At 67.1% G+C, this 109,488-nt stretch carries 124 protein-coding genes and 1 tRNA gene (2 of these 125 cut by a window edge); 104 read left to right on the top strand and 21 right to left on the bottom strand.

Annotation, left to right across the window (positions count from 1 at the left end):
• Nucleotides 1–59 carry the 5' end (the start) of an NsdA family TPR-like regulatory protein gene (locus ABD231_RS01975; RefSeq protein ID WP_344144502.1) on the bottom strand. Its footprint begins 1,285 nt before the window's first position, so the window shows 59 of its 1,344 coding nt (coding positions 1–59); its start codon is at nucleotides 57–59; the stop codon falls past the left edge of the window.
• A gap of 253 nt (nucleotides 60–312) precedes the next feature.
• Between ABD231_RS01975 and ABD231_RS01980 the strand changes: the two genes are divergently transcribed.
• On the top strand, nucleotides 313–819 hold the full coding sequence (locus ABD231_RS01980; RefSeq protein ID WP_344144504.1) for a hypothetical protein: 507 nt from the start codon (nucleotides 313–315) through the stop codon (nucleotides 817–819).
• Here ABD231_RS01980 and ABD231_RS01985 read toward each other — a convergent pair.
• The 4 genes from ABD231_RS01985 to ABD231_RS02000 all read right to left on the bottom strand — a co-directional run bounded on the left by ABD231_RS01985 (nucleotide 816) and on the right by ABD231_RS02000 (nucleotide 5,115).
• Nucleotides 816–2,186, bottom strand: a complete 1,371-nt coding sequence (locus tag ABD231_RS01985) for a TrpB-like pyridoxal phosphate-dependent enzyme (protein ID WP_344144506.1) — start codon at nucleotides 2,184–2,186, stop codon at nucleotides 816–818. The two genes, ABD231_RS01980 and ABD231_RS01985, sit on opposite strands and share 4 nt — an antisense overlap.
• A 62-nt stretch (nucleotides 2,187–2,248) precedes the next feature.
• Nucleotides 2,249–2,821, bottom strand: a complete 573-nt coding sequence (locus ABD231_RS01990; RefSeq protein ID WP_344144508.1) for a histidine phosphatase family protein — start codon at nucleotides 2,819–2,821, stop codon at nucleotides 2,249–2,251.
• Entirely contained in the window at nucleotides 2,821–3,858 is a 1,038-nt protein-coding gene (locus ABD231_RS01995; protein WP_344144510.1) for an adenosine deaminase, read from the bottom strand. The genes ABD231_RS01990 and ABD231_RS01995 overlap by 1 nt, the downstream gene beginning before the upstream one ends.
• Nucleotides 3,859–3,921: 63 nt before the next feature.
• On the bottom strand, nucleotides 3,922–5,115 hold the full coding sequence (locus tag ABD231_RS02000) for a pyridoxal phosphate-dependent aminotransferase (protein WP_344144512.1): 1,194 nt from the start codon (nucleotides 5,113–5,115) through the stop codon (nucleotides 3,922–3,924).
• A gap of 300 nt (nucleotides 5,116–5,415) precedes the next feature.
• Here ABD231_RS02000 and ABD231_RS02005 point away from each other — a divergent pair.
• The 5 genes from ABD231_RS02005 (at nucleotide 5,416) to rplA (ending at nucleotide 8,267) form a co-directional block, all read left to right on the top strand.
• Nucleotides 5,416–5,488 (top strand) — tRNA-Trp (locus ABD231_RS02005).
• Between the two features lie 55 nt (nucleotides 5,489–5,543).
• Nucleotides 5,544–5,786, top strand: a complete 243-nt coding sequence (gene secE / locus ABD231_RS02010; RefSeq protein WP_132175403.1) for a preprotein translocase subunit SecE — start codon at nucleotides 5,544–5,546, stop codon at nucleotides 5,784–5,786.
• A gap of 73 nt (nucleotides 5,787–5,859) precedes the next feature.
• Nucleotides 5,860–7,017 carry a transcription termination/antitermination protein NusG gene (gene nusG, locus ABD231_RS02015; protein ID WP_344144516.1) on the top strand — a complete coding sequence of 386 codons (1,158 nt, stop codon included), beginning with the start codon at nucleotides 5,860–5,862 and terminating at the stop codon, nucleotides 7,015–7,017.
• Between the two features lie 12 nt (nucleotides 7,018–7,029).
• Nucleotides 7,030–7,461: a 50S ribosomal protein L11 gene (gene rplK, locus ABD231_RS02020; RefSeq protein WP_344144518.1), complete on the top strand. Its 432-nt coding sequence runs from the start codon at nucleotides 7,030–7,032 to the stop codon at nucleotides 7,459–7,461.
• Between the two features lie 83 nt (nucleotides 7,462–7,544).
• Nucleotides 7,545–8,267: a 50S ribosomal protein L1 gene (gene rplA / locus ABD231_RS02025; protein WP_344144520.1), complete on the top strand. Its 723-nt coding sequence runs from the start codon at nucleotides 7,545–7,547 to the stop codon at nucleotides 8,265–8,267.
• Between the two features lie 66 nt (nucleotides 8,268–8,333).
• Here the strand turns inward: rplA and ABD231_RS02030 are convergent, their stop codons facing one another.
• Complete coding sequence (locus tag ABD231_RS02030) at nucleotides 8,334–9,371, bottom strand: alpha-hydroxy acid oxidase (RefSeq protein ID WP_344144522.1); 1,038 nt, start codon at nucleotides 9,369–9,371, stop codon at nucleotides 8,334–8,336.
• 52 nt (nucleotides 9,372–9,423) lie between these two features.
• On the opposite strand from ABD231_RS02030, the gene ABD231_RS02035 reads away from it, so the two are divergent.
• Nucleotides 9,424–10,101: a VOC family protein gene (locus tag ABD231_RS02035; protein ID WP_344144524.1), complete on the top strand. Its 678-nt coding sequence runs from the start codon at nucleotides 9,424–9,426 to the stop codon at nucleotides 10,099–10,101.
• A 17-nt stretch (nucleotides 10,102–10,118) separates the two neighbouring features.
• On the opposite strand, the gene ABD231_RS02040 is transcribed toward ABD231_RS02035, so the two are convergent.
• The 3 genes from ABD231_RS02040 to ABD231_RS02050 are packed head-to-tail and all read right to left on the bottom strand — an operon-like array spanning nucleotide 10,119 to nucleotide 11,661.
• The gene (locus ABD231_RS02040; RefSeq protein ID WP_344144526.1) at nucleotides 10,119–10,427 is read right to left on the bottom strand and encodes an AzlD domain-containing protein; all 309 of its coding nucleotides are present in this window, start codon (nucleotides 10,425–10,427) and stop codon (nucleotides 10,119–10,121) included.
• Nucleotides 10,424–11,131 (bottom strand): AzlC family ABC transporter permease, encoded by a 708-nt coding sequence (locus tag ABD231_RS02045; protein ID WP_344144528.1) that lies wholly within the window; start codon nucleotides 11,129–11,131, stop codon nucleotides 10,424–10,426. The genes ABD231_RS02040 and ABD231_RS02045 overlap by 4 nt, the downstream gene beginning before the upstream one ends.
• The gene (locus ABD231_RS02050) at nucleotides 11,128–11,661 is read right to left on the bottom strand and encodes a CGNR zinc finger domain-containing protein (RefSeq protein WP_344144530.1); all 534 of its coding nucleotides are present in this window, start codon (nucleotides 11,659–11,661) and stop codon (nucleotides 11,128–11,130) included. The genes ABD231_RS02045 and ABD231_RS02050 overlap by 4 nt, the downstream gene beginning before the upstream one ends.
• Nucleotides 11,662–11,884: 223 nt before the next feature.
• Here ABD231_RS02050 and srmL point away from each other — a divergent pair, with 223 nt between their 5' ends.
• Nucleotides 11,885–13,003 (top strand): PheS-related mystery ligase SrmL, encoded by a 1,119-nt coding sequence (gene srmL, locus ABD231_RS02055; protein WP_344144532.1) that lies wholly within the window; start codon nucleotides 11,885–11,887, stop codon nucleotides 13,001–13,003.
• Here the strand turns inward: srmL and ABD231_RS02060 are convergent.
• A complete protein-coding gene (locus tag ABD231_RS02060; RefSeq protein ID WP_344144533.1) occupies nucleotides 13,000–13,521 on the bottom strand; it encodes a hypothetical protein in 522 nt (173 codons plus the stop codon). The two genes, srmL and ABD231_RS02060, sit on opposite strands and share 4 nt — an antisense overlap.
• Nucleotides 13,522–13,700: 179 nt before the next feature.
• Here ABD231_RS02060 and ABD231_RS02065 point away from each other — a divergent pair, with 179 nt between their 5' ends.
• The 3 genes from ABD231_RS02065 to ABD231_RS02075 are packed head-to-tail and all read left to right on the top strand — an operon-like array spanning nucleotide 13,701 to nucleotide 16,326.
• Entirely contained in the window at nucleotides 13,701–14,978 is a 1,278-nt protein-coding gene (locus ABD231_RS02065) for a sensor histidine kinase (RefSeq protein WP_344144535.1), read from the top strand.
• Nucleotides 14,979–14,983: 5 nt separating this feature from the next.
• Nucleotides 14,984–15,628 carry a response regulator transcription factor gene (locus ABD231_RS02070; protein WP_344145577.1) on the top strand — a complete coding sequence of 215 codons (645 nt, stop codon included), beginning with the start codon at nucleotides 14,984–14,986 and terminating at the stop codon, nucleotides 15,626–15,628.
• Nucleotides 15,628–16,326 carry a DUF4097 family beta strand repeat-containing protein gene (locus tag ABD231_RS02075; RefSeq protein WP_344144537.1) on the top strand — a complete coding sequence of 233 codons (699 nt, stop codon included), beginning with the start codon at nucleotides 15,628–15,630 and terminating at the stop codon, nucleotides 16,324–16,326. Before ABD231_RS02070 ends, ABD231_RS02075 begins: the two co-directional genes overlap by 1 nt.
• On the opposite strand, the gene ABD231_RS02080 is transcribed toward ABD231_RS02075, so the two are convergent.
• From ABD231_RS02080 to ABD231_RS02090, 3 genes are read right to left on the bottom strand one after another with little or no spacing between them, the layout of a single operon-like run.
• On the bottom strand, nucleotides 16,319–16,957 hold the full coding sequence (locus ABD231_RS02080) for a bifunctional 4-hydroxy-2-oxoglutarate aldolase/2-dehydro-3-deoxy-phosphogluconate aldolase (protein WP_344144539.1): 639 nt from the start codon (nucleotides 16,955–16,957) through the stop codon (nucleotides 16,319–16,321). The two genes, ABD231_RS02075 and ABD231_RS02080, sit on opposite strands and share 8 nt — an antisense overlap.
• 12 nt (nucleotides 16,958–16,969) lie before the next feature.
• A complete protein-coding gene (locus ABD231_RS02085) occupies nucleotides 16,970–18,712 on the bottom strand; it encodes an N-acyl-D-amino-acid deacylase family protein (protein ID WP_344144541.1) in 1,743 nt (580 codons plus the stop codon).
• Nucleotide 18,713: 1 nt separating this feature from the next.
• Nucleotides 18,714–20,009 (bottom strand): type III PLP-dependent enzyme domain-containing protein, encoded by a 1,296-nt coding sequence (locus ABD231_RS02090; RefSeq protein ID WP_344144543.1) that lies wholly within the window; start codon nucleotides 20,007–20,009, stop codon nucleotides 18,714–18,716.
• 137 nt (nucleotides 20,010–20,146) lie between these two features.
• Here ABD231_RS02090 and ABD231_RS02095 point away from each other — a divergent pair, with 137 nt between their 5' ends.
• From ABD231_RS02095 to ABD231_RS02105, 3 genes are read left to right on the top strand one after another with little or no spacing between them, the layout of a single operon-like run.
• Nucleotides 20,147–21,142 (top strand): sugar kinase, encoded by a 996-nt coding sequence (locus ABD231_RS02095; RefSeq protein WP_344144545.1) that lies wholly within the window; start codon nucleotides 20,147–20,149, stop codon nucleotides 21,140–21,142.
• A complete protein-coding gene (locus ABD231_RS02100; RefSeq protein WP_344144547.1) occupies nucleotides 21,139–21,873 on the top strand; it encodes an IclR family transcriptional regulator in 735 nt (244 codons plus the stop codon). Before ABD231_RS02095 ends, ABD231_RS02100 begins: the two co-directional genes overlap by 4 nt.
• A 33-nt stretch (nucleotides 21,874–21,906) precedes the next feature.
• Nucleotides 21,907–22,311 (top strand): RidA family protein, encoded by a 405-nt coding sequence (locus tag ABD231_RS02105; protein ID WP_344144549.1) that lies wholly within the window; start codon nucleotides 21,907–21,909, stop codon nucleotides 22,309–22,311.
• Here the strand turns inward: ABD231_RS02105 and ABD231_RS02110 are convergent.
• Complete coding sequence (locus ABD231_RS02110) at nucleotides 22,304–22,897, bottom strand: SMI1/KNR4 family protein (protein WP_344144550.1); 594 nt, start codon at nucleotides 22,895–22,897, stop codon at nucleotides 22,304–22,306. The two genes, ABD231_RS02105 and ABD231_RS02110, sit on opposite strands and share 8 nt — an antisense overlap.
• Before the next feature lie 53 nt (nucleotides 22,898–22,950).
• Between ABD231_RS02110 and ABD231_RS02115 the strand changes: the two genes are divergently transcribed.
• The 48 genes from ABD231_RS02115 to ABD231_RS02350 all read left to right on the top strand — a co-directional run bounded on the left by ABD231_RS02115 (nucleotide 22,951) and on the right by ABD231_RS02350 (nucleotide 65,661).
• Nucleotides 22,951–23,763: an IclR family transcriptional regulator gene (locus ABD231_RS02115; protein ID WP_344144552.1), complete on the top strand. Its 813-nt coding sequence runs from the start codon at nucleotides 22,951–22,953 to the stop codon at nucleotides 23,761–23,763.
• Nucleotides 23,763–24,944, top strand: a complete 1,182-nt coding sequence (locus ABD231_RS02120) for an MFS transporter (protein ID WP_344144554.1) — start codon at nucleotides 23,763–23,765, stop codon at nucleotides 24,942–24,944. The genes ABD231_RS02115 and ABD231_RS02120 overlap by 1 nt, the downstream gene beginning before the upstream one ends.
• 218 nt (nucleotides 24,945–25,162) lie before the next feature.
• Nucleotides 25,163–25,780: a 50S ribosomal protein L10 gene (gene rplJ, locus ABD231_RS02125; protein WP_344144556.1), complete on the top strand. Its 618-nt coding sequence runs from the start codon at nucleotides 25,163–25,165 to the stop codon at nucleotides 25,778–25,780.
• A gap of 59 nt (nucleotides 25,781–25,839) precedes the next feature.
• A complete protein-coding gene (rplL, locus tag ABD231_RS02130; RefSeq protein WP_344144558.1) occupies nucleotides 25,840–26,226 on the top strand; it encodes a 50S ribosomal protein L7/L12 in 387 nt (128 codons plus the stop codon).
• 223 nt (nucleotides 26,227–26,449) lie between these two features.
• Entirely contained in the window at nucleotides 26,450–27,397 is a 948-nt protein-coding gene (locus ABD231_RS02135) for an ABC transporter ATP-binding protein (RefSeq protein WP_344144560.1), read from the top strand.
• Nucleotides 27,394–28,167, top strand: a complete 774-nt coding sequence (locus ABD231_RS02140; protein WP_425554138.1) for an MlaE family ABC transporter permease — start codon at nucleotides 27,394–27,396, stop codon at nucleotides 28,165–28,167. Before ABD231_RS02135 ends, ABD231_RS02140 begins: the two co-directional genes overlap by 4 nt.
• A 13-nt stretch (nucleotides 28,168–28,180) precedes the next feature.
• Nucleotides 28,181–28,999: an MlaE family ABC transporter permease gene (locus ABD231_RS02145; RefSeq protein WP_344145581.1), complete on the top strand. Its 819-nt coding sequence runs from the start codon at nucleotides 28,181–28,183 to the stop codon at nucleotides 28,997–28,999.
• Nucleotides 28,996–30,324: an MCE family protein gene (locus ABD231_RS02150; protein WP_344144562.1), complete on the top strand. Its 1,329-nt coding sequence runs from the start codon at nucleotides 28,996–28,998 to the stop codon at nucleotides 30,322–30,324. The genes ABD231_RS02145 and ABD231_RS02150 overlap by 4 nt, the downstream gene beginning before the upstream one ends.
• Nucleotides 30,321–31,358 carry an MCE family protein gene (locus ABD231_RS02155; RefSeq protein ID WP_344144563.1) on the top strand — a complete coding sequence of 346 codons (1,038 nt, stop codon included), beginning with the start codon at nucleotides 30,321–30,323 and terminating at the stop codon, nucleotides 31,356–31,358. The genes ABD231_RS02150 and ABD231_RS02155 overlap by 4 nt, the downstream gene beginning before the upstream one ends.
• Nucleotides 31,355–32,368, top strand: coding sequence for an MCE family protein (locus ABD231_RS02160; RefSeq protein WP_344144565.1), 1,014 nt, complete (start codon nucleotides 31,355–31,357; stop codon nucleotides 32,366–32,368). The genes ABD231_RS02155 and ABD231_RS02160 overlap by 4 nt, the downstream gene beginning before the upstream one ends.
• Nucleotides 32,365–33,564 carry an MCE family protein gene (locus tag ABD231_RS02165; protein WP_344144567.1) on the top strand — a complete coding sequence of 400 codons (1,200 nt, stop codon included), beginning with the start codon at nucleotides 32,365–32,367 and terminating at the stop codon, nucleotides 33,562–33,564. Before ABD231_RS02160 ends, ABD231_RS02165 begins: the two co-directional genes overlap by 4 nt.
• Nucleotides 33,565–33,656: 92 nt before the next feature.
• Nucleotides 33,657–34,943, top strand: a complete 1,287-nt coding sequence (locus ABD231_RS02170; protein ID WP_344144569.1) for an MCE family protein — start codon at nucleotides 33,657–33,659, stop codon at nucleotides 34,941–34,943.
• Nucleotides 34,940–36,232 carry an MCE family protein gene (locus ABD231_RS02175; protein ID WP_344144571.1) on the top strand — a complete coding sequence of 431 codons (1,293 nt, stop codon included), beginning with the start codon at nucleotides 34,940–34,942 and terminating at the stop codon, nucleotides 36,230–36,232. The genes ABD231_RS02170 and ABD231_RS02175 overlap by 4 nt, the downstream gene beginning before the upstream one ends.
• Nucleotides 36,233–36,264: 32 nt before the next feature.
• Nucleotides 36,265–36,729: a hypothetical protein gene (locus ABD231_RS02180; RefSeq protein WP_344144573.1), complete on the top strand. Its 465-nt coding sequence runs from the start codon at nucleotides 36,265–36,267 to the stop codon at nucleotides 36,727–36,729.
• Nucleotides 36,730–36,827: 98 nt separating this feature from the next.
• Nucleotides 36,828–37,394 (top strand): hypothetical protein, encoded by a 567-nt coding sequence (locus tag ABD231_RS02185; RefSeq protein ID WP_344144575.1) that lies wholly within the window; start codon nucleotides 36,828–36,830, stop codon nucleotides 37,392–37,394.
• A 264-nt stretch (nucleotides 37,395–37,658) separates the two neighbouring features.
• Entirely contained in the window at nucleotides 37,659–41,144 is a 3,486-nt protein-coding gene (gene rpoB / locus ABD231_RS02190) for a DNA-directed RNA polymerase subunit beta (RefSeq protein ID WP_344144577.1), read from the top strand.
• Nucleotides 41,145–41,206: 62 nt separating this feature from the next.
• On the top strand, nucleotides 41,207–45,067 hold the full coding sequence (locus ABD231_RS02195; protein ID WP_344144579.1) for a DNA-directed RNA polymerase subunit beta': 3,861 nt from the start codon (nucleotides 41,207–41,209) through the stop codon (nucleotides 45,065–45,067).
• A 169-nt stretch (nucleotides 45,068–45,236) separates the two neighbouring features.
• The gene (locus ABD231_RS02200; protein ID WP_344144581.1) at nucleotides 45,237–46,547 is read left to right on the top strand and encodes a nuclear transport factor 2 family protein; all 1,311 of its coding nucleotides are present in this window, start codon (nucleotides 45,237–45,239) and stop codon (nucleotides 46,545–46,547) included.
• 397 nt (nucleotides 46,548–46,944) lie between these two features.
• A complete protein-coding gene (gene rpsL / locus ABD231_RS02205) occupies nucleotides 46,945–47,319 on the top strand; it encodes a 30S ribosomal protein S12 (RefSeq protein WP_012923692.1) in 375 nt (124 codons plus the stop codon).
• Nucleotides 47,319–47,789 carry a 30S ribosomal protein S7 gene (rpsG, locus tag ABD231_RS02210; RefSeq protein WP_344144583.1) on the top strand — a complete coding sequence of 157 codons (471 nt, stop codon included), beginning with the start codon at nucleotides 47,319–47,321 and terminating at the stop codon, nucleotides 47,787–47,789. The genes rpsL and rpsG overlap by 1 nt, the downstream gene beginning before the upstream one ends.
• Nucleotides 47,790–47,911: 122 nt before the next feature.
• Nucleotides 47,912–49,972 carry an elongation factor G gene (gene fusA / locus ABD231_RS02215; RefSeq protein WP_380154823.1) on the top strand — a complete coding sequence of 687 codons (2,061 nt, stop codon included), beginning with the start codon at nucleotides 47,912–47,914 and terminating at the stop codon, nucleotides 49,970–49,972.
• Between the two features lie 72 nt (nucleotides 49,973–50,044).
• Complete coding sequence (tuf, locus tag ABD231_RS02220; protein ID WP_344144587.1) at nucleotides 50,045–51,238, top strand: elongation factor Tu; 1,194 nt, start codon at nucleotides 50,045–50,047, stop codon at nucleotides 51,236–51,238.
• Between the two features lie 358 nt (nucleotides 51,239–51,596).
• Nucleotides 51,597–51,905 (top strand): 30S ribosomal protein S10, encoded by a 309-nt coding sequence (gene rpsJ / locus ABD231_RS02225; RefSeq protein WP_012923688.1) that lies wholly within the window; start codon nucleotides 51,597–51,599, stop codon nucleotides 51,903–51,905.
• Between the two features lie 16 nt (nucleotides 51,906–51,921).
• Nucleotides 51,922–52,578 carry a 50S ribosomal protein L3 gene (rplC, locus tag ABD231_RS02230; protein WP_344144589.1) on the top strand — a complete coding sequence of 219 codons (657 nt, stop codon included), beginning with the start codon at nucleotides 51,922–51,924 and terminating at the stop codon, nucleotides 52,576–52,578.
• Nucleotides 52,575–53,270, top strand: a complete 696-nt coding sequence (gene rplD / locus ABD231_RS02235) for a 50S ribosomal protein L4 (RefSeq protein WP_344144591.1) — start codon at nucleotides 52,575–52,577, stop codon at nucleotides 53,268–53,270. The genes rplC and rplD overlap by 4 nt, the downstream gene beginning before the upstream one ends.
• Nucleotides 53,267–53,572 (top strand): 50S ribosomal protein L23, encoded by a 306-nt coding sequence (gene rplW / locus ABD231_RS02240; protein WP_329003464.1) that lies wholly within the window; start codon nucleotides 53,267–53,269, stop codon nucleotides 53,570–53,572. The genes rplD and rplW overlap by 4 nt, the downstream gene beginning before the upstream one ends.
• Nucleotides 53,572–54,405, top strand: coding sequence for a 50S ribosomal protein L2 (gene rplB, locus ABD231_RS02245; RefSeq protein WP_344144594.1), 834 nt, complete (start codon nucleotides 53,572–53,574; stop codon nucleotides 54,403–54,405). The genes rplW and rplB overlap by 1 nt, the downstream gene beginning before the upstream one ends.
• A 15-nt stretch (nucleotides 54,406–54,420) precedes the next feature.
• A complete protein-coding gene (gene rpsS, locus ABD231_RS02250) occupies nucleotides 54,421–54,702 on the top strand; it encodes a 30S ribosomal protein S19 (RefSeq protein WP_130441496.1) in 282 nt (93 codons plus the stop codon).
• Between the two features lie 51 nt (nucleotides 54,703–54,753).
• Complete coding sequence (gene rplV, locus ABD231_RS02255) at nucleotides 54,754–55,356, top strand: 50S ribosomal protein L22 (protein ID WP_425554139.1); 603 nt, start codon at nucleotides 54,754–54,756, stop codon at nucleotides 55,354–55,356.
• Nucleotide 55,357: 1 nt separating this feature from the next.
• A complete protein-coding gene (gene rpsC / locus ABD231_RS02260; RefSeq protein ID WP_344144599.1) occupies nucleotides 55,358–56,209 on the top strand; it encodes a 30S ribosomal protein S3 in 852 nt (283 codons plus the stop codon).
• A 3-nt stretch (nucleotides 56,210–56,212) separates the two neighbouring features.
• Nucleotides 56,213–56,632: a 50S ribosomal protein L16 gene (gene rplP, locus ABD231_RS02265; RefSeq protein ID WP_344144601.1), complete on the top strand. Its 420-nt coding sequence runs from the start codon at nucleotides 56,213–56,215 to the stop codon at nucleotides 56,630–56,632.
• Nucleotides 56,632–56,922, top strand: coding sequence for a 50S ribosomal protein L29 (rpmC, locus tag ABD231_RS02270; protein WP_344144603.1), 291 nt, complete (start codon nucleotides 56,632–56,634; stop codon nucleotides 56,920–56,922). The genes rplP and rpmC overlap by 1 nt, the downstream gene beginning before the upstream one ends.
• The gene (rpsQ, locus tag ABD231_RS02275) at nucleotides 56,919–57,215 is read left to right on the top strand and encodes a 30S ribosomal protein S17 (protein ID WP_344144605.1); all 297 of its coding nucleotides are present in this window, start codon (nucleotides 56,919–56,921) and stop codon (nucleotides 57,213–57,215) included. The genes rpmC and rpsQ overlap by 4 nt, the downstream gene beginning before the upstream one ends.
• An 88-nt stretch (nucleotides 57,216–57,303) precedes the next feature.
• Nucleotides 57,304–57,672 carry a 50S ribosomal protein L14 gene (gene rplN / locus ABD231_RS02280; protein ID WP_077019238.1) on the top strand — a complete coding sequence of 123 codons (369 nt, stop codon included), beginning with the start codon at nucleotides 57,304–57,306 and terminating at the stop codon, nucleotides 57,670–57,672.
• Between the two features lies 1 nt (nucleotide 57,673).
• Complete coding sequence (rplX, locus tag ABD231_RS02285) at nucleotides 57,674–58,063, top strand: 50S ribosomal protein L24 (protein WP_132402636.1); 390 nt, start codon at nucleotides 57,674–57,676, stop codon at nucleotides 58,061–58,063.
• Nucleotides 58,063–58,632 (top strand): 50S ribosomal protein L5, encoded by a 570-nt coding sequence (gene rplE / locus ABD231_RS02290; RefSeq protein ID WP_344144609.1) that lies wholly within the window; start codon nucleotides 58,063–58,065, stop codon nucleotides 58,630–58,632. The genes rplX and rplE overlap by 1 nt, the downstream gene beginning before the upstream one ends.
• Nucleotide 58,633: 1 nt before the next feature.
• On the top strand, nucleotides 58,634–58,819 hold the full coding sequence (locus ABD231_RS02295) for a type Z 30S ribosomal protein S14 (protein ID WP_132167346.1): 186 nt from the start codon (nucleotides 58,634–58,636) through the stop codon (nucleotides 58,817–58,819).
• Between the two features lie 91 nt (nucleotides 58,820–58,910).
• Entirely contained in the window at nucleotides 58,911–59,318 is a 408-nt protein-coding gene (rpsH, locus tag ABD231_RS02300; protein ID WP_133800688.1) for a 30S ribosomal protein S8, read from the top strand.
• A gap of 27 nt (nucleotides 59,319–59,345) precedes the next feature.
• The gene (rplF, locus tag ABD231_RS02305; protein WP_344144613.1) at nucleotides 59,346–59,888 is read left to right on the top strand and encodes a 50S ribosomal protein L6; all 543 of its coding nucleotides are present in this window, start codon (nucleotides 59,346–59,348) and stop codon (nucleotides 59,886–59,888) included.
• A 2-nt stretch (nucleotides 59,889–59,890) separates the two neighbouring features.
• Nucleotides 59,891–60,274 (top strand): 50S ribosomal protein L18, encoded by a 384-nt coding sequence (rplR, locus tag ABD231_RS02310; RefSeq protein ID WP_344144615.1) that lies wholly within the window; start codon nucleotides 59,891–59,893, stop codon nucleotides 60,272–60,274.
• 31 nt (nucleotides 60,275–60,305) lie between these two features.
• Nucleotides 60,306–60,905: a 30S ribosomal protein S5 gene (rpsE, locus tag ABD231_RS02315; RefSeq protein WP_344144617.1), complete on the top strand. Its 600-nt coding sequence runs from the start codon at nucleotides 60,306–60,308 to the stop codon at nucleotides 60,903–60,905.
• Complete coding sequence (rpmD, locus tag ABD231_RS02320) at nucleotides 60,905–61,087, top strand: 50S ribosomal protein L30 (protein ID WP_344144619.1); 183 nt, start codon at nucleotides 60,905–60,907, stop codon at nucleotides 61,085–61,087. The genes rpsE and rpmD overlap by 1 nt, the downstream gene beginning before the upstream one ends.
• Before the next feature lies 1 nt (nucleotide 61,088).
• Nucleotides 61,089–61,529, top strand: coding sequence for a 50S ribosomal protein L15 (gene rplO / locus ABD231_RS02325; protein ID WP_344144621.1), 441 nt, complete (start codon nucleotides 61,089–61,091; stop codon nucleotides 61,527–61,529).
• A 135-nt stretch (nucleotides 61,530–61,664) separates the two neighbouring features.
• Nucleotides 61,665–62,966, top strand: coding sequence for a preprotein translocase subunit SecY (secY, locus tag ABD231_RS02330; RefSeq protein ID WP_344144623.1), 1,302 nt, complete (start codon nucleotides 61,665–61,667; stop codon nucleotides 62,964–62,966).
• Nucleotides 62,966–63,538 carry an adenylate kinase gene (locus ABD231_RS02335; protein ID WP_344144625.1) on the top strand — a complete coding sequence of 191 codons (573 nt, stop codon included), beginning with the start codon at nucleotides 62,966–62,968 and terminating at the stop codon, nucleotides 63,536–63,538. Before secY ends, ABD231_RS02335 begins: the two co-directional genes overlap by 1 nt.
• Before the next feature lie 9 nt (nucleotides 63,539–63,547).
• Nucleotides 63,548–64,372 (top strand): type I methionyl aminopeptidase, encoded by an 825-nt coding sequence (map, locus tag ABD231_RS02340; protein ID WP_344144627.1) that lies wholly within the window; start codon nucleotides 63,548–63,550, stop codon nucleotides 64,370–64,372.
• A 60-nt stretch (nucleotides 64,373–64,432) separates the two neighbouring features.
• On the top strand, nucleotides 64,433–64,882 hold the full coding sequence (locus ABD231_RS02345) for a DUF1707 SHOCT-like domain-containing protein (protein ID WP_344144629.1): 450 nt from the start codon (nucleotides 64,433–64,435) through the stop codon (nucleotides 64,880–64,882).
• On the top strand, nucleotides 64,879–65,661 hold the full coding sequence (locus ABD231_RS02350) for a hypothetical protein (RefSeq protein ID WP_344144631.1): 783 nt from the start codon (nucleotides 64,879–64,881) through the stop codon (nucleotides 65,659–65,661). The genes ABD231_RS02345 and ABD231_RS02350 overlap by 4 nt, the downstream gene beginning before the upstream one ends.
• On the opposite strand, the gene ABD231_RS02355 is transcribed toward ABD231_RS02350, so the two are convergent.
• Nucleotides 65,645–66,511 (bottom strand): NAD(P)-dependent oxidoreductase, encoded by an 867-nt coding sequence (locus ABD231_RS02355; RefSeq protein WP_344144633.1) that lies wholly within the window; start codon nucleotides 66,509–66,511, stop codon nucleotides 65,645–65,647. The two genes, ABD231_RS02350 and ABD231_RS02355, sit on opposite strands and share 17 nt — an antisense overlap.
• 192 nt (nucleotides 66,512–66,703) lie before the next feature.
• On the opposite strand from ABD231_RS02355, the gene infA reads away from it, so the two are divergent.
• The 12 genes from infA to ABD231_RS02415 all read left to right on the top strand — a co-directional run bounded on the left by infA (nucleotide 66,704) and on the right by ABD231_RS02415 (nucleotide 74,943).
• Nucleotides 66,704–66,925, top strand: a complete 222-nt coding sequence (gene infA, locus ABD231_RS02360) for a translation initiation factor IF-1 (RefSeq protein ID WP_012923661.1) — start codon at nucleotides 66,704–66,706, stop codon at nucleotides 66,923–66,925.
• 35 nt (nucleotides 66,926–66,960) lie between these two features.
• Nucleotides 66,961–67,074: a 50S ribosomal protein L36 gene (gene rpmJ / locus ABD231_RS02365; protein ID WP_008361054.1), complete on the top strand. Its 114-nt coding sequence runs from the start codon at nucleotides 66,961–66,963 to the stop codon at nucleotides 67,072–67,074.
• A gap of 185 nt (nucleotides 67,075–67,259) precedes the next feature.
• Nucleotides 67,260–67,631 carry a 30S ribosomal protein S13 gene (rpsM, locus tag ABD231_RS02370; protein WP_132402604.1) on the top strand — a complete coding sequence of 124 codons (372 nt, stop codon included), beginning with the start codon at nucleotides 67,260–67,262 and terminating at the stop codon, nucleotides 67,629–67,631.
• 44 nt (nucleotides 67,632–67,675) lie between these two features.
• A complete protein-coding gene (gene rpsK / locus ABD231_RS02375) occupies nucleotides 67,676–68,083 on the top strand; it encodes a 30S ribosomal protein S11 (protein WP_012923659.1) in 408 nt (135 codons plus the stop codon).
• A gap of 24 nt (nucleotides 68,084–68,107) precedes the next feature.
• The gene (rpsD, locus tag ABD231_RS02380) at nucleotides 68,108–68,716 is read left to right on the top strand and encodes a 30S ribosomal protein S4 (RefSeq protein ID WP_344144636.1); all 609 of its coding nucleotides are present in this window, start codon (nucleotides 68,108–68,110) and stop codon (nucleotides 68,714–68,716) included.
• Nucleotides 68,717–68,817: 101 nt separating this feature from the next.
• A complete protein-coding gene (locus ABD231_RS02385) occupies nucleotides 68,818–69,843 on the top strand; it encodes a DNA-directed RNA polymerase subunit alpha (protein WP_132402598.1) in 1,026 nt (341 codons plus the stop codon).
• A 49-nt stretch (nucleotides 69,844–69,892) separates the two neighbouring features.
• On the top strand, nucleotides 69,893–70,408 hold the full coding sequence (gene rplQ / locus ABD231_RS02390) for a 50S ribosomal protein L17 (protein WP_344144639.1): 516 nt from the start codon (nucleotides 69,893–69,895) through the stop codon (nucleotides 70,406–70,408).
• A 64-nt stretch (nucleotides 70,409–70,472) separates the two neighbouring features.
• Nucleotides 70,473–71,300, top strand: coding sequence for a tRNA pseudouridine(38-40) synthase TruA (truA, locus tag ABD231_RS02395; RefSeq protein WP_344144641.1), 828 nt, complete (start codon nucleotides 70,473–70,475; stop codon nucleotides 71,298–71,300).
• Nucleotides 71,293–71,904: a class I SAM-dependent methyltransferase gene (locus ABD231_RS02400; RefSeq protein ID WP_425554140.1), complete on the top strand. Its 612-nt coding sequence runs from the start codon at nucleotides 71,293–71,295 to the stop codon at nucleotides 71,902–71,904. Before truA ends, ABD231_RS02400 begins: the two co-directional genes overlap by 8 nt.
• A gap of 17 nt (nucleotides 71,905–71,921) precedes the next feature.
• Entirely contained in the window at nucleotides 71,922–72,443 is a 522-nt protein-coding gene (locus ABD231_RS02405) for an RNA polymerase sigma factor (RefSeq protein ID WP_344144643.1), read from the top strand.
• Entirely contained in the window at nucleotides 72,436–73,212 is a 777-nt protein-coding gene (locus tag ABD231_RS02410) for a hypothetical protein (protein WP_344144645.1), read from the top strand. Before ABD231_RS02405 ends, ABD231_RS02410 begins: the two co-directional genes overlap by 8 nt.
• A 48-nt stretch (nucleotides 73,213–73,260) precedes the next feature.
• Nucleotides 73,261–74,943, top strand: coding sequence for an ABC-F family ATP-binding cassette domain-containing protein (locus ABD231_RS02415; RefSeq protein ID WP_344144647.1), 1,683 nt, complete (start codon nucleotides 73,261–73,263; stop codon nucleotides 74,941–74,943).
• Here ABD231_RS02415 and ABD231_RS02420 read toward each other — a convergent pair.
• Complete coding sequence (locus ABD231_RS02420; RefSeq protein WP_344144649.1) at nucleotides 74,940–75,911, bottom strand: glycoside hydrolase family 18 protein; 972 nt, start codon at nucleotides 75,909–75,911, stop codon at nucleotides 74,940–74,942. The genes ABD231_RS02415 and ABD231_RS02420 overlap by 4 nt on opposite strands.
• The gene (locus ABD231_RS02425) at nucleotides 75,908–76,456 is read right to left on the bottom strand and encodes a TetR/AcrR family transcriptional regulator (protein WP_344144650.1); all 549 of its coding nucleotides are present in this window, start codon (nucleotides 76,454–76,456) and stop codon (nucleotides 75,908–75,910) included. The genes ABD231_RS02420 and ABD231_RS02425 overlap by 4 nt, the downstream gene beginning before the upstream one ends.
• Nucleotides 76,457–76,564: 108 nt before the next feature.
• On the opposite strand from ABD231_RS02425, the gene ABD231_RS02430 reads away from it, so the two are divergent.
• On the top strand, nucleotides 76,565–77,014 hold the full coding sequence (locus ABD231_RS02430; RefSeq protein WP_344144651.1) for a nuclear transport factor 2 family protein: 450 nt from the start codon (nucleotides 76,565–76,567) through the stop codon (nucleotides 77,012–77,014).
• A gap of 68 nt (nucleotides 77,015–77,082) precedes the next feature.
• Here ABD231_RS02430 and ABD231_RS02435 read toward each other — a convergent pair whose 3' ends face one another.
• Complete coding sequence (locus ABD231_RS02435) at nucleotides 77,083–78,369, bottom strand: citrate synthase (protein ID WP_344144653.1); 1,287 nt, start codon at nucleotides 78,367–78,369, stop codon at nucleotides 77,083–77,085.
• Between the two features lie 287 nt (nucleotides 78,370–78,656).
• Between ABD231_RS02435 and rplM the strand changes: the two genes are divergently transcribed.
• Genes rplM through glmM form a run of 3 tightly spaced genes read left to right on the top strand, consistent with a single transcriptional unit; the run spans nucleotide 78,657 to nucleotide 81,011 of the window.
• A complete protein-coding gene (rplM, locus tag ABD231_RS02440) occupies nucleotides 78,657–79,100 on the top strand; it encodes a 50S ribosomal protein L13 (RefSeq protein ID WP_131360941.1) in 444 nt (147 codons plus the stop codon).
• A 35-nt stretch (nucleotides 79,101–79,135) separates the two neighbouring features.
• Nucleotides 79,136–79,657, top strand: coding sequence for a 30S ribosomal protein S9 (gene rpsI / locus ABD231_RS02445; protein ID WP_380154179.1), 522 nt, complete (start codon nucleotides 79,136–79,138; stop codon nucleotides 79,655–79,657).
• Nucleotides 79,658–79,664: 7 nt separating this feature from the next.
• Entirely contained in the window at nucleotides 79,665–81,011 is a 1,347-nt protein-coding gene (gene glmM, locus ABD231_RS02450; RefSeq protein WP_344144656.1) for a phosphoglucosamine mutase, read from the top strand.
• Nucleotides 81,012–81,060: 49 nt separating this feature from the next.
• On the opposite strand, the gene ABD231_RS02455 is transcribed toward glmM, so the two are convergent.
• Entirely contained in the window at nucleotides 81,061–82,521 is a 1,461-nt protein-coding gene (locus ABD231_RS02455; RefSeq protein WP_344144658.1) for a ketol-acid reductoisomerase, read from the bottom strand.
• A gap of 74 nt (nucleotides 82,522–82,595) precedes the next feature.
• Between ABD231_RS02455 and ABD231_RS02460 the strand changes: the two genes are divergently transcribed.
• Nucleotides 82,596–83,432: a LysR substrate-binding domain-containing protein gene (locus tag ABD231_RS02460; RefSeq protein WP_344144659.1), complete on the top strand. Its 837-nt coding sequence runs from the start codon at nucleotides 82,596–82,598 to the stop codon at nucleotides 83,430–83,432.
• Between the two features lies 1 nt (nucleotide 83,433).
• Here the strand turns inward: ABD231_RS02460 and ABD231_RS02465 are convergent, their stop codons facing one another.
• Nucleotides 83,434–84,438, bottom strand: coding sequence for a LacI family DNA-binding transcriptional regulator (locus ABD231_RS02465; RefSeq protein WP_344144661.1), 1,005 nt, complete (start codon nucleotides 84,436–84,438; stop codon nucleotides 83,434–83,436).
• 115 nt (nucleotides 84,439–84,553) lie between these two features.
• On the opposite strand from ABD231_RS02465, the gene ABD231_RS02470 reads away from it, so the two are divergent.
• The 15 genes from ABD231_RS02470 to ABD231_RS02540 all read left to right on the top strand — a co-directional run bounded on the left by ABD231_RS02470 (nucleotide 84,554) and on the right by ABD231_RS02540 (nucleotide 100,737).
• Entirely contained in the window at nucleotides 84,554–85,795 is a 1,242-nt protein-coding gene (locus tag ABD231_RS02470) for a sugar ABC transporter substrate-binding protein (protein ID WP_344144663.1), read from the top strand.
• A gap of 1 nt (nucleotide 85,796) precedes the next feature.
• Complete coding sequence (locus ABD231_RS02475) at nucleotides 85,797–86,729, top strand: carbohydrate ABC transporter permease (protein WP_344144665.1); 933 nt, start codon at nucleotides 85,797–85,799, stop codon at nucleotides 86,727–86,729.
• Between the two features lie 13 nt (nucleotides 86,730–86,742).
• Complete coding sequence (locus ABD231_RS02480) at nucleotides 86,743–87,558, top strand: carbohydrate ABC transporter permease (RefSeq protein WP_344144667.1); 816 nt, start codon at nucleotides 86,743–86,745, stop codon at nucleotides 87,556–87,558.
• Between the two features lie 22 nt (nucleotides 87,559–87,580).
• Entirely contained in the window at nucleotides 87,581–88,339 is a 759-nt protein-coding gene (locus tag ABD231_RS02485; protein WP_344144669.1) for a ThuA domain-containing protein, read from the top strand.
• Nucleotides 88,332–89,417, top strand: coding sequence for a Gfo/Idh/MocA family protein (locus ABD231_RS02490; RefSeq protein WP_344144671.1), 1,086 nt, complete (start codon nucleotides 88,332–88,334; stop codon nucleotides 89,415–89,417). Before ABD231_RS02485 ends, ABD231_RS02490 begins: the two co-directional genes overlap by 8 nt.
• Nucleotides 89,414–90,592, top strand: a complete 1,179-nt coding sequence (locus ABD231_RS02495; protein ID WP_344144673.1) for a low temperature requirement protein A — start codon at nucleotides 89,414–89,416, stop codon at nucleotides 90,590–90,592. The genes ABD231_RS02490 and ABD231_RS02495 overlap by 4 nt, the downstream gene beginning before the upstream one ends.
• 88 nt (nucleotides 90,593–90,680) lie before the next feature.
• Nucleotides 90,681–92,483, top strand: coding sequence for a glycoside hydrolase family 3 protein (locus ABD231_RS02500; RefSeq protein ID WP_344144675.1), 1,803 nt, complete (start codon nucleotides 90,681–90,683; stop codon nucleotides 92,481–92,483).
• 2 nt (nucleotides 92,484–92,485) lie between these two features.
• Nucleotides 92,486–93,769 carry an exo-beta-N-acetylmuramidase NamZ family protein gene (locus ABD231_RS02505; protein ID WP_344144677.1) on the top strand — a complete coding sequence of 428 codons (1,284 nt, stop codon included), beginning with the start codon at nucleotides 92,486–92,488 and terminating at the stop codon, nucleotides 93,767–93,769.
• 35 nt (nucleotides 93,770–93,804) lie between these two features.
• The gene (locus ABD231_RS02510; RefSeq protein ID WP_344144679.1) at nucleotides 93,805–95,490 is read left to right on the top strand and encodes a serine hydrolase domain-containing protein; all 1,686 of its coding nucleotides are present in this window, start codon (nucleotides 93,805–93,807) and stop codon (nucleotides 95,488–95,490) included.
• 36 nt (nucleotides 95,491–95,526) lie between these two features.
• The gene (locus tag ABD231_RS02515; protein ID WP_344144681.1) at nucleotides 95,527–96,414 is read left to right on the top strand and encodes a MurR/RpiR family transcriptional regulator; all 888 of its coding nucleotides are present in this window, start codon (nucleotides 95,527–95,529) and stop codon (nucleotides 96,412–96,414) included.
• Nucleotides 96,415–96,504: 90 nt separating this feature from the next.
• Nucleotides 96,505–97,398 (top strand): N-acetylmuramic acid 6-phosphate etherase, encoded by an 894-nt coding sequence (gene murQ, locus ABD231_RS02520; RefSeq protein ID WP_344144683.1) that lies wholly within the window; start codon nucleotides 96,505–96,507, stop codon nucleotides 97,396–97,398.
• Nucleotides 97,399–97,725: 327 nt separating this feature from the next.
• Entirely contained in the window at nucleotides 97,726–97,908 is a 183-nt protein-coding gene (locus ABD231_RS02525) for a hypothetical protein (RefSeq protein ID WP_344144685.1), read from the top strand.
• Entirely contained in the window at nucleotides 97,905–98,609 is a 705-nt protein-coding gene (locus ABD231_RS02530; protein ID WP_344144687.1) for a class I SAM-dependent methyltransferase, read from the top strand. The genes ABD231_RS02525 and ABD231_RS02530 overlap by 4 nt, the downstream gene beginning before the upstream one ends.
• Nucleotides 98,610–98,674: 65 nt before the next feature.
• Nucleotides 98,675–98,968, top strand: a complete 294-nt coding sequence (locus ABD231_RS02535; protein WP_344144689.1) for a hypothetical protein — start codon at nucleotides 98,675–98,677, stop codon at nucleotides 98,966–98,968.
• A gap of 374 nt (nucleotides 98,969–99,342) precedes the next feature.
• Nucleotides 99,343–100,737 (top strand): class I adenylate-forming enzyme family protein, encoded by a 1,395-nt coding sequence (locus ABD231_RS02540; RefSeq protein ID WP_344144691.1) that lies wholly within the window; start codon nucleotides 99,343–99,345, stop codon nucleotides 100,735–100,737.
• Here ABD231_RS02540 and ABD231_RS02545 read toward each other — a convergent pair.
• Nucleotides 100,668–101,252 carry a 4'-phosphopantetheinyl transferase family protein gene (locus ABD231_RS02545; RefSeq protein WP_344144693.1) on the bottom strand — a complete coding sequence of 195 codons (585 nt, stop codon included), beginning with the start codon at nucleotides 101,250–101,252 and terminating at the stop codon, nucleotides 100,668–100,670. The genes ABD231_RS02540 and ABD231_RS02545 overlap by 70 nt on opposite strands.
• A gap of 17 nt (nucleotides 101,253–101,269) precedes the next feature.
• On the opposite strand from ABD231_RS02545, the gene ABD231_RS02550 reads away from it, so the two are divergent.
• The 10 genes in view from ABD231_RS02550 to ABD231_RS02595 are tightly spaced (at most 12 nt apart) and all read left to right on the top strand, a layout consistent with a single transcriptional unit that may run on beyond the window.
• On the top strand, nucleotides 101,270–101,524 hold the full coding sequence (locus ABD231_RS02550) for an acyl carrier protein (protein WP_344144695.1): 255 nt from the start codon (nucleotides 101,270–101,272) through the stop codon (nucleotides 101,522–101,524).
• The gene (locus ABD231_RS02555) at nucleotides 101,524–101,751 is read left to right on the top strand and encodes an acyl carrier protein (protein WP_344144697.1); all 228 of its coding nucleotides are present in this window, start codon (nucleotides 101,524–101,526) and stop codon (nucleotides 101,749–101,751) included. The genes ABD231_RS02550 and ABD231_RS02555 overlap by 1 nt, the downstream gene beginning before the upstream one ends.
• Nucleotides 101,744–102,745, top strand: a complete 1,002-nt coding sequence (locus ABD231_RS02560; RefSeq protein ID WP_344144699.1) for a beta-ketoacyl-[acyl-carrier-protein] synthase family protein — start codon at nucleotides 101,744–101,746, stop codon at nucleotides 102,743–102,745. The genes ABD231_RS02555 and ABD231_RS02560 overlap by 8 nt, the downstream gene beginning before the upstream one ends.
• Complete coding sequence (locus ABD231_RS02565) at nucleotides 102,742–103,203, top strand: beta-ketoacyl synthase N-terminal-like domain-containing protein (protein WP_344144701.1); 462 nt, start codon at nucleotides 102,742–102,744, stop codon at nucleotides 103,201–103,203. The genes ABD231_RS02560 and ABD231_RS02565 overlap by 4 nt, the downstream gene beginning before the upstream one ends.
• Nucleotides 103,200–104,786 carry a class I adenylate-forming enzyme family protein gene (locus tag ABD231_RS02570; protein WP_344144703.1) on the top strand — a complete coding sequence of 529 codons (1,587 nt, stop codon included), beginning with the start codon at nucleotides 103,200–103,202 and terminating at the stop codon, nucleotides 104,784–104,786. The genes ABD231_RS02565 and ABD231_RS02570 overlap by 4 nt, the downstream gene beginning before the upstream one ends.
• Nucleotides 104,783–106,117, top strand: a complete 1,335-nt coding sequence (locus ABD231_RS02575) for a beta-ketoacyl-[acyl-carrier-protein] synthase family protein (RefSeq protein WP_344144705.1) — start codon at nucleotides 104,783–104,785, stop codon at nucleotides 106,115–106,117. The genes ABD231_RS02570 and ABD231_RS02575 overlap by 4 nt, the downstream gene beginning before the upstream one ends.
• Nucleotides 106,118–107,185, top strand: a complete 1,068-nt coding sequence (gene hppD / locus ABD231_RS02580) for a 4-hydroxyphenylpyruvate dioxygenase (protein WP_344144707.1) — start codon at nucleotides 106,118–106,120, stop codon at nucleotides 107,183–107,185.
• Nucleotides 107,175–108,080, top strand: coding sequence for a phytanoyl-CoA dioxygenase family protein (locus ABD231_RS02585; protein WP_344144709.1), 906 nt, complete (start codon nucleotides 107,175–107,177; stop codon nucleotides 108,078–108,080). The genes hppD and ABD231_RS02585 overlap by 11 nt, the downstream gene beginning before the upstream one ends.
• Nucleotides 108,081–108,092: 12 nt before the next feature.
• Complete coding sequence (locus ABD231_RS02590) at nucleotides 108,093–108,905, top strand: DUF3050 domain-containing protein (RefSeq protein WP_344144711.1); 813 nt, start codon at nucleotides 108,093–108,095, stop codon at nucleotides 108,903–108,905.
• 3 nt (nucleotides 108,906–108,908) lie between these two features.
• Nucleotides 108,909–109,488, top strand: partial view of a thiamine pyrophosphate-dependent dehydrogenase E1 component subunit alpha gene (locus ABD231_RS02595; protein ID WP_344144713.1) — the 5' portion only. Its footprint extends 362 nt past the window's final position; 580 of the gene's 942 nt are visible here — the first part of the coding sequence; its start codon is at nucleotides 108,909–108,911; the stop codon falls past the right edge of the window.

The following is a 109,488-nucleotide window of genomic DNA, read 5'->3' on the forward strand; positions in this document are numbered from 1 at the left end:
GCGCGCCGAGAAGGGGTGCGCTCTCGTGCGCTGCGCAACAGGTCATTGGCGGCTGGCATGGCGGTAACTGTAGGTGTGCGAACACCCTCCGCAACGACGGAAAGTGCGACTGCGGACCATCTGCCCCTGGATGCCCCGGAATGCCCCGAGATGCCCCGTTCTGCAACGATATAAATACGGTCGTGACCGAAAAAAGTGACGTTCTGTGGAGGTTTCGGTGTAGTTCGGGGCAGCCGGGGTGGTCGCTGAGCGTGAACTCGCGGGGCATCCCGGGGCAGATAGGGGATTCCCTCAGTGAATTAGGGTCGTCACGTGGCTGAGGAAGCTGTGACGACGTTGCGTGCTGAGTTGGGACGGTTCGGTCGGGGCGAGGAGGGGTTCGCCTTGCTGGAGGTCTTCTTGGAGGTGGCGGGGCCGTGGATGGGGCCGGTGGTGCTCGATCCGGTGGGGCTGCGGTTGCCGGACGAGATGACGGACGACCGGGTGCTGGTCCAGGGGCTGATCGAGATCATCGAGGCGGAGCCGCCGGTGACGGGGATCTTCCGGTCGACGGAGCGCGAGTACGACATGGCGGATCCACAGGCGCGATGGGACTTCGTCCGGCTGGCCCACTGCTCGAAGCTGGCGACGGTGTGGAGCGAGGGACGCCGTACGACGTACTTCGAGGCGGCGGACGCGGTCACCGCGACGTACTGGTTGCCGGAGAGTCTGAAGGTGGTGTTCTTCGACGCGATCCAGGCCAAGGGATGGGCTGTGCCTGCTGACTGGCTGGCGGCGGTAGGCAAGCAGCCCAAGCCCTGGTGGAAACGTGGCAGCTAGCTGATCGCCGGTAGTCGGGTGAGTGCTTGGGCGACTGCTGACTGGAGGTCGGCGTCGTCCCAGTTGCGGTCCGTCATGGTGCCGCTGAGGTAGGCGTCGTACGCCGCGAGGTCGAGGTGGCCGTGGCCGCAGAGGGCGGTGAGGATGACCTTCTCCTCGCCGGACTCCTTGCAGAGCATGGCCTCCTCGATGGCGGCCGCGAGCGCGTGCGTGGGCTCGGGTGCCGGGACGATGCCCTCGGTGCGGGCGAACTGGAGACCGGCCGCGAAGCACTCCGACTGCGGTTTGGCGACGGCTTCGATCTCGCCGGTCTCGTAGAGGTGGCTGATGATCGGGCTCATCCCGTGGTACCGCAGGCCGCCGGCATGGATCGGGTCCGGAACGAAGTCGTGGCCGAGGGTGTGCATCTTCATCAGCGGGGTCAAGCCGATGGTGTCGCCGAAGTCGTAGGCGTAGGTGCCCTGGGTGAGCGATGGGCACGCGGCCGGCTCGACCGCGCGGACCGTTGGTGCCATCCGGCCGGCCCACTTCTCCCGGAGGAACGGGAAGGCGAGACCGCCGAAGTTCGACCCGCCGCCGGTGCAGCCGACCAGCAGGTCCGGCGTCTCGCCAACCATCGCGAGCTGGATCAGTGCTTCCTCACCGATGATCGTCTGGTGCAGCAGCACGTGGTTGAGCACCGAGCCGAGCGCGTAGTGGATCTCCGGCGACTGCACCGCGGCCTCGACCGCCTCGCTGATCGCGATCCCGAGTGATCCGGTGGAGGCCGGGTCGCCGGCCAGGATCTTCCGCCCGGCCTCGGTCAGCTCGGACGGGCTCGGGTGCACGGTCGCACCGAAGACCTCCATCATCGTCCGCCGGTACGGCTTCTGGTCGTACGACGCACGCACCTGCCAGACCTCGCACTCGAGCCCGAACTGCGCACAGGCAAACGCCAACGCCGTCCCCCACTGACCGGCCCCGGTCTCGGTGGTGAGCTTCCGGACCCCGGACTTGGCGTTGTAGTACGCCTGCGGAACGGCCGTATTCGGCTTGTGCGACCCGGCCGGCGACACGCCTTCGTACTTGTAGTAGATCCGCGCCGGCGTATCGAGCGCCTTCTCCAACCGATGCGCCCGGTACAGCGGACTCGGCCGCCACAACCGGTACACGTCAAGCACTTCACCAGGGATGTCGACGTACTGCTCCTGGGAGACCTCTTGCATGATCAGGTCCATCGGGAACAACGGCGCCAGATCCTCCGGCCCCACCGGCTGTCCCGTCCCCGGATGCAACACCGCCGGCGGCGGTGTCGGCAGGTCGTGCAGCACGTTGTACCACCGGGTCGGCAGCTCGTCCTCGGGTAACAAGATCTTGGTAGCCGTCATGCTGCAATCTTGGCCGCGCCCGGCACCCCTCACAATGCCCTGAACCCGAACCCACGAGGCATTTATCCGGCACTCTGCAAGCGGTCGATCCGGCCGTCGGCGCCCACCCGGAAGACCACATCCGACGGATGATCCCGCCGCATCGCCGCATCCACCTCGAGCCCCGCCAACCGCCGTACCAGCAACCGCCCGACCATCTCGTGCGACACGATCAGAGCCCCCTGGACCTCGATGCCCGCGAGCACTTGCGCGATCCGCAGATCGGCGTCGGCGTAGCTCTCGCCACCGGGAAACGGATAGGTGTATTTCGACAGTGCCCGTGCCGCGCGTTCATCCGGCCATCGGGCATCGATCTCGGCCGAGGTGAGGCCGGACCAATCGCCGTGGTCGAGCTCAGCGAGGTCGGGCAGCACCTGAATGGGGAGACCGAGGACATCGCCGATGATGCGAGCGGTTCGCTGGGCCCGCCCGAGTGGGCTGCTGTAGATGGCGTCGATCGGCTCGGCTCGCAAGGACTCGGCGTTGCGCTGGGCCTGGTGGACGCCGAGTGGAGTCAGGGGTGAGTCCAGCCGGCCCTGGCGGCGGCCGGCGACGTTCCACTCGGTCTGGCCGTGGCGGGCCAGGTAGGTCGGCACTAGTACGACGCGAGGGTGGCGGGGGTGTTGAGCCAGTCGTCGATGTCGGTGAGGAGGGACTTCTGGACGTCTGGGGGTGCGGTGGCGGCGAGGATGGAGGAGCGGGCCAGGTCGGCCAGCTCTTCGTCGGTGAAGGCGTGGACCGTGCGAGCGGTCTCGTACTGCTCTGCCAGGCGGGAGCCGAACAGGAGGGGGTCGTCGGCGCCGAGGGCGATGCGGGCGCCGGCTTCGTAGAGCTGGCGGAGGGGGACGTCTTCGGGGTGGCGGTAGACGCCTAGCGAGACGTTGGAGGCTGGGCAGACCTCTAGGGCTACCTGAGCGTCTACAACGCGCTTGAGCAGCTCTGGGTCCTCGACTGAGCGGACGCCGTGGCCGATGCGGCCGGCGCCTAGCTCGTCCAGGCAGGTGCGGACTGTGGCGGGGCCGCAGAGTTCGCCGCCGTGCGGTGCTGCGAGCAGGCCGGCGTTGCGGGCGATGCGGAAGGCCGGGGCGAACTCCGACGTCGTACCGCGGCGTTCGTCGTTCGAGAGGCCGAAGCCGACCACGCCGCGGCCGACGTACTGCGCGGCGAGGCGGGCGAGGATGCGGGCGTCGAGGGGATGCCGGGTGCGGTTGGCCGCGATGATCACCTGGACTGCGAGACCGGTCGACGCCGCTGCATCCCGGGCCGCGTCCAGCACCAGGTCTGTGAACTCGGTGATGCCGTGGAAGCGGTTCGCGTAACCGGACGGGTCGACCTGGATCTCCAGCCAGCGGGAACCGTCGGCGCGGTCGTCCTCGGCCGCCTCGCGGACCAGACGCCGTACGTCGTCCTCCGTGCGCAGCACCGAGCGTGCGATGTCGTAGAGCCGCTGGAAGCGGAACCAGCCGCGCTCGTCGGCCGCGGACAGCTCCGGCGGCCATTCGGTGCGTAGTGCGTCGGGCAGCCGGACCCCGTGTTTGTCCGCGAGCTCGACCAGCGTCAGATGCCGCATCGAGCCGGAGAAGTGGAGATGCAGATGCGCCTTCGGCAGCACCCGCAGGTCACGCTGCGTCATTACCGAAGGTTACAGAGTCCCTACCCGCCCGGTGAAATCCGGGCGGGTAGGGACCCGGGGTGATCAGCTCAGCAGCTTGGCCATCCGGCCGATGCCCTCGGCCAGGTCCTCGTCGCCGAGCGCGTACGACATCCGCAGGTACCCGGGCGCACCGAAAGCCTCACCCGGTACGACGGCCACTTCCGCCTCGTCCAGGATGATCTCGGCCAGCTCAGCGGACGTGGTCGGTGTCCGGCCGTTGATGTGCTTGCCCAGCAGACCCTTGACCGACGGGTACGCGTAGAAGGCGCCGGTCGGCGTCGGGCACTCGACACCGGGGATCTCGTTCAGCATCCGCACCATGGTCCGGCGACGGCGGTCGAAGGCGACTTTCATCTCCTCGACCGCGCTCAGGTCGTTGGTGAGTGCCGCGATCGCGGCCCGCTGGGCGATGTTGCCGACGTTCGAGGTCTGGTGCGACTGGAGGTTGGTGGCGGCCTTGATGACGTCCTTCGGGCCGATCATCCAGCCGACCCGCCAGCCGGTCATCGCGTACGTCTTGGCGACACCGTTCAGTACGACGGTCCGGTCCGCCAGCTCCGGCACGACAACCGGGATCGACGTCGACTGCACGCCGTCGTACGTCAGGTGCTCGTAGATCTCGTCGGTGATCACCCAGATGTCGTGCTCGAGCGCCCAGCGGCCGATCGCCTCGATCGACTCCCGGCTGTCGACCGCACCGGTCGGGTTGGACGGTGAGCAGAACAGCAGTGCCTTGGTCTTGTCGGTCCGAGCGGCCTCCAGTTGCTCGACGGTGACCAGGTAGTCCTGTGACTCATCGGCGAGCACCTCCACCGGCACTCCGCCGGCCAGCAGGATCGCCTCCGGGTAGGTCGTCCAGTACGGCGCCGGCAGCAGCACCTCGTCACCTGGGTCGAGCAGTGTCGCGAACGTGTTGTAGACCGCGTGCTTGCCGCCGTTGGTGACCAGGACCTGGGCAGCCTCGACCTCGTAGCCGGAGTCGCGCTTGGTCTTGTCGACGATCGCCTGCTTCAGCTCCGGCAGACCGCCGGCCGGGCTGTAGCGGTGGTTCTTCGGATCCCGCGCGGCCTCGACGGCCGCCTCGACGATGTAGTCCGGCGTCGGGAAGTCCGGTTCGCCCGCGCCGAAGCCGATGACCGGGCGGCCCGCCGCCTTGAGCGCCTTGGCCTTGCTGTCGACCGCCAGGGTTGCCGATTCGCTGATGGCGCCGATCCGCGCCGAGATCCTGGAACTCATACCGCCATCCTGGCAGCACCCGCTCGCCCGGCTTAAACAAATATCGGGACCCGGACCGGTGTGATCCGGGGAACACGCAGGGGGTGCGGTCCGTTGTGTCCGAGTGCAGGCTGTATGGTTCTGGTCGCGGTACGGCGCCCGGTGCGGGGGCTGTGCGGGTCAGGAGCAGGAAGAACGAGGCCGACAGGCCGAGTTCGACCAGGTGGCTCCGAACCCGTACACTCTTCTAGTCCGGGCGTTGATGGCCCTGACTCGGCATGCCCGAGTTCAGGTCCTGTGCGGCGTCCGGATGGATTGCAGAGGGCACTAGCTCAACTGGCAGAGCATCGGTCTCCAAAACCGAAGGTTGGGGGTTCAAGTCCCTCGTGCCCTGCACATCCTGACCGGCGCAGGGCCGGTCAGGCCGCCGCTAGCGAAAGAGGTAGGTCGTGACGGAGACGCGCACCCCGGCACCGTCCGGCGCCGGTAAGCCTGCGGAAGGCAAGCAAGGCAGAGGCCTGCTGCGTTTCTACCGCCAGGTGGTCGCCGAGCTCCGCAAGGTCGTCTGGCCCACCCGCAAGCAGCTGTCCACCTACTTCGTGGTGGTGCTGACCTTCGTGGTGTTCGTCATCGCGATCGTCTCGGTCCTCGACCTCGCCTTCGGCTGGGCAGTACTCAAGATCTTCGGCTGAGGCCGGACACCGCCCACGCAGGCCGGGACGGGCCACGGCCCACCCCGACGCCAGATCCAGAACCGATCCACAGATGACGGAGTACGACGTGTCAGAGCGCGACGACGAGGTCCTTGAGCTCGAGGACGAGTTCGACGTATCCGACTCCGACGACGACCTCGATCTCGACTTCGACGAGACCACCACCGTCGAGGACGACGACGACCTGTTCGCCGACGATGACGACGACCCGTTCGCGGGCCTCGATGACGAAGACTCCGACGACGAGGACGACGACACCGACGAGGTCGGCGTCGAGGAGCCGGAGTACTCCGCCGACGACGAGGCCGAGGACGGCCCCGCCGAGACCGACGACTCCGACGACGAGCCGGTCGTGGTGGTCGCCGCCGCGGACGAGAGCGAAGCGGCCGAGGTCGTGACGCAGGCCGATGTCGAGGACGCCGCCGAGGAGCTGGCCGACGAGACCGCGGAAACCGCGGCCGACGACAGCGCCGAGGCCGAGCCGGCCGTCGACGCGGTGGTCTTCTCCAGCGCGGACGACGACGCCGACGACGCGGCCCTGGCGGTCGCCGCCGCGGCGGCGGAGGCCGACGAGGAGCCCGCCGAGCCGGGCGACCCGCTCGAGGAGCTGCGCAGCCGGCTCCGCTCGCAGATCGGCGACTGGTACGTCGTCCACACGTATTCAGGGATGGAGAACCGGGTCAAGGGCAACCTGGAGAACCGGATCAACTCCCTGAACATGGAGGACTACATCTTCGAGATCGTCGTGCCGACCGAAGAGGTCGCCGAGATCAAGAACGGTCAGCGCAAGATGGTCAAGCGCACCGTCCTCCCCGGTTATGTCCTGGTCCGGATGGATCTGACCGACGAGTCCTGGTCGACCGTGCGGCACACGCCGTCGGTCACCGGTTTCGTCGGCAACAGCCAGAAGCCGGTCCCGCTCAGCCTCGAAGAGGTCGAGAAGATGCTCGCTCCGGCCGTCGTTGCGGCGGCCGAGGCGGCGGCAGCCGAAGCCGGTGCCGCACCCGCCAAGACGGCGGCCAAGAAGAAGGTCGAGGTGGCCGACTTCGGGGTCGGCGACTCGGTCATGGTGGTGGACGGGCCGTTCGCGACCCTGCACGCCACGATCACGGAGATCAATGCCGACGCACAGCGGATCAAGGCGCTGGTGGAGATCTTCGGCCGGGAGACCCCGGTGGAACTCAGCTTCAACCAGATCCAGAAAGTCTAAGGACCCGACAGAATGCCTCCCAAGAAGAAGATCGCTGCCCTGGTCAAGGTGCAGCTCCAGGCCGGTGCAGCGACTCCGGCCCCGCCGGTCGGTACGGCGCTCGGCCCGCACGGTGTCAACATCATGGAGTTCTGCAAGGCGTACAACGCCCAGACGGAATCCATGCGTGGCAACGTGGTCCCGGTCGAGATCACCATCTACGAAGACCGCACCTTCACCTTCGTCACGAAGACGCCGCCGGCGCCCGAGATGATCAAGAAGGCCGCCGGTATCCAGAAGGGTTCGCCGGTCCCGCAGAAGGACAAGGTCGGCAAGATCACCAAGGACCAGGTCCGCGAGATCGCCACCACCAAGATGCCGGACCTGAACGCCCGGGACATCGACGCCGCGATGAAGATCATCGAGGGCACCGCCCGTTCCATGGGTGTCAACGTCGAGGCCTGAGCGCCGCGGCAGCACCAGCACCACCAGTAGTTGTGGCAGGGCGTAGCGCCGCCCGGAGACCACACCCCAGAGAGGAAACAGCAATGGCACTGCGCAGCAAGGCATACCGCGCAATCGCGGACAAGATCGACTTCGATCACCTGTACTCCCCGCTCGAGGCGGTCCGGCTGGCCAAGGAGGCCGCGGGCAGCAAGAAGTTCAACTCGACCGTGGACGTCGCGATGCGCCTCGGGGTCGACCCCCGTAAGGCCGACCAGATGGTGCGCGGCACCGTCAACCTTCCGCACGGTACCGGCAAGACGGCACGGGTCCTCGTCTTCGCCACCGGTGACAAGGCCGAGGCCGCGAAGGCCGCCGGCGCCGACTTCGTCGGTGACGACGACCTGATCAAGAAGGTGACCGACGGCTGGCTGGACTTCGACGCCGTCGTCGCCACCCCTGACCTGATGGGCAAGGTCGGCCGTCTCGGTCGCGTCCTCGGCCCGCGTGGCCTGATGCCGAACCCGAAGACCGGCACGGTCACCCCGGACGTCACCAAGGCCGTCACGGACATCAAGGGCGGCAAGATCGAGTTCCGGGTCGACCGGCACGCGAACCTGCACTTCATCATCGGCAAGGCGTCGTTCGACGAGGCCCAGCTGGTGGAGAACTACAGCGCGGCGCTCGAGGAGATCCTGCGACTGAAGCCGGCCAGCTCCAAGGGCCGCTACATCCGCAAGGCGGTGTTCTCGACGACCATGGGCCCCGGTGTCCCGGTCGACCCGAACGCCACCCGCAACCTCCTCGAGGAGAACGCGGACGCCTGATCCACAGGTTCCAGACAGCAAGGCCCCGGGATTCGTTCCCGGGGCCTTCTGCTTTTGCCCTCGGAGTTAGGTGCGCGGGGCAATCAAGTCCGGGGTGAGGTCGGTCAGGCGGGGGACGCCGACGAGTTGGAGGGTGTGCTCGAGCTCTTCGGTGAGGTCGTTGAGGAGGCGGGTGACGCCGGCCTGGCCGTCCACGGCGAGAGCCCAGAGGGCCGGCCGGCCGACGAAGACCGCGCGGGCGCCGAGAGCCAGCGCGGCGAGGACGTGTTCGCCGCGACGGATGCCACCGTCGACGTACAGCTCGGTACTGGTACCGGCCAGGGCTTCGGCGACCTCGGGGAGGGCCTGCGCGGTGGGGATCGAGCCGTCGAGCTGGCGACCGCCGTGGTTGGAGACGATGATGCCGGCGGCACCGGCGTCGGAGATGCGTTTGGCGTCGTCGCCGCGCAGGACGCCCTTGACGACAATCGGGAGTCCGGTGCGCTCGGCCAGCCAGCCGATCACGTCGGGGGTCAGGTCGTCGGCCTTGTCGAGGTCCTCGTCGGTCCAGTCGCCGTCGGGCACGTTGATCCGCAGCTGACCTGGCTGGACGTACGACCACACCACCGGGCCGTCGTCCTCCTTGCGGCCGACCACCGGGGTGTCGACCGTGAGGACGATCGCCTTGGCGCCACCGGCGACGGCCGCGTCGAGCATCTGCTCGGTGATACTGCGGTTCCGCACGATGTAGATTTGCAGCCACCACGGCACCCCGGTCGCCCCGAGCTCGGCGAACCGGGTCCCGGCGTTGCTGGAGACGCCGAGCAGCGATCCGGCGTCACGGACACCGTTCGCCATCGCGATCTCGCCGTCGGGATCCGCCAGCCGCTGCAGGGTCGACGGCGCGACGAGCACCGGCGACGCGACCGGCGTACCGAGCACTGTGGTGCCGAGCTCGATCGACGACACGTCTTGCAGCACACGCGGCCGGAACCGGTACGACGACCAGGCGGCGACCGCCTCCCCGACGCTGATCCCCCCGGCGGATCCTTGCCGGTAGTAACGATGCACGGCCTCCGGCAACTTCTCGGCGGCCTTCCCCTCCAACGCATCAATCCATCGCATGCCGTCCATCGTCGCATCCGGTCTGCGCGAACGGCACCCGGATAATGTGGCTATGGAACAAGTACTGAGTCGGCAGGAAGCGTCGGAAGCAGTCGAGGACGCTGGGTGGCGCTTCCTGCTGGGCACGTTGCGAACGTCGGTTCCGGTCGGGTCGTTGGCCCAGGCAATTGCTGTGGCGGCGGACGCCGTCGCGGTGTCCGGCGATGACGCGGACCAGCACCTTCGCGTCGATGCCCGCCCTAATCGGGTCGTCTTCACTCTGCAGTCGTTGGAGCACGCAGCGGTCACCACCAGCGATGTCGAGCTCGCCCTCCGGATCTCTGCTGCTGTGAACGGGACGGAGCCGGGCTTCGGAACGGCGGCACCGCGATCTGTTCAGGTGCTGGAGATCGCGATTGATGCACTGGACATCGCCGCGATCCGGCCGTTCTGGAAGGCGGTCCTTGGATACGCCGCTGAGGCAGGTGCCGACGGACCGGAGGATCCGCTCGTCGACCCGGTTGGGCAGGACCCGGCCATCTGGTTCCAGCAGATGGACGAGGCGCGCCCGCAGCGCAATCGCATCCACTTCGACATCTGTGTTCCGCATGACGAGGCAGCACATCGCATCGACGCCGCACTGGCGGCTGGCGGCCGACTGGTGTCCGCGACGCGTGCTCCTGCTTTCTGGGTGCTCGCGGACCTGGAGGGCAACGAAGTTTGCGTGACCACCTGGCAGGGCCGGGACTGAACTTGCGCCCTTAGGCGCTAGCGCAGGACGAGGCGGATCAGGGCGGTGACGACGATGCCGCCGGCGACGGCCAGCAACATCGGCACCTTCGCCAAGGTGAGTCCGCCGGCGGCACCGATGCCGACCAGCTTCGTCCAGTCGAGCTCCTGCCAGTGCTCGCCGCCCAGCTCCGTGACGATCAGGCCGGCCAGTAGAACCGGTGCGGTGAGGGCGGTCAGCCGGAGCACGGTCGGCGGGAGTTTGCGGCCGCCGATCACGAGCGGAGCACTCGCCTTCATCAGCCAGCTGATCAGAGTGACGACACCTGCGGACAACCAGAGCTTCATGCCTGTGCACCCTCCTTCTCGGGGAGAACGCCGAGCAGCGCCGCGGCAATGGCGCCCAGCAGGGCGTAGCTCGGGGTGGTGACGAAGAGCAGCGCGGCGGCGATCGAGGCGCCGAGCAGGCCTGCTGCCAACGCACGCTTCGATCGGCGCAGTTCGTCCAGTGCGAGGATCAGGAAGAACGCCGGGAACGTGACGTCGAGACCCAGCTTGTGCATCAAGTCAGGCGAGGGCGCGGTCAGCGCGCCGACCGCCGTACCAGCCGCCCAGAGCACCCATTGCGGAACGCTGGCACCGACCAGCCGGACGATGTCGTAACCGCCCTTGGTGCCGTGGGCAACGACGAAGGATGCGTCGCAGAGCGCCTGCGCCTGTAGTGCGCGGGAAAGCCTGCCGCCGCGCAGGCTCTCGTTGAGCGCGAGGCTCATCATCAGATAGCGAGCGTTGATCAGGACTGCGGACGTCACTGCGACGACCGCCGTGCCACCGGCCAGCGAGGTCAGCAACGCGAACTGCGCCGACCCCGACCACGCGAACATCGAGAACAGCACCGGCAGTCCGAATCCCCAGTCGCGCGCGACAGCCTCGGCTCCGAAGCTCAATGCGAGCACGAAGGCGGCGGCGCCGGGCCCGATGCCCAGACGCATGCCCTCGAGGAAGTCCTGCCGCCGATCGAGCAGTTCGGTCATCACCGCGGGGCCCTTCATGATTCCCGTCCGGCGCGGACTCGCTCGTAGTGCCGCTTCGCCCGGGCGCGGTTCCCGCAGTCGCCTGAGCTGCACCACCGACGAGACCCGTTCTTGCTGCGGTCCAGGAACAACCATCCACAGCCGTCGTCCTGGCATTCCCGCAGTCTGCTCAGGTCCTCCCGCTCCAGCAGGCGGCCTGCCGCGAGAACCAACTCGTCCACGAGGTTGGCGCCACCCCAGTCCATCGGCCGCGGTCCTGCCGGAGTTGCTCGCCGCACGGCACCTGCCAGCAAGGTCTGCAGCTCCCGCAGGTCTCCTGGTCCGGTGCCTCGCGCGATCGGCAACACCGCGTCGTAGACGACCGCGCGCACAGTGGCGACTCGGTGGGGATCGCTGTCTCCGCTGAGACCGGCCGCCGCACGCCACGTCGCCAACGCCTCCGCGGTGGCGATCCGGTCGACGGTACGGGATGGGTCCAGCCGCCAGGAAACGGTGTTCAGCAGGTCCAGAGCAACGTGACCGCCGATCAGTTCCGGCTGATAGAGCATCGGAATCACCTCTGCCTAACAACCTAAAGAAGTTTTGACTGTTAGGCAAGGTCGGGACGAGGTAGGCTGTGGGCATGACGCAGTACGGGCGGCGATTTCTTCGCCCCGGCCGGCACAACGGTGCCGACGGGGTGAGCTGCTGCTGCGCTCTCTCCTGAGGTGACCGTGGCCGACCGGGGTGTGAAGACCCCCTCGTCGACACCGTCGCCTTTGGAGAATTCTTATGTCTGTCCTCACTCTCGAGGAACTGCACTCCGCCCTGTCGCTGCGCGATCTGACCGATCCAGCTCAGGGCCCACACGCCGTCCAGTTGATCGTCGACTCGATCAGGACGGCTCTGGGCGCCGCTTGGCCCTACACGGCGATCTGGACACGGCGCGACCATCCCGTGGTCAGCCTGGCCGACAACTACGACAACCTCGGGTACGCCGCCGGTGCGGTGACCCGGGAAGCCCGCTACACCCGCTACGCGTCGGAGGGTGAGGTCCTGCGCAGTCACACGTCGGCGATGATCCCGCCGGCGCTGCGCGAGCTCGCCGGCTCCGATGCGTCCGATGTGCTGATGATCTGTGCGGGCATCTGCTACCGCCGGGACTCGGTGGACTGGCAGCACACCGGCACGCCGCATCAGCTCGACCTCTGGCGGCTCAGCCGCAACGTCACGCTCGGAGAGCCCGAGCTGGAAGACATGATCGCCCGGTTGGTCGAGACCGTGCTGCCCGGGCAGGCCTACCGGACAGTGCCTGCGGTGCACCCCTACACGATCCACGGCCGACAGATCGATGTCCTGCTGGACGATCAGTGGATCGAGATCGGTGAATGCGGGGTGGCCGCGCCGGAGGTCCTGCGCAAGGCCGGTCTCGACGACAGCTGGACCGGACTGGCGATGGGTCCGGGCCTCGACCGGTTGCTGATGTTGCGGAAGGGCATCCGCGACATCCGGTTGCTCAGGTCGACCGATCCGCGGGTGGCCGGACAGATGCTCGACCTGCAGCCCTACCGATCGGTGTCGACGATGCCACCCGTCCGCCGGGACCTCTCGGTCGTGGTGGGCGCGGAGGCGGACGTGTCGCCGGAGGTGCTCGGCGACAAGGTGCGGGATGCGCTCGGTCCGGACGCGGATGCCGCGGAGTCGCTGGAGGTGCTGGGCGAGACGACGTACGACGACCTGCCACCTGCAGCTCGGGCGCGGTTGCAGATCTCCCCAGGACAACGAAACCTCCTGGTCAGGCTGGTCCTCCGGCCGGTCGATCGAACCCTGACCGATGCCGAGGCCAACCTGCTGCGCGACCAGGTCTACCGAGCTTTGCATGAGGGCCCCATCCTCGAGCTGATCGGTTAGCGCCGCAGCTCGCGGGCAGCGACGACCCAGGCACACACGGCCAGGGGGACTTCCAGGAGGAAGGCCTCGGCCAGTGAGAGCGTGCGGTCGAAGCCTGCGCCTGCGGTGCTGACGTCGAACCAGGCGTCGGCCAGGAGCAGGGTCCCGGCGGCCATCGCGGTCAGGACGGCGTATCTGTTGCGAGTGTGCAGCAGGTACGCCGTCAGACCGGCGGCGATCGCGGTCAAGACGTCGAGACCTATCCAGGTGAGCTTCCAGTGATTGACCTGGTACGTGCTCGGCAGCGTCGCCGCGAGGATCAGGCACCACGGCAGCAGCACGGCCGCGACGCCGCCGGCCACCAGCGCGGCCAGACCGCCGGGGGAGCGGCGCGGGCGGATCCGGCCGTCGAGGCGGCCTTCCGCGATGTAGTCGTCGAGAGCCTCGGCGACGCGGTCGTCGATCGCGTCACCGAGTTGCACGGTCAGCTGCGGCCCGAGCGGCCGGGATGCGGGAGCCTGCGGGATTGTCGTCGTCATGGCTTCGAGCATTCCGTCGCGGCGGCTTCGGCACATTGAGGACAACCCACGAATCGGGGGTGGGGTTAACCCGAACTCGATACGGGGGATGTCCTCATACCGGCGGCCTCGGCAGCGTCGTAGGTTTGAGCCCGTCCCCACAACCAGCACAGCGGCACAGACAACGGGAGGTGGTTCGGGTGACGACGATCGCGAGTCCGGTTCCCCGGCGACCCTGGCGGCTGTGGCGCTCGCCGTACTTGTGGCTGGCAACAGTCCATCTACTCGGTGATTCCGTGGTGGTGCTGACCTCTGGGCTCTTGGCTCTGGTCGCGATCTGTGTGGCCGTGCTCGGGTGGCCGCTCGCCTTCGTCGGCGTGCCGCTGACCACGGCCGCGGCGCGAGCGGTCTACGGGCTGGCCCGGTGGGAGCGGGCCAGAGCCCGGATCACCCGCGGGCAGGAGGTGCTGCCACTCGAGCCACCGGAGCCATCCGGCAGTCGCACCGTCGACGCCCGCCGGGCGCTCGCAGATCCGAACCTGTGGCGCCAGTTCCTGTACTACGTCTTGTTGTTGCCAGCAGCAATGTTCTGGCTGCTGCTGATCGTGGTCGCCTGGTCGGTCCCGCCAGTGCTGATCGGCCTGCCGTTCTACTTCTCGAAGTTCGCGGCGGCGCAGGCTCAGCTCGGGCCGTTCGTGATCGACACCAGCGACAAGGCCATCGCCGCATCGGTGTTCGGAGCGGTGTTCCTGGCGCTGCTCTCCCCGGTGCTGATGCGGACCGCATCCGCGTTGGACGGGCATCTCGCCCGGATCTACCTGGGCGGTGACGAGACCGGGGCGCTGACCGAGCGGGTCAGCCGGCTGGTCACGAGCCGGCAGCAGGTGGTCGACTCGGCGGAGGCCGAGCGGCGGCGGATGGAGCGCGACCTGCATGACGGTGCCCAGCAGCGTCTGGTTTCGCTGGCGATGACACTGGGCCGCGCGAAGAACCGGTTGGGTGACAAGGATCCGGCGGTGCGTTCGCTGATCGAGGAGGCGCACTCCGAAGCCCTGCAGGCGATTGCGGAGCTTCGGGATCTGACTCGGGGTCTGCATCCGCCGGTGCTGACCGACCGCGGGCTCGATGCCGCGATCTCCGCAGTCGCCGCGCGGTCTCCGGTGCCGGTCCGGGTGAGTGTCGAGGTCGACCCGCGGCCGTCGCTGACCATCGAGTCCATCGCCTACTTCGTCGTCACCGAGGCCCTGACGAATATCGCCAAGCACGCCGACGCGGCCCAGGCCGAGGTCCGGATCGTGCGGATCGGCAACTTGCTCCGGGTCGAAGTGACCGACGACGGCCGGGGTGGTGCGCATCCCGAGGGTGGTACCGGCCTGCAGGGCCTGTCCGACCGGGTCGCCGGGGTCGACGGCCGGCTCAGTCTCAGCAGTCCACCGGGCGGTCCGACCGTCCTCACCGCGGAGGTACCGTGCGAATGACCAGCCTGCGAGTCGTGATCGCCGAGGACTCGGTGCTGCTCCGCGAGGGCATCGTGCGACTGCTGGAGGAGCAGGAGTGCACGGTCGTCGCGGCGGTCGGCGACGGTGACGAGTTGCTCAAGGCGGTCGCCGAGCATCGACCGGATGTCTGCGTGGTCGATGTGCGGATGCCGCCGACATTCACCGACGAGGGGCTGCGGGCGGCGCTGGTGCTCCGCGAGCAGTACCCGGACACTGGTGTGCTGGTCCTCTCCCAGTACGTCGAAGAGCGGTATGCGAGCGAGCTCATCGGCAGCAACCCGGGCGGCGTCGGGTACTTGCTGAAGGACCGGGTGGCCGACGTGGATCAGTTCCTCGACGGGCTGCGTCGAGTGGCCGGTGGAGGGGCAGCGCTGGACCCGGAGGTGATCTCGCAGTTGCTGGTGCGGTCCAGCAAGGCAGATCCGTTGGCCGCGCTGAGTCCGCGCGAGCAGGAGGTGCTGCGGGCGATGGCGGAGGGCAAGTCGAACACCGGCATCGCGCAGGCGCTCGTGGTCGGCGAGGGTGCTGTCGAGAAGCACATCAGCAGCATCTTCCAGAAGCTGCGGCTGTCGTCGACCGAGGGCGAGCACCGCCGGGTCCTGGCCGTGTTGCGGTTCCTGGACAGCTGATGGCACTCAGTACAGCGCAGCGTCGGATGCTGCTGATCGGTGTGGTGCCACTGGTGGTGCTCGTGGTCGCCGGTGCGGCGGTCACGGTCGCGACGATCCGCGGCAAACTCCCCTTCGACTACTCGTCCAGCTTCGCGACCGCGCCCCAGGGAGTGCGGATCTTCTCGGATGTTCCGGCCAACGTGATCGGTGGTGCGGGCAGCCAGGTGCGGGTGACCGTCGACGGGACCTATGGGGCGCAGGAGCCGAAGGTCGAGGTCCGGACCGTCGACGGCGTGCTGGATGTCCGGACCACTTGCCCGGACAGCAGTTGCGAGGTCGAGCTGACGGTCGAGGTCCCGGTCGCTGTTGCCGTGCAGGCCAAGGCCGAAGGGGCTTCACTCAACGTCTCGGGTCTGACGGCGAAGGTGCAGATCGATGCCAGCGAAGGGTCCGTGACGATGAACCGGATGCGCAGTCCTCAAGTGTCGATCGACGCCCGCCGGGGGTCGCTCTCCCTCCAGTTCGACGACCCGCCGGAGCAGGTGATGGCCACGGTGAGCGATGGCTCGCTCAACGTTCGGGTGCCCGGTACGACGACGTACGCCATCAATGCGGTCGCGGCGCAGGGCTCCGTCGAGCTCGGTCCGAACAACGACCCGACCTCGACTCATCGCCTCTTTCTACGGTCCAGCTATGGCAGCATCACGGTCAGTTGATCGCGGCCACGAAGGCTTTGGCCTTCGCGGTGATGGCCTGCCAATTGGCCGCCGAGACATCGGCGGGGGAGACCACGTCGGTGCCCGCGCTGACAGCCAGCGCGCCGGCCTCCAGGTAGTCCCTGGCGTTTCCGGCGTTGATGCCGCCCGACGGGACCAGTTGCACCTCCGGGAACGGTCCGCGCAAATCCTTGAGGTACTTCGGTCCGAGCTGGTGGGCCGGGAAGATCTTGACTGCAGACGATCCCAGTGCGAGGGCGGACATCACCTCGGACGGCGTGAACGCACCGAACATCACCGCGATGCCGGCTGTCTGCGCAGCTGCGGCGATCGCGGACGCCTCCGGACCTTGACCAGGTGTCACCAGGAACTGCGCCCCCGCGTCGATTGCCTGCTGCGCCTGCAGACCGGTCTGCACCGTCCCGGCGCCGACCACGGCACCGGTCTCGTCGGTCGTGGAGGCAGCGCGCTCCAGATGACGCGGCAGGTCCGGGGTGGTGAAGGTCAGCTCCACGACGTGGATGCCACCGGCGACCAACGCTGCGCACAGGTCCCGGGCGTCAGCGATCTCCGGGGCTCTGACGACAGTCAGCACGCGGTCGGTGCGCAGCAGGTCCAGTGTGTTGGTCATAGCGAGGTCCTCTCAGACGTCAGTACGGCGGATAGCGCGGCCGGGCAGTGCGTCGGTCCGGTGGCCGTCGTCGATGACGGGGACACCGTTGACGAAGACGTACGGGATGCCTTCGGCCTGCTGCCGGGGGTTGTCGAAGGTGGCGGTGTCGTGGATGGTGTCCGGATCGAAGAGGACCAGGTCGGCCCGGTAGCCCTCGCGGACGAGTCCGCGATCGGTCAGCCGCAGACGCCGTGCCGGTCGGCCGGTGAGGTGGTGGATGCAGTCGGCCAGTTCCAGGACGCCGAGTTCGCGGACATACCGGCCCAGGTAGCGCGGGAAGGTGCCCCACGAACGCGGGTGCGGTTTGCCGCCGACCAGGATCGCGTCCGAGCCGCCGGTGTGGCTCGAGTGCTGCATGATCGTCTGGACGTTCTCCTCGTGCCCGACGTGCTGCAGGATCGAGGTGCCGAGGTCGTCCGCGATCAGCAGGTCGAAGAAGACGTCGGCAGCCGGCCGACCGCGACGAGCCGCGAGGTCTTGGACGGTCCGGCCGACGGCGTCGCCGAGGGCGGGGTTCCGGACGCCGCCGATCTCGATCGTGTTCCACTCGATCACACAGCCGTGGCAGCCGTCGGAGCCGACCTGCTCCATCTCGTGCGCGATCCTGGCCCGGGTCGCCGGATCCCGCAACCGGTCCAGCTGGGCATCCGGGCCGCCCTCGGCCGTCCAGCTCGGCAAGGTCGCGGCGAGAGTTGTTGCCCCAGGCAAATAAGGATAGGTGTCGGTGGTGACATCGAGACCGTCGGCGAGCGCCTTGTCGATCATCGCGATCAGGTCGGCGCCGCGACCCTGGTTCGGGCCGAAGTTCATCACCGCGTGGGTCAGGTGCAGCGCGCAGCCGGAGCGGCGGGCCACTTCGACCATCTCGGCGTACGCGTCGAGAGCGCCTTGTCCATAAGAGCGCTGGTGTGGGGAGTAGTAGCCGCCGTGCTGTGCGACGACACGGCACAGTTCGACGAGTTCGTCGGTGGTGGCGAACATGCCCGGCGTGTAGGTGAGGCCGCTGCTCATCCCGACCGCGCCGTCGCGCAATGCTTGCGTGAGCAGCTCGATCATCTGCGCGAGTTCGGCGGGAGTGGCTGGGCGGTTGTCGGTGCCGACGACCATCATCCGCAGCGTGCCCTGCGGGACCAGGTAGGCCGCATTGCACGCGATTCCCTGATCGAGGCGATCCAGATAGCCGGCGACCGTGGACCAGGAGAAGTCGAAGTCGTCCGGCTCGCCGTTCCAGCCGGCGATCTGGCGGCGGAGCGCGGCCCTGGTCGGGTCGTCGATCGGCGCGAACGACAGACCATCCTGACCGAGGACCTCCAACGTGACGCCCTGACTGACCTTGGCGGTGTGGTCCGGCGTCGCCAGGATCTGCAGGTCGGAGTGCGCATGCATGTCGATGAAGCCCGGGCAGAGCACGAGTCCGGTGGCATCGATCGTCCGCGTGGCAGTCGGCAAGTCATCGCGCCGGGATTGGTTGGACGAGTTGGTGGTCAGCGCACTGTCGCTGCGCCTAGATCGGTCCGCCGAGGCGGTGGTTGGCAGGTCGTCGCTGCGTGGGGATCGGTTGGCTGGGTTGGTGGTTGGCAGATCGTGGCCGAGCTGGGATTGGCTGGTGGACACGGCGACGATGCGGCCGGCGTCGACTACTACGTCTGCGACGAAGCCGGGTGCGCCCGTGCCGTCGAGGACGGTGGCGCCGGTGATCAGCAGGTCTGCCATCTCAGAAGTACGTCCGGATCAGGTCGACGACGACGGGATCGGCCGCGTCCGGGTCGTCCACGACCGGGATCAGCCCCCACTTGTCGAACGCGGTACACGGGTGCGAGAGACCGACCCGGAGTTCGTCTCCGATCACCACCGGTTCCTCGCCGAACCGCAGATAACCGTGCTGGTCGTTCAGTTTGGTCACCGTCATGCCGGTTGCAGGGAGCACCGGTTCACCAACCGAGCGCGGCCGGATCAGCTGCGGCTCGGGCATGTCCTGGTCGACCGGGAAGTCCCGTCGCCCGGCGTCGAAGATCGCCAGCCCTGGCTCGGGTTGCGAGGTGATCCGCATCCACCCGTGCATCGCCGCGACCAACTGCTCGCCGTCGGTGCGCGGTGACTGGCCCAGTGGTGACACCCGCCGGTAGAGCCCGTCATCGTGCGAGATGTAGGCGCCGGAACGCAGCACGACCCGGGCATCGTCGATCGGACCCAGTACCTCGGCCACCAGTTCGAAGTACTCGCTGCCGCCGGCGGTGACGATCGGTTCGACACCCTCGTCGTACAGCTTGCCGAGTCGCGAGTGCAGCTCAGCCATGTCGCGTAGAAACGCCCGTACGGCGCTCAGCGCGGCCTCGTCGACGCCGCTGCTAACCGCGCCTTCGTAGCCTGCCACCCCGACCAGTCGCAATGTCGAGGCTTCCGCCACCGCCGAGGCGACGGCCTGGGCGGTCTCGAAGTCCCGGGCACCGGTCCGACCACCGGGCGCACCGAGCTCAACCAGTACGTCGAGCGGTCGCGCATCCGGGCCGACATGCGCCGACCGAGCCGCCTCCATGATCTCGACAGTCCGGACCGAGTCGGCCCAGACCATGACCTCGAACTCGGGATCCCGGGCCAGCTCATCGGCGACCCAGCGCAACTGCAACGGGGAGACGACCGAATTCGCAATCAGCACCCGGCGGACGCCGAACTGGCGAGCGATCGCGAGGTGGAACACGTTGGCCAGCGTGATCGCCCACGCGCCGGCATCCAACTGCTGCGCCCACAGCGCAGGCGCCATCGTGGTCTTGCCATGCGGCGCGAGCTCGACGCCGTGATGCGCGCACCAGCGGGCGAGAGTCTCGACGTTGTGCCGCACCCCGGGCGCGGACAGCGTCATCAACGGGGTCGGCAGCTGCGACAGCCTCGGGCGCTCGGCCAGGACCTCGGCGACGGTCCGGCCCCAGAAGGCGGGCGGCAGTACCCGGTCGCGGCGGCTCACCCGCTCGTCGGCAAGCGCGGCGATGGCGGCAGCATCGTAAGCAGGCATCGAGTCCCCTGGGAGTAGTTGCAGAATACGCAACGTTCATTGCGCATTCTGACCTGACGGTTGTAGCATCGCGCTCGAAGTTGCGTCAACGACCGCAGTTACACACCTATCCCATCACCCGGTCCCTAGGAGCGCAGATGCCCGACCCGCGCACTGAGACGGAACTCGGGCCGGGCCATTCGGGTGGGGACAGCGCCGTCGTCTGTGTCGGCGAGGCGATGATCATGCTCGCGGGAGCCGCCGGACCGCTCGAGGACGTCGAGACGTTCCGTCGGTCGGTGGGTGGCGCGGAGTGCAATGTGGCCGGCGGCCTGGCCGGTCTCGGCGTACCGACGAGCTGGGTGTCGCGGCTCGGCGATGACGGCTTCGGCCGGCAGGTCCTGCGGGATCTGCGCGGACGTGGCGTCGATGTCGACGGTGTGGAGATCGATCCGGACCGGCCGACCGCTCTGTACGTGAAGGAGTCGATCGACGGCCGGTCTCGCATGCACTACTACCGAACCGGCTCCGCGGCATCGGCGATGAGCCCCGCGTTCCTGCAGCATCCTGAGGTGGCCGACAGACTCCGCAGCGCGAGGATCGTGCACACCACCGGCATCACTGCGGCGCTGTCCCCGGACACTGCGCGGATGCTGGACGAGCTCCGCGGGGACTTCGTTCTCAGTGTTGATCTGAATTGGCGGCCGGTGTTGTGGCGCGACAAGGATCCGGAGCCGCTCTGGCGGTTGCTGCGCGCGGCCGACGTCGTACTGATCGGTGCTGATGAGGCGCTGGTGTTCACAGGAACCAATGACCCCGCTGAGCTGCGCGAACGGTTCGGCAAGGACTGCACGCTGGTCGTCAAGAACGATGCGCACACTGCAGTCGCGCTGGAGCCGGACGGCCGCCGTACCGAGGTTCCGGCGCTCACTGTCGAGGTGGTCGAGCCAGTAGGAGCCGGGGATGCGTTCGCAGCCGGCTTCCTCGCGGGGACGCTGCAGGACCTGCCGATGAAGCAGCGGCTGCGCCTCGGGCATCTGAATGCCGCAGCAGTGCTCGCCGTACCGGAAGACCATGCTGCGCCGCTGGCCCCCGAGCTGCGGGACAGACTGCTCAACGCCGATGACGACGAGTGGGCGGCGACGAAGGTATGAGCCAGAGCCTCGCGAGAGCCCTGCAGATCCTGGCCAGCCTGGGGGAGGGCGAGCGGTCGCTGGATCAGCTCGCGACCGAGCTCGGCGTCCACAAGACCACAGTGCTCCGGCTGCTGCGCACCATGGAGGCAGACCGCTTCGTACGGCGCGATGAGGCGCACCGCTATCGGTTGGGCTCCCGCTTGTTCGCGTTGGCGGATGCGGCGCGCGAGCAGCACGTCGTACGGGAAGTGGCTGCACCACATCTGCGTCAGCTGAATCAGAAGACCGGTCAGACCGTTCACCTGGCCGCGTGGGAGAACGGCGAGGTCATCTACATCGACAAGCTCGACAGTGTGCGTACGTTCCGCATGTACTCGCAGATCGGCGTACCGGCGGCTCTGCACTGCACAGCGGTCGGGAAGATCCTGCTGGCAGCGCAGCCCAAGCGGCAACGTGAGGCGGTGCTGGCATCGCTGGACTACCACGCGTTCACCCCGCAGACCATCACTGATGCGGATGCCCTGCGCGACGAGCTGGACACAGTCCGGACCCGCGGCTGGGCGCAGGACAAGGCCGAGCACGAGTCGTTCATGAACTGCATCGGTGCGCCGGTCCTGGACCAGGCCGGCCGCGTTGTCGGGGCCGTGTCGGTGTCCGTCCCGGATGTGCTGCTGAACTATGAGCAGGTGCTCGAACTCCTGCCTGAGCTGCTCGCCACCACCCAGGCGATCAGCGCCGACTACAACTGAAGCGCCGACTACAACTGAGAGGTGTCCGACCTGATGTCCGACAAGACCGCCGTCTCCACCACTGACGCACCCGCACCGCTGCCGGTGTTCTCGCAGGGCGTCCGCAAGGGCAACATCCTGCAGGTCTCCGGCCAGGGCTCGGTCGACCCCGCGACCGGCGAGTTCGTCTTCGTCGGCGACGTGAAGGCCCAGACCACCCGGGTCCTGCAGAACATCGAGGCGATCCTCAAGGCCGGTGGCGGCAGCCTGGACGACGTACTGATGCTGCGCGTCTACCTGACCACCCGCGACGACTTCGCCGCCATGAACGAGGCCTACGCCGAGTTCGTCTCCACCCGCACCCCGAGCGGCGTCCTGCCGTCCCGCACCACCGTCTTCACCGGCCTCCCGCTGCCGGACATGCTCGTCGAGATCGACGCCCTCGCCGTTCTCAGCTGACGACGGGTACCCGGATCAGAGGTTCGTCGTTGACGAACTGCTGATCCGGGCCGCGGTCCCACCACAGCTCCTGGTGGGTCGTGAGATACGGGTACCAGCCGTTGACCCCGGTCCCCGTGTGGAGCGCGTCGACAACGGCCGAGAGGTACGACGCGAGGTCCGGCCAGCCGGTGCTGAAGTCGCCGACCCCGTCGTGGCTGGCCATGCCGAGCCGGCCGGAACCGTCGATGACCTGCAGATCGCCATCGGCGTCCGCCCAGGGAATCCAGGCCGGGTGCCAATAGGGCTCGGTGTTCCACGCGTGCACCGTGAAGCCGTCGACATCCGCCGCGATGTCCATCCGCAGCTGCCAGTTGTCGGCGATCTGCGCCGCGCTCGACGGTGGCGCCTCGGGGAGCAGGTTCGCCCAAGTGGTCAGTCCGTTGTGGCATCGCAGTGACTCGATGAGGTCCGGCGGTAGCTCGACCACCTGACGAGCCGCGTCCAGTTCGGCATCGCTCGCGGGCGGCGCCAGTACGAGGTACGTCGCCGGCGCGTGCTCGGCCAGCCAGCTGTCGAGTCGTCGCCACGTCTGCGTGATCGTCACCGGATGACCCTAATCGCTGGCAGGTTTTCCACATCGCGGGATAGGATCCTGCCATGCAGGAAATCATTCAGCGCGGTTCGGTGCAGTCGATCGACCGTGCGGTCGCGATCCTGCGCTGCTTCGACGCTCGTACGCCGGACCTCGGGATCAGCGACCTGTCCCGGGCGACCGGGTTGTCGACGAGCACTGTGCACCGCCTGCTGCTGGCCATGCTGGAGAACGGGCTGATTCGGCAGACCGCCCAACGGCGGTATGCGATCGGGCCGCTGGTCGCCCGGTTGGCGCATGCGACTGGAGTCCCGGCGACACTGCGCGACGCGGCCATGCCGGTGCTGCGGAGACTCCGGGACGACTCCGAGGAGACGGCGGCTGTGCACGAGTTGCTGCCGACCGCACACCGCATGGTGCTCGATCAGGTCGAGAGCCGGCACCAGTTGCGCCGTACCTATACAGAGTTCGGCATTCCGGTGCCGCTGCCGCAGGGGGCGCCCGGCAAGGTGCTGCTCGCGTTCTCGCCCTGGGAACGGCAGGTGGCGGTGCTGACCGGGCGTCTCGAGCAGGTGCTGCCGAACACGATCACCGACCCCGACGTCCTCGCCACACAGTTCGCAGAGATTCGTGCGCGGGGCTACGCCAAGTCGGCGACCGAGCGGACGCAGGGGATCTGCTCGGTCGCCGCACCGGTCTTCGACTACTCCGGCCAGGTGGTCGGCTGTCTGTCGATCTCTGGTCCGGAGATGCGGATGTCTCCCCAGCGACTGGACGAGCTAGGCGCACTGGTCGCTCCCGCCGCCTGGGAAGTGTCCGAACTCCTCGGTGCAACCACTGCAGCACGAGACCGCGGCGTACAGCAGGCTGTGCGCTGATGGCCGGCCCGGCCGCCCTGCTCAAGATCGCACCGTCGGTCTATGTCCCCGCACTGCTCTACGGCATCGGCCAAGGCGCCATAGCCCCAGTCATCGCGGTCTCGGCCACTCACCTCGGCGCATCACCCGCCATCGCCGGTGTGGTCGTCGCAGCGGCCGGTCTCGGTCAGGTCATCGGCGACATCCCAGCCGGTGCTCTCACCACGAAGATCGGCGAACGCCGCGCGATGCTCGGTGCGACCGTCCTGGTCTCGCTGGCCCTGGTCGCCTGCCTCCTGGCGCCGACTGTGTGGGGGCTCGCGCTGGCGATCGGCGTCACCGGACTGGCTGGCTCAGTCTGGGGTCTGGCTCGGCAGGCCTACCTCAGCGAAGCAGTGCCGATCGAGCTCCGCGCCCGCGCCCTGTCCACCCTCGGCGGTGTCCAACGCATCGGCTCCTTCATCGGACCGTTCCTTGGCGCACTGGCGATGCGCTTCCTCGGAACTGACGGTGCCTACTGGGTCCACCTCGTCGGCGCAGTACTGGCCTGCATAGTCCTCGTGAGCCTTCCCGACATCGAGTCGGTACGCCGGACTCGCGGCAGCAGGCCAGTCGCAGCCCAGTCCACGCTGGGCGTGATCCGCGAGCACCTGCCAGTACTGCGAACTCTCGGTACCGGTGCCCTTCTGGTCGGCGCAGTCCGCGCGTCGCGTCAGGTCGTCGTACCGCTGTGGGCCCTGCACATCGGACTGGACGCTCAGACCACCAGCATCATCTTCGGACTCTCCGGTGCGGTGGACATGCTGCTGTTTTATCCAGCCGGCTCAGTCATGGACCGCTTCGGCCGCAAGTGGGTCGCCGTACCGTCCATGCTCGTTCTGGGGACGGCACATCTGCTGCTGCCGCTCACCCACACCGCTGCGACGCTCACGGCGGTCGCATTGCTGATGGGTGTTGGCAACGGGCTCGGCGCGGGGGTGATCATGACGCTCGGAGCGGACGCCTCGCCACCGGTCGGGCGGGCGCAGTTCCTGGGGGCATTCCGCCTGTTCGCGGACACCGGCAACGGCGCCGGCCCACTACTGCTGGCCGGCGCCACTGCACTGCTGGGCCTCGGCCCAGCCGTCTTCGTGATGGCCGCAACCGGGTGGGCAGCGGCCGCGGCCATGCGCCGGTGGATCCCACCGCACCCGGTGGAGTAGCCGCCGATTTGGTCAGGCTGACTGCATCAACTACTCTGAACACTGCCGAAGACCGCTGGTGGCTGCCCTAGGTAGCTGAAAGTCCCACTCAGGTGGGCGGCCCGCGCAGGTGATGAGAAGTGTGAGTGTAGTTTGCATGTTCACGCCCTTGCCACTTGCGCAGGGGCGTTTTTCATTTCCTGGGGTCTACGGCGAGAAAGCCAAACGAAGGAGACCCCATGGCGAGGCCGGACAAGGCAGCCGCTGTCGCAGAGCTGACGGACGAGTTCCGTAGCTCGAACGGCGCCGTGCTGACCGAGTACCGCGGACTCACTGTGGCGCAGCTGCGGAATCTGCGGACTGCGCTCGGTGACGACGTGAACTACGCCGTGGTGAAGAACACGCTGACCAAGATCGCGGCCAAGGACGCGGGTGTCGAGTCGTTCGACTCGTTGCTCGAGGGTCCGTCGGCCATCGCCTTCATCAAGGGCGATGCGGTGGTTGCGGCCAAGGGTCTGCGTGACTTCGCCAAGGCGAATCCCCTTCTCGTCATCAAGGGTGGAGTGCTCGAAGGCAAGGCGCTCAGCTCTGACGAGATCAGCAAGCTCGCTGACCTGGAGTCGCGTGAGGTCCTCCTCGCGAAGCTCGCAGGTGCGATGAAGGCGGCTCCGCAGCAAGCGGTGTCGCTGTTCGCTGCTCCGCTGTCGCAGGCCGCGCGCCTGTTCGCGGCGCTGCAGGACACGCTGCCGGCGGACGGGGCTTCGGCTCCCGAGGCCGCGGCCGAGGAGACCGTGCAGGACACGGTCGACGCACCTGCCGAGGCGAGCACCGAGGAGACTGCCGCAGCTGACAGCTGAGGCCGATCTCACTGCACGACCCCATTTCAGTGATTCACCGTTCAGGAAGGACCGCCACCATGGCGAAGCTCAGCACCGAAGAGCTCCTCGGCCAGTTCAAGGAACTGACCCTGCTGGAGCTGTCGGAGTTCGTTAAGGCTTTCGAGGAGGAGTTCGGCGTCACCGCCGCCGCCCCGGTTGCCGTTGCCGCCGCCCCGGGTGCCCCGGGCGCCCCGGTCGAAGAGGCCGCCGAGCAGGACGAGTTCGACGTCGTCCTCGAGAGCGCCGGCGACAAGAAGATCCAGGTCATCAAGGAGGTGCGCGGTCTCACCAGCCTTGGTCTGAAGGAGGCCAAGGACCTGGTTGAGTCCGCCCCGAAGGCGATCCTGGAGAAGGTTGACAAGGCTTCGGCCGAGAAGGCGAAGGAAGCCCTCGAGGGCGCCGGCGCCACCGTCACCCTCAAGTGATGTCGGTTACGTTCCGCTAAGGGACGTAACAAGTTTGTAGAGAAGGGCGGTCTCCCTCGGGGAGGCCGCCCTTCTGCATTTCGACCTGGCTAGGATCGCAATCGCTTGACTTTGAGGGGTTACGCAAAACCGTACTCGTGCGTAACCTAGGCCACTGCTCCCTCGTTGGAATCGAAGTACTCGTCGGTTCGGGGCAAGAACTTAGATCCCGTGAGGAGGACCGGTGGGCGTAGAAGTCCGCGTCGAAGGTCTCACCAAATCCTTTGGTAGCCAGCTGATCTGGGGCGATGTGTCCCTGACCCTGCCGGCCGGTGAGATCTGCGTGATGCTGGGCCCTTCCGGTACGGGGAAGTCCGTATTCCTGAAGACCCTGATCGGCCTGCTCAAACCGGATCGCGGCCATGTCCACATCGAGGGCACCGATATCGCCACCTGCAGCGAGCGGGAGCTCTACGAGATCCGCAAGCTGTTCGGGGTGCTGTTCCAGGACGGCGCGATGTTCGGCTCGATGAACCTGTACGACAACGTCGCGTTCCCGCTGCGTGAGCACACCAAGAAGTCCGAGGCCGAGATCCGCTCCATCGTGATGGAGAAGATGGAGATGGTCGGTCTGGTCGGTGCCGAGCGCAAGCTTCCCGGCGAGATCTCGGGCGGTATGCGCAAGCGCGCCGGGCTGGCCCGGGCACTGGTGCTGGAGCCGGAGATCCTGCTGTTCGACGAGCCCGACTCGGGTCTGGACCCGGTCCGGACGGCGTTCCTGAACCAGCTGATCATCGATCTGAACGAGATGACCCAGGCGACCTGCCTGATCGTCACCCACGACATCAACACCGCCCGCACGGTCCCGGACAACATCGGCCTGCTGTACCACCGGCACCTGGCCATGTTCGGGCAGCGCGAGATGCTGCTGTCCAGCGAGGAGCCGGTGGTTCGCCAGTTCCTGAACGCGCAGCGCGTCGGCCCGATCGGCATGTCGGAGGAGAAGGACGCCGACGAGCTCGCCCGCGAGGCCGACCAGGAGCTGCCGCCACTGCCGCCGATCCCGATCCAGCAGTTGCCGAGCAGCGGCGTACTGCGTCCGACCCAGCGGCCGCCAGGTGACTGGTGCCGTGAGAACGGCGTCACCCCGCCACCCGGGTCGTTCGCCACGGATGTCGTGGGGGCTACGTGACACTGTCCGCGACCGCCCCGCTGAAGCACGCCGGCAACCTGTTCTCCTTCGCCCTCGACACGATGAGGGCGTCGGTACGTCGTCCTTTCCAGCTGAAGGAGTTCCTGCAGCAGGCCTGGTTCGTGGCGAGCGTGACGATCATCCCGACCGCGTTGGTCGCGATCCCGTTCGGTGCGGTCATCGCGTTGCAGGTCGGTGGACTGATCAAGCAGTTCGGCGCGCAGGCCTTCACCGGGTCGGCCGCCGTACTGGCCGTGGTCCGGGAGGCGTCGCCGATCGCGACCGCGCTGCTGATCGCCGGCGCCGGTGGTTCGGCGATCTGCGCCGACCTGGGTGCGCGGAAGATCCGCGAAGAGCTCGACGCGATGATGGTGCTCGGGATCGACCCGATCCAGCGGCTGGTGGTGCCGCGGGTGCTGGCGACGATGCTGGTCGCCTTCTTCCTGAACGGTTTCGTCAGTGTCGTCGGCGTGATGGGCGGTTACGTCTTCAACGTCGTCCTGCAGGACGGCACGCCAGGGTCCTACATAGCCAGCTTCACCGCGCTCGCCCACCTGCCTGACCTGTGGCAGGGCCAGGCGAAGGCGCTGGTCTTCGGCTTCATCGCAGCGGTCGTCGCGTCGTACAAGGGCATGAACGCAGGCGGCGGGCCGAAGGGTGTCGGCGATGCCGTGAACCAGTCGGTCGTCATCACGTTCATGCTGCTGTTCGTCGCGAACTTCTCGATGACCGCGATTTACTTCCAGCTCGTCCCGCCGAAGGGGGCGTGACGTGTCGGCCCTGATGGACACCCTGGTGAAGAAGCCGCTGAACTCGCTGGATCGGCTCGGCGAGCAGCTTGCCTTCTACATCAAGGCTTTGGCCTGGTCCGGTAAGTCGATCACCCGGTACCGCAAGGAGATCCTCCGCCTGCTGGCCGAGGTGACGCTCGGCACCGGCGCGCTCGCCGTGATCGGCGGCACCGTCGGCGTGATCACCTTCCTGGCCTTCTTCACCGGTACCGAGGTCGGCCTGCAGGGCTACTCGGCGCTGAACCAGATCGGTACGTCGGCCTTCGCGGGCTTCGTCAGCGCCTATATCAACACTCGCGAGATCGGCCCGCTGATCGCCGGCATCGCGCTGGCCGCGACTGTCGGCTGCGGTTTCACCGCCCAGCTCGGCGCGATGCGGATCAGCGAGGAGATCGACGCCCTCGAGGTGATGGCGATCCCGTCGCTGCCGTTCCTGGTCACCACCCGGATCATCGCCGGCCTGATCGCGGTGATCCCGTTGTACGTCGTCGGTCTGCTCTCGTCGTACTTCGCGACCCGGCTGACCGTGACCACGTTCTACGGGCAGAGCACCGGGACGTACGACCATTACTTCCATCTGTTCTTACCACCGGGCGACGTGTTGTGGTCGTTCGGCAAGGTGCTGGTCTTCGCGGTGCTGGTGATCCTCGTGCACTGCTACCACGGCTACCACGCGAGCGGCGGTCCCGCGGGCGTGGGCGTCGCCGTCGGCCGCGCAGTCCGTACGTCGATCGTCGTCATCAACGTGGTCGACCTGCTGCTGTCGATGGCCATCTGGGGTACGACGACCACCGTGAGGTTGGCCGGATGATCAACAGACTCCCGCACAAGGCGTACGGCGTGGCCTTCATCGGCGTGCTGTGTTTCCTGCTGTGGCTGACGTACGCCTTCTACGCGAAGGTCTTCACCGACACCGTCAACGTGGAGCTGAAGACCAGTCACATCGGTCTGCAGCTCAACGAGCACGCGGATGTGAAGCTGCGCGGCATCATCGTCGGCGAGGTCGTCGGGACCTCGACCAACGGTGACGAGGCGACCGTGAAGCTCGCCTTGAAGCCGGATCAGATCAACGAGATCTCCAGCGCGGTCAGTGCGCGGATCCTGCCCAAGACCCTGTTCGGCGAGAAGTACGTCGCCCTGGTGCCGCCGAGCGGTGCCGCCGGCCGCCACATCCGGGCCGGCGACGTGATCGCCCGGGACAAGACCGCGGTCGGCATCGAGATCGAGAAGGTGCTGAACGACGCCCTGCCGTTGCTGCAGGCGGTCGACCCGGCCGACCTGAACGCGACGCTGAACACGCTGGCCACCGCGCTGGAGGGCCGCGGTACCGAGATCGCCGGGACGCTGACCCAGCTCGACAGCTACCTGAAGAAGCTGAACCCGAACGTCCCGAAGCTGATGGCCGCGCTGACCAAGCTCACTCAGGTCTCCGAGCTGTACGGCGACGCCACGCCGGATCTCGTCCGGGCGCTGCGCAACCTGACCATCACCGGGAACACGGTGGTCGAGAAGGAACAACAGCTGCAGAAGTTCTTCGTCGACGTACAGACGCTGTCCTCGACCACGGACACGTTCCTGAAGCAGAACGAGGACCGCGTCATCCGCCTCGGCGAGGTGAGCCGGCCGGTGCTCGATCTGCTGGAGCGCTACTCGCCCGAGGTGCCGTGCTTCCTGAAGGTGATGACGGACACCACCCCGATCCTGAACGACACGTTCCGCGACGGGCGGCTGAACATCAATCTCGAGATCATCACCAACCAGCCGACGCCGTACGAGCCGAACGAGTTGCCGAAGTACGCCGATCATCGCGGCCCGACCTGTGTGGGCAAGAACTACAGCCACCCGGGTGCGAAGCCGGGTCCGTACACGCAGCAGAATCCCGCGCCGTACATCACGGGTGAGGACGGCGTGATCGGCGACCACGGCAAGCTGGCCAAGTTCCCGCTGAACCTGACGCTGAACCGCGCGATGCCCGGGTTCGCAATGGACACCCAAGGCGTCGGTACGCCGGCCGAGCAGAAGGTGATCGATGCAGTCGTGGCACCGTCGATGGGTGTCCCGGCGAGCGACGTACCGGATCTGACCACGCTCCTCGTGGGCCCGCTGCTGCGTGGTGGGCAGGTGAATCTCAAATGACCAAATTACTGGACAAGAAGACCTCGCTGGACATCGTCCGGCTGTCGATCTTCGTCGTGGTGACCACGATCGCGACCGCGCTGCTGGCGGTGACGATCGGCAACATCACCTTCAACGCGACGACGAAGTACCGGGCCGTGTTCACCGACGCGGTCGGGCTGAACCAGGGTGACGACATCCGGATCGCCGGGGTGAAGGTGGGGCAGGTCGACAAGATCGCGCTCTACCAGAACACGCTGGCGATGGTGACCTTCAGCGTGGACTCCGATCAGATCGTCGACACTTCGACGAAGGCGACGCTGCGCTACCGCAACCTGGTCGGCAACCGGTACATCGCCCTCACCGACGGCGTCGGCGGTGGCGAGCGGCTGAAGGCGAACGGCCTGATCCCGAAGGAGCGGACCGCGCCCGCGCTCGACCTGTCGGTGCTGTTCAACGGCTTCAAGCCGCTGTTCACCGCGCTCACCCCGGCGGACGTGAATCAGTTCGCGTTCGAGGTGATCAAGGTGCTGCAGGGCGAGGGCGGCACGATCGAGTCGCTGCTGGCCAAGACTGCCTCGCTGACCACCACACTGGCCGACGCGGACGAAGTGATCGGCAGTCTGATCACCAACCTGACCTCGACATTGCAGATCGTCTCGCAGCGCCAGCAGAACTTCTCCCAGCTGCTGGTCAACCTGCAGCAGTTCATCACCGGCCTGAGCCAGGACATCAACCCGATCCTGAACTCGCTCGGCTCGATCAACTCGCTGAACACCAAGACAGCTGGCTTGCTGCAGCAGACCCGGGTGCCGATCAAGGCCGACCTGGACCGGCTGCGCACGGTCGCGACCACGCTGGACGACACCCAGGGCATCTGGGTGAAGACGCTGAACTACATGCCGGAAAAGCTGAACACGATGACCCGCACCGCGTCGTACGGCTCCTGGTTCAACTTCTACCTGTGCAACTTCGACGGCAACGTCACGCTGCCGACCGGGACGCGGCTCCCGGTCAGCTACGACAACAACTCGGCGAGGTGCAAGAAGCCGTGAAACCTTTCCGGGAACAGAACCAGGTGACGATCGGCGTCATCGGCCTGACGGTGATCGGGCTGATCATGCTGGCCGCGTTCAAGGCACAGGACCTGCCGCTGATCGGTGGCGGGACCAAGTACTCCGCGCAGTTCTCCGAGGCCGGTGGCCTGAAGCCGAACGACGAGATCCGGGTCGCCGGGGTCCGGGTCGGGCAGGTCCGCAAGGTCGAGCTCGACGGCACCCACGTCCGGGTCGACTTCGTCATCGACAAGGGCGTGAAGCTGGGCGACCAGACCGGCGCCGAGATGAAGATCAAGACGCTGCTCGGCCAGAAGTACCTGAAGCTGAACCCGTCCGGCGGCGGCCAACTGAAGGCCGGCTCCGAGATTCCGCTGGCCCGGACAGTTTCGGCGTACGACGTCGTGGACGCGTTCTCGGATCTCGCGAACACGACCGAGCGGATCGACACCGCGCAGCTGGCGAAGGCCCTGGACACACTGTCGACGACGTTCAAGAACACTCCGGAGGAGGTGCAGGCCTCGCTGACCGGTCTGTCCCGGCTCTCCCGCAACGTCGCCAAGCGCGATGAGCAGCTGAAGCTCCTGCTGCAGCACTCGAACACGGTCACCAAGGTGCTCGCCGACCGCAACCAGCAGCTGATCAAGCTGATGAAGGACGGCAACACCGTCTTCCAGGCCGTGCAGGCCCGGCGGGCGCTGATCCACCAGTTGCTGGTCTCGACGCAGAAGCTGTCCGCGCAGATCACCGCGCTGGTCCGGGAGAACCGCAAGGACCTCGGCCCGACTCTGCAGAAGGTGAACGCGGTGCTCGCCGTACTGCTGAAGAACCAGAAGGATCTGGACGCGAGTATCAAGGGACTCGCGCCGTTCATCCGGGTCTTCACCAACACGCTCGGCACCGGGCCGTGGTTCGACGTCTACCTGCAGAACCTGGTGCCGGTCCCCGAAGTGCCGCTGCCGAAGGTGCCGATCCCCGGTCTGCCGCCGATCCTGGGAGGCGGCCGATGACGAAGGTCTCGTCGTTCTCCCGGCTGATCGCGATCGCGGTCGTCTTCGTGATCCTCACGGTCAGCGTGATCTCGCTGTGGCCGAACCCCGAGCGGGTGTCGGCGACGGCGTACTTCCCGCGCGCGGTGTCGGTCTATCCCGGTTCCGACGTCCGGATCCTCGGGATCAAGGTCGGTGAGGTGGAGAGCGTCACCCCGGCCGGGCGGACGATCCGGGTGAAGTTCTGGTGGGAGGCCAAGCACAAGGTGCCGGCCACGGCGAAGGCCGTGATCGCAGCGCCGTCGATCGTCGCCGATCGGTATGTGCAGCTGACCCCGGTGTACTCCAAGGGCGATGTGATGGCCGATGGAGCGCAGATCCCGATCGAGCGCACGGCCGTCCCGCTGGAGCTCGACCAGATCTACCAGAGCCTGAACGATCTGTCCGTCGCACTCGGGCCGAAGGGCGCCAATGACCAGGGCGCGCTGTCGCGGCTGCTGGATGTCTCGGCGAAGAACCTGAACGGTCAGGGCGCGAAGCTCAACCAGACGATCACCGATGTCTCCAAGCTGACCGGGACGCTGGCCGGCAACTCGCAGAGCCTCTTCGCGACGATCCGGCAGCTGCAGACCTTCGTCTCCGCGCTCGCTGCGAACGACGCGCTGGTCAAGCAGTTCAACGCCAACTTCGCCGCGACGTCCACAACGCTGGCCGGTGAGCGCAAGGACCTGACGTCTGCGCTGTCGCTACTCGCGACCGCGCTCGGCGAGGTCGCGACGTTCGTCAAGGAGAACCGGGCGCTGGTGAAGAACACGGTCTCCGGTGCCACCGAGATCTCCCAGATCCTGGTCAAGGAGAAGGCCGCGCTGGCCCAGATCCTCGACACCGCGGCGCTCGGCCTGGGCAACCTGGCCCGGGTCTACAACCCGCAGTTCGGCACGCTGGACCAGCGGATCAACCTGGCCCAGCTCGACAACCCGTCGTCGTTCATCTGCTCTCTGTTGTTGCAGGTCAACCAGCCGCTGTCGACCTGCTCACTGCTCAAGCCGGTGCTGGATTCACTGCCGAAGCTGCCGCTGCTCAGCCAGCTGACCGGCAGCGCGCCGGCCAGTGGAGGCCCAGCCGGTACGCCGTGGGCCGCGGCCGGCGAGGTCGAGAAGCCCAAGCCGACCAGCCCCGACCCCGTCGACCCGACTCTCGGAGGGCTGGTCCGATGAGACGTCGTACGGCGCGAGTGCCCAGCGTCGGCCGTGCTTCGGCGCTTGCGGCACCCAGGCACGCACCTCGCGGCACCGGAGGAACAGCCACGATGGAAAAGCATCGAGGCCGCTCCTCCGGCACCCCGATGCACGCACCTGAACACCGCAATCGCTCGAACCACAGCCGACGCTGGGCACTTGTGGCCGGAGCGCTCGCGATGGCGATGGCGCTGACCGGGTGTGATTTCAGCGTGTACTCGTTGCCCTTGCCCGGTGGCGCGAAGATCAAGGGGCCGTCGTACACGGTCACTGTCGAGTTCGCCGACGTCCTGGACCTGGTGCCGAAGTCGACGGTGAAGGTCGATGACGTCACCGTCGGCACGGTCGAGAAGGTCTGGCTTGAGGGGTACGTCGCCAAGGTGCGGATCCGGTTGCCGAAGAGTCTCGAGCTGCCGGACAACGAGCGCGCGACGATCCGCCAGACCAGCCTGCTCGGCGAGAAGTTCGTGTCGCTGGCACAGCCGACCGGTCAGGAGGCGCCGCGCGGCCGGCTCGACGACGGCGAAGTCATCCCGCTGTCGCGGACGACCAGCAATGTCGAGGTCGAAGAGGTCCTGGCCGCGCTGTCCCTGCTGCTGAACGGCGGCGGTGTCGCGCAGCTGCAGATCATCACCCAAGAGCTGAACAAGGCGCTGACTGGGAACGAGCCGGCCATCAAGAGCGTGCTCACCCAGCTCGACACCTTCGTCGGCACCTTGGACCAGAACAAGCAGAAGATCGTCACCGCGATCACTGCGGTCGACGCGCTGGCCAAGAAGCTGAACGCCCAGAAGGCGACGTTGGCGACCGCGATCGACTCGTTGCCGAAGTCGATCGCGACCCTGGACAAGCAGCGGGCCGCACTGGTCAAGACGCTGCAGGCTCTGTCGACGCTGGGCAGCACGGCGACCCGGGTGATCACGTCCGCGCAGAAGGACCTGGTCGCGAACCTGCAGTCGCTGTACCCGATCCTGACGAAGCTGGCCGAGGCGGGGGAGAACCTGCCGAAGTCACTCGAGCTGCTGTTCACCTACCCGTTCCCGGATGCCGCCGCACGGGGTGTCCAGGGTGACTACACGAACCTCGGTATCACCTTGGACATCAACACCCAGAAGCTGCTCAAGGGCCTGATCGGTCTGGATCTGCCGACCATTGGCCCGACCGCGCTGCCGACCGGCAACATCAGCCTCCCGGTGCACCTCCCGACCAAGCCGGGGGCGAATCCGACGCAGAAGCCGACCGGGATCGCCACGACCTGTGTGACCGTGCTCCTGTTGCCGGTCTGCGGCCCGAAGCTCAACCGGGCCGGGTTCGATCCCGACCTGGCCCGCGCACTGATGCCGGGGGTGGTGAAGTGATCACCAGGGGAGTCCGGATCCAGCTGATGGTGTTCCTGCTGATCACCGTCGTCGGAATCGCGTTCGTCGGCGCGAAGTACGCGCAGATCGACAAGCTGCTGTTCGACGAGGACTACACGGTCAGCGCCAGTTTCGCCGAGTCCGGCGGCATCTTCGAAGGCGCCGAGGTGACGTACCGCGGCCAGCCGGTCGGCCGGGTCGGCGAGCTGAAGCTGTTGCCCGACGGTGTGCTGGTCGACCTGGACATCGACAAGAAGACCAAGATCCCGAACGACCTGCTCGCCGTGGTGGCGAACCGGTCCGCGATCGGCGAGCAGTACGTCGACCTGCAGCCGCGCCGCGACGAGGGCCCGTACCTGAAGGACAACTCGCGGATCGACCGGGAGAACACCGCGATCCCGATCGACACCACCGAGCTGCTGCTGAACCTCGACCAGCTGGTCAACTCGGTGAACCAGGACAGCCTGCGGACCACGGTCAAGGAGCTCGGCGCCGCGCTGAAGGGTCGCGGGACCGACCTGCAGCGGATCATCGACAACTCCGGCCTGCTGATCGACGACGCGGACGCGAACATCCTGCAGACGATCAAGCTGATCAACGACGGCGACACCGTGCTGGCCACCCAGGTGGCCAGTGGCGACGCGATCAAGACCTGGGCGAAGAACCTCGCGCTGCTGTCCGACGCCCTGGTCGGCTCGGACGCGAACCTGCGCAAGGTGATCGACCAGGGTTCGAACGCCTCGACCCAGATCACCGGCCTGATCCAGGACAACCGCGCCGACATCGCGGTGCTGCTGGGTAACCTGCTGACGGTGAACCAGTTGACCGCGGTCCGGCTCGATGCCGTCGAGCAGCTGCTCGTCGTGTATCCGGCGGTCGCGATGGGTGGGTACGTCGTACCGGCCAAGGATCCCGGGACCGGGCACTACGACGCCCACTTCGGGCTGGTGCTCGGGTTCACGCCGCCGGCCTGCCGGGCCGGCTACTCCAAGGACAGCTGGCGGGTCCCGCAGGACACCAGCGACACGGCCGCGAACAGCAAGGCCGGCTGTACGGCGTCGCCGTCGACCGGCACGAATGTCCGGGGCGCGCAGAACGCGCCGAAGCCGTCGTCGCGAGCGGGCAACAACCGGGTCGGGTACGGGATCGGCTACGACCCGGCGACCGGTGAGGCGGGCGGTTCCGGCGGGATGCCGGAGATGGTGCTCGGCTCGACCGGTGGACAGCAGGAGCTGCTCGGCAGCGACTCCTGGAAGGCTCTCATCCTCGGACCGGTGACCGGCAAGTGACTTCGGGCAACTCCCGGCGGGGCAGGCTGATCGTGGCATGGGCGCTGAGCGTCCTGCTGGTGTTCGCCCTGGCCGCCGCAACCCTCTCGGTGATCGCGCTGCAGAAGCAGAGCCAGGACAAGGCCCTACGCGAAGGCGCGATGAAGTCCGCGCGGCAGCTCGCGCTGGACTTCACCACCTACGACTACCAGACCTGGGACGCGGACTCGAAGCGCGTGCTGGACAACTCCACCGGGCAGTTCCGGCAGGAGTTCGAGTCCGGGATCCAGGCAGTGAAGACCGACGTGGCCGCCAACAAGGCGACCTCGAAGGGCGACGTGAAGGAGGCCGCGGTGGTGTCCGGGGACAAGGACTCGGCCGAGGTCCTGGTGATCGTGAACGCACTCGTCACCAACACTGCGTCCACCGACGGGGTCGAACGCCGGTACCGGATCAAGCTGGACATGGTCCGCGAGAAGGACCGCTGGCTGACCGCCGATCTCCAGGTGGTGGGCTGATGCCGGACCGGCCCCGCAACCGCCCGCGGATCGCGGGCCAACGCCGTACAGGCGTGGTCCCACCGACCGTAGAGCCGGTCGATGAAGCGCTTGAGGATGTGACTCAGGACACGGTAGAGGTCGAGGAGACCTCTGCTGAGGAGCCCGAAGAGGTCCCGCCGACTACCGAGAGTAGTGAAAAAGGTCCGGTCGGGAGTGTTCTGTACGCCGTCCTCGGGGTTCTGATCGTCTTGGTGCTGACCGTGGCGGCGGTGCTCGGGGTGAAGGCCTGGCAGGGCAAGCAGGCCGAGGACGCCCGGGGCGAGGCGGCCGCGGCCGGGCGGAAGGCGGCCGAGACCGCGCTCAGCTACGACTACCGGGATCTGGACAAGAGTTTCGCGGCGGCGCGGGCGACGATGACCCCGGAGTTCGCCGGGAAGTTCGACGAGACCGCCAAGGTGGCCGGCGAACTGGCGAAGAAGTCCAAGGCGACCGTGAAGGCCGAGGTCCGCGAGGTCGGGGTCCGCGACGGCGACGCCGACCGGGTCACGCTGATCATCTTCGTGAACCAGACCACCACCAGCACGATCACGCAGGGTAAGCCCCGGGTGGATCTGAACCGGACCCGGTTCACGATGGTCCGAAATGACGGCCGATGGCTGGTCCAGGAGATCGCCGGACTGTAGTCTCTTTGTGACTCCGCACCAGAAGGACGCCGGGAGTCTCGTGGGTGATCTACCCACTGGAGACACCGGGTCGGTCCTTGACGGAAAGGGTGGTCCGAAGGCAAACTATCGGACCCCATTGGACAGGCTTGTCTCTATCGGGTAGCCTATTGCTTTGCGCTGCCTTTCTCCCACCTCAGCTCGGGTCCACGATTTGACTGGGGTGGTTTGGCCTGCGCTCCCAGCACCGCAAGTGATTTCTGCGAGCCCGTGGAAGGACGCCCCTTGGTCGCCTCGCGCAACCCCCAGTCCGACAGCATTTCCGACGTTTCCGGCTCTCCCCGCCGTATCTCCTTCGCGAAGATCGCGCAGCCTCTCGAGGTTCCCGATCTGCTCGCGCTGCAGGTGGACAGTTTCGACTGGCTGGTCGGTAACGAAACCTGGCAGGCCCGTGTGGCCGCCGCCGAGGCCGAAGGACGGACCGAACTGTCCGGCCCCTCCGGCCTGGAAGAGATCTTCGAGGAGATCTCCCCGATCGAGGACTTCAGCGGCACCATGTCGCTGTCGTTCCGCGACCACCGGTTCGAGCCGCCGAAGAACACGGTCGACGAGTGCAAGGAGCGCGACGTCACGTATTCGGCGCCGCTGTTCGTCACCGCCGAGTTCATGAACAACGAGACCGGCGAGATCAAGAGCCAGACCGTCTTCATGGGTGACTTCCCGCTGATGACGCGCAAGGGCACCTTCGTGATCAACGGCACCGAGCGGGTCGTCGTCTCGCAGCTGGTCCGTTCGCCCGGTGTGTACTTCGAGCGCACGCCGGACAAGACGTCCGACAAGGACATCTTCACCGCCAAGGTGATCCCGTCGCGCGGTGCGTGGCTGGAGTTCGAGGTCGACAAGCGGGACATGGTCGGTGTCCGGCTGGACCGCAAGCGCAAGCAGAACGTCACCGTGCTGCTGAAGGCCCTGGGCTGGACCGACGCGCAGATCCTCGAGGAGTTCGGCGAGTACGAGTCGATCCGCCTCACCCTGGAGAAGGACCACACCTCCGGGCAGGACGACGCGCTGCTGGACATCTACCGCAAGCTGCGTCCGGGCGAACCGCCGACGCGCGAGGCCGCGCAGGCGCTGCTGGAGAACTACTACTTCAACGGCAAGCGCTACGACCTGGCCAAGGTCGGCCGCTACAAGATCAACAAGAAGCTGGGTCGCGACGAGACCCACGACACGGCCGTGCTGACGATCAACGACATCGTCGCCACGATCAAGTACCTGGTCGCCCTGCACGAGGGTAAGACCGAGCTGCCCGCGCCGACCGGTGAGATCGTCGTCGAGGAAGACGACATCGACCACTTCGGCAACCGGCGGCTGCGTACCGTCGGCGAGCTGATCCAGAACCAGCTGCGCACCGGCCTGGCCCGGATGGAGCGCGTGGTCCGGGAGCGGATGACGACCCAGGACGTCGAGGCGATCACGCCGCAGACCCTGATCAACATCCGTCCGGTGGTCGCGGCACTGAAGGAGTTCTTCGGTACGTCGCAGCTGTCGCAGTTCATGGACCAGACCAACCCGGTGGCCGGTCTGACCCACAAGCGCCGGCTGAACGCGCTCGGCCCGGGTGGTCTGAGCCGTGAGCGGGCCGGCTTCGAGGTCCGCGACGTGCACCCGTCCCACTACGGCCGGATGTGCCCGATCGAGACCCCGGAAGGCCCGAACATCGGTCTGATCGGCTCGCTCGCGTCGTACGGCCGGGTGAACCCGTTCGGCTTCGTCGAGACGCCGTACCGCAAGGTCATCGAGGGTCTGGTCACCACGCAGGTGGACTACCTGACCGCGGACGAGGAGGACCGGTTCGTCATCGCGCAGGCCAACGCCGCGCTGACCGACGACAACCGGCTCGCCGAGGACCGCGTGCTGGTCCGTCGCCGGCACGGTGAGGTCGAGCTCGCGCTGGTCGCGGACGTCGACTACATGGACGTCTCGCCGCGCCAGATGGTGTCGGTCGCGACCGCCCTGATCCCGTTCCTCGAGCACGACGACGCCAACCGCGCGCTGATGGGCTCGAACATGCAGCGCCAGGCGGTGCCGCTGATCACCTCGGACGCGCCGCTGGTCGGCACCGGGATGGAGTTCCGCGGTGCGGTCGACGCCGGCGACGTGGTCGTCTCCGACAAGGCTGGTGTGGTCAAGGAGGTCTCGGCCGATCTGATCGAGATCGCCGCCGACGACGGCACCTACCAGACCTACCGGCTGCAGAAGTTCCGTCGCTCGAACCAGGGCACCTGCATCAACCAGCGTCCGCTGGTCGACGCCGGGCAGCGGGTCGAGATCGGCTCGCCGCTGGCCGACGGTCCGTGCACCGACGAGGGCGAGATGGCCCTCGGCCGGAACCTGCTCGTTGCGTTCATGCCGTGGGAGGGTCACAACTACGAAGACGCGATCATCCTGTCGCAGCGCGTCGTACAGCAGGACCTGCTGACCTCGATCCACATCGAGGAGCACGAGGTCGACGCCCGCGACACCAAGCTGGGTCCGGAGGAGATCACCCGGGACATCCCGAACGTCTCCGACGAGATGCTGGCGGACCTGGACGAGCGCGGCATCATCCGGATCGGCGCCGAGGTCACCACCGGTGACATCCTGGTCGGCAAGGTCACGCCCAAGGGTGAGACCGAGCTGACTCCGGAAGAGCGCCTGCTGCGCGCCATCTTCGGTGAGAAGGCGCGGGAGGTCCGCGACACCTCGCTGAAGGTTCCGCACGGTGAGCAGGGCACCGTCATCGGCGTCCGGGTCTTCGACCGGGACAACGGCGACGAGCTGCCGCCGGGTGTCAACCAGCTGGTCCGGGTGTACGTCGCCCAGAAGCGCAAGATCTCCGTCGGTGACAAGCTCGCCGGACGCCACGGCAACAAGGGCGTCATCTCGAAGATCCTGCCGGTCGAGGACATGCCGTTCATGGAGGACGGCACCCAGGTCGACATCATCCTGAACCCGCTGGGCGTGCCCGGCCGGATGAACGTCGGTCAGGTCCTGGAGACGCACCTCGGGTGGGTCGCCAGCCGCGGCTGGAAGGTCGACCCGGACAGCAAGGAAGAGTGGGCCCAGCGACTCATCAAGATCGGCGCCGGCGAGGCCGAGCCGATGACGAACGTCGCCACCCCGGTCTTCGACGGTGCCCGCGAGGAAGAGGTCACCGGCCTGCTCGGCTCGACCCTGCCGAACCGCGACGGTGACCGGATGGTCAACAGCACCGGTAAGGCCCGGCTCTTCGACGGCCGCTCCGGCGAGCCGTTCCCGGAGCCGGTCGGCGTCGGCTACATGTACATGCTGAAGCTGCACCACCTGGTGGACGACAAGATCCACGCCCGCTCGACCGGTCCGTACTCGATGATCACGCAGCAGCCGCTGGGTGGTAAGGCGCAGTTCGGTGGTCAGCGGTTCGGCGAGATGGAGGTGTGGGCCCTCGAGGCCTACGGTGCCGCCTTCGCGCTGCAGGAGCTGCTGACGATCAAGTCGGACGATGTGGTCGGTCGCGTGAAGGTCTACGAAGCGATCGTCAAGGGCGAGAACATCCCGGAGCCGGGTATCCCGGAGTCCTTCAAGGTTCTGGTCAAGGAAATGCAGTCTCTGTGTCTGAATGTCGAGGTCCTCTCGTCCGACGGAAGCCGGGTCGAGATGCGCGACAGCGAAGAGGACGTCTTCCGCGCTGCGGAGGAACTGGGTATCGACCTGTCCCGGCGCGAGCCGAACAGCGTCGAGGAGGTCTGAGCGCGTTGCTCGAACCTAGCCAATTCGTTCAGACCAACCTTTTCTACGGGAGATAACACATCGTGCTCGACGTGAACTTCTTCGACGAGCTTCGGATCGGCCTGGCCACAGCGGATGAAATCCGCCAGTGGTCGCACGGCGAGGTCAAGAAGCCCGAGACGATCAACTACCGGACGCTCAAGCCTGAGCGTGACGGCCTGTTCTGCGAGAAGATCTTCGGTCCCACCCGGGACTGGGAGTGCTACTGCGGTAAGTACAAGCGTGTTCGCTTCAAGGGCATCATCTGCGAGCGGTGTGGCGTCGAGGTCACCCGCTCCAAGGTGCGGCGGGAGCGGATGGGCCACATCGAGCTGGCCGCTCCGGTCACCCACATCTGGTACTTCAAGGGTGTCCCGTCGCGGCTCGGCTACCTGCTCGACCTCGCCCCGAAGGACCTCGAGAAGGTCATCTACTTCGCGGCGTACATGATCACCGACGTCGACGACGAGGCACGGCACCGTGACCTCGCGTCGTTGGAGGGCCGGACCGACGTCGAGCGCAAGCAGCTCGAGAACCGGCGCGACAACGACATCGAGACCCGGATGAAGAAGCTCGAGGAGGACCTCGCGCAGCTCGAGTCCGAGGGCGCGAAGGCCGACGTCCGCCGCAAGGTGAAGGAAGGCGCCGAGCGTGAGGTCAAGCAGCTGCGCGACCGTGCGCAGCGCGAGATCGACCGCCTCGACGAGGTCTGGACCCGGTTCAAGAACCTGAAGGTCCAGGACCTCGAGGGTGACGAGATCCTCTACCGCGCCATGAAGGAGCGTTTCGGCAAGTACTTCGCCGGAGCGATGGGCGCGGCCGCGATCCAGCGCCGGCTCGAGACCTTCGACCTGAAGGCCGAGGCGGACAACCTGCGCGAGACGATCAAGACCGGTAAGGGCCAGCGCAAGACCCGCGCCCTGAAGCGGCTCAAGGTCGTCACCGCGTTCCTGGCCACCAACAACAGCCCGATGGGTATGGTCCTGGACTGCGTCCCGGTCATCCCGCCGGACCTGCGGCCGATGGTCCAGCTCGACGGTGGCCGGTTCGCCACCTCCGACCTGAACGACCTGTACCGCCGGGTGATCAACCGGAACAACCGCCTCAAGCGGCTGCTCGACCTCGGCGCGCCCGAGATCATCGTCAACAACGAGAAGCGGATGCTGCAGGAGGCCGTCGACGCACTGTTCGACAACGGCCGCCGCGGCCGTCCGGTCACCGGCCCGGGCAACCGGCCGCTGAAGTCGCTGTCCGACATGCTCAAGGGCAAGCAGGGCCGGTTCCGTCAGAACCTGCTCGGCAAGCGCGTCGACTACTCCGGCCGTTCGGTCATCGTCGTCGGCCCGCAGCTGAAGCTGCACCAGTGCGGTCTGCCGAAGGCGATGGCGCTGGAGCTGTTCAAGCCGTTCGTGATGAAGCGGCTGGTCGACCTCAACCACGCGCAGAACATCAAGTCCGCCAAGCGGATGGTCGAGCGTCAGCGCGCCCAGGTCTGGGACGTGCTGGAAGAGGTCATCACCGAGCATCCCGTGCTGCTGAACCGTGCGCCTACGCTGCACCGGCTGGGCATCCAGGCGTTCGAGCCGCAGCTGATCGAGGGCAAGGCGATCCAGATCCACCCGCTCGTCTGCTCGGCGTTCAACGCCGACTTCGACGGTGACCAGATGGCGGTGCACCTGCCGCTGTCGGCCGAGGCCCAGGCCGAGGCGCGGATCCTGATGCTGTCGACGAACAACATCCTGAAGCCGGCCGACGGCCGTCCGGTCACGATGCCGACGCAGGACATGATCATCGGCATCTACTTCCTGACGATGCTGAAGGACGGCGCGCTGGGCGAGGGCCGGGCGTTCGGCTCGGTGGCCGAGGCCATCATGGCCTTCGACCGCAACGAGCTGTCGCTACAGGCCAAGATCACGCTGCGGCTCACCGGCGCGGGTGCGCCGGAGGGTTCGGAGGAGCTGTCCACCGGCGGGTTCTCGCTGGAGACCACGCTCGGCCGGGCGCTGTTCAACGAGACGCTGCCGGCGGACTACCCGTTCGTCAACCTCGAGGTCGGCAAGAAGCAGCTCGGCGGGATCGTCAACGACCTGGCCGAGCGCTACACAAAGGTCGAGGTCGCCAACGCCCTCGACGCGTTGAAGGACCTCGGTTTCCGCTGGGCCACCCGGTCCGGTGTCACCGTGTCCATCGACGACTTCAGCACGCCGCCGTCCAAGCCGGAGATCATGGCGCGGTACGAGTCGCAGGCCGAGAAGGTCCAGAAGCAGTTCGAGCGGGGTCTGATCACCTCGTCCGAGCGGCGTCAGGAGCTGATCGAGATCTGGACCGGAGCCAACGCCGAGGTCGGCAAGGCGATGGAGGAGAACTTCGAGAAGCACAACCCGATCTGGATGATGGTCCACTCGGGTGCGCGTGGAAACATGATGCAGATCCGGCAGATCGCCGGTATGCGTGGTCTGGTGGCCAACCCGAAGGGCGAGATCATCGCCCGTCCGATCAAGGCCAACTTCCGCGAGGGCCTGTCCGTCGTCGAGTACTTCATCGCGACGCACGGTGCTCGTAAGGGTCTGGCCGACACCGCGCTGCGGACCGCCGACTCGGGGTACCTGACCCGTCGTCTGGTGGACGTCTCGCAGGACGTCATCATCCGCGAGGAGGACTGCGGCACCGAGCGCGGTCTGCCCAAGCAGATCGGTGAGGACGGTCCGGACGGCCGCGTCGTACACGCCGAGAATGTCGAGACCAGCGCCTACGCACGGACGCTGGCCACCGACACCACCGGGGCCGACGGCAGCATCGTGCTGACCGCGGGCGCCGACCTGGGCGACGTCTCGATCGCGAAGCTGATCGAGGCCGGGGTCAAGGAGGTCAAGGTCCGCTCCGTGCTGACCTGTGACGCCAAGACCGGTACCTGCGCCAAGTGCTACGGCCGTTCGCTGGCGACCGGCAAGCCGGTCGACATCGGTGAGGCCGTCGGTATCATCGCGGCCCAGTCCATCGGTGAGCCGGGCACGCAGCTGACGATGCGTACCTTCCACACCGGCGGTGTCGCGGGTGATGACATCACCCACGGTCTGCCGCGTGTCGTCGAGCTGTTCGAGGCCCGGCAGCCGAAGGGCAAGGCGCCGATCTCCGAGGCGGCCGGCCGGATCTCGATCGAGGACACCGACAAGACCCGGAAGCTGGTGCTCACCCCGGACGACGGTTCCGAGGAGGTCGCCTACCCGGTGTCGAAGCGTGGTCGCCTGCTGATCGAAGAGGGTCAGCACGTCGAGGTCGGCCAGCAGCTCATGCAGGGCACGCCGGACCCGCAGGAAGTGCTGCGGATCCTGGGTGTTCGCAAGGCGCAGGAGCACCTGGTGGACGAGGTCCAGGCCGTGTACCGGTCGCAGGGTGTGGCCATCCACGACAAGCACATCGAGATCATCGTCCGGCAGATGCTGCGCCGGGTCACGGTGATCGAGTCGGGTGACGCGAACCTGCTGCCGGGTGAGCTCGCGGACCGCATCCTCTTCGAGGGTGAGAACCGCCGCGTGGTCGCCGAGGGCGGTACACCGGCCTCCGGTCGCCCGGTGCTGATGGGTATCACGAAGGCCTCGCTGGCCACCGAGTCGTGGCTGTCGGCCGCCTCCTTCCAGGAGACGACCCGCGTCCTCACCGAGGCCGCGATCCACGGCAAGTCCGACTCCCTGGTCGGTCTGAAGGAGAACGTCATCATCGGAAAGCTGATCCCGGCGGGTACCGGCATGGACCGTTACCGCAACATCCGGGTGGAGCCCACCGAGGAGGCGAAGGCCGCGATGTACTCGATGGTCGGCTACGAGTCGTACGACTACGACTTCGGCCCGTCCGCCGGGCAGTCGGTCCCGCTCGACGACTTCGACCTCGGTTCGTACCAGAACTGATCCGAGTCACCCGCGACGGCGGTATCCCTTCGGGGGTGCCGCCGTCGCGGCGTTTTCGGGGTAGTTCAAACGCTTTGCGGGTAAGGGAAATCGGACGTTTCGGATCGTAACCGCGGGGACACTCGGGGTGGTGGTCCAAAGTGTCCGGGGCATGGTCCAAGATTGGGTCATGACGGATCTTCCGGGCTATCTGCGGCCCTTCGTCCTCGGCGTGCTGGACGGGCCCGAGGTGCGTGTCGACAGGCTCGGCGAGATCGACTTCTACCGCCCTGTGGGCAGCGCCCGGACGGGCGCGATTCTCTTTGTGCACGGTGGTCCGGCACCTGCTGATCTCCAGGCGACGCCTCGGGACTGGCCGGTCTACAAGGGATATGCGACCGCCGCCGCTCGCCGTGGAGCGGTGGCCGCCGTCGTCGATCACAGCCTGATCCGGGGCCTGGACCAGTTGTCCAGCGCCGCGGACGAGGTGGAGGCAGCGATCGGCGTACTGCGTTCTGATCCGCGCGTCGACCCGGATCGGGTCGTGCTGTGGGTCTTCTCCGGTGCCGGACTGCTGGCAGGGGAGTGGCTGGACAGCCGCCCCGACTGGCTGCGCGGCGTCGCCCTCACCTATCCGCTGCTCGCCACCCCGCCCGGTGTCGACGATCTGGTCAACGCCGCCGAAGTCATCGGCAAACACAAGGACCTGCCAGTGCTACTCACCAAGGTCGGGCTGGAGCGCGACGAGCTCGCCGGCCCCGTGGCGGAGTTCGTCTCCGCGGGTGGCACCGCGCTGGACATCATCGACGTACCGAAAGGGCACCACGGGTTCGACATGCTCGACCACACCGAAGAATCACGCGCCGCCGTCACCAAGGCTCTGGACTGGGCGATCGCCCACCTGGGCGAAGAGCCGGGGACGGCGGCCCAGGGCGACCTCCTCGTCCCGCCACCGAAAGCCAGGACCACGACCCGGCGGACGCCGGCCAAGCCAAAACCCGAGCAGGTGAAGGAAGAACTCACCCTCGACATCCCCGCCGAGACTGTTCCGGCCAAGACGGCTCCCGCCGCGGCCGCCGTCGTCGCGCCGGCGCCCGCAGCTGCCGCGCCCGCCAGTGCGCAGCTGCCGGAGACGCCGGAGCTGCTGAGCGCCCTCACGAGCTCCTTCGGGCCCGCGGAGACCCCCGCGGCACGAGTCGTCGGGCGCGAGCACTCGGCGTACGCGGCGCACGATCTGGAGGCGTTTCTGGCGATGTACTCGCCGACCGCCCGGATCTCGTTTGCCGACGGCACCGAGATGAAGGGCCGCCGGTTCCTCCGCGAGCTCTACCAGCCGCTGTTCGAGGCCGGCCGGTGCAAGACCGAGGTGGTGCAGAAGCTGATGGTCGGCGAGTGGGTGGTCGAGCACCAGGTCGCGCACGACAGCGGCGAGCCGGTGGCCCGGCTCGGGCTCTACCGGGTCTCCGAAGGCCTGATCACGGACGTCGAATTCCGCTCCTGAACCGGTCCGGATGAGACGGTGATCCGCCTGCTGGACGGTCTGCGGGCGCCGTGAAAGCGGCGCCCACTGGTCTGGCAGTGATACCTGCCACGGGGGCGGTCAGAGGTACGCCGGGGAGCCTGTAGACTGGAACAGCGGTTCAGCCTCACCGCAGTGCAGTCAGTCATTTTGACCGTGCTGGAGGCAGCCGCTAGTCTTAACGATCGTGCCCGGGTCATCCTGGGCCGTCATGCGTGCCCCTCGTTACATCAGGGTCTGCGCGCGTGGCACGGGACTCCTGCCGACAGTCAGAAAGATTACGGCTTCGGTACGCCCGTGCGCACGCGACACACCCGACCGCGGGGGTCAGGCACAACAGCATGAGCAGAAAGCCGGACGACAGAAAGAGACCTACGCGGTGCCCACCATTCAGCAGCTGGTCCGCAAGGGCCGCCAGGACAAGGTGTCCAAGAACAAGACGCCCGCCCTGAAGGGTTCCCCTCAGCGTCGCGGTGTGTGCACGCGCGTCTACACCACCACGCCGAAGAAGCCGAACTCGGCCCTTCGCAAGGTCGCGCGTGTCCGCCTGACCAGCGGCATCGAGGTCACCGCGTACATCCCCGGCGTCGGCCACAACCTGCAGGAGCACTCGATCGTGCTCGTGCGTGGCGGTCGTGTGAAGGACCTGCCCGGTGTCCGGTACAAGATCATCCGCGGTTCGCTCGACACCCAGGGTGTGAAGAACCGGAAGCAGGCTCGTAGCCGTTACGGCGCGAAGAAGGAGAAGAGCTAATGCCGCGCAAGGGTCCCGCCCCGAAGCGGCCGGTCATCATCGACCCGGTCTACAGTTCGCCGCTCGTCACCCAGTTGATCTCGAAGATCCTGGTCGACGGCAAGAAGCAGATCGCGCAGAGCATCGTCTACACGGCCCTCGAGGGCACGCGGACGAAGACGGGCACCGACCCGGTCATCACGCTGAAGCGCGCGCTCGACAACGTGAAGCCGAGCATCGAGGTGAAGAGCCGTCGCGTCGGTGGCGCCACCTACCAGGTGCCGATCGAGGTCAAGCCGGGCCGCTCGAACACGCTGGCCCTGCGCTGGCTGACGACGTACTCCCGCGCCCGCCGCGAGAAGACGATGTCCGAGCGCCTGATGAACGAGATCCTGGACGCCTCCAACGGTCTGGGCGCCTCGGTCAAGCGCCGCGAGGACACCCACAAGATGGCCGAAGCCAACAAGGCCTTCGCCCACTACCGCTGGTGATCCGGGGTCCGCTCCGGACCCCCGCACGCACACTTTTTACGCAGCACAGAATCGAGAGGTAGACCACCGAGGTGGCCGTACAAATCACCACCGACCTGGCCAAGGTCCGCAACATCGGGATCATGGCGCACATCGACGCCGGCAAGACGACGACGACCGAGCGGATCCTCTTCTACACCGGTATCACGTACAAGATCGGTGAGGTCCACGACGGCGCTGCCACGATGGACTGGATGGAGCAGGAGCAGGAGCGCGGCATCACGATCACGTCCGCCGCGACGACCTGCACCTGGAAAGACCACACCATCAACATCATCGACACCCCGGGCCACGTCGACTTCACCGTCGAGGTGGAGCGCTCGCTGCGCGTCCTCGACGGTGCCGTCGCGGTGTTCGACGGTGTCGCCGGTGTCGAGCCGCAGTCCGAGACCGTGTGGCGTCAGGCCGACCGGTACGGCGTACCGCGGATCTGCTTCGTCAACAAGCTCGACCGCACCGGCGCCGAGTTCATGCGCTGCGTCGACATGATCGTCGACCGGCTGGCCGCGACACCGCTGGTGCTGCAGCTGCCGATCGGCGCCGAGTCCGACTTCATCGGCGTCGTCGACCTGGTCGGGATGCGGGCGCTCACCTGGCGTGGCGAGACCACGATGGGTGAGGACTACACGGTCGAGGAGATCCCGGCCAGCCACACCGAGATCGCGGCCGAGTGGCGCGACAAGCTGATCGAGACGCTGGCCGAGGCCGACGACGAGATCATGGAGCTGTACCTGGAGGGCAACGAGCCCACCCAGGAGCAGGTCGTGGCCGGCATCCGCCGCGCGACGATCGCCTCCAAGCTGACCCCGGTGCTGACCGGTACCGCGTTCAAGAACAAGGGCGTCCAGCCCCTGCTCGACGCGATCAACGCCTACCTGCCGAGCCCGCTCGACGTCCCGGCCATCGAGGGCCACGACGTCAAGGACAGCGAGCAGGTCGTGCTGCGCAAGCCGGACGACAGCGAGCCGTTCTCGGCGCTGGCGTTCAAGATCGCCGCCGACCCGCACCTGGGCAAGCTCACCTTCATCCGGGTGTACTCCGGCAAGCTCGAGACCGGCACGCAGGTCCTGAACCCCACCAAGGGGCGCAAGGAGCGGATCGGCAAGATCTACCGGATGCACGCGAACAAGCGTGAGGAGATCGCCTCGATCGGCGCCGGTCACATCGTCGCGGTGATGGGTCTGAAGGACACCACCACCGGTGAGACGCTGGCCGACCCGGCCAAGCCGGTCGTGCTCGAGTCGATGCAGTTCCCGGCACCGGTGATCTCGGTCGCCATCGAGCCGAAGTCGAAGGGCGACCAGGAGAAGCTGGGCGTCGCGATCCAGCGGCTCGCCGAGGAGGACCCGACCTTCCAGGTCCGGACCGACGACGACACCGGCCAGACGATCATCGCCGGGATGGGTGAGCTGCACCTCGAGGTGCTGGTCGACCGGATGAAGCGCGAGTTCCGCGTCGAGGCCAACGTCGGCAAGCCGCAGGTCGCCTACCGCGAGACCATCAAGAAGAAGGTCGAGAAGGTCGACTACACGCACAAGAAGCAGACCGGTGGTTCGGGTCAGTTCGCGCGTGTGATCATCAACATCGAGCCGACTTCGGTCGAGGCCGGTGGCGAGGGCGGCTACGAGTTCGTCAACGCCGTCACCGGTGGCCGCATCCCCCGCGAGTACATCCCGTCGGTGGACGAGGGCGCGCAGGAAGCCATGGAGTTCGGCGTCCTGGCCGGCTACCCGATGGTGGACGTCAAGGTCACGCTGACCGACGGCGCCTACCACGACGTCGACTCCTCCGAGCTCGCGTTCAAGATCGCCGGTTCGATGGCCTTCAAGGACGCTGCCCGGCGGGCGAACCCGGTCATCCTCGAGCCGATGTTCGCGGTCGAGGTGATCACCCCCGAGGACTACATGGGTGAAGTGATCGGCGACCTCAACTCCCGTCGTGGCCAGATCCAGTCGATGGACGAGGGCCCCGGTGGAAGCCGGGCGATCAAGGCCTCTGTGCCGCTGTCCGAGATGTTCGGGTATGTCGGTGACCTGCGGTCGAAGACCCAGGGCCGTGCGTCGTACTCGATGCAGTTCGATTCCTACGCCGAGGTTCCGAAGAACGTGGCGGAAGAGATCATCAAGAAGGCCCGCGGCGAGTAACCTCGCTCCGGTCCAACCAACCCACAGCGCGTCGGCGTACGGCGTAAGTCAACACTTTCCAGGAGGGCCCCAGTGGCTAAGGCGAAGTTCGAGCGGACTAAGCCGCACGTCAACATCGGCACCATCGGTCACATCGACCACGGTAAGACCACTCTTACCGCGGCGATCACCAAGGTGCTGCACGACAAGTACCCGAACCTGAACGAGGCTTCGGCCTTCGATCAGATCGACAAGGCGCCGGAAGAGCGCCAGCGCGGTATCACCATCTCCATCGCGCACGTCGAGTACCAGACCGAGGCGCGCCACTACGCGCACGTCGACTGCCCGGGTCACGCCGACTACATCAAGAACATGATCACCGGTGCGGCCCAGATGGACGGTGCGATCCTGGTCGTCGCCGCCACCGACGGCCCGATGCCGCAGACGCGTGAGCACGTGCTGCTCGCCCGTCAGGTCGGCGTGCCGGCGATGGTCGTCGCGCTGAACAAGTGCGACATGGTGGACGACGAGGAGATCCTGGAGCTCGTCGAGCTCGAGGTCCGCGAGCTGCTCTCGGAGCAGGAGTTCGACGGCGACAACGCGCCGATCGTCCGCGTCGCCGCTCACCCGGCGCTGCAGGGCGACGCCAAGTGGGGCGAGTCGATCATCGAGCTGATGGACGCGGTCGACTCCTACATCCCGCAGCCGGAGCGCGAGGTCGACAAGCCGTTCCTGATGCCCGTTGAGGACGTCTTCACGATCACCGGTCGTGGCACCGTCATCACCGGCCGGATCGAGCGCGGCATCGTCAAGGTCAACGAGACCGTCGACATCGTCGGCATCCGTGAGACCAAGCAGACGACCACCGTCACCGGTATCGAGATGTTCCGCAAGCTCCTCGACGAGGGCCAGGCGGGCGAGAACGTCGGTCTGCTGCTTCGTGGCACCAAGCGCGAGGACGTCGAGCGCGGCATGGTCGTCATCAAGCCGGGCACCACGACCCCGCACACCTCCTTCGAGGCTTCGGTCTACATCCTCTCGAAGGAAGAGGGCGGCCGGCACACGCCGTTCTTCCAGAACTACCGCCCGCAGTTCTACTTCCGTACCACGGACGTGACCGGCGTCGTCACCCTCCCCGAGGGCACCGAGATGGTCATGCCGGGCGACAACACCGACATGAACGTCGAGCTGATCCAGCCGATCGCCATGGAGGAGAACCTCAAGTTCGCGATCCGTGAAGGTGGCCGCACCGTCGGCGCCGGCCGGGTCACCAAGATCCTCAAGTGATCTCACGAGGTCCGCGTGGGCTCGTAGTCTGAGCCCCGCGGACCTCTGCTTTGCACCCGATCCCCGCTCAGGTGGGCGGGAGATCGGGGTCAAAGCCACCCGATTGGCGTTTCGGCGCCGATCTCTGGCACAATATTCAGGTTGCTCAGGCGAGGTTGCCGGGGCGCGCCCCAGACGTTCCGTCTGGCTGGTGCGCCGGACCGGAGACCATGCCGAGGCCCGGTCCGAGACCGAGCCCCGATCCCCAAGCCCTGGTCGAAGAAGCGGTGAGTCACGCGCGTGCTGCGCACGCGACACACCCGACCGCGGGGGTCGGAGCAACGTAGACGTTGACGATAGAGAAGGACGAAGCGAAGCGATGGCGGGACAGAAGATCCGCATCCGGCTGAAGGCCTACGACCACGAGGTCATCGACAGCTCGGCACGCAAGATTGTCGACACGGTGACGCGTACTGGTGCGAAGGTTGCTGGCCCGGTGCCGTTGCCGACGGAAAAGAACGTGTTCTGCGTCATCCGCTCGCCGCACAAGTACAAGGACAGCCGCGAGCACTTCGAGATGCGCACCCACAAGCGGCTCATCGACATCATCGACCCCACGCCGAAGACCGTCGACTCGCTGATGCGGCTCGACCTGCCGGCGGGCGTCGACATCGAGATCAAGCTCTGAGGGACGCGAACAGCTGATGAGCAATCACAAGAACACGCGCGGTCTGCTGGGCACCAAGCTCGGCATGACCCAGACCTGGGACGAGAACAACCGTGTCGTCCCCGTCACCGTGATCCAGGCCGGCCCGTGTGTCGTCACCGGCGTCCGGACCGCTGCCGACGCCGGCTACGACGGCGTCCAGATCGCGTTCGGCGACATCGACCCGCGCAAGGTGACCAAGCCCATGCGCGGCCACTTCGACAAGGCCGGCGTGACGCCGCGGCGGCACCTGCTGGAGCTGCGGACCGCTGACGCCAGCGAGTACACGCTGGGCCAGGAGATCAAGGCCGAGGCCTTCGAGGCCGGCGAGCTGGTCGACGTCTCCGCCACCAGCAAGGGCAAGGGTTTCGCCGGTGTGATGAAGCGGCACGGCTTCCACGGTCTGCGCGCCACCCACGGTGTCCACAAGAAGCACCGCTCGCCGGGTTCCATCGGCGGCTGCGCCACCCCGGGCCGGGTTTTCAAGGGTCTGAAGATGGCCGGCCGGATGGGCCACGAGAAGGTCACCACGCAGAACATCACCGTGCACGCCATCGACGCGGACCGCGGCCTGATCCTGCTCAAGGGTGCCGTTCCCGGTCCCAAGGGCGGCCTGGTGCTGATCCGCAACGCCGCGAAGGGGGCTGCCAAGTGAGCACCGTCGACGTCGTCGCCGTGAAGGGCGACAAGGTCAGCAAGAAGGGTTCCGCCGAGCTTCCGGCCGAGCTGTTCGACGTACAGGTCAACATCCCGCTGATCCACCAGGTAGTGGTGGCCCAGCTGGCCGCGGCCCGTCAGGGCACGCACAAGGTCAAGCGCCGGGGCGAGGTGTCCGGTGGTGGCGCCAAGCCGTACCGCCAGAAGGGCACCGGTCGCGCCCGTCAGGGTTCGACCCGCGCGCCGCAGTTCACCGGTGGTGGCGTCGTCCACGGCCCCACGCCGCGTGACTACAGCCAGCGGACCCCGAAGAAGATGATCGCCGCCGCCCTTCGTGGCGCACTGTCGGACCGGGCCCGGGACGGCCGCGTGTTCGTCGTCGAGGCGTTCGTCGAGGGCGACACCCCGTCGACCAAGAGCGCGCTCAGCGTGCTGTCGGCCGTCACCGACCCGGGCAAGGCGCTCGTCGTCGTGGACCGGGCCGACGAGCTCACCTGGCTGAGCCTGCGCAACGTGCAGCACGTGCACCTGATCGCGGCCGACCAGCTGAACGCGTACGACGTGCTGTGCAGCGACGCGGTCGTGTTCACCAAGGGTGCGCTCGACAGCTTCGTCGCCGGCGCCCCGAAAGGTAAGTCCGTGAAGGCCGTCGCAACGTCGACCGAGGCCGAGCAGGAGGTTGAAGCATGAGCCACGGAGTGAACAAGGACCCGCGGGACGTGCTGCTGCGGCCGGTCGTGAGCGAGAAGAGCTACGGCCTGCTGGACGAGCAGAAGTACACGTTCGAGGTCGCTCCCGACGCCAACAAGACCGAGATCAAGCTCGCGGTCGAGAAGGTGTTCAAGGTCAAGGTGAACGACGTCAACACGCTGAACCGCAAGGGCAAGCGTCGCCGCACCCGTGCGGGCTGGGGCAAGCGCCCGGACACCAAGCGGGCGATCGTGACCCTCAAGGGTGACGACCGCATCGATATCTTCGGAGGCCAGTCGTAATGGGTATCCGCAAATACAAGCCGACAACGCCGGGCCGTCGTGGCTCCAGCGTGGCCGACTTCGTCGAGCTCACCCGTTCGACCCCTGAGAAGTCGCTGCTGCGCCCGCTGCCGAAGAAGGGTGGCCGCAACAACAGCGGCAAGATCACCACTCGGCACCAGGGTGGCGGCCACAAGCGTGCGTACCGCCTGATCGACTTCAAGCGGTACGACAAGGACGGCGTGCCGGCCAAGGTCGCGCACATCGAGTACGACCCGAACCGCACCGCGCGGATCGCACTGCTGCACTACGTCGACGGCGAGAAGCGCTACATCCTCGCCCCGACCAACCTGAAGCAGGGCACCGTCGTCGAGAACGGCCCGGCCGCCGACATCAAGGTCGGCAACAACCTGCCGCTGCGCAACATCCCGGTCGGCTCCACGATCCACGCTGTCGAGCTGCGTCCGGGTGGTGGCGCCAAGATGGGCCGCTCCGCCGGTACCAGCATTCAGCTGGTCGCGAAGGAGGGTCGGATGGCAACCCTGCGGATGCCCTCCGGCGAGGTCCGGATGGTCGACGTACGCTGCCGCGCCACCCTCGGCGAGGTCGGCAACGGCGAGCAGTCGAACATCAACTGGGGCAAGGCCGGCCGGATGCGCTGGAAGGGCAAGCGCCCGACCGTCCGCGGTGTCGCGATGAACCCGGTCGACCACCCGCACGGTGGTGGTGAGGGTAAGACCTCGGGTGGACGCCACCCGGTGTCCCCGTGGGGCAAGCCCGAGGGCCGTACCCGTACCCGCAAGGAAAGCGACCGCATGATCGTCCGGCGCCGCAAGGCCGGCAAGAAGCGCTGATAGGAGCCGGCCAGAATGCCACGCAGCTTGAAGAAGGGCCCGTTCGTCGACCACCACCTGGCCAAGAAGGTGGAGGTGCAGAACGAAAAGGGCACCAAGAATGTGATCAAGACCTGGTCCCGCCGATCGATGATCGTGCCGGACATGATCGGCCACACGATTGCGGTGCACGACGGCCGCAAGCACGTGCCGGTGTTCGTGACGGACGCGATGGTCGGGCACAAGCTCGGCGAGTTCGCCCCGACCCGGACGTTCAAGGGTCACGAGAAGGACGACCGGAAGTCACGGCGTCGCTGACCGCTGGTCAGTTGACGACGCGAAAGCAACCTACGGAGAGATTCGAACATCATGAGCGTTCAAGAGCGTAGGGCCGTCAGTGCCCGTCGCGAGAGCCTGCTGGGCGAGGCGCCCGGGGCCTTCGCGGTCGCGCGCTTCGTCCGCGTGACGCCGATGAAGGCGCGTCGCGTGGCCGATCTGGTGCGCGGTGTGGGCGTCGACGACGCACTCGCCACTCTGAAGTTCGCCCCGCAGGCCGCTGCCGCGACCGTGTACAAGGTCGTGGACAGCGCCGCGGCGAACGCCGAGGGCACCGAGCACCTGAGCCGGGACGAGCTGATCGTCTCGAAGATCCTGGTCGACGAGGGACCGACGCTGAAGCGTCACCGCCCCCGCGCCCAGGGCCGGGCGACCCGGATCGACAAGCGGACCAGCCACATCACTGTCGTGGTGCAGCCGCGGGTCATCGAGGAGCCCGTCGCCAAGGCGCCGGCCAAGAAGACCGCCAAGAAGGCGGACGAGGCCAAGGCTGAGACTGCCAAGAAGGCCCCGGCCAAGAAGACGGCGAAGAAGGCTGCTGCCGAGAAGTCGGACGCGGCCGAGAAGCCGGCCAAGAAGGCCACCGCCAAGAAGGCGGCTGCCAAGAAGGCCACCGCTGAGAAGAAGGAGTCCTGACGTGGGACAGAAGGTAAACCCGCACGGGTTCCGTCTCGGCATCAGCACCGACCACAAGAGCCGTTGGTACGCCGACAAGCTGTACAAGGACTACGTCGGCGAGGACGTCAAGATCCGCAAGCTGCTGAGCAAGGGCATGGAGCGCGCCGGTATCTCCCGTGTGGAGATCGAGCGCACCCGTGACCGCGTGCGGGTCGACATCCACACCGCTCGTCCGGGCATCGTCATCGGTCGCCGTGGCGCCGAGGCGGACCGGATCCGGGGCAGCCTGGAGGAGCTCACCGGCAAGCAGGTGCAGCTGAACATCCTCGAGGTGAAGAACTCCGAGGTGGACGCGCAGCTGGTCGCACAGGGTGTGGCCGAGCAGCTGTCCGGCCGCGTGGCGTTCCGCCGCGCGATGCGCAAGGCGATGCAGACCACCATGCGTGGCGGCGCCCTGGGCATCCGGATCCAGTGCTCCGGCCGTCTTGGTGGCGCCGAAATGTCGCGGTCGGAGTTCTACCGCGAGGGTCGGGTGCCGCTGCACACGCTGCGCGCCGACATCGACTACGGCTTCTACGAGGCCCGCACGACCTTCGGCCGGATCGGCGTGAAGGTCTGGATCTACAAGGGTGACGTGGCCGGCTCCCGGGCCGAGCGCGAAGCGCAGGCCGCGGCCCGCGCCGCCACCCAGCAGCGTCGGCCGGCCCGTCGCGACGACCGTGGTGGCCGTGGCGGCGACCGCGACCGTGGCGGCGACCGTGGTGGCCGTCGTGACGGTGGCCGGGACAACGCCCGCAACGCGGCTCCGGCTGCCGAGGCGACTGCTCCGGCGGCCGACAAGCCCGCCGAGACGACCGGAACGGAGAGCTGAACGATGCTCATCCCCCGCAAGGTCAAGCACCGCAAGCAGCACCACCCGAAGCGCTCCGGCGCTGCCAAGGGCGGTACCACGCTGGCGTTCGGTGAGTTCGGCATCCAGGCCCTGGAAAGCCACTACGTCACCAACCGGCAGATCGAGTCGGCGCGTATCGCGATGACCCGGCACATCAAGCGTGGCGGAAAGGTCTGGATCAACATCTACCCGGACCGCCCGCTGACCAAGAAGCCGGCCGAGACCCGGATGGGTTCCGGTAAGGGTTCGCCCGAGTGGTGGATCGCGAACGTGAAGTCGGGTCGTGTGATGTTCGAGCTCTCCGGCGTGCCGGAGGACATCGCTCGCGAGGCCATGCGCCGCGCGATCCACAAGTTGCCGATGAAGTGCCGCTTCATCACCCGAGAGGCAGGTGAGAACTGATGGCTACCCTGACCGCCGCCGAGCTGCGGAACCTGGGCCGGGACGAGCTGCTGAGCAAGCTCGGTGAAGCCAAGGAGGAGCTGTTCAACCTCCGGTTCCAGGCTGCCACCGGACAGCTGGAGTCACACGGCCGGCTGCGCGCCGTCCGGAAGGACATCGCCCGCATCTACACGGTGCTGACCGAGCGTGCGCTCGGCATCACCGAAGAGGTCGAGGCCCCGGTCGTCGAGGCCGAGGTCGAGTCGACCGAGACCGCGGACGACAGCGAGAAGGCCGAGGCGAAGGCATGACCGAGAACGTGAAGGACGAGACCGTGAGCACGACCCCCGAGACCCGCAGCACCCGCAAGACCCGTGAGGGCCTGGTGCTCAGCGACAAGATGGACAAGACCATCACCGTCGAGGTCGAGGACCGGGTCAAGCACAAGCTCTACGGCAAGGTCATCCGGCGGACCAGCAAGCTCAAGGCCCACGACGAGCAGAACGCCGCCGGGATCGGCGACCGCGTGCTGCTGATGGAGACCCGGCCGCTGTCGGCGACCAAGCGCTGGCGCCTGGTCGAGATCCTCGAGAAGGCCAAGTAGTCCCGGTTCGTCCGGAAACCAATCGAAATTATTCGTTCCGCAAGGCTCATGTGAATGAGAACCAGCGAGACAACCAGGAGATCAACAGATGATCCAGCAGGAGTCGCGACTGAAGGTCGCCGACAACACGGGCGCAAAGGAAATTCTTTGCATCCGCGTTCTCGGTGGCTCCGGTCGGCGCTACGCCGGTGTCGGTGACACGATCGTCGCCACCGTCAAGGACGCGATCCCGGGTGGCGGCGTCAAGAAGGGCGACGTCGTCAAGGCCGTCATCGTTCGCACCGTGAAGGAGCGCCGGCGTCCGGACGGCTCCTACATCCGGTTCGACGAGAACGCCGCCGTGATCCTCAAGGCCGATGGCGAGCCGCGCGGCACCCGTATCTTCGGGCCGGTCGGCCGGGAGCTGCGCGAGAAGCGCTTCATGAAGATCATCTCGCTCGCACCGGAGGTGCTCTGAGATGGCTGCCCAGCGCAAGTTGCACGTGAAGAAGGGCGATCAGGTCCGCGTGATCGCCGGTAAGTCCAAGGGTCTCGAAGGCAAGATCATTCAGGTCCTGCCCGATGCCGAGAAGGTCATCGTCGAAGGCGTGAACCGGGTCAAGAAGCACACCAAGGTGCAGCAGGCCCAGCGCGGCGGCACCACGGGTGGCATCGTCACCCAGGAAGCCCCGATCCACGTCTCCAACGTGATGCTTCTGGTCGAGGTCGAGAAGGACGGCAAGAAGCAGAAGGTGACCACCCGCGTCGGCTACAACCGCGTCGAGGTGCAGAAGCGGCGCCCCGACGGTTCGACGTACGCCGGTTTCCGGAGCGTCCGGATCGCGCGGCGTACCGGCGAGGAGATCTGATGACCGAGACAGTGACCGAGCGGGTTCAGCCCCGGCTGAAGACGAAGTACCGCGAGGAGATCGTCGGCAAGCTGAACGAGGAGTTCAGCTACGCCAACGTCATGCAGGTCCCCGGTCTGACCAAGATCGTGGTGAACATGGGCGTCGGCGAGGCGGCCCGTGACTCCAAGCTGATCGAGGGCGCCGTCAAGGACCTGGCCGCGATCACCGGCCAGAAGCCGCAGGTGACCAAGGCCCGCAAGTCGATCGCCCAGTTCAAGCTGCGCGAAGGCATGCCGATCGGCGCGCACGTCACGCTGCGCGGCGACCGGATGTGGGAGTTCCTGGACCGGCTGCTCTCGCTGGCCCTGCCCCGGATCCGCGACTTCCGTGGTCTGTCGGCCAAGCAGTTCGACGGCACCGGGAACTACACCTTCGGTCTGACCGAGCAGGTGATGTTCCACGAGATCAACCAGGACCGCATCGACCGGGTCCGCGGCATGGACATCACCGTGGTGACCACCGCCAAGAACGACGACGAGGGCCGGGCCCTGCTGCGGGCACTCGGCTTCCCGTTCAAGGAGAACTGACGTGGCGAAGACAGCACTGAAGGTCAAGCAGGCCAGGACCCCGAAGTTCGCGGTGCGTGGCTACACGCGCTGCCAGCGCTGCGGCCGGCCGAAGGCGGTCTTCCGCAAGTTCGGCCTCTGCCGGATCTGCCTGCGGGAGATGGCGCACCGGGGCGAGCTGCCCGGTGTGACCAAGTCCAGCTGGTGACCGTCTCCACCCCTGATCGTTTCTCCATTCACCATCTAGTCACCGTAGGTCGCCACGCGGCGAAACCACGGCGGGAAAGAGGCCCCAGGCCATGACGATGACCGACCCGATCGCAGACATGCTGACGCGTCTGCGCAACGCCAACCAGGCGTACCACGAGTCGACCTCGATGCCGTACAGCAAGATCAAGCAGGGCATCGCCGACATCCTTCAGCAGGAGGGCTACATCTCCTCCTACAAGGTGGAGGAGCCCAAGGAGGGCGCCGTCGGCAAGACCCTGATCGTCGACCTCAAGTTCGGTCCGACCCGGGAGCGCTCCATCGCGGGCGTGCGCCGGATCTCGAAGCCGGGCCTGCGGGTCTACGCGAAGTCGACCAACCTGCCGAAGGTCCTCGGTGGCCTGGGTGTCGCGATCATCTCGACCTCCCAGGGACTGCTGACCGACCGTCAGGCCAAGAACAAGGGCGTTGGCGGGGAAGTCCTCGCCTACGTCTGGTGACGAAGAACCGGAAGGAGGACCACTCTCATGTCTCGCATCGGTAAGCTCCCGATCACGGTCCCGTCCGGCGTCGACGTCACGATCGACGGCCAGACGGTCACCGTGAAGGGTCCCAAGGGCCAGCTCTCGCACGTTGTTGCGGAGCCCATTGCGGTCGCCCGCGACGAGGACGGCACGATCGCCGTCTCGCGTCCGGACGAGCAGCGCAAGAGCAAGGAACTGCACGGTCTGTCCCGCACCCTGATCGCCAACCTGGTGACCGGCGTGACGGACGGCTACGAGAAGAAGCTCGAGATCGTCGGCGTCGGGTACCGCGTCCTGTCCAAGGGACCGACCCAGCTGGAGTTCTCGCTCGGGTACAGCCACACCATCACGGTGGACGCTCCCGAGGGCATCACGTTCAACGTCGAGGCCCCGACCCGCTTCTCGGTCATCGGGATCGACAAGCAGTCGGTCGGCGAGGTCGCTGCCAACATCCGCAAGCTGCGCAAGCCCGAGCCGTACAAGGGCAAGGGTGTGCGGTACGCCGGCGAGCAGGTCCGCCGCAAGGTCGGAAAGGCTGGTAAGTAACCATGGCGATCGGACTGCGTCACAACAAGCACTCCGCCAAGAAGACGGCGTCGCGGCTGCGTCGCCAGATCCGCGTCCGGAAGAAGATCAACGGAACGCCGGATCGCCCGCGCCTGGTGGTCACCAAGTCGTCGCGGCACCTGTTCGTTCAGGTCATCGACGACGTGGCCGGCAAGACGCTGGTCTCCGCCTCCACCATGGAGGCCGACCTGCGCGGTGCGTCGGACAACAAGACCGACAAGGCCAAGACCGTCGGCGGCCTGATCGCCGACCGCGCCAAGGCTGCGGGCATCGAGGCGGTCGTCTTCGACCGCGCCGGGAACAAGTACCACGGACGGATCGCGGCCCTGGCCGACGCCGCGCGTGAGAACGGGCTCGGTTTCTGATGGCTTCACACAAGGAAGAAGGTAGTTCGAAATGAGCGGAGGCCAGCAGCGTCGCGGAGGCGGCGCCGGTGGTGAGCGCCGTGGCCGCGACGGTGGTCGTGGTGCGGCAGCTGACAAGACCGCCTACATCGAGCGCGTGGTAGCCATCAACCGTGTTGCCAAGGTCGTGAAGGGTGGTCGTCGCTTCAGCTTCACCGCCCTCGTGGTCGTCGGCGACGGCGAAGGCACCGTCGGTGTGGGTTACGGCAAGGCCAAGGAGGTGCCCGCGGCGATCGCCAAGGGCGTCGAGGAGGCCAAGAAGGCATTCTTCAAGGTGCCGCGGATCCAGGGCACCATCCCGCACCCGGTCCAGGGCGAGAAGGCCGCAGGCGTTGTCATGCTGCGTCCGGCCGCTCCCGGTACCGGTGTGATCGCGGGTGGCTCGGCGCGCGCCGTACTGGAGTGCGCCGGGATCCACGACATCCTCAGCAAGTCGCTGGGTTCCTCCAACGCGATCAACGTGGTGCACGCCACGGTGGCCGCGCTGCAGGCCCTGGAGACTCCGGAGGCCGTGGCCGCGCGCCGTGGTCTGCCGGTCGAGCACGTCGCTCCGGCAGCGCTGCTGAAGGCGCGGGCGGAGGTGGCTTCCTGATGGCACGCTTGAAGGTGACCCAGACCCGTTCGGGCATCGGTGGCAAGCAGAACCAGCGCGACACGCTGCGCACCCTGGGCGTCAAGCGGATCGGCGACAGCGCCGTCCACGAAGACCGTCCCGAGGTTCGCGGCATGGTGCGCACGGTTCGCCACCTCATCACCGTCGAGGAGGTCGACTGACATGGCGCTGAAGGTTCATCACCTGCGTCCGGCGCCCGGAGCCAAGACCGCCAAGACCCGCGTGGGTCGTGGTGAGGGTTCCAAGGGTAAGACGGCCGGCCGCGGTACCAAGGGCAGCAAGGCCCGGAACAACATCCCCGAGTACTTCGAGGGTGGCCAGATGCCGCAGCACATGCGGCTCCCGAAGCTGAAGGGCTTCAAGAGCAGGAACCGAGTGGAGTTCCAGGTCGTTAACCTGGACAAGCTCGGACAACTGTTCCCCGAAGGTGGCGAGGTCGGCGTAGCCGAACTGGTCGCCAAGGGCGCGGTCCGTCGTGGTCAGCCGGTGAAGGTGCTGGGTGACGGCGAACTGACCGTCGCCCTGCAGGTCTCGGCGCACAAGTTCTCGAAGTCGGCTCTGGACAAGATCCAGGCTGCTGGGGGAACCACCACCGAGGTGTGACATGCGGTCCAGGGCTCGTAACGCCCGGTGCTTGATACTCTGCACCGGTCGGACGGGCCCTGGTTCGTCTCTTGCCCGGCTGCTATGCCAGACCCCTGCCCTGCCCGGGGCAGAGGAAACATGTGGGAGGACAGGGTGTTAGGCGCCTTTGCCAACGCGTTCAAGACTCCGGACCTGCGCCGGAAGATCTTGTTCGTGCTCTTCATCGTCGTGATCTTCCGGATCGGCTCCGTCGTGCCGGCCCCCGGCGTCAACGTCCAGTCGCTGCAGACGTGTATCAAGGGAGCGGAGAACGGCGCCAACGCCAATCTCTACAACCTGATCAACCTGTTCTCCGGCGGTGCGCTGCTGCAGCTCGCGATCTTCGCGCTCGGCATCATGCCGTACATCACCGCCAGCATCATCCTGCAGCTGCTCACCGTGGTGATCCCGCGGCTGGAGTCGCTGAAGAAGGAAGGCCAGGCGGGCCAGGCCAAGATCACCCAGTACACCCGTTTCCTGACCGTCGGTCTGGCGATCCTGCAGTCGACGGCCTTCGTGGCGCTCGCCCGGACCCCGGGCCGGCTGTTCACCGGCTGCCTCGAACCGCTGCTGTACAAGGACGACTGGTTCCACGTCACCATCATGGTGCTGACCATGACCGCCGGTACCGGCGTGATCATGTGGCTGGGTGAGCTGATCACCGACCGTGGTGTCGGTAACGGTATGTCGATCCTGATCTTCACCCAGATCGTCGCCACCTTCCCGACCAGCCTGTGGAGCATCCGCAAGCAGAAGGGGCTGGGGACGTTCTTCGTCGTCATCGCCGTCGGTCTGGTGATCATGGCCGCGGTCATCTTCATCGAGCAGGCGCAGCGCCGGATCCCGGTGCAGTACGCCAAGCGGATGGTCGGCCGGAAGATGTTCGGCGGTACCTCCACCTACATCCCGCTGAAGGTGAACCAGGCCGGTGTCATCCCGGTCATCTTCGCCTCCAGCCTGATGTATCTGCCCGTTCTGATCAGTCAGTTCCAAGCTGACAAGGGATGGGCGATCTGGATCCAAGGACACCTGGTCAAGGGCGACCACCCGATCTACATGGCTACCTACGTCGCCCTGATCCTGTTCTTCACCTACTTCTACGTCTCGATCACCTTCAACCCGAAGGAAGTCGCGGACAACATGAAGAAGTACGGCGGCTTCATCCCGGGCATCCGGGCCGGCCGGCCGACCGAGGAATACCTGGGCTACGTGCTGAACCGCATCACTCTGCCGGGTGCCATCTACCTGGCCGTGCTGTCGCTGATTCCGCTGATCGCCCTGGTTCTCGCCGGCGCGAACCAGAACTTCCCCTTCGGTGGTACGTCGATCCTGATCATGGTCGGCGTGGGCCTGGACACGGTGAAGCAGATCGAGTCTCAGCTGCAGCAACGTAACTACGAAGGGTTCCTGCGCTGATGAGAATGTTGCTGATGGGTCCGCCCGGGGCGGGCAAGGGCACGCAGGCAAAGGTGCTTGCGGAACGCCTGAATATCCCGGCCGTGTCCACCGGCGACATCTTCCGAGCGAACGTGAAGGACGAGACGCCGCTCGGTCTCGAAGCCAAGCGCTTCATGGATGCCGGGGACTACGTCCCCGACGAGGTCACCAACGCGATGGTGCGCGACCGGTTGTCGGAGGCCGACGCCGGTGACGGGTTCCTGCTCGACGGGTACCCGCGCACCCTCGCCCAGGTGGGCACGCTGGACGACATCCTGGCCGAGCACGGCCACAAGCTGGACGCGGTGGTGGCGCTGGTCGCCGACATCGACGTCCTGGTGGACCGGATGACCAAGCGGGCCCACACCGACGGCCGCACGGACGACTCCGAAGAGGTCATCCGGCACCGTCAGGACGTGTACACCGCCGAGACCAAGCCGCTGCTGGCGGTCTACGGCCAGCGCGAGCTGCTGGTCGAGGTGGACGGCGTCGGCGAGATCGACGAGGTCAGCGAGCGCGTCATCGCGGCGCTCAAGTCACTGACCGACTGAAGGACTGCAGTGATATTCAAGGACCGCGGGATCGAGATCAAGACCCGCGAACAGATCCTCGCCATGCGAGCGGCCGGCCTGGTGGTCGGCCGCACGCTGGAGTTGCTCCGCGACGCCGTCAAGCCCGGGATCAGTACCGGTGAGCTGGACGCGATCGCCGAGGACAACATCCGTTCCTCCGGCGCGACGCCGTCGTTCCTGGGCTACCACGGTTTCACCGGCTCGATCTGCGCCTCGGTGAACGACGAGATCGTGCACGGCATCCCCGGTTCCCGGGTGCTCGTCGAGGGCGACCTGATCTCGATCGACTGTGGCGCGATCGTGGACGGGTGGCACGGCGACGCCGCGATCACGGTGCCGGTCGGCACGGTCGGCGACGACCTGCTCGAGCTGGCCCGGATCTGCGAGGAGTCGATGTGGCGGGGATTCGCCGCCGCGAAACTCGGTGGCCGGCTGACCGACATCTCGGCCGCCGTCGAGGCGCACGTGCGCGCCAACTCGTCGTACGGGATCGTCGAGGACTTCGTCGGGCACGGGATCGGTTCGGCGATGCACCAGCCGCCGAACGTGCCGAACTTCGGCAAGCCGGGCCGCGGTCCGAAGCTGGTCGAGGGATTGGCGCTGGCGGTCGAGCCGATGCTGACACTCGGCAAGCAGGACAACCACACGCTCGACGACGACTGGACCGTGGTGACCGACGACGGTCGCGCGGCCGCTCACACCGAGCACACGTTCACTCTCACTCCGCAAGGACCGTGGGTGCTGACCGCCCTCGACGGTGGTGCGGCCAAGCTCGCCGAGCTCGGGGTCACCTGCGGCGCACTGGCGGACTGACATCCCGCGTCCGTCCATCGGGGGACGCGCGCGGCCCGGAGACTGAGGCACACTTGAGATATGCCTCAGTACCAGCCGCATCAGCGATTCACCGAAGCCGACCGGGAAAAGATTGCCGGGCGGTTGCGGGATGCGTTCGCCGACGGCCGGCTGGATCAGCCTGAGTTCTCGTCGCGCCTGGACCAGCTGTACGTCGTGCAGACGTACGGCGAGCTCGAGCCGCTGGTGCGCGACCTGCCGCCGATGCAGACGTACCAGACACCTGCTGTCGTCCAGGACGCGAAGCCGGCGCCCGCGCCGGGGGAGTTCCCGACGAAGGACGTCGAGCAGCGCCGCAAGGGCGGGCTGATGGCGTTGGGTGGTGGCTTCACCGGCGTCGTCGCGATCAACGTGGTGATCTGGGGTGTGATCGGGCTCGCGAACGGTGGGCACTGGCCGCACTTCTGGCCGGTGTGGCTGCTGATCCCGTGGGCGATCATCGCCATGGGCAATCTCGGAAAGCGCCGTTGACCCGGCAACTCCGCCCGGCCCTGGCCTGGCAGCTGCGGCAGGGGTCCGTGCTCGTCTACGTGATCTGGTTCGCCGTCGCCGTACCGCTGGTGATCGTCGGTCTGCTGGTGGAACCGCGCTGGGTGGGCTGGTTCATGCTCGGCTGGTTCGCGGTGCTGCTGGCGTTCACGCTGGCGATGCGGATGGCCGACGTACGGCTGCGGAAGGACTGGGCGCGGGCGGCCCGCGAGCTCGGCTGGCGGATCGCGGTGGCCGGTCCGGACGTGCTCGAGCGCTGGCCGTTCCCGCCGTTCGATCTGGATCCGCGGGCCGAGGTGGCCGAGGTGACCACCGGGCGGCATCGCGGTAGGGAGTTCGTCAGCGGTGAGTTCCGGCATCGCGTCCGGCGTCGCAATCTCGGCTTCGACTTCCTCGATCTCCAGGTCGACCGACCGCTGCCTCCGCTGCAGGTGCTGCCGTCCGGACTGGCGCCGGTCGCGGCCGCTGGGCTACTGCCGCTGCCCTTGGACATCGAAGGCTTGCCCGGGCACTACAACCTCTTCAACGGCCGCGAGGACCACGCTCAGGCGCTGCTGCACCCTCGTGCGGTCGAGGTCCTCACCGGCGTCACCCCGTTCGGGTTCAGTTGTGAGGGACGCCGGTTCGTGGCGATCTTCCCGGCGTACCGGGACACCACCACGGCGCTCGCCCATCTCGATGCTGCCTGCGATCTGCTGGACCTGATGCCCGAGCAGCTGTGGCGCGAGGGCGAGCAGTGGGCGGCTACCCGTTCGTCTTGAGCAAGTGGACCATCGCGGCCAGGTCCTCGTCGCCATGACCGGCGGCGACAGCCTTGTTCAGTACGTCGCCCACTGGCGCCAGGAGCGTGGGGTCGACCCCCTGCGCGACCGCGGCGTCGATCAGGTTGTCGAACGCGGCAGCCTGCATGGCCAGGTTCGATCCGGCCGTTCCGGGTGCCGGCGGGTTGTCGAGGTCGGACGCCATCCCGGAAACCGTGCCCAGCATGGCGGTCAGCCAGGGAATCAGGAACTTCTCGGCGAAGTCGACGGCGGGGATCTCCTCGCCCTGCATCAGCGCCAGGCTGTGCTGGGCACCGGCGAACATTCCGTACATCCCGCTCAGCAACGCGATGTCGTACAACGCGGCCAGGCCCGCGTCCTTTCCGACGTACACCGGGCGAGCCAGCGGAGCGAGGTCGGCCTGGTGGCGTTCGTAGGCAGCGGAGTCACCGCTGTAGAAGATGAAGGCGGCCGGGCCGCCGATCATCACCGGGACCGCCATGATGCCGCCGTCCAGGTACGTCGCTCCCTGGGCGCTGAGCGTGGTTTCGAGCACTCGCGCCTGGTCCGGGGTGCTGTTGGTCAGATTGGCGATCACCTTGCCGGTGAGGTCGATGCCGTCGAGGGTGTCACGCACGGTGGTGTCGACGAGCAGGCAGACAACGATCAGCGGGGAGGCCTGTACGGCGTCGCCGGGGGTCTCGGCGCGGACGGCCCCGAGCGCATCGAGTTCGGGGGAGCGGCCGGGGGTGCGGTTCCAGACGGTGGTCGGGTGGCCGGCGGCCAGGAAGGCCTGGGCGAGGGCGGTTCCCATCGCTCCCAGGCCGAGGACGGTGACTGGTGTCTTCATAGCGGCAACCCTGGTGGCTGCGCTGCGTGACGGACAAGTACCCACTACAAAGTGGGGTACTAACTAAGTGGTAAGTATGGCCAGAAGTAGGGCGAGCGACGGCCGATTGGGTTTCGAGTGTGGTAGTGACGTACACTCGGTTGTTGGCTCTTTTCGAGCCATAGTCAGTCACGTCTACAGAAGTGCGAGGACATGCCCAAAAAAGAGGGAGTCATCGAACTCGAGGGCACCATCGTCGAGGCCCTGCCGAACGCGATGTTCCGTGTTGAACTGTCCAACGGGCACAAGGTGCTCGCGCACATCAGCGGCAAGATGAGGCAGCACTACATCCGGATCCTCCCCGAGGACCGGGTCGTCGTGGAGCTGTCGCCGTACGACCTCACCCGGGGTCGCATCGTCTATCGGTACAAGTAACACGACCACCAACACCTGTCGAAGAAAGAAGCTCGATGAAGGTCAATCCGAGCGTCAAGAAGATCTGCGACAAGTGCAAGGTGATCCGCCGTCACGGCCGGGTCATGGTGATCTGCGAGAACCCGCGGCACAAGCAGCGGCAGGGCTGAGAAGCTCCGTTCGAGCAGCACGGCACTTTCGCACCACAGCGCGCATGCTCGTCCAGCACCGGTAACACGCTGGACGCTGCCCCCGGAACAGAGGCCGGGGCCTTGCCGGTGAGCAGTAACGACACCGAGGCGGGCAAGGACGCAGCGCGCCACCACACCTCTGCCGACGAAAGGAACACCGCCACATGGCACGCCTCGTAGGAGTCGACCTGCCGCGCGACAAGCGCATCGAGGTCGCTCTCACCTACATCTTCGGAGTAGGTCGTACTCGCGCCCTGAAGACGCTCGAAGCCACCGGTATCTCCGGTGACAAGCGCGTCCACGAACTGGGCGACGAGGAGCTGGTCAAGCTTCGCGACTGGATCGAAGGCAACTATCAGATCGAAGGTGACCTCCGCCGTGAGGTGACCGCGGACATCCGCCGCAAGATCGAGATCGGGTCGTACCAGGGCCGCCGTCACCGCAGCGGCCTGCCGGTGCGCGGTCAGCGCACGAAGACGAACGCCCGCACCCGCAAGGGTCGCAAGAAGGCGATCGCCGGCAAGAAGAAGAAGTGACCCGGATGACCCAGCCTTTCGACCTGCCCAGGAGCAACTGACTTATGCCTCCCAAGAGCCGCACCGCGGCCGGCGCCAAGAAGGTGCGCCGCAAGGAGAAGAAGAACGTGGCCGCCGGCCACGCGCACATCAAGAGCACGTTCAACAACACGATCGTGACGATCACCGACCCGACCGGCGCGGTCATCTCGTGGGCTTCCGCGGGCACCGTCGGCTTCAAGGGTTCGCGCAAGTCCACTCCGTTCGCCGCGCAGATGGCCGCCGAGGCCGCCGGACGCCGCGCGATGGAGCACGGCATGCGCAAGATCGACGTGTTCGTGAAGGGTCCCGGCTCCGGCCGCGAGACCGCGATCCGTTCGCTGGGTGCAGTCGGCCTCGAGGTCGGCACCATCCAGGACGTCACCCCGACCGCACACAACGGCTGCCGCCCACCCAAGCGGCGCCGGGTCTGACCCAGAGAAAGGTAGGCAGCGAAAATGGCCCGTTACACCGGACCCATGACCAAGAAGTCGCGCCGTCTCGGGGTTGACCTCGTCGGTGGCGACAAGGCGTTCGAGCGTCGTCCGTACCCCCCGGGTATGCACGGCCGCGGCCGTCCGAAGGAGAGCGAGTACCTGCTCCAGTTGCGTGAGAAGCAGAAGGCCCGCTTCTCGTACGGCGTGCTGGAGAAGCAGTTCCGCCGGTACTACGAGGAGGCCTCGCGGCGCTCCGGCAAGACCGGTGACAACCTGCTGATCATCCTCGAGTCCCGGCTCGACAACGTGATCTACCGTTCCGGCCTGGCCCGGACGCGCCGGCAGGCCCGCCAGCTCGTCACTCACGGTCACTTCACCGTGAACGGCATCAAGGTGAACATCCCGTCGTACCGCGTGGCCACCCACGACATCATCGATGTCAAGGCCAAGTCCGCGGAGACGACGCCGTTCATCATCGCCCGGGAGACGCACGCCGAGCGGGTTGTTCCGGCCTGGCTCGAGGTGATGCCGGAGCGTCTGCGGATCCTCGTCCACCAGCTGCCCACCCGGCAGCAGATCGACACCCAGGTCTCCGAGCACCTGATCGTCGAGCTCTACTCGAAGAACTGATCCGGTTCCGGCCGGTGGCTCAGGCCGCCGGCCGGATCGGTGTTCTTCAGCCTCTCGCGGCCTCAAATAGTGGTCGTCGCGAACAGTGAAGGAATACGAAGTTGCTTATCGCACAGCGTCCCACCCTGACCGAAGAGGTCGTCGACGAGCACCGGTCCCGGTTCGTCATCGAGCCGTTGGAGCCGGGTTTCGGCTACACCCTCGGTAACTCGATCCGCCGGACCCTGCTGTCCTCGATCCCCGGCGCCGCCGTCACCAGCATCAAGGTCGACGGTGTCCTGCACGAGTTCTCGACCGTTGCCGGGGTGAAGGAAGACGCCACCCAGCTGATCCTGAACCTGAAGGACCTGGTCGTCTCCTCCGAGCACGACGAGCCGGTCACCATGTACCTGCGCAAGCAGGGCCCCGGTGACGTCACCGCCGCGGACATCGCGCCGCCGGCCGGTGTCGAGGTGCACAACCCGGACCTGAAGATCGCCACCCTGAACGAGAAGGGCCGGCTCGAGATGGAGCTGGTCGTGGAGCGTGGCCGCGGTTACGTGTCCGCGATCCAGAACAAGTCCGCGGACGCCGAGATCGGCCGGATGCCGGTCGACTCGATCTACTCCCCGGTCCTCAAGGTCACCTACAAGGTCGAGGCGACCCGTGTCGAGCAGCGCACCGACTTCGACCGTCTCGTGGTCGACGTCGAGACCAAGCCGTCGATGCTGCCCCGCGACGCCGTCGCGTCGGCCGGTAAGACGCTGGTCGAGCTGTTCGGCCTGGCCCGTGAGCTGAACGTCGAGGCCGAGGGCATCGACATCGGCCCGTCCCCGGTGGACGAGCAGATGGCCGCCGACCTGGCGCTGCCGGTCGAGGACCTGCAGCTCACCGTCCGGTCCTACAACTGCCTCAAGCGTGAGGGCATCCACACCGTGGGTGAGCTGATCTCGCGCAGCGAGCAGGACCTGCTGGACATCCGCAACTTCGGCTCCAAGTCGATCGACGAGGTCAAGCTGAAGCTGGCCGAGATGGGCCTGTCGCTGAAGGACTCGCCTCCCGGCTTCGACCTGCGTGCGGCCGCCGAGGCCTACGGCACGGAGTCCGAGGACGACGACGAGAGCTTCGCCGAGACCGAGCAGTACTGACACCCACCCCGGGCCACCAATCCGGCCTGAGATCCTTCTGGAGTAAGAGATGCCTACCCCCACCAAGGGTGCCCGGCTGGGCGGCAGCCCGGCGCACGAGAAGCTGATCCTCAGCAACCTCGCGACGTCGCTGTTCGAGCACGGCGCCATCACCACCACCGCGGCCAAGGCCAAGCGCCTGCAGCCGCTGGCCGAGTCGATGATCACCAAGGCGAAGCGTGGTGACCTGAACTCCCGCCGCCAGGTGATGAAGCGGATCCGGGACAAGAGCGTTGTGCACGTGCTCTTCACCGAGATCGGCGAGCGGTTCGCCGACCGTCCGGGTGGTTACACCCGCATCATCAAGCTCGGCCCGCGCAAGGGTGACAACGCGCCGATGGTGAAGATCGAGCTCGTCGAGGCGCTGTCCGAGGCGAAGCCGAAGAAGACCGCCAAGAAGGCCCCGGCCAAGAAGGCGGAGCCGAAGGTCGAGGACAAGGTCGACGAGGTCGAGGCCGAAGAGGTCACGACCGACGAGGCTGCCGACGTCCAGGACGTCGTCGCCGAGAAGACCGACGACAAGTAAGTCTGCTTGCCGGCAGCGCCCCCGCACTTCACGGTGCGGGGGCGCTGTTGCGTTAGATTGCACTGTGTTTGAAGGTACTGGGCGCTGGCGGATTGACCTCAAGTACGACGGGACGGCCTTTCACGGCTGGGCTCGGCAGGATGGTCTCCGGACCGTGCAGGGATCGCTCGAAGAGGCGCTCCAGACCGTACTGCGGTTGCCGGAGCGGGTGGCTGTGACCTGCGCCGGCCGGACGGACACCGGCGTACATGCGCGTGGTCAGGTGACTCATGTCGACGTGGAAGGCGCTGTGGAGCCGTTCAGGCTCTTGAGGGCGCTGAACGGCGTCCTGCCTGCGGATGTGGTCGTCAAGGCCGTGACGGCGGCTCCAGAGGGCTTTGACGCCCGGTTTTCTGCGCTTGCTCGCCGTTATGTGTACCGCCTGTGCGATGAGCAGGCTGGGTGGGATCCGCTGACTCGTGGGCATGTACTGCGCGTGGGGCGGCCGCTGGATGTGGAGCGGATGAACGCGGCGGCGGCTCAGCTGGTGGGGGAGCACGACTTCGCGGCGTTCTGCAAGAAGCGGGAGGGGGCCAGTACAGTGCGGGCCCTGCTGGACTTCTCCTGGCAGCGCACCGGCCCTGGCCTGCTGGAGGGCACGGTGATCGCGGACGCGTTCTGTCATTCGATGGTGCGCGCGCTGGTGGGTTCGATGATCCCGGTGGGCGACGGGCGCCGGGAGATCGACTGGCCCGCGTCAGTGCTCAGTTCTCGCGCCAGGGACTCGGCGGTGGCGGTGGTGGCTGCTCACGGGCTCACACTGGAAGAAGTGCGGTATCCGGCGGACAACGAGCTGGCTGCGCGGGCTCTGCAGGCCCGACAGGTCAGGGGAGAGGTACACCAGCGTGGCTGACCATTTCTTCTCGGCGGAGCCCGCTTCGGCAGACGTGCGCCGTACGGTCGAGGGCCGGATCTGGGGACGGGACTACACGTTCACCACGTCGAGCGGGGTGTTCTCCCGCGACCGTCTGGACATCGGTACGGCGGTGTTGCTGCGCGAGGTGGCTGCGCCGACCGGCCCCGGGACGTTCCTCGACCTGGGGACGGGCTACGGGCCGATCGCCTGTGCACTGGCGGTCGAGTCGAGCGCAGTGGTGTGGGCGGTCGATGTGAACAACCGGGCGCTGGAGCTGACCGCCGAGAACGCCAAGGCGGCCGGAGTCGCGGACCGCGTGCACACCGCACTGCCGGACGACGTACCGGAGGACCTGCTGTTCGACCAGATCTGGTCGAATCCGGCGATCCACATCGGCAAGCCCGAGCTGCACAAGATGTTGTTGCGTTGGCTTGCTCGTCTTGCGCCCGAAGGCGTGGCATGGTTCGTGGTCGGCAAGAACCTCGGTGGTGACTCGCTGCAGCGCTGGATGACCGAGCAGGGCTACCCCTGCGAGCGCGTCGGCAGTGCCAAGGGGTTCCGGGTACTGCGTGCAACGAACGCGGGTCCGACGCCGTCCTGAGGGTTATGGAGGCAGCCTTGGCGACAGCGGAGGCGCGATCGGAGTCGATCGAGTTCGAGCAGTGGGTCGGCCAGAAGGCCGACGCACTGATGCGGTTCGCCTATGTCCTCACCGGAGACCGCACGCTGGCCGAGGACGCCGTCCAGGACGCCCTGACGACCGCCTGCGCCCGCTGGGCACGGGTCAGCCGGGCCGACGACCCGGAGGCCTACGTGAAGCGGATGGTGGTGAACGCGCACATCTCCTGGTGGCGGCGCTTCCGCCGCCGCGAGGCACCGGTTGAAGACCCTGTCCGCAGTGCGCCCGCGGCACCTGATGGTGCGGCGGCCAGGGCGGAGTCCGAGGCGATCTGGGCGCTGTGCGCGACGCTGCCGGACAAGCAGCGCGCAGCCGTCGTACTGCGCTTCTACGAAGAGCTTTCGTACGCCGAGATCGGCGTACTGCTGCACTGTGCGGAGGCCACGGCCAGATCGCATGTGCACCGTGCACTGGCCGCACTGAAGACAACGCTGAGCAAGGAAGGAGCCGAGGATGCCTGAGCACGACCCTGAGCAGGAGCTCGGCCCCAAGTTCGCCTCGGCGTTCCAGAGTCGCGCTGATGCCACGGAGTCGGCGAGCGGCAAGCTGGCGGCGGTTGCACGGGGACGCGTACGGCGACGGCGGCAGGCCGTGCTGTCGAGCGCCGCCGTGGTGCTGGTCGTGGTAGCGATCGGTGGCTCCTGGAATGTGTTCACCGGTTCCTCCTCGTCGAACTCCGAGTCGACCGCCGGTGTGGCTGACAACGGCGGGAAGCAGGCTGGTGGCGCCGGCAGAACGCAGGAGGCTGTGCCGAGTCAGCCGCCTGCTGTAGCGGGGAGCCTCTGTCCTGCGGCGCACCCGATCCTCAAGGCGCAGGCGACGAACGCCGTACCGGCTGGGACCGGTCTGGACGTCGCTACGCCGGTGTCTGGGCTGCAGGCGTGCCGCTACGACCTCAAGGGCGGTGCACTGCTCGGGCAGCAGACGTTCAGCCCGGAGATCGCGCAGCAGGTGGTCGATGCGATCAAGGTGCTGCCCGAGATGAACTCCGAGCTGCCGGTGTTCAAGTGCGCACCACAGACCGCTCAGCCGAGTGAGGCGATCGTGCTGCGGTTCACCACGGCGGCCGGTATCCGGGAGATCTGGGTGGAGTACACCGGTTGCAACAGTCCGGGCTTCTTCACCGGTTCACACACCTACGGCCTGTTCGCGGCACCGCTCAAGCTGTTCATGACTGGTTCGGTCCGGCCGGCCGGGAGCACGTACCTGGATGCCCTGAAGGGCTGGTGACGCGATATCCGTTCGCCTGCTGACGGGTCCGCCGGTCAGACTGGGGGAATGGGTCACGTAGAAGTCGCCGGCATCGGGTTCGAGCTGCCGGATGGTCGGGTGCTGCTGGACGACGTCACGTTCCGGGTGGGCGACGGTGCGAAGGTCGCACTGGTCGGAGCGAACGGTTCGGGCAAGACCACGCTGACCAAGATCATCGCGGGCGACCTGAAGGCGCACAGCGGCAGCATCGCTCGCTCCGGCGGTCTGGGCGTGATGCGCCAGTTCGTCGGCTCGGTGCGGGACGCGTCGACCGTTCGGGACCTGCTGCTCAGCGTCGCGCCGGAGCCGCTCCAGCAGGCCGCGGCCACGCTGGAGAAGGCCGAGCTGGCGATGATGGAGTCCGAGGACGAGAAGACCCAGCTCAAGTACGCGCAGGCGATCTCCGACTGGGGTGAGGTCGGCGGGTACGACGCTGAGGTCATCTGGGACGTGTGCACGACGTCTGCGCTCGGAGTCCCCTTCGACCGTTGCCAGTGGCGTGAGGTGAAGACGCTGTCCGGTGGCGAGCAGAAACGCCTGGTCCTGGAGGCCCTGCTGCGCGGACCGGACGAGGTCCTGATGCTGGACGAGCCGGACAACTACCTCGACGTACCGGCGAAGCGATGGCTCGAAGAGCAGCTGCGCACCAGCGAGAAGACGGTGCTCTACATCAGCCACGACCGCGAACTCCTGGCCAACACCGCGACCCGGATCATCACCGTCGAGCTCGGTGCGGCCGGCAACACCGCGTGGACCCACGGCGGTGGCTTCCGCACGTACCACGAGGCTCGGCAGCACCGGTTCGAACGGTTCGAGGAGTTGCGCAGGCGCTGGGACGAGGAGCACGCGAAGCTCAAGGCCTTGGTGCAGATGTACAAGGTCAAGGCGGCGTACAACGACGGTCTCGCCTCGCGCTACAAGGCCGCACAGACCCGGTTGCGCAAGTTCGAGGAGGTCGGTCCGCCGCAGGAGCTGCCGCGCGAGCAGAAGGTCAGCATGCGCTTGACCGGCGGCCGCACGGGCAAGCGAGCAGTGGTGGCCACCGGGCTGGAGCTGACCGGTCTGATGAAGCCTTTCGACCTGGAGGTCTGGTACGGCGAACGTGTCGCCGTACTGGGGTCCAACGGGTCGGGGAAGTCGCACTTCCTTCGCCTGCTCGCCAGTGGCGGTACTGACCCGGATATCGAGCACCAGCCGATCGGTGAGGTTCCGATCGCTCCGGTCGCGCATAGCGGCGTTGTGAAGCTCGGTGCGCGCGTGCGGCCGGGCTGGTTCGCCCAGACCCACGAGCACCCGGAGCTGGTCGGCAAGACGCTGCTGGAGATCCTGCACCGCGGTGACGAGCACCGTGACGGCATGGGCCGCGAGCTGGCCTCGCGCAAGCTCGACCGGTACGAGCTGGCGCATGCTGCCGAGCAGACCTTCGACAGCCTCTCCGGTGGTCAGCAGGCGCGCTTCCAGATCCTGTTGCTGGAGCTGTCGGGTGCGACCCTGCTGCTGCTCGACGAGCCCACCGACAACCTGGACGTCGAGTCTGCCGAGGCGCTCGAAGAAGGCCTGGACTCGTTCGACGGCACGGTTCTCGCCGTCACCCACGACCGCTGGTTCGCCCGTGGATTCGACCGCCACCTCGTGTTCGGTGCCGACGGCACGGTCTACGAGTCCGACGAGCCGGTGTGGGACGAAGGCCGGGTCCAGCGCTCCCGCTAGCTCCAGCCGTCGCGGTACGCGGCCCAGTGCTCGTCTGTGAGGGTGAAGTCGACGTACAGGGCCAGACCGAAGTTCTGGCGGGTTGAGCCGCCCAGTCCGAGGCGTGCGCCCCGGACTGCGGCGGCGACGGTCTCTGCGTGTCCCCAGTGGGACGGGTTGCTCTCCCAGTACGCCGGAAGGCCCATCAAGAGGTCAGTGCCGGGTGGTGTGACCTCCAGCGCCAACTTGGTCTGCTTGGCGACATAGCCGCCGTACAAGGACTCCAATGGCATCGCTGTGTCGTAGGACATCACTGCGATCTGGTTGACCCGCTCGGCGACCTGTCGGAAGTAGTCCTGGGACCACCACTTGTCGATCGGGATGCGGTGTAGCTGCCAGAGCGGGTCGATCTGGTGGGCCGCTACGGACAGCGGTGCGCCCAGAGCGCGCGTCTCATCCAGTACGGCGAGGAAACCGCGCGACCCGGACCGCACCGGCTCGAAGTCGTAGTGGATGCCCTGAAACCCCTGTGCCAGCACGGTTTTCGCGGAGGCGACCACCTGCTTGCGGACAGCCGCGTCCTCGAGATCCATGCCAGGGTTCTTACCCGGCTGGACGACGTCGCCGAGCCACGCCTGCACCCGTACGTCGGGTGCCGCCGCCCGCATCGCGGTTGTGAACCAGCGCGCGCGTGGCGACACCTTGTCCAGCGCCAGCGTGCCGTCGTGCTCAAGCGGACCGGTGTGGACGTACAGGTCCCGGATCCCCGTCCCCTGCAGCCGTTTGGTCAGTGCGGTGACGTCAGCCGCGCTCTTACGGCCGTCCACCCAGGCATGGCCGAGCCAGAAGGCGTCGTGGTTCCGCGTGCGGGCCGACGACTCACCGCCGTACTGGATGCGCAGCGAGAGCGCGTAGGCGCCTAGCGGTACCGGAATCAGCAGTGCGAAGACCAGCAGGACCAGCAGGACGACCCTGCGCCGCCGTCTCACGCAGCCGGGCGTAGACCGGCGTACACGAGGCCGAGCATCCGGTTCCGGACCTCAGGGTCGACGTTGCGTGTGGTGGCACCCCGGGAGGCGCCGATCAGCAGTGCGTAGACCTCCGGCAGCCGTGCATCGCCCCGTACGGCGCCAGTGCGCTGTGCCTCGGACAGCAGCGAACCGAACGCCTCTCGCAGCCCGGCGGCCGCCTTACGGGCGTCCTCACCGGCCGCGATGCCGGCCGAGGTCAGCGCCTCACCGATCGCGAGCTTGGCCGAGGACTCCGCCACGACCTGGGTGAAGAACGCATAGAACGCCCGCCCTGCATTCTCCCCGGCGGCCAGCGTCAGAGCCTGGTTCCGCAACCGCTCCAGCCGCTGGGTGAGCACAGCCTCCAGCAGGTCCGTCTTGGTCGGGAAGTGCCGGAAAACGGTCGCGATACCGACCCCCGCCAACTTGGCCACCGCATCCGTCGAGGCATGTGGCGACTGCCCGAACACCTCGTCCGCCGCCGTCAGAATTCGCGCCCGATTGTCCCGCGCATCAGCTCGCACCCCAGACCCCTCTCCTCGTGGCAACCCCCGTGCCTCCCTAAAAGAGACGTCCGAGCAGACCCATTTGGTTGTAACCGAAGTGAACTCTCCGGAACTTAGGCTCCGCGCATGACACCCGAAGAGGTCTTCCGGAAGCTGGTGAACGGCGTCGCCGCCGGTCAGTACGCCGAACTGCCCGACCTGTACGCCGAACAAACCGACGTACGGCATCCGATGCATCCGGAGCGCCCGGCGCCGCTGCGGTCCCGGGACGAGCTGCGGGCACACTTCGGCGGTGGCGCGGATGCCCCGGAGGACCCGGTGGTGCGTTTCGAGGCGGTGGATGTGCTGGTGCACCGGACCGAGGACCCGGAGGTGATCGTGGGGGAGTTCGCGTACGCCGGGTCGGTGGCGGGCTCCGACGAGAAGTTCCACGTGCCGTGTGTGTTCGTACTGCGGGTGCGCGACGGGGAGATCGTGGAGTCGCGGGACTACGTCGACCACGCCGCGATGGCCAAGGCCCGGGCGCGAATCGGTGAAATCACAGCGGAACCGGCGCCGGGAGCTGGTGCGTCGTAGGTCCAGAAGCGCAGAAACGGCCCCGGTCCCTGGCAATGATGCCGGACCGGGGCCGTTCCCAATCAGTGCTAGCGGTCGCCCATCGGGACGTACTGGACGCCGCGGGCACCGGTGTAGATCTGCTTCGGGCGGGCGATCTTCTGGTCGGTGTCGCCGAGCGACTCCAGCCACTGCGCCAGCCAGCCCGAGGTGCGCGGGATGGCGAACAGCACCGTGAACATCTCCGGCGGGAACTGCAGGGCCTCGTAGATCAGGCCGGAGTAGAAGTCGACGTTCGGGTAGAGCTTGCGGGAGACGAAGTACTCGTCCTCGAGCGCGATCTTCTCCAGCTCGACGGCAATCTTCAGCAGCGGGTTGATCCCCGTCACCTCGAACACGTCGTCGGCGGCCTTCTTGATGATCTTGGCGCGCGGGTCGTAGTTCTTGTAGACCCGGTGGCCGAAGCCCATCAGGCGCTCTTCGCCGTTCTTCACGCCCTCGATGAACGACGGCACGTTGTCGACCGAGCCGATCCGGCGCAGCATCTTCAGCACCGCCTCGTTGGCGCCGCCGTGCAGCGGGCCGTAGAGGGCGGCGATGCCACCGGTCACCGCGGAGTACGGGTCGACCTGGGTGGAGCCGATCGCGCGGACCGCGTTGGTGGACGCGTTCTGCTCGTGGTCGGCGTGCAGGATGAACAGGATCTCCAGTGCGCGCACCAGCCGGTCGTCGGCGGCGTACTTGGGCTCGCTCATCTTGAACAGCATCGAGAGGAAGTTGGCCGCGTAGCTGAGCTCGTTGTCCGGGTAGACGTACGGCTTGCCCTGCGCGTGCCGGAACGAGAAGGCGCCCAGCGTCGGCATCTTCGCGATCAGCCGGCGGATCTGCAGCGCCCGGGACTCCTCGTCGAAGATCTCCCGGGACTCCGGGTAGAAGGTGGACAGGGCGCCGACCGAGGCCAGCAGCATGCCCATCGGGTGCGCGTCGTACCGGAAGCCCTGCATGAAGGTCTTCAGGTTCTCGTGCACGAAGGTGTGATATGTCACGTCGTGCACCCAGGCTTCGTACTCCGCCTTGTTCGGCAGCGCGCCGTTCACCAGCAGGTACGCGACCTCGAGGTAGTTCGACTGCTCGGCGAGCTGCTCGATCGGGTAGCCGCGGTATTCCAGGATGCCCTTGTCACCGTCGATGAAGGTGACCGAGGACCGGGTCGAGGCGGTGTTGACGAAGCCGGGGTCGTAGGTGGCGAGGCCACCGTCTCCGTCGGTTGCGCTGATCTGCTTGAGATCTGCGGCACGGATGGTGCCATCGGTGATGGCAAGGTCGTAGTCCTTGCCGGTCCGGTTGTCCCGGACGGTGAGCGACTGTTCGGTCACGATGCCCTCTTCGGAAGCTGGCGTCATCGCCTGGGTGAGTGAGGGTGTATATCAGCCGGCGGGACGCGATTCGGACTGCAATCTTCACCGCTAAACTAGTGCGGTCCTCAGCTGCTTCCAAGCCGGGGTCCCCATCGAGCCTGGGCTCACTTTGACCCTGGGTGGTGTACGCCGGTATTCTGGGCTGCTGTTGTGCGTTTCAGGTCCCGAAGAGGTTCATTCCTGTCGGCGGACCGCTCGCCGACGTACTTGTTTTGTCAACCTCTGAGAAACGAAGGTCAACGACCGTGCGCACGTACAGCCCGAAGCCTGCGGACGTCACTCGCGAGTGGCACGTGATCGACGCTACCGATGTGACGCTCGGTCGGCTCGCCGTTCAGATCGCCACCCTGCTGCGCGGCAAGCACAAGCCGACGTTCGCTCCGCACGTCGACGGCGGCGACTTCGTCGTCGTCATCAACGCCTCCAAGGTCGCCCTGTCCGGCACCAAGCGCACGGACAAGCTGGCCTACCGCCACTCGGGTCACCCGGGTGGTCTGACGGCCACGCCGATCGGCGAGATCCTCGACAAGGATCCCCGCAAGGCCGTCGAGAAGGCTGTCTGGGGCATGCTCCCGAAGAACCGTCTCAGCCGGAAGCTGCTCACCAAGCTGAAGGTCTACGCCGGTCCGGAGCACCCGCACACCGCCCAGCAGCCGAAGCCGTTCGAGATCACCCAGATCGCCCAGTAAGCGATCGACGAGCCAGGTAAACGAGGATTTTCAGCGTGAGCGACATCACCACCGAGACTGCAGAGTTCGACCCCGAGGTCCCCATCGACAACGAGGGCCCGGTCGCCTACACCTCCGAGACGAACCCGACTCCGGAGCAGCGCGCCGAGACGGGTCGTGTCGCGGTGATCAACCCGGCCGGCGCCACCGGCCGCCGCAAGGAGGCTGTCGCCCGCGTCCGCCTCGTGCCCGGCACGGGTCAGTGGACCGTCAACGGCAAGCCGCTGGACGTCTACTTCCCGAACAAGGTCCACCAGCAGCACGTGAACGAGCCGTTCGTCGTCGCGGGCCTCGAGGGTTCGTACGACGTCATCGCCCGGATCAACGGCGGTGGCATCACCGGCCAGGCCGGTGCGCTGCAGCTGGGCGTGGCCCGGTGCCTGAACGCCGCCGACGAGGAGGCGAACCGGCCCGGTCTGAAGAAGGCCGGTCTGCTCACCCGCGACGCGCGGATCAAGGAGCGTAAGAAGGCCGGTCTCAAGAAGGCCCGCAAGGCTCCTCAGTACAGCAAGCGCTGATCACCTGATGGGGCGTTTGTTCGGTACGGACGGAGTCCGTGGCCTGGCAAACGTGGACCTGACCGCGGAGCTGGCGCTCGACCTCTCGGTCGCGGCAGCTCATGTACTCGGCGAGGCCGGTGCCTTCGAAGGGCACCGGCCACGCGCCGTTGTGGGGCGGGATCCACGCGCCAGTGGAGAGTTCCTGGAAGCCGCTGTGGTGGCCGGACTGGCCAGCGCCGGCGTCGACGTGTTCCGGCTCGGCGTGCTGCCGACCCCGGCCGTCGCCTATCTGACCGGCTCGACCGGTGCCGATCTCGGCGTGATGCTGTCCGCCAGCCACAACGCGATGCCCGACAACGGCATCAAGTTCCTGGCCCGCGGTGGGATCAAACTCGACGACAAGATCGAGGACGCCATCGAGATCCGGATGAACGAGGAGTGGCAGCGCCCGACCGGCGCCGCCGTCGGCCGCGTTCTCGACGACGGGCAGGGCTTCGAGACGTATGTCTCGCACCTGGTCCGCTCGGCGCCGAACCGGTTCGACGGGGTCAAGGTCGTCATCGACTGCGCCAACGGCGCCGCGTCCGGGACAGCTCCGGAGGCGCTGCGCCGGCTGGGTGCCGAGGTGATCACGTACGCCGCCGCACCGGACGGCCTGAACATCAACCTGAACTGCGGATCCACCCACCTGGAGGGTCTGCAGCGTGAGGTGATCGGGCACCGCGCCGACCTGGGGATCGCCCTGGACGGCGACGCCGACCGCTGCCTGGCGGTCGACGCCAACGGCGAACTGGTGGACGGTGACCAGATCCTCGCGATCCTGGCGCTGGCGATGCGCGACAGCGGCCGGTTGTCCAACGACACCGTGGTCGCGACCGTGATGAGCAACCTCGGTTTCGTCCAGGCCATGGTCCGGGAGCAGATCGCGGTCGAGCAGACCAAGGTCGGCGACCGGTACGTGCTGGAAGCGATGAAGGCCGGCGGTCACAAGCTCGGTGGTGAGCAGTCCGGGCACGTGATTCTGTCCGACCACGCCACCACCGGCGACGGCACGCTGACCGCGGTCATGCTGCTGGCCCGGATCGCCCAGACGGGGAAGACACTGGCCGATCTGGCCGGCGTGATGACCCGCCTGCCGCAGGTCCTGGTCAACGTCAAGAACGTGGACAAGGACCGGGCCGCGACCGACTCCGTCGTACAGGCTGCTGTCGCTGAGGCGACCAAGCGGCTCGGCGACACCGGCCGGGTGCTGCTTCGTCCCTCGGGCACGGAGCCGCTGGTTCGCGTGATGGTCGAGGCCGAGTCGTCCGACACGGCCGACGAGATCGCCCACTCGCTTGCTGACGTGGTTGCGGCTTCGCTGAAGCTCTGATCCACCACCGCACGGCCCCGGACCCCACCAGGCCCGGGGCCGCCGCATTTCAGGACACGGAGATGTCGACGGAGGGGCGGAGTTCGGCGGCTACGGCTAGGGCTTCGTGGACGGGGTTGTGGAGGAAGGCGTCGATGGCCTTCGGGTCTGCGGGGTTGGCGAGGGCGGGGAGGGCTAGCTGCTCGTACGCCGCCTGGAAGCGTGGGCCCCAGCGTCGGGTGCCGAGGCGGGCGGTGCGGGAGCAGTTGTCGACCATGTAGGCGACGTCGCGGGCGTGCATGTAGGGGAGTAGCGAGTCGACCGCCTCGATGATCGACTCGTTGACGATCTCGGACCAGACATGGCCGCGGGCCGCGAACTCGTCCACCTGGGCAGTCATCGTGGCAACGAAAAGTCCTGCAGTAACTGGATCAATGGTTGTAGCCGTCCCTCGGCGGGCGTGGACCTCGGCGCTGTGGGACCACATTTCGCTGCCGGCGATCGCGGTCATGGGGCGAGTGGCGAGGCGTTGCTCGGCGAGGATGACGCTGCGGAGTTCGGTGCCTTCGGCAACTTCGTCGTAGATCTCGGCGACCAGGTCGCGGGCCGGCTGGTAGGCCGCGCTGTAGGCGCGATCGAACAGCTCCTGGTCCGCGCCGGACAACGCAGCCCGTACGGCGGGCAGTCCGGCGGCCGAGATCGTTCGCGCGATCGGCCCGGTCACCGCCTCGGTGGACCGCTCGTACGCCGTCACCGGGTCGGCCCCTTCGAGTCGGAAGTGCCGGTAGAGCGCCTCGACCAGGCCGTGGACCGCTCCGAGCAGAATCGCGCGTTCACCGACGATGTCCGAGCGGTACTCGGCTGACAGCGTGGTCGCGAACGTGTACGGCGATCCGAGGGCGACCGACCACGCCAGTGCCCGGTCGGTGGCATACCCGTCCGGGTCGGCGTGGACCGCGATACTCGCGTTGATTCCGGCGCCGTTGACAGTCGCGCCTTGCTCGTAGAGACGGCGTACCGAATCACCCATGCCCTTCGGGCAGACCGCGATCACCGGGTGGCCCGGCGGGAAGTCCCGGCCGCTCGCCTGCAGGTGGCCGAGCAGGAAGCCGTGCGACAGGCCGATCGTGGCGCCGGGCTTCAACGCTTGGAAAATCGTCTCGTGCTGGGCGGCTAGGGCTGCGTCGGCGATGAGCAGGATCACGAGGTCGGAGGCGGCCGCGACGGGCAGCAGTTCGCCGAGTGTGCCGTCCTCCTCGGTGAAGCCGTTCGCCCGGGCGTCGTCTGCCGAGGTTGAACCCGGCCGGAGGCCGACCGACACCGTGATGCCGGTCCCGGCGAGCGAGTCGCGGAGGTTGAGGGCCTGGGCGCGTCCCTGCGGGCCCCAGCCGAGTACGCCGATCCGCTCGATGCCGTGAAAGGCCGCGGGAAGCAGCGGGAACAGGTCGCGGCCGCCGCGGAGGATCGTCTCGGATCCCCCGGGCACCGTCATGGTCTCGGTCGTGAAGACCGACGAGTCGATGGTGGTCATGTCTTTCAGTGAAAGCCGAAGCTACTCTTGCAGCAAGCGCAAGATCTGCATCGCAGCGTTGCAGAAGGTGAAACGTGGACCATCGCGAGCTCGAACTGTTCCTGCACCTGGCCCAGACCCTCAACTACGGCCGCACCAGCCTGGAGTGCCACGTCAGCGCCGCGACGCTCACGCGAACCATCCAGCGCCTCGAAGTGCGCACCGGGAGCCGCCTGTTCGACCGCGGTCCGCGCGGAGTCGTGCTCACCGCCGACGGCCGCCGCTTCACGTCGTACGCCGAGCAGGTGCTGGGACTGTGGAGTGACTATCGCGCCGGGACCGACGTACCAGCCGATCTGACCGGTGAGCTACGCATCTTCGCCACCGTCACCGCCTGCGAGGCCCTCCTGCCAGACCTGCTAGCCCCACTCCACGCCGCCCACCCACAGATCCGCCTGGACATCCGCACCGGCGACGCCGCGATGGCGCTGGCCCGCCTGGACGAGGGCGAGGTAGACGCCGCCGTAGCCGGCATCCCCCCGCGCCTCCCCGGCACCCTGATCAGCCGCACCATCGCCACCACCGACCTCATCCTGGTCAGCGCCCCCGGAGTCCCCTCAGACAGCCCGTACGTCGTCCCCGCCCGCGGCCTGGTCCGTGAGGCCGCCTTCCGCTGGTTCCGTGCCAGAGGCCTGCGCCCGTCCATCGCAGCCGAACCAGACGGCCACGAGGCACTACTGGCCCTCGTCGACCTCGGCTTCGGCATTGGCATCGTCCCGCGCCTCGTCCTCGACACCTCAACCTTCTCCGGCCGCCTGGTCGAACGCCGCGTCCACCCACCACTAGACCCCCTCCCCATCGGCCTCTGCGTCCGCCGAACCGACCTACACCGCCCCCTCATCACCGCCCTCTGGAACACACCAACCCGTTGAACTAACTGGGCGGGGGGCCGACGGTGTCGCCGGGTTGGAGGGTGGCGGGGACTAGTTGGGGTGGGAGGGGGGCGGCGCCTTCGAGTTGGCGGATGAGGGCTTCGATGCCTAGTTGGCCCAGCTCGGAGCCTGGGGTTCTCAGGAAGGTGAGTTCGGGGTCGCTGAGGGCGGCTACCTCGGGGACCATCAGGAGGGAGAGCACCGAGAGGTCGGCGGGGATGTCGCGGCCCAGGCGTTTGAGGGCTGACACCACGCCTAGGGCGCCGTATTCGTTCGCGACCAGGATCGCCGTCGTATCGGGGTGTTCCTGCAGCAGGCGTTCGGCGGCCTCGCGGCCTGCCCGGGGTGTGTCCGAGCAAGGCTCGACGACTGTGCGTAGGCCGTATTCCGCCATCACCCGCCGGTACGCCGCCTCTGATCGGACCCAGGGCCCGTATTCGTGGAACCGGGGGTCGGCCAGGTCGCCCGAGATCAGCGCAAGTGAGCGGTGGCCGAGTTCATGCAGGTGGGCGACCGCGGCCTCGATGGTCGCGTCGAAGTCGATGTCCACGTGGGCGAGGCCGTCGAGCTCGGTTGTCCGGCCGATGAGGGCGAACGGCGTACCGGTCTCGCGCAGGACCTCGACGCGGGGATCGGCGAGCTGGACCTCCATCAGGACGACGCCGTCGACCAAGCCCTGGCCGAGTAGTTCGCGGAGCTCGACGCCGTCGTTGCCGACTGGCCACAGGACGAGGTGGTACTCCTGCTCGCGGGCTCGCTCAGCCGCCGCGGTGAAGAACTCCGCGGTCGACATCCCGAAGCGGTGCTCGAGCGCCGGATAGGCCATCGCGATGATGCGCGTCCGCCGGCTGGCCAGCGCCCGGGCGACCACATTGCGCCGATACCCGAGGTCGGCCATTGCCTGCTCGATGCGGGCGCGGGTCGCCGGGGTGACCGGCTTGGTGTCGTTGAGCAGGAACGACACCGTGGCGATCGACACTCCCGCGCGTTCTGCGACGTCGCGCATCGTAACCATCGAGGCTGGCCCCCTTCTGAACTCTTGACACCACTGTGACCCAAGGAACATAGTCCTTTCACTCCGGAGTTAAGCGCTTTACCTGCGACAGTGCAAGGAGTCCGATGTGATCAGCAGCAAGCGGTCCACCGCCGTCCTGGCGGGTGCGGTGGCCCTGTCTCTCGCTATCGCGGCCTGCGGTGGGAGCGGCAACGGCAACGGCAACGGCGGCGGCGGAAACGGTGGCGCGGTCACCAGCCTGACCGTCCTCGACTACTACAACAACGACCCCGACAAGGCGCTGGTCCAGAAGGGCCTGGACGCCTGCGGGACGAAGCTCGGCGTCAGCATCCAGCGGGAGACGGTGCCTGGTGACACCTTGATCCAGAAGGTGCTGCAGCAGGCGTCCTCGAAGACGCTGCCCGACGTGCTGATGCTGGACAACCCCGACGTCCAGCAGATCGCGGCCACCGGCGCCCTGGCCCCCCTGAACGACCTGGGTCTGAACGCGGACGGAGTCATTCAGGGCATGGTCGACGCGACGTCGTACGACGGCAAGCTCTACGGACTGGCGCCGGTGACGAACACGATCGCGCTGTTCTACAACAAGGACATGCTGGCGGAGGCCGGCGTGCAGCCGCCGAAGACCTGGGACGAGCTGAAGGCCGCGGCCAAGAAGCTGACCAAGCCCGGCCGCTACGGCATCGCGTTCAACGCCAACGCGACGTACGAGGGGTCGTGGCAGTTCCTGCCGGCCATGTGGACCAATGGCGGCGACGAGACCGACCTGAAGAGCCCGCAGGTGGCCGAAGCCCTGCAACTGTGGGTTGATCTCGTCCAGTCCGGCTCGGCGTCGAAGAGCGTGATCAACTGGACCCAGGGCGACGCCAAGGACCAGTTCGTGGCCGGCAAGGCCGCGATGATGGTGAACGGCCCGTGGCAGATCCCGGCGCTGCAGGAGAGCCCGAAGGTGAAGTGGGATGTCGTCACCTTCCCGCTGCACAAGCCGGATCAGACACCGATCGCGCCGCTCGGCGGCGAGGCCTGGACGGTCCCGCTGAACAAGGACCAGGCCAAGCAGCAGAAGGCCGCCGATTTCGTGCAGTGCCTGAACTCCGACGAGAACGAGTTGGCCTGGGCGAAGGCCCGCTTCACCCTTCCGACCAAGACCGCGCTGCTCGACCAGTACGCCAAGGAAGTGCCGTCGATGAAAGCGTTCGCCGAGCAGGTCAAGACCGCCCGCGCCCGGACCGGCAAGCTCGGCGACAAGTGGCCGGACGCGGCGAAGGTGATCTACCAGGCGATCCAGTTGGCGCTGACCGGCAAGGCCTCGGCACAGGATGCTTTCAAGCAGGCCTCGGGCGGCTGATATGGCGCAGGCGACACTGACCCGGACAGTCGCCGTACGGCGGGCGCGTGGCCGGCGTGGCGAGAGCCTGACCAAGGTCTTGTTCGTGCTGCCGGCCGTGCTCGCGATGGCTGCGCTGTTCGGCTACCCGATCGTGAAGAACCTGGTGATGAGCCTGCAGGACTACGGCCTGCGCACGTTCTTCACCGGTCAGGCGCCGTTCGTCGGGCTGAAGAACTACTCGGCGATGGTGAGCGACCAACTGTTCTCGCAGGCGATGGTGAACACCGCGTTGTTCACCATCGGCTCGATCGCCTTCCAGTTCGGCATCGGACTGGCGCTCGCACTGTTCTTCCGGCGACGGTTCCCGCTCGGTGGGCTGCTGCGGTCGTTGCTGTTGCTGCCCTGGCTGCTGCCGCTGATCGTGTCGAGTGCAACCTGGCGCTCGATTCTCGAGCAGGACAACGGCATCCTCAACCGCACGCTCACCGGCCTGCACCTGATCGACCAGCCGGTGCCGTGGCTGAACTCGCCGTCGGTTGCCCTGATCGCGGTGATCGGGGTGAACATCTGGATCGGGATCCCGTTCAACGTCACCTTGCTGTACTCGGGTCTGGCCGAGATTCCCGACGAGCTGTACGAAGCCGGCCAGCTGGACGGAGCGACCGGCCGGCGCGCATTCGTCCACATCACCTGGCCGAACCTGCGCGCAGTGGCGGGCGTGCTGCTGATGCTCGGGGTCGTCTACACGATCAAGGTGCTGGACATCATCCTCGGACTCACCGGCGGCGGCCCGGCCAATTCGACGCAGACGCTCGCGACCCAGTCGTACGAGCGGTCGTTCATCGACTTCAAGTTCGGTGAGGGCGCGGCCCTGAGCAATCTGCTGATCGCGCTCTCGTTCTTGTTCGCGATCTTCTACCTGCGCAGCACCCGCCGCGCGGTGGACGAGTGAGGAGGGTACGGCGATGACGGACTCGGCCACGCGACGAGCGACGTACACGGTGATCGGCGTACTGATCCTGGCGGTGATGTTGTTCCCGGTCTACTGGATGGTGAACGCGTCACTGCAGCCGTCCGGCAACACCCTGACGGCCGGTTTCCTCCCGCTCGACCCGAGCTTCGCCGGCTACCGGCGGGCACTCAGTGAGCAGGGCGGGAACCTGGTCACCAGCCTGATCATCGCGACCGGCACGGTCGTGCTGAGCCTGGCGATCGCGGCGCCGTGTGCCTATGCGCTGTCGCAGTTCCGGTCCCGCTGGGTGTCGATCGGTCTGCTCGCGATTCTGATCTCGCAGATGATCCCGGGGATCGTGATCGCGAACGCGCTCTACACGGCGTACGAACGGATCGGGTTGCTGAACTCGATTCCCGGGCTGATCGTGGCGAACCTCAGCAGTGCGGTGCCGTTCGCGATCCTGATCCTGCGGTCGTTCATGCTCTCGCTGCCGCCGTCGCTGGTGGAGGCCGCGCGGGTCGACGGCGCCGGACTGTTCCGGGCGTTCGTCGCGATCGTGCTGCCGATCAGCCGGAACTCCCTGATCACCGCGGGACTGTTCAGTTTCCTGTTCTCCTGGAGCGACTTCCTGTTCGCGCTGACGCTGACCACCAAGGGCGGCGTCCGGCCGGTGACGCTCGGCATCTACCAGTACCTGGGAACCCAGGTACAGAACTGGAACGCGGTGATGGCCACCGCGGTCCTGTCGGCGATCCCGGCTGTGGTGCTGCTGATCGCCGCCCAGAAGTACATCGCCGCCGGCGCCGTCGGCGGAGCAGTCAAGTGACCCCTGAAAAGGACTTCTACAGATGACGATTCGCGTACTCGTCTGGGGCGAGAACCGGCACGAGCAGGTCGAACCGCACGTCGCCGAGATCTACCCTGACGGCATGCACGCCACGATCGCCGCCGGCATCGCGGAGAACCTCGAAGCCGAGGTTTCCACCACGACTCTGGACGAGCCCGAGCATGGGCTGACCGAGGAGGTGCTGGCCGCCACCGACGTACTGGTCTGGTGGGGACACGCGGCGCACGGTGAGGTCGAGGACAAGGTGGTCGAGCGGGTCTACCAGCATGTGCTGGCCGGCATGGGCCTCCTCGTTCTGCACTCCGGTCACTGGTCGAAGATCTTCGGCAAGCTGATGGGTACGTCGTGCACGCTGCGCTGGCGTAGTGAGCGCGACCGTGAGCTGGTCTGGACGGTGAACCCGACGCACCCGATCGCACAGGGAGTGCCGCACCCGATCGAGATCGAGCAGCAGGAGATGTACGGCGAGTTCTTCGACATCCCGGTGCCGGACGAACTGATCTTCATCTCGACGTTCAGTGGTGGCGAGGCGTTCCGGTCCGGCTGCACGTTCCGCCGCGGGCACGGGAAGATCTTCTACTTCTCGCCTGGTGACCAGGACTACCCGGTCTATCACCACAAGGACATCCGCAAGGTGATCGCGAACGGCGTCGCCTGGGCGAAGTCGGACCGCCCCGAACGCGCCGTACCGACGCTGCTGCGCTATGACACCGGCGACTTCTTCAACGGTCACGGGTACGGCGGACCGATCGATGCCTGAGCCTCTGCGCATCCTTCAGGTCGGCGCCGGCGGTATGGGCCGCGCGTGGCTCAACACGATCGCCGGCAACCGGGACGTCGTACTGGCTGGACTGATCGACCTCGACACCGCACTGGCCCGGAGCGCAGCCGACGAGCATGGGTACGGCGCTGTGCCCGTTGCCGCGTCAATTGACGAGCTGGCGGCATCGGCCGATGCGGTCATCGATGTGACGGTTCCCGCGGCCCATCCGATCGTTAGCGCGACCGCACTGAGCCATGGGTTGCCCGTGTTGTCGGAGAAGCCGTTGGCCGCGACTGTGCGCGAGGGGCTGCAGATGGTCGCTGCAGCGGAGCTCAGTGGCAAGCTGCTGATGGTGTCGCAGTCCCGGCGGTACTTCCGGGCCGGCAACGCCTTCGCTCGCCAGATCGCTCAGCTCGGACCTGTCGGCTCATTGTCGTGTGAGTTCTACAAGGCGCCACACTTCAGCGGCTTCCGTGAGGAGATGCCTGAGCCGCTACTGGTCGACATGGCGATCCACCAGTTCGACCTGGCCCGAAAACTGATCGGTTCTGCGCCGGTGTCGGTGTACTGCGACTCCTACAACCCGGAGTGGAGCTGGTTCGACGGCAATGCGGCCGCCAACGCGGTGTTCACGTTCGCCAACGGGACCAGGTTCGCGTTCAACGGCAGTTGGTGCGCCCCGGGACTCGAGACCTCGTGGAACGGTCGCTGGCGAGCCAGTGCGGCCGGAGGGACGGCGTACTGGGACGGTGACAACGCACCGGCCGTGGAACTGGTGTCGGGGGAGACCCGAGTGGCGGAGCTGGCTGACGAGCCTGAGGAGATCGCTGGTTCGTTGGCCGAGTTCGTTGCTGCGGTCCGATCGGGGACAAAGCCGCAGTCCGAGGTGCATTCCAACGTCATCAGCGTGGCCATGGTGGAGGCCGCCGTACAGTCCGCTGCTACTGGTGCAGTGGTGCGGATTGACGACGTACTGACTGCTGCCTACACCGAGGCGATCGCTACTGCGTCAGACACTGCTGTGCGTGCCTGCTTGGAGTCTTGGCCGGACGTACTGAAGACTCTGGAGCCATGACGACGAGCAGCACACCACGCTTGCGATTGACGCCGATGCGCCCGCGGGACCCGCACGAGCCGGGACGGGTGGCGTCCACGCTGGAGCTGTTCTTCGACCTGGTGTTCGTGGTCGCCGTGAGCGTCGCGGCGGCCCAGCTTCACCACGCACTCAGCGAGGATCACATCGCGCATGGCGTGCTCTGGTACGTGGTCGTGTTCTTCGCGATCTGGTGGGCCTGGATGAACTTCACCTGGTTCGCCACCTCGTTCGCGACCGACGACTGGCTGTACCGGGTGCTGACGATCTTCCAGATGGGCGGCGTGCTGGTGCTCGCCGCCGGGATCGAGCGCGTCTTCGACCACGAGGACTTCCGGGTCGTCGTAGTCGGGTACGTCGTGATGCGGGTGTCGATGATCGCGCAGTGGCTGCGCGCCTCCCGGGCGGCCCCGGAGACCCGTCGGCTCGCGCTGACCTACGCCGGGGGCATCGCCGTCGTCCAGCTGCTCTGGATCGCGCTGATGTTCCTGCCGCACGAGGTGACTCTGATCGGCTGGCTGATTCTGGTCATCGCCGAGGTGCTGGTGCCGGTCGTGGCCGAGCGCCGCGGTGAACAGACCACGCCACGGCACCCGCACCACATCACCGAGCGGTACGGCCTGTTCACGCTCATCCTGCTCGGCGAGAGCCTGCTGGCCTCGGCCAACGCGATCATCGAGGCCGTCCACGAGCACGAGGAGCTCGCGCCGCTGATCGCGATCTCCGTGCTCACGCTGCTCGTCACCGCGGCCATGTGGTGGATCTACTTCTGGCCGCCGCACCACCACGCGATCACGACGTTCGCGAAGTCGTTGCGCTACGGCTACGTGCACTTCTTCGTCTTCGCCGCGGCCGGGGCGTTCTCGGCCGGCGTGGAGGCGCAGATCGATGTCATCACCCATCACAGCAAGCTCAGCGAGTTCGTCGCGTCGTTCACGATGACCGTGCCGATCGCGATCTTCGTCCTCGGCATCTGGTGGATCGCCCTGCGCGAGAACGCCGATCGGGTGGTGAACATCGTCGTACCGCTCGGGGCTGTGCTGGTCCTTCTCGACCCGATTGTTCCGGTGCCGTTCATCGTGACCACGGTGCTGATGGTGGCTGTCGTTGCGACCCTGGTGGTCCGCCCTCCCATTACTGTCGGTGGCGATCAGTAGTTTGGCCTTGACCCACTGTGGCGGGGTTGTGGTTAACTTTCGCTACCGGGGGCTGCGCCTGTAATTCACTTACTGTTGGGGGTCCGCCATGCCCGCCCTGCCCATTCTCCGCCGCCTCAGTCTGGCCGGGCTCGCCCTGGCCACCACCGTTGCGGGAGTGTCGATGACGGCCGCTGCCAAACCCCCTGAACCCGCTGAATCCGCCGCCGCGCAGGTCGGCCGGACGATTCAGCGGATGTCGCTGGAGGAGAAGGTCGGGCAGCTGTTCGTGCTGTTCGCCTACGGTCCCGACGCGCATCAGCCGGACGCGCGCAACACCAAGCTGTACGGCGTGGCCACCCCGGCCGAGGTGGTCGAGAAGTACAAACCGGGCGGCTGGATCTATTTCGACGGCCGCGGCAACGTGCAGAACCCGACCCAGGTCGCGACGCTGTCCAACCAGCTCCAGGAGACCGCGATCGGGACCGGGCTGCACGTGCCGCTGCTGATCGCCACCGACCAGGAGCAGGGCGTGGTGACCCGGATCGGGCCGCCGGCCACGCAGTTCGGCGGAAACATGGCGCTCGGCGCCACCCGCAGTACGGCGGACGCTCGCACGGCCGCCGCGATCACCGGCCAGGAGCTGAAGGCGATCGGGATCCGGCAGGACTATGCGCCGGACGCCGACGTGAACGTCAATGCGCTCAACCCGGTCATCGGCACCCGCTCGTACTCGAGCGACCCGAAGCTGGTCTCCGACATGACCGCGGCGCAGGTTCACGGGTTCCAGCGGGATGCTGGGATCACTGCGACCGCCAAGCACTTCCCCGGTCACGGCGATACGGTCGACGACAGTCACAACGATCTGCCGACGATCAACCACACGCTGGCGCAATGGAACGCGATCGACGCGCCACCGTTCAAAGCGGCGATCAAGGCCGGGATCGACTCGATCATGACCGCGCACATCGTCGTACCGGCGTTGGATCCGTCCGGCGACCCGGCGACGCTGAGCAAGCCGATCCTGACCGGAGTACTGCGGAAACAGCTCGGGTTCCGGGGTGTGATCGTGACTGACGGGCTGGAGATGGCCGCGGTTCGCCAGGAGTACGGCGATGCCGAGGTCGCGGTCCGCGCGATCGAGGCCGGGGTCGACCAGTTGCTGCTGCCGCCGGCGCCGGACGTGCAGTACAACGCGGTCCTGGACGCCGTTCGGTCCGGCCGGATCAGCGAGCGGCGGATCGACGAGAGCCTGCTGCGGATCCTGCTGCTCAAGCTGAAGAACGGCGTTCTCTTCCAGCCGTACGTCGATGTCGCCAAGGTGCCCGCGGCGATGGGACCGGCGGCCAGCCTGGCCACGGCGCAGAAGATCGTCGACAAGAGCATCACGCTGATCAAGGACAACGCGAAGACGCTCCCGCTGAGCAACACCCCGCGGAAGATCCTCGTCACCGGTTGGGGCGTCTCGACCACGCAGAACCTCGCGAACAGTCTCGCCAAACGCGGTGCGGTCACGACCGTCGCCCAGACCGGGGCGGCGCCGACCGACGCCGCGATCGCGGGCTCGGTGGCGAAGGCCGCGGAGAACGACGTGACCGTCGTACTGACGCGGAAGGCGTGGGACTCGAAGATCACCGACAAACTCGGCAAGCAGCGGAAGCTGGTCGGCGACCTGATGGCGACGGGCAAGCCGGTGATCGTCGTCGCGGTCCAGGACCCCTACGACATCGCGTACTTCGACGCCGCACCGACGTTCCTGGCCACCTACGGCTATGCCGCGGTGTCGATGGAGTCGCTGGCCAAGGCCCTGTACGGCGAGATCAAGCCGACCGGGAAGTTGCCTGTCGACATCCCGGTCGCGGGCGATCCGCAGACACCCCTGTACCCCTTCGGCCACGGAATGAGCTGGTGACGATGAAACGACGCACTCTGTTTGCCGGCGCCGGCGTGATCGCCGCTGCACCGCTGCTTGATGCGCCCGCTGCGGTCGCCCACGGATCGGGAGGTGGCCGGAAGTTGATGACCGGGGCCGAGGTGCTGGCCAAGGACAACTGGAAGGCGCTCGCCGGTCAGAAGGTCGGCGTGATCAGCAACCCGACCGGCATCCTGCCCGACCTCAACCACGTCGTCGACGTCATGCATGCCTCCGGGAAGGTCAACGTGGTCGCGGTCTTCGGGCCGGAGCACGGGTTCCGCGGTTCCGCGCAGGCCGGTGGCTCCGAGGGCGATCACGTCGATCCGCGGACCGGGATCATGGTCTATGACGCGTACGGCGCCAACGCGGACAAGCTGGTGAACCTCTACACGAAGTCCGGCGTCGAGACGGTCGTCTTCGACATCCAGGACGTCGGCGCACGGTTCTACACCTACATCTGGACCATGTACGAGGCGATGCTGGCCGCGGTCCGCACCGGCGCGCGCTTCGTCGTACTGGACCGGCCGAATCCGACCGGTGGGTCGGCGCGAGGGCCGATGCTGAAGCCCGGGTACACCTCCGGCGTCGGCAAGCGGGAGATCATCCAGCAGCACGGCATGACGGTGGGCGAGCTGGCCCGGATCTTCAACGCGGAGTACCTGCCGATCGACACCAACGGCGCCCGGCTGAAGGAGCTGCAGGTCATCCAGGTGCGCGGCTGGAAACGCGACCAGCTGTACGCCGACACCGGGCTCACCTGGGTGATGCCGAGTCCGAACATGCCGACTCCGGATACCGCCCTGCTCTACCCCGGCATGTGCCTGTTCGAGGCGACCAACATGTCCGAGGGGCGTGGCACGACGAGGCCGTTCGAGCTGATCGGAGCGCCGTACGTCGACTATCGGTGGGCGCAGGCGTTGCAGGCGAAGAACATCCCGGGGGTGGCGTTCCGCGAGGCCTACTTCACGCCGACGATCAGCAAGAACGTGAACGTGTTGTGCGGCGGCGTGCAGGTGCAGATCACCGATCCTTTGAAGGTGGAGGCGATCACGGCCGCGACGCACATGATCGTGGAGGCGCGGAAGCTGTACCCGGGCTTCACCTGGCGCACCGAGAACCCGCCCGGCCGCTGGATCGATCTGCTCACCGGATCCGACCGGTTCCGGACCATGCTTTTGGCCGATGCGACCGCCGAGGAGATCGTGGCAGCGTGGCAGGCCGAGACCGACGCGTGGACCGCGCGCCGGGCAAAATACCTGCTCTACAAGGGAGCGCACCGGTGAAACGCTCCGTTGCCCTCACGATAGCCTCTGCGGTGATGCTGACGATGACTTCCCCTGCGGTTGCCCACGGCAACAAATCTGGCCGCTTCGACCAGCCCTATGACGGTTACGCGCCGAAGACGACACTGCTGCGTGACTCCACTCCTGCCCGCGTTGGTCTGGATCCGGCGCCGATCGATGCCGCGCTGGCTCAGGTCGATGCCTGGACCCGTCCGGCCGGTACGGCGAAACCTTTGTTCGCCGGGGCGGTGACGCTGCTCGGTCACGACGGTCGCGTGGTCACCCGGCAGGCGACGGGGCTGGCGCTGAAGTATGCCGACGGGAGTGGGACGGAGTTGCCGGCGGATCAGCAGATCCCGATGCGGACCGACACGATCTTCGACATGGCCTCGGTCTCGAAGCTGTTCACCTCGATCGTGGTGCTGCAGCAGGTCGAGAAGGGCAAGGTCGGGCTCGACGAGCCGATCGCGAAGTACGTGCCGGAGTTCGCCGAGAACGGCAAGGCGGCGATCACGGTGCGGCAGGCGCTCACGCACACCACCGGGCTGCCGTCGTGGCTGCCGTTGTGGAGCGCGCGGCCCGATCCGGCCTCGCGGCTACAGATGGCGCTGACCGCGAAGCCGACCAGCGTGGCCGGGACGACGTACCTCTACAGCGACCTGAACCTGATCGCGCTCGGCGAGGTCGTGCACCGGGTGAGCGGCAAGACGCTCGACAAACTCGTTGCCGACGGCATCACCAAGCCGCTGCAGATGCGCGACACGGGCTACAACCCGGATGCCAAGAAGAAGCCGCGGATCGCCGCGACCGAGTTCCAGGCGTCGCCGGCCCGTGGGATGGTTTGGGGTTCCGTGCACGACGAGAACGCCTGGTCGCTGGACGGCGTCGCCGGGCACGCGGGCGTGTTCAGTACGGCGGACGACATGGCCGTGCTGGCCCAGACCTTCCTGAACGGCGGCAGCTACCGCGGAGCCCGGATCCTCAAGGAATCCTCGGTCACCGCGATGATCACCAACTTCAACCAGGCCTACCCGGGCAACGATCACGGCCTCGGCTTCGAGCTCAACCAGCGCTGGTACATGGCCGGTCTGTCCGGGCCGCGGACCGCCGGGCACACCGGCTACACCGGTACGTCGCTCGTGATCGACTTCGACTCGCGGTCGTTCGCGATCCTGCTCACCAACCGGGTGCACCCCAGTCGCAACTGGGGTTCGAACAACCCGGCTCGGCGGGCTGTCGCGCAAGGACTCGCGCTGGCGCTCGGGGTTGGTCCGCGACACGGCAAGGACGCGTGGTTCTCCGGGACGACGGATGCCGCGACGACGACGCTGGCCACGTCGGTCGCCGTACCGGCTGCTGGGGCGAAGCTCGCGTTCGATCTGTTCGTGGATACCGAGGACTCGGATCTGTTGTATCTGGAGACGTCGACGGACGGGCAGACCTGGACCAAGGTGCCGTTCACGGTGCGGGACCGCGGTTCGGTGATCGACACCGACGGGACGATCAGCGGTTCCGGCGACCGGCACTGGCATCAGGTGACGGCCGAATTGGCCGCTGGTGAGCGGTCGTTGCGCTGGCGGTACACGACCGATCCGCTGTACCAGGGCCGCGGCGTCTACGTGGATGGTGTGAAGATCACGAGCGGGCGTGATGTTCTTCTCGACGGGGAACGCAGTCCGGAGTCATTTACGGCAACAGGTTGGAGACTTTCGCGTCGGTGATCCCATCTGGTGCATAGTCGCCGTACCGTGGCTGTCATGAGCTCAACAACCTCTCCTGAACCCACGGGGCCGCTGCTGGTCCGAGTCCGCGCGGTGATGCCCGCGCTGGCGCCGGCCGAGCAGCGGGTGGCGAACGCGGTCCTCGCGGACCCGGGCGGAGTGGCTGCGATGACGATCTCCGAACTGGCCGAGGTGGCTTCCACCTCAGAGACCACGGTCATCCGGTTCTGCAAGCAGATCGGTGTCCCCGGCTACCCGCAGCTCCGCCTGCAGTTGGCGGCCCAGTCGGCCACGGAGAACATCCGGCCCGAGGTCGGTGGCGACATCGAGCCGGGTGACTCGCTCGACGACGTCGTCCGCAAGGTCGCCTTCGCCGACGAGCGGGCCGTCCGCGAGACCGCGCAGCAGGTCGACATCGACGCCCTGGCCAAGGTGGTGACCGCGGTCGTGAACGCGCCGCGCGTCGACATCTACGGCTTCGGCGCCAGCGCCTTCGTGGCGCTCGACCTGCAGCAGAAGCTGCACCGGATCCGCCGGGTCGCCTTCGCCTGGTCCGACGTGCACATGGCGCTACCGTCGGCCGCCCTGCTCGGGGACGGCGACGTCGCGATCGGTATCTCGCACACCGGTGTCACCGTCGAGGTCGTCGAAGCGCTCGAGGAGGCCGCCAAACATGGCGCCACCACGGTCGCTGTGACCAACTTCCCGCGCTCACCGCTGGCCCGGACCGCCGATCTGATGCTCACCACGGCTGCGCGCGAGACGACGTACCGGTCGGGTGCGATGTCGTCGCGAATCGCACAGCTGACGGTCATCGACTGCCTGTTCATCGGGGTCGCTCAGCAGGTGCTGCCGGACGCCCGGAAGGCGCTGGAGGAGACGGCGACCTCGGTCCGCGGGCACCGGCTCAAGGGTTCGGAGTGAGACCGGTCGGGTACGGATCGTTACGTCAAGCGTTTCTGTCAACGATGAACAGAATTGAAAATCCTTCAGTAGAAAACTAACATCGACACTGTGACGACACCGACGGAGCAGCGCAATCCCCGCACGCTCGCCATCGACGCGGTGGGCACGACCGAAATCCTTCGCATGGTCAACGCCGAGGACGCCTCGGTCGCCGGTGCCGTCGCGGTCGTCCTCCCGCAGCTGGCCGAGGCCGTCGACTGCGCCGTCGAAGCGGTCCGGCGCGGTGGCCGGGTCCACTACTTCGGCGCCGGTACGTCGGGACGCCTCGCGGTGCTGGATGCGGCTGAGCTGCTACCGACGTTCCATGTGCCTGACGGTCTGGTGGTCGCTCATCATGCCGGTGGGATGGAGGCGCTGCTCCGCGCAGTCGAGAACGTCGAAGACTCCGAACAAGGCGGCGCCGACGACGCCGCCGCAGTCACCGCCCGCGACGTAGCCATCGGCCTAGCCGCGTCCGGCAGTACGCCGTACGTCGCCGGCGCCCTGAAAGCCGCCCGAGCCGCCGGAGCCGCCACCGTCCTGGTCACCTCGAACCCGGACGCCCCGCTCGCACCCCTGGCCGACATCGTGATCGCCGCCGACACCGGCCCCGAAGTCATCGCCGGCTCCACCCGCCTCAAGGCCGGCACCGCCCAGAAAATGATCCTCAACGCCTTCTCCACCACGCTGATGATCAAACTGGGCCGCACCTGGTCCAATCTCATGGTCGACCTGGTAGCCACCAACGCCAAACTCCGCAACCGCATGCTCCGCATCCTCGCCGAAGCCACCGGCGCCGACCCCGACGCCTGCGAGTCAGCTCTAGCCGCCGCCGACGGCGAACTAAAACCAGCCCTGGTCCACCTCCTCACCGGCGCCCCCATCCCCGCCGCCCAAGCCGCCTTGACGGAGGCCCACGGCCGAGTAGCCACCGCCCTGACCACCCTCAACACCCACGCCTGAAAGGACACCGCCTCCGGCGGCGACAGCCCTTTGGCGCCTCCGGCGCGGCGCGCAACGCGTGTTCGGCGAAGGCGATGAGCGCGGGATGCCGTGTTGCGGGGTGAGTTCGCGCCGCCAAGTGGCTCGGTCCGCGGATCGCAGTCCGGTGGACCGCCAGTGCCCATCAACTGCTCCTGGCGGCGGGTGTCACGCCCGAAAGGACACCGCCTCCGGCGGCGACAGCCCTTTGGCGCCTCCGGCGCAGGCGCGCAGTGCGTTGTCGTGGGAGGGTGGTGAGCGCGGGATACGCGGTGAGTTCGTGTCGGCGGGCACCGCCATGGGATCGCCATGGCTCGAGAGATGCTGCGCGGCTCCATCCTCGTCGAGGCGGGATACGTCGACGAGTCGTCGCTGGCGGCGGCGGTGCGGAGCGTTGAGCGAGGTGGCGCACTGCCAGAGCTCCTCTATGACACGCTGGCTGTCGAGCGAGGACTGCGGAGCGTACTCGGAGCTGGGGTGACCTGCTGGTGAACGATGCTGACGGGCGTCTGCTGGCGAAGTCGAACCTGTCTTACCGGCGACCTGAGTTGTACGACGCGATGCAGGCTGACGACGGTGTGGTGAGTCAGGTGATCGGCCTCGTCGGGGAACGCGAGGTTTCGCCTGCACAGATCCTGGATCTGGGGTGTGGAACCGGTCGGCATCTGGCAGGGCTTCGGGATGCGTTCGGGGCGGGTGCAGTGGGGGTCGATCTGCAGGAGCGCATGGTTCGGTACGGGCGGCCGCGGTACGGAGTGGACCTTCGGTGCGGCGATATGCGGCTGGTGCGGTTGGGGCGGAGGTTCGATCTGGTCACCTGCCTGGGGAACAGCCTGTCGTATCTGCGGACGGTCGAGGATCTGAGGTTGGTTGCCGAGACGATGCGGATGCACCTGGCGCATCGAGGGGTCGTCGTGCTCGCGACGTTGATGACTCCGCAGGTCGAGCTCGCCATGAAGGTCGTCCGGGTCGAGACGGATCTCGTGGCAGCGAGTGTCGAGGTTGGCTCCGTTTGGGAGGCCGAACAGCGGGTGCAGGTGATGCATCGGACGTGGCGGCATGACGACGGGACCATCGACGTGGATGTGCTGCGGCGGAGAGTGTTCAGCGCCGAAGAGTTGGACGGGGCACTGCGCGGCGCCGGGTTCTCCGACGTTCAGTTGGTGAGCTCGGGGCTTGTGGTCGCGTCCTAGGGTCTGGGGGTGGATGAGGAATTGAGTGGTGGGCGGCTTTCGGGGGCGGTGCGGCGGGGGAGACGGTGGTTCGGCGGCGGGGGTCGGCTAACTCGCGGGCGCCGTTCGGGTGGGATGTCGAGCCGGATCGGGCGCGGCGGTTGCGGTTGTTCTGTGATGCGTACGGGCTGGGGGTCGAGCCGGCCGAGCTGGTGGATCTGATCGGGCTGCGGTTGCTGGGGCATGCGGCGAACATCGAGCAGCAGGTGAAGGCGGGGAACCCGGCGTACGACGTCCATCGCGACGAGGACCATGCCGGCGGATATCGCGCGGCGGTCGCCTACATCCTGGCGAACCGCGCACTGTTGCTCGGCAACTGAGGACCGCTGCACGTCCGCCGCCAGCAGGATGATCCGGCCTGGGACGAACTTCCCGGCCGTCGGCGGCATCAGACATCGGGATGCCGCAGAAAAAGTTTCGATGTCCTTTGGATGGCATTCGTGAAAGCGTGCGGGGAATCCTTCGAAGGGGCTTGCGGGTAGGCCATTTCTAACCCTTTACGAAAATTCAAGCGGTTTGTTTTTCGGGGGGTGGAACGTTTGTTTTGAGGGGTTGCTTCGCGTGATGGGATCATTACTTCTGGTCCATAGCGCGGCTGTGTGATCGTGTCGTATCGTCCAGTCATCGCCAGGCCTTGGTGGGGGTGCTGGCCTTCGAATCCTTTGTGTGCAACGGCTTTGGAGCTCGGATGGCCATGGACGAGTCTTTCGTCGTGCCCGGAAACGCGCTGGGCGCGGAGTGGGTCGACGATGTGCTGCTGGCGGGACCGGCGGCTGACGTTTGTTTACGCCTGCCGGAAGTGATCGACCGCGGGAAACTCCGCACGTTGGTCCAGGAACGGCAAATGGAGTTGGCTCGGGCCGGTTTTCGGCCGGGTGGCGCGGTGGCGTTGCGGTTACCGCCGTCGGTGGCTTTTGTGGCGCATTTGCTGGCGGTGTGGCGCAGTGGTGGGCAGGCGATCCTGCTGGACCACCGGTTGACCGATTACGAGGTACGGCGGGCGATCGAGCGGCTGGTACCGCAGGTGGTGGTGTCGGCGGATCGGCCGGTGCCGGCCGGGTTGCGGACGTTCCATGACGTGGGTGCGGAGCTGGCCAGCTATTCGGGACACACGGCCAATACCGCGCACGCGGTTGTGCAGCTGAGTTCGGGGTCGACCGGGCCTTCCAAAGTGATCGGCCGGACCGCCGAGGACCTCGTTGAGGAAATCAACAGGTACACGCAGATCGACGGCGTACCCACCAAGAACGAGCGACTGATTCTGCTGCCGTCGATGGTGCACGTACTCGGTCTGGTCGGCGGCCTTCTCTACGGCTTGCACGCCGGAGTCGAACTCGTCCCGCCCGCCCGCCTCACCGGTGACGCCATCGTGCACGCGATCGCGGCCGAGACCACGCCGGCCACCGTGCTCGGCGTACCGTTCCACATCGGCTTGCTGGCTTCGGTTCAGCAGCCACCTTGGTTGCCGCAGTTCAAACGTATGACGACCGGCGGCGAGCTCGTGCCGCAGTCCGTGTCGGATGCGTTCGAGCAGAAGTACGGCGTTCCGCTCGGGAACATGTACGGGATGACCGAGGTCGGTGTCATCGGCACCGACCTGTTCGGCCGGCATCGCCCCGCGATTCGGCCCGCGCCCGGGATCGACGTCCGGACGGTCGACGGCGAACTGCAGATCGCGCGGAAGGAGTCGCCGTACCTCGGGCTGTCCGATCCGGCGCGCTGGTCGGACGGCTGGCTGCGGACACGCGATGCCGGCGTTATAGAACCAAGCACCGGTCTGGTGAGTATCAAGGGCCGGCTGGACTCGCAGGTTTCGGTCGGTGGGCTGAAGGTCGACCTGACCGAGGTCGAGTACACGCTCGGAACGCTCCGAGGTGTCGAGGCCGCGGTCGTCGTCTTCGACGGTTCGATCACCGCCTACCTGCAGCTCCACGAGCGCCGCGAGACCACCCGGCTGGAGGCCGAGCTGTCCCAGCGGCTGGCGTCGTACAAGCGGCCGCGGACCCTGCACGTGCTCGATCAGTTGCCGCGGACAACGACCGGGAAGCTGGTCCGCGACCTCACCGTGCTGCGCAAGGCGGTGCCCTGATGCTCGGTCAGAACGATCTCTACCGGCGGTTCGTCGAGCGCCACGGCCAGTACGGCGCCGTCGAGCGGCAGGCGGACGACGTACAGACCGGGGACCGAGCCGACGGGCCCGTCGCCGAACGGGACCCGTCGGCGGAGTCCGGAGTTCCGCAGGCCGACGCCGAGCGCTTTGCCGACGGCCTCTTTGGCGGTCCACAGCTGCAGGAACGCGTGCAGATCGCCCGCCATCCACTCGAGCTCGGCCGGGTCGAACCAGCGGCGGGCGAGTCCGCTCACCTCCCGCGGATACACGTCCTCGAGGTCGATCCCGATCGAGCCGGTACGGCGGGCCGCGACGGCGACGCGCGAGCGGCTGTGGCTGAGGCTCACCGCCAGACCGGGGATCTCGGGTCGACCGTTCGCAGCGTGCTGCAGCACCGGGTCGCTGACGAGAGTGCCGGCGAGCGAGAGCAGCAAGGCATGAGCAGTGGCCCGGGAATCGTCACCGGCCGGTGCGGTCCACACATCAACACCCACCGAAAGAAGGTAACCCGATGAAGGACGAGGTTCGCGATTTCGTCATCGCGCAACTGCAGGACATGAACTACGACGTCGAGGGGATCGACGACGACACCACGCTCGGCCCGGCCGGGGTCGATCTCGAGTCGCTCGCGCTGGCCGACCTGTCGGTCCGGGTCGAGGACAAGTACGGCGTCCGGTTCTCCGACGACGAGTCCGAGCAGTTGGCGTTGATGACGGTCGGCGAGTTCACCACCGAGGTGGCCGGCCGGGTCGCACAGCAGGTCTGATGACCACCCAGCCCCCGCCCGGGCGGGTAGAGATCATCGACTGGCTGGCCGGCCTCGGGCAGCGCCCACCAGGTACCGAGCGGATCGACTCGATGGAGCTGGCCTGGCTGGTCCATCAGGTCGAGCAGCGGTACGGCGTGGAGCTGCCGGACGAACAGCTCGAGCGGATGACCACGATCGACGCAGCGGTCGCCGTACTGGCTGAGGTGCTGGCCAGTCATGTCTGACCGCCGCCCGGTCGCCGTGACCGGACTCTCCATCCTGACTGCCCTCGGACGTGGTCCCGAGGCGCAGCTCTCCGGCGTGCCTGCGTTTACCGAGGTGCAGCGGTTCGACACCAGCGCGCTGCGAGTCCGGTACGCCGCTCTGGCCGCTGAGACGGGGACTCTGGACGAGGAGCTGGATCTGGCGATCGCTACGGCGTGCATGCAGGCCGGTGTGGATCGCAGTACGACGCCGTTGCTGCTGGCGATGCACAGTGCGCCGGCCTGCGACTTCGGTCAGGCTCGCGTCTATACAAGTGCCTGTGTGTCTGGCAGTACGGCGTTGGCCGACGCGGCGGCGTTGATCAGCAGCGGGCGGGCGGACCGGATCGTCGTTGCGGGCGCGTATCTGGTGGAGCCGTATCAGTTCGCACTGTTCGATGCGGGACGCGCACTGGCCTCCGACAACGTGGTGCGGCCGTTTAGCACTGAGCGTCGGGGGACTCTGCTTGGTGACGGGGTTGCGGCCGTCGTACTCGAGGCTGGTGCCGGTCTTGCTCGGCTGGCCGGTTGGGGGCGTGCTGGCGATGCCCACCACCCCTGTCAGCCCGCACCGGATGGACGTGGGCTCGCTGTTGCGCTGCGACGGGCGTTGGAGCGCGCGGGGGTGTCTCCGGAGGACGTCGGTTATGTGAACGCCAATGCGACGGGGACGCTCTTCAGCGACCAGGCCGAGGCGGCTGCGCTCGGTGCGGTGTTTCGGAGCAGTCCGCCGGTGAGCTCTACCAAGGGACTGCATGGGCATGCGCTGGAGGCTTCCGGGGTCGTCGAGTTCGTGGTGATGGTGCAGGCGCTGCTGGACGGGAAGCTGCCGGTCAACGCGGGGTTTCTGGGGAGTGATCCGCGGTGTCCGGTCGACGTGATCCTGGATGCGCCGCGGAGTGTGCAGACGCAGGTCGGGGTTTCGGTGAACTCGGCGTTCGGGGGCGCCAACACGGCTTTGGTGGTGACGGTGTGATCGAGGTCCATGACTTGGTGGTACTCGCCGAGGCGCGCTGGCCCGAGCCGGGCGACGGGGTGCCGCCGGGGATCCCGGGGTTTGTCGAGTCGGCCTTCAACCCGTTGGCAGCCGCCGCAGCCGAGAGGTGCCTGGAGCGGGCAGGCCGGGCTGCGGGGGTGACCGGGGTTGTGGTGGTGACGGCGGGGGATCGGGTGAGTGCGACGGCTGTGCGGGAGTTGGTTGCGCAGGGCAAGCGGGTGGGGCCGTTGTTCTTCTTCCAGTCGGTGCCGAACAGCATCGCGGGCTGGATCGCGGCGAAGTGGGACCTGCGGGGGCCGGTGGTGTGTGTGACCGACGGCGGGTTCGACGAGGCCGCGTTGCTGATCGGCGACGGAGACGCCGATCGGGTGCTGATCGTGCAGGTTGCGGCGGACGAGGCGTCCGCGCAGATCGTGAGTGGGGGAGAGCCAGGATGAAGCAGGTTGCAGGGTGGCGGGCGCGGTTGGCGGCGGATCCGGGGATCGGGACTGGGAATGTGCTGGCGACGGTGATTGCTCAGGGCGCCGATCTGGATGGGCCGGGGCTGACGTTCGACACGGCTGTTGATCAGTTCGCGGCTGAGCACCCGATGACCTTGGGTGAGCTCGATGAGCGGGTCCAGGCTCGTACGGCGTGGTTGCACGAGCACGGGATCGGGCGGCGGGACGTGGTCGCGGTCTGGGCGACTGAGGCGCAGGACGTCGTACTGAGCTTTCTGGCGCTGACCCGGGTTGGGGCGATTCCGGCGCTGCTGAACGGCAAGATGGCGCCGGCGATCGCGGACGAATACATCCGGCGGCTGCGGGTGACCGCCGTACTGGCTGACGCGGGGCACCGGGCGTTGCTGGAAGCCGAGGTGCTCGCGGAGCCGCGGGAGCTGGGGACGGGTGATCCGGCGAAGGCGCCTGAGCACTACCGGCATCACCGGGACGACCCGGTGGTGATCACGCACACCAGCGGGACGACCGGCGTACCGAAGGCTGTTCTGCATACGCACACGACGTTGTACGCCGCCCTTAAGCACCTGCTGACGATGCCGCAGGCGCAGGGGACGGATCGGATTCTGAACGCGCTGCCGATTCCGCATACGGCGACGGTGCTGATGGTCAACCAGGTGCTGGGGAACCGCGCGGAGATGCTGCTGGTGTCTAGCCAGGATGCGGGTGGGGTGCTGCGGCACATCGAGCGGTGGAAGCCCCATGCGGTGTACGGGTTCGCGGTGACGTGGTCCGAGTTGGCTCGGGAGGATCTGTCGCGGTACGAGCTGGATTCGGTGCGGATGTGGTTCAACACGGGGGACTGTGCGCATGAGCCGCACATCCGGAAGCTGGTCGCGGTCGGCAGCCGGGAGACGGTGACGCGGGATGGTCGGGTGACTGTGCCGGGGTCGCACTTCATTGACGGGCTGGGCTCCAGCGAGATGGGGCACAACGGGTTCCACATCACGCACACGGTCTCGTCCGAGCACTACGGGCGGTGCATCGGGAAGCCGTACGAGTTCGCCTCGGCGGCCGTGTTGAGTTCGGCGGGGGAGGAGTTGCCGCCGGGGAAGGCGGGGATCCTCGGGTTCCGTTCGCCGACGGTGTCGCCGGGGTATTGGAACGACTCGGTCAACACTTATCGCTTCCGACTAAACGGTTGGTTCGTTACCGGGGACCTGGTCTATCGGGACGAGACCGGTCACTACTTCCACCTGGACCGCATCCCTGACGCGGTGGCCGGGTTCGACGGACCGCAGCTCTACACGTCGCTGTCCGAGGAACGCATCCTCGCTGCGCTCCCGGAGGTCGTCGACTGCACGGTCGTGATCGTGGCGGAGGGCGGGCAGTACGCCGCCGACGTCCTCCTCGAGCTCACCCCGGATGCCCCCGAGGTCGATCGCACGGACGCCGTCCGCGAGGCCGTAGGCGAGGAGGTCGCCGCCATCCTCCGCCGCGTCACGGTCGTCGGCGCCGACGACGTCCCCCTCACCGTCACCGGCAAAGTCCGCAAGGTCGCATTACGCGAGGCCCGCTCATGAGTACGCCGGACGCCGTGGCTGGCGCCGCCTCGGATGCGGCCGACCACGCCGCGGGGGCTGAGACCGCTCCGGCCGGAGTGACGATCACGGGGATCGGGATGCTGACCCCCGTGGGTCGGGGTCCGGCGGAGGTGTTTGCCTCGCTTCTGCAGGGACGGTCCGGGATTGTGGCGCCGCCTGAGGATCATCCGATCGCGGGGTCGATCGAGTTGGCGGGGATTCTGCCGGAGTTTGATGCTGGGGCGATTGCGGCGGGGCCGGACGGGAAGGTGATGGATCGGACCGTTGTACTCGCGCAACTGGTGGCTGAGGAGGCGTTGGCTGATGCGGGGCTCAGCGTGGGGGAGAACGTTGCTGCGGAGCGCATTGGCGTGATTGTGGGTGGGGTCGGGGGGATGGCGACTCTTGAGCGGCAGGTGCTTGCGAGGGCGGAGCGGGGGAAGGTTGCTGTTAGCCCCTATCTGCTGACGGGGATCTTGCCGAACATGCCGGCCGCGAGGGTGGCGATCCGGTTCGGGATGCGGGGGTATACGTCGGCGGTGGGGACGGCTTGTGCTTCCGGGGCGCAGGCGATTGCGGATGCTGTGCGGCTCATTCGGGCCGGCGAGGCGGACGTCGTACTGTGTGGGGCCAGTGAGGCGCCGTTGTTTCCGACGTTTGCGGAGACGTTTGCCAATGCGCGGGCGCTCGCACGAGGTTGGGACGACCCGACGGAGGCTAGCCGGCCGTTTGACCTGCGGCGTAACGGGTTTGTGTTGAGTGAAGGTGCTGCACTGCTCGTGCTCGAGAGTACGGCGCATGCGGCCGCGCGAGGTGCGAGCGGGTACGCCGATGTTGCGGGGTACGGCGTCAACTCGGACGCGCATCACCCGACTGCTCCGCGACCGGATGGGACCGGGGCGGCCGCCTGCATGCGGATGGCGATGAAGAACGTGAGGCCGGAGCAGGTCGGTTACGTCAATGCGCACGGGACGAGCACCAAGCTCGGCGATGTCGCGGAGTCCGTCGCGATCGGGCTTGCCTTCGGCAACCACCTGCCGGCGGTCAGTTCCACGAAAGCGTTGACCGGACACATGCTCGGCACCTCCGGCGTGGTCGAGGCGGCCGCGGCCGCGCTGGCGATCAACACCGGCCTGGCACCGCCGACGTATCACCTCGACGACCCTGATCCGGCCTGCCCGCTGGATCACATCCGCAAGGAACCACGGGCGATCCCGCTCGAGTACGCCGTCTCGAACTCGTTCGGGTTCGGCGGCCAGAACGTGAGCCTGCTCCTCGGCAAGGCGAGCACGCCGAAGCAGCGACAGCTATCAAGTGAGGAGAAGGCGTAGATGGAGATTTACGGGATCGACCACGTGGAGATGTACGTGGGCGACGCTCGTCAGGCGGCGTTCTACCTGGGGCATGCGTTCGGGCTGCACGTGCATGGTCAGGGCGGGCCGGAGACCGGGCTGCCGGATCAGCGGTCGCTGCTGCTGCGCGAGGACGCCGTACAGCTCGTGTTGACGACCGGTCTGGTGGCCGACCACCCGGCCGCGGCGTACGTGCAGCGGCATGGGGACGGCGTGGCGATCGTGGCGATGGAGGTCGACGACGCCACGGCGGCGTACCGCGAACTGACGTCGCGTGGGGCCCAAGGTCTCAAGGAACCCGAGCGATTCGAGGTCGGCGAGTCGGTCGTGACAACAGCTGAAGTGGCCGGGTTCGGGGACGTGATCCACCGACTGGTGGAGCGGCATGGGCCGCGGCGGGAGTTCTTGCCGGGGCGGATCCAGTTGACCGCGCCGAGCGGCGTACCGGACGAGAAGCTGTTCAGCGAGATCGACCACTTGGCGATCTGTGTACCGTCCGGTGAGCTCGAGCCGACTGCCAAGTTCTACGAGGACGTGTTCGGCTTCCCGCGGATCTTCGAGGAGTACATCGAGGTCGCGGGGCAGGGGATGGACTCGAAGGTGGTGCAGAGCCCGTCGAAGCACGTGACGTTCACGCTGATCGAACCGGATCTGAGTCGCCGGCCCGGTCAGATCAACGACTTCCTGACCTGGCACGCGGGCGCCGGCGTACAGCACATCGCCTTGCGGACCACCAACATCGTCGAAGCGGTCAGCACGCTCTCCGATCGCGGCGTGAACTTCCTCGGCACACCATCGACGTACTACGACGCGCTGGCCGAGCGGGTCGGTGAGGTCGAGACGCCGATCGAGGAGCTGCAGCAGCGCGGCATCCTCGTCGATCGCGACCACTGGGGTCAGCTGTTGCAGATCTTCACCGAGTCGATGCACGTGCGGCGCACGCTCTTCCTGGAGATCATCGAGCGGCGTGGGGCGATGACGTTCGGCAGCGGAAACATCAAGGCTCTGTACGAAGCCAAGGAGCGGGAGCTGGCTCATGACGCTTGAGTTCAAACTGTCAGAGGAGGAGATCGAACTTCTCCCGACCGACGAAGACGTTGCTTTCTACAACGAACACGGCTGGTACCTCTCGAAGAAGCTGCTCACCGACGACGAGACCGACGAGCTCGTCAACGCGAGCGAGCGGTACTACGCCGGTGAGCGGGACCGGACCCTCCCGGCGGCCCCGCCCAAACTGGCGTACTGGGATCCCACCAAGGGCAATGTCCAGCGCCACAACGACTACGTGCACTTCGAGCACGGCGGGCTGGCGAAGATCCTCCGCAAGCCGTTGATCGGTGCGGTCGCGGCGCGGCTCGCGCAGACGCACGAGATCCGGATCTTCCAGTCCACGCTGATCTACAAGCCGCCGATCGAGGGCGAACCGTCGAACATCGTGCCCTGGCACTTCGACAAGCACTACTGGTCGTCTTCGGCGTCGGACCGGATGCTGACCGCGTTCATCCCGTTCCACGACTGCCCGCCGGAGATGGGCACGATCACGATGGTCGACGGCAGTCACCGCTGGAAGGAGATCGGCTCCGACGACACGGTCGTCCGCCACTTCGCCGAGCGGGACCGCTCGCAGCTCGACCAGATGCTGGCCGAGAACGCGTCGTACAACGGGGCCGAAGTGGTCAAGTTACCGATCACGATTCCGCGCGGCCACATGAACTTCCACCACTGCCGCACGTATCACGGCAGCGGTGCGAACATCAGCGACCGCCCACGCCGGGCGATCTCGCTGCACCTGCAGGACGGGGACAACCGCTACCGCGAGTTCCCGCTGTCCGACGGCACCACGGCGGCGTACAACCACGACGTCCTGGTACGGCGGACCTCCGACGGGCGGCCGGATTACGCCGATCCCGAGTACTGCCCGACGCTCTGGGCCGATCGCTAAAGGAGTTTCATCATGTCCCGTTACGACTGGGGTCAGACGCACCCCGGGATCGAGCAGCTGGAGAAGGCCGTTTCGGAGGCCCGCGACAAGGTCGTCCAGCACGCGCTCTACGCCATCCTCGACACCCACGAGGCGCTGGTCACGTTCATGGAGCACCACGTGTTCGCGGTCTGGGATTTCATGTCCCTGCTGAAATCGCTGCAGCGCGAACTCACCTGTGTGACGGTGCCGTGGATCCCGACCGAGCACCGCAGCAGCCGCCGGCTGATCAACGACATCGTGATGGTCGAGGAGAGCGACGAGCTCGGTGGTACCGATGGTAAGCCGGCGTTCATCAGTCACTTCGAACTGTACGTCGACGGCATGCACGAGGCCGGCGCCGACACCAGCGCGATCGACAAGCTGATCGAACTGCTGAGCAGTGGCGCTCCGGTCGTCGAGTCGCTGGCAGCGGCCGGCGTACCGCAGGCGTCGATCGATTTCGCCGGAACCACCTGGGGCATCATCGAGAACGCGCCGGTGCACTGCCAGGCGGCCGCGTTCGCGTTCGGCCGGGAGGACCTGATCCCGGACATGTTCACCCAGGTGGTCGCGGTGAACGAGCGCTCCAACAAGCTCAACACATTCGTCGACTACCTCGAGCGGCACATCGAGGTGGACGGGGAGTTCCACACCCCGATGGCGATGCAGATGGTCGCCGACCTGTGCGGTGACGACCAGGCCAAGTGGGACGCCTGCGCGGACACCATCAACACCGCACTCGCTGCCCGCGCCCGGCTCTGGGACGCGATCACCGCCGCTGTTGTCACGAGTGTGCCGGCCTGACCCATGACCACTAACGATCTTTACCGGACCGTCCGGCTGATCCGCAGATTCGAGGAACGGGCGATCGAGTTCGTGCGGTCCGGGGAGATCGTCGGAGGTATCCACCCGTACGTCGGCCAGGAAGCGATCGCGGCCGGGGTATGCGCAGCGCTCGGTCCAGATGACGTGATCACCAGTACGCACCGCGGTCACGGGCATGTGCTCGCCCGCGGTGCGAACCCGGCCCGGTTGATGGCCGAGCTGATGGGCCGGGAATCCGGGCTGAACAAGGGCCGGGGCGGTTCGATGCATGCGGCCGATTTCAGCCTCGGCATCCTCGGTGCGAACGCGATCGTCGGCGCGGCCGGTTCGATCGCGACCGGAGCCGCGTGGGCTTTGCGGCAGCAGGGCCGGGATTCGGTCGCCGCCACGTTCTTCGGGGACGGCGCGATGAACGAAGGCATGCTGCTGGAGGCCTTCAACCTGGCCGCGCTCTGGCAGGTACCGGTGGTGTTCGTCTGCGAGAACAACGGCTACGCGACCACGATGCCGGTCGCGTCCGCGGTCGCCGGGAGCATCACCGCCCGGGCCCAGGCTTTCGGGA

The sequence above is a fragment of the Kribbella yunnanensis genome, assembly GCF_039529655.1.
Classification (GTDB): domain Bacteria; phylum Actinomycetota; class Actinomycetes; order Propionibacteriales; family Kribbellaceae; genus Kribbella; species Kribbella yunnanensis.

What these genes read in the sequence shown, in the direction of transcription:
- nusG (WP_344144516.1), top strand. Translation starts at nt 5,860, where the DNA reads ATGACGGAGTACGACGTGTCAGAGCGCGACGACGAGGTCCTTGAGCTC.
- ABD231_RS02090 (WP_344144543.1), bottom strand. Translation starts at nt 20,009, where the DNA reads ATGCCTGCTTACGATGCTGCCGCCATCGCCGCGCTTGCCGACGAGCGG.
- ABD231_RS02155 (WP_344144563.1), top strand. Translation starts at nt 30,321, where the DNA reads ATGACCAAATTACTGGACAAGAAGACCTCGCTGGACATCGTCCGGCTG.
- ABD231_RS02550 (WP_344144695.1), top strand. Translation starts at nt 101,270, where the DNA reads ATGAAGGACGAGGTTCGCGATTTCGTCATCGCGCAACTGCAGGACATG.
- ABD231_RS02505 (WP_344144677.1), top strand. Translation starts at nt 92,486, where the DNA reads ATGAAACGACGCACTCTGTTTGCCGGCGCCGGCGTGATCGCCGCTGCA.
- ABD231_RS02035 (WP_344144524.1), top strand. Translation starts at nt 9,424, where the DNA reads ATGGAACAAGTACTGAGTCGGCAGGAAGCGTCGGAAGCAGTCGAGGAC.
- rpsS (WP_130441496.1), top strand. Translation starts at nt 54,421, where the DNA reads ATGCCACGCAGCTTGAAGAAGGGCCCGTTCGTCGACCACCACCTGGCC.
- srmL (WP_344144532.1), top strand. Translation starts at nt 11,885, where the DNA reads ATGTCTGTCCTCACTCTCGAGGAACTGCACTCCGCCCTGTCGCTGCGC.
- ABD231_RS02030 (WP_344144522.1), bottom strand. Translation starts at nt 9,371, where the DNA reads ATGCGATGGATTGATGCGTTGGAGGGGAAGGCCGCCGAGAAGTTGCCG.
- ABD231_RS02345 (WP_344144629.1), top strand. Translation starts at nt 64,433, where the DNA reads ATGCCTCAGTACCAGCCGCATCAGCGATTCACCGAAGCCGACCGGGAA.
- ABD231_RS02480 (WP_344144667.1), top strand. Translation starts at nt 86,743, where the DNA reads ATGACGGACTCGGCCACGCGACGAGCGACGTACACGGTGATCGGCGTA.
- ABD231_RS02410 (WP_344144645.1), top strand. Translation starts at nt 72,436, where the DNA reads ATGCCTGAGCACGACCCTGAGCAGGAGCTCGGCCCCAAGTTCGCCTCG.
- rpsM (WP_132402604.1), top strand. Translation starts at nt 67,260, where the DNA reads ATGGCACGCCTCGTAGGAGTCGACCTGCCGCGCGACAAGCGCATCGAG.
- fusA (WP_380154823.1), top strand. Translation starts at nt 47,912, where the DNA reads ATGGCGCACATCGACGCCGGCAAGACGACGACGACCGAGCGGATCCTC.
- ABD231_RS02540 (WP_344144691.1), top strand. Translation starts at nt 99,343, where the DNA reads ATGGACGAGTCTTTCGTCGTGCCCGGAAACGCGCTGGGCGCGGAGTGG.
- ABD231_RS02495 (WP_344144673.1), top strand. Translation starts at nt 89,414, where the DNA reads ATGACGACGAGCAGCACACCACGCTTGCGATTGACGCCGATGCGCCCG.
- rpmD (WP_344144619.1), top strand. Translation starts at nt 60,905, where the DNA reads ATGGCACGCTTGAAGGTGACCCAGACCCGTTCGGGCATCGGTGGCAAG.
- ABD231_RS02415 (WP_344144647.1), top strand. Translation starts at nt 73,261, where the DNA reads ATGGGTCACGTAGAAGTCGCCGGCATCGGGTTCGAGCTGCCGGATGGT.
- rplX (WP_132402636.1), top strand. Translation starts at nt 57,674, where the DNA reads ATGGCTGCCCAGCGCAAGTTGCACGTGAAGAAGGGCGATCAGGTCCGC.
- ABD231_RS02165 (WP_344144567.1), top strand. Translation starts at nt 32,365, where the DNA reads ATGACGAAGGTCTCGTCGTTCTCCCGGCTGATCGCGATCGCGGTCGTC.
- ABD231_RS02200 (WP_344144581.1), top strand. Translation starts at nt 45,237, where the DNA reads ATGACGGATCTTCCGGGCTATCTGCGGCCCTTCGTCCTCGGCGTGCTG.
- ABD231_RS02515 (WP_344144681.1), top strand. Translation starts at nt 95,527, where the DNA reads ATGAGCTCAACAACCTCTCCTGAACCCACGGGGCCGCTGCTGGTCCGA.
- rplR (WP_344144615.1), top strand. Translation starts at nt 59,891, where the DNA reads ATGGCGATCGGACTGCGTCACAACAAGCACTCCGCCAAGAAGACGGCG.
- ABD231_RS02075 (WP_344144537.1), top strand. Translation starts at nt 15,628, where the DNA reads ATGGCACTCAGTACAGCGCAGCGTCGGATGCTGCTGATCGGTGTGGTG.
- rplW (WP_329003464.1), top strand. Translation starts at nt 53,267, where the DNA reads ATGAGCCACGGAGTGAACAAGGACCCGCGGGACGTGCTGCTGCGGCCG.
- rplC (WP_344144589.1), top strand. Translation starts at nt 51,922, where the DNA reads ATGAGCAATCACAAGAACACGCGCGGTCTGCTGGGCACCAAGCTCGGC.
- ABD231_RS02570 (WP_344144703.1), top strand. Translation starts at nt 103,200, where the DNA reads ATGAAGCAGGTTGCAGGGTGGCGGGCGCGGTTGGCGGCGGATCCGGGG.
- ABD231_RS02590 (WP_344144711.1), top strand. Translation starts at nt 108,093, where the DNA reads ATGTCCCGTTACGACTGGGGTCAGACGCACCCCGGGATCGAGCAGCTG.
- ABD231_RS02060 (WP_344144533.1), bottom strand. Translation starts at nt 13,521, where the DNA reads ATGACGACGACAATCCCGCAGGCTCCCGCATCCCGGCCGCTCGGGCCG.
- rplN (WP_077019238.1), top strand. Translation starts at nt 57,304, where the DNA reads ATGATCCAGCAGGAGTCGCGACTGAAGGTCGCCGACAACACGGGCGCA.
- rplO (WP_344144621.1), top strand. Translation starts at nt 61,089, where the DNA reads ATGGCGCTGAAGGTTCATCACCTGCGTCCGGCGCCCGGAGCCAAGACC.
- rpmC (WP_344144603.1), top strand. Translation starts at nt 56,632, where the DNA reads ATGGCTACCCTGACCGCCGCCGAGCTGCGGAACCTGGGCCGGGACGAG.
- ABD231_RS02490 (WP_344144671.1), top strand. Translation starts at nt 88,332, where the DNA reads ATGCCTGAGCCTCTGCGCATCCTTCAGGTCGGCGCCGGCGGTATGGGC.
- ABD231_RS02575 (WP_344144705.1), top strand. Translation starts at nt 104,783, where the DNA reads ATGAGTACGCCGGACGCCGTGGCTGGCGCCGCCTCGGATGCGGCCGAC.
- ABD231_RS02525 (WP_344144685.1), top strand. Translation starts at nt 97,726, where the DNA reads ATGGCTCGAGAGATGCTGCGCGGCTCCATCCTCGTCGAGGCGGGATAC.
- ABD231_RS02455 (WP_344144658.1), bottom strand. Translation starts at nt 82,521, where the DNA reads ATGACCACCATCGACTCGTCGGTCTTCACGACCGAGACCATGACGGTG.
- rplK (WP_344144518.1), top strand. Translation starts at nt 7,030, where the DNA reads ATGCCTCCCAAGAAGAAGATCGCTGCCCTGGTCAAGGTGCAGCTCCAG.
- ABD231_RS02100 (WP_344144547.1), top strand. Translation starts at nt 21,139, where the DNA reads ATGAGCCAGAGCCTCGCGAGAGCCCTGCAGATCCTGGCCAGCCTGGGG.
- ABD231_RS02085 (WP_344144541.1), bottom strand. Translation starts at nt 18,712, where the DNA reads ATGGCAGACCTGCTGATCACCGGCGCCACCGTCCTCGACGGCACGGGC.
- ABD231_RS02150 (WP_344144562.1), top strand. Translation starts at nt 28,996, where the DNA reads ATGATCAACAGACTCCCGCACAAGGCGTACGGCGTGGCCTTCATCGGC.
- rplJ (WP_344144556.1), top strand. Translation starts at nt 25,163, where the DNA reads ATGGCGAGGCCGGACAAGGCAGCCGCTGTCGCAGAGCTGACGGACGAG.
- ABD231_RS02120 (WP_344144554.1), top strand. Translation starts at nt 23,763, where the DNA reads ATGGCCGGCCCGGCCGCCCTGCTCAAGATCGCACCGTCGGTCTATGTC.
- ABD231_RS02585 (WP_344144709.1), top strand. Translation starts at nt 107,175, where the DNA reads ATGACGCTTGAGTTCAAACTGTCAGAGGAGGAGATCGAACTTCTCCCG.
- rplP (WP_344144601.1), top strand. Translation starts at nt 56,213, where the DNA reads ATGCTCATCCCCCGCAAGGTCAAGCACCGCAAGCAGCACCACCCGAAG.
- rpsQ (WP_344144605.1), top strand. Translation starts at nt 56,919, where the DNA reads ATGACCGAGAACGTGAAGGACGAGACCGTGAGCACGACCCCCGAGACC.
- rplE (WP_344144609.1), top strand. Translation starts at nt 58,063, where the DNA reads ATGACCGAGACAGTGACCGAGCGGGTTCAGCCCCGGCTGAAGACGAAG.
- ABD231_RS01985 (WP_344144506.1), bottom strand. Translation starts at nt 2,186, where the DNA reads ATGACGGCTACCAAGATCTTGTTACCCGAGGACGAGCTGCCGACCCGG.
- glmM (WP_344144656.1), top strand. Translation starts at nt 79,665, where the DNA reads ATGGGGCGTTTGTTCGGTACGGACGGAGTCCGTGGCCTGGCAAACGTG.
- ABD231_RS02485 (WP_344144669.1), top strand. Translation starts at nt 87,581, where the DNA reads ATGACGATTCGCGTACTCGTCTGGGGCGAGAACCGGCACGAGCAGGTC.
- ABD231_RS01995 (WP_344144510.1), bottom strand. Translation starts at nt 3,858, where the DNA reads ATGACGCAGCGTGACCTGCGGGTGCTGCCGAAGGCGCATCTGCATCTC.
- ABD231_RS02560 (WP_344144699.1), top strand. Translation starts at nt 101,744, where the DNA reads ATGTCTGACCGCCGCCCGGTCGCCGTGACCGGACTCTCCATCCTGACT.
- ABD231_RS02500 (WP_344144675.1), top strand. Translation starts at nt 90,681, where the DNA reads ATGCCCGCCCTGCCCATTCTCCGCCGCCTCAGTCTGGCCGGGCTCGCC.
- ABD231_RS02465 (WP_344144661.1), bottom strand. Translation starts at nt 84,438, where the DNA reads ATGCGCGACGTCGCAGAACGCGCGGGAGTGTCGATCGCCACGGTGTCG.
- infA (WP_012923661.1), top strand. Translation starts at nt 66,704, where the DNA reads ATGCCCAAAAAAGAGGGAGTCATCGAACTCGAGGGCACCATCGTCGAG.
- ABD231_RS02475 (WP_344144665.1), top strand. Translation starts at nt 85,797, where the DNA reads ATGGCGCAGGCGACACTGACCCGGACAGTCGCCGTACGGCGGGCGCGT.
- rplL (WP_344144558.1), top strand. Translation starts at nt 25,840, where the DNA reads ATGGCGAAGCTCAGCACCGAAGAGCTCCTCGGCCAGTTCAAGGAACTG.
- rpmJ (WP_008361054.1), top strand. Translation starts at nt 66,961, where the DNA reads ATGAAGGTCAATCCGAGCGTCAAGAAGATCTGCGACAAGTGCAAGGTG.
- rplB (WP_344144594.1), top strand. Translation starts at nt 53,572, where the DNA reads ATGGGTATCCGCAAATACAAGCCGACAACGCCGGGCCGTCGTGGCTCC.
- rplF (WP_344144613.1), top strand. Translation starts at nt 59,346, where the DNA reads ATGTCTCGCATCGGTAAGCTCCCGATCACGGTCCCGTCCGGCGTCGAC.
- ABD231_RS02105 (WP_344144549.1), top strand. Translation starts at nt 21,907, where the DNA reads ATGTCCGACAAGACCGCCGTCTCCACCACTGACGCACCCGCACCGCTG.
- ABD231_RS02000 (WP_344144512.1), bottom strand. Translation starts at nt 5,115, where the DNA reads ATGAGTTCCAGGATCTCGGCGCGGATCGGCGCCATCAGCGAATCGGCA.
- ABD231_RS02095 (WP_344144545.1), top strand. Translation starts at nt 20,147, where the DNA reads ATGCCCGACCCGCGCACTGAGACGGAACTCGGGCCGGGCCATTCGGGT.
- rpsD (WP_344144636.1), top strand. Translation starts at nt 68,108, where the DNA reads ATGGCCCGTTACACCGGACCCATGACCAAGAAGTCGCGCCGTCTCGGG.
- rpsG (WP_344144583.1), top strand. Translation starts at nt 47,319, where the DNA reads ATGCCGCGCAAGGGTCCCGCCCCGAAGCGGCCGGTCATCATCGACCCG.
- ABD231_RS02050 (WP_344144530.1), bottom strand. Translation starts at nt 11,661, where the DNA reads ATGCTCTATCAGCCGGAACTGATCGGCGGTCACGTTGCTCTGGACCTG.
- ABD231_RS02045 (WP_344144528.1), bottom strand. Translation starts at nt 11,131, where the DNA reads ATGAAGGGCCCCGCGGTGATGACCGAACTGCTCGATCGGCGGCAGGAC.
- rpsK (WP_012923659.1), top strand. Translation starts at nt 67,676, where the DNA reads ATGCCTCCCAAGAGCCGCACCGCGGCCGGCGCCAAGAAGGTGCGCCGC.
- ABD231_RS02555 (WP_344144697.1), top strand. Translation starts at nt 101,524, where the DNA reads ATGACCACCCAGCCCCCGCCCGGGCGGGTAGAGATCATCGACTGGCTG.
- rplV (WP_425554139.1), top strand. Translation starts at nt 54,754, where the DNA reads ATGAGCGTTCAAGAGCGTAGGGCCGTCAGTGCCCGTCGCGAGAGCCTG.
- ABD231_RS02510 (WP_344144679.1), top strand. Translation starts at nt 93,805, where the DNA reads ATGCTGACGATGACTTCCCCTGCGGTTGCCCACGGCAACAAATCTGGC.
- ABD231_RS02040 (WP_344144526.1), bottom strand. Translation starts at nt 10,427, where the DNA reads ATGAAGCTCTGGTTGTCCGCAGGTGTCGTCACTCTGATCAGCTGGCTG.
- rpsH (WP_133800688.1), top strand. Translation starts at nt 58,911, where the DNA reads ATGACGATGACCGACCCGATCGCAGACATGCTGACGCGTCTGCGCAAC.
- ABD231_RS02080 (WP_344144539.1), bottom strand. Translation starts at nt 16,957, where the DNA reads ATGACCAACACACTGGACCTGCTGCGCACCGACCGCGTGCTGACTGTC.
- rplQ (WP_344144639.1), top strand. Translation starts at nt 69,893, where the DNA reads ATGCCTACCCCCACCAAGGGTGCCCGGCTGGGCGGCAGCCCGGCGCAC.
- ABD231_RS02430 (WP_344144651.1), top strand. Translation starts at nt 76,565, where the DNA reads ATGACACCCGAAGAGGTCTTCCGGAAGCTGGTGAACGGCGTCGCCGCC.
- ABD231_RS02355 (WP_344144633.1), bottom strand. Translation starts at nt 66,511, where the DNA reads ATGAAGACACCAGTCACCGTCCTCGGCCTGGGAGCGATGGGAACCGCC.
- rpsJ (WP_012923688.1), top strand. Translation starts at nt 51,597, where the DNA reads ATGGCGGGACAGAAGATCCGCATCCGGCTGAAGGCCTACGACCACGAG.
- ABD231_RS02335 (WP_344144625.1), top strand. Translation starts at nt 62,966, where the DNA reads ATGAGAATGTTGCTGATGGGTCCGCCCGGGGCGGGCAAGGGCACGCAG.
- hppD (WP_344144707.1), top strand. Translation starts at nt 106,118, where the DNA reads ATGGAGATTTACGGGATCGACCACGTGGAGATGTACGTGGGCGACGCT.
- rpsE (WP_344144617.1), top strand. Translation starts at nt 60,306, where the DNA reads ATGAGCGGAGGCCAGCAGCGTCGCGGAGGCGGCGCCGGTGGTGAGCGC.
- ABD231_RS02170 (WP_344144569.1), top strand. Translation starts at nt 33,657, where the DNA reads ATGGAAAAGCATCGAGGCCGCTCCTCCGGCACCCCGATGCACGCACCT.
- ABD231_RS02145 (WP_344145581.1), top strand. Translation starts at nt 28,181, where the DNA reads ATGGACACCCTGGTGAAGAAGCCGCTGAACTCGCTGGATCGGCTCGGC.
- rplA (WP_344144520.1), top strand. Translation starts at nt 7,545, where the DNA reads ATGGCACTGCGCAGCAAGGCATACCGCGCAATCGCGGACAAGATCGAC.
- ABD231_RS02115 (WP_344144552.1), top strand. Translation starts at nt 22,951, where the DNA reads ATGCAGGAAATCATTCAGCGCGGTTCGGTGCAGTCGATCGACCGTGCG.